At 54.8% G+C, this 115,343-nt stretch carries 105 protein-coding genes and 1 tRNA gene (2 of these 106 only partly in view); 55 read left to right on the forward strand and 51 right to left on the reverse strand.

The window, feature by feature from the left end; all coding sequences use genetic code 11:
* The 5 genes from AC0L7R_RS05265 to AC0L7R_RS05285 form a co-directional block, all read left to right on the forward strand.
* Window positions 1–379: the final stretch of an FAD-dependent oxidoreductase gene (locus tag AC0L7R_RS05265; protein WP_473659334.1), read on the forward strand. 863 nt of this gene lie to the left of the window's left edge; only the last 379 of its 1,242 coding nucleotides appear in the window; the start codon falls outside the window, past its left edge; it ends in the stop codon at window positions 377–379.
* 24 nt (window positions 380–403) lie between these two features.
* Window positions 404–1,390 (forward strand): TRAP transporter substrate-binding protein, encoded by a 987-nt coding sequence (locus tag AC0L7R_RS05270; protein ID WP_247129159.1) that lies wholly within the window; start codon window positions 404–406, stop codon window positions 1,388–1,390.
* A gap of 126 nt (window positions 1,391–1,516) precedes the next feature.
* Window positions 1,517–2,209, forward strand: coding sequence for a TRAP transporter small permease subunit (locus AC0L7R_RS05275; RefSeq protein WP_473659336.1), 693 nt, complete (start codon window positions 1,517–1,519; stop codon window positions 2,207–2,209).
* Window positions 2,206–3,507, forward strand: coding sequence for a TRAP transporter large permease subunit (locus AC0L7R_RS05280; protein ID WP_473659338.1), 1,302 nt, complete (start codon window positions 2,206–2,208; stop codon window positions 3,505–3,507). The genes AC0L7R_RS05275 and AC0L7R_RS05280 overlap by 4 nt, the downstream gene beginning before the upstream one ends.
* 2 nt (window positions 3,508–3,509) lie before the next feature.
* Window positions 3,510–4,181 carry an aspartate/glutamate racemase family protein gene (locus AC0L7R_RS05285; RefSeq protein WP_473659340.1) on the forward strand — a complete coding sequence of 224 codons (672 nt, stop codon included), beginning with the start codon at window positions 3,510–3,512 and terminating at the stop codon, window positions 4,179–4,181.
* Here AC0L7R_RS05285 and arsJ read toward each other — a convergent pair.
* From arsJ to AC0L7R_RS05310, 5 genes are all read right to left on the reverse strand, one after another.
* The gene (gene arsJ / locus AC0L7R_RS05290) at window positions 4,178–5,434 is read right to left on the reverse strand and encodes an organoarsenical effux MFS transporter ArsJ (RefSeq protein ID WP_473659342.1); all 1,257 of its coding nucleotides are present in this window, start codon (window positions 5,432–5,434) and stop codon (window positions 4,178–4,180) included. The two genes, AC0L7R_RS05285 and arsJ, sit on opposite strands and share 4 nt — an antisense overlap.
* Entirely contained in the window at window positions 5,431–6,429 is a 999-nt protein-coding gene (locus tag AC0L7R_RS05295; RefSeq protein ID WP_473659344.1) for an ArsJ-associated glyceraldehyde-3-phosphate dehydrogenase, read from the reverse strand. The genes arsJ and AC0L7R_RS05295 overlap by 4 nt, the downstream gene beginning before the upstream one ends.
* Complete coding sequence (locus AC0L7R_RS05300) at window positions 6,426–7,277, reverse strand: arsenate reductase/protein-tyrosine-phosphatase family protein (protein ID WP_473660360.1); 852 nt, start codon at window positions 7,275–7,277, stop codon at window positions 6,426–6,428. Before AC0L7R_RS05300 ends, AC0L7R_RS05295 begins: the two co-directional genes overlap by 4 nt.
* An 88-nt stretch (window positions 7,278–7,365) precedes the next feature.
* Window positions 7,366–8,139: an L-iditol 2-dehydrogenase gene (locus tag AC0L7R_RS05305; protein WP_473659346.1), complete on the reverse strand. Its 774-nt coding sequence runs from the start codon at window positions 8,137–8,139 to the stop codon at window positions 7,366–7,368.
* A gap of 87 nt (window positions 8,140–8,226) precedes the next feature.
* Window positions 8,227–9,138: a LysR substrate-binding domain-containing protein gene (locus AC0L7R_RS05310; protein ID WP_473659348.1), complete on the reverse strand. Its 912-nt coding sequence runs from the start codon at window positions 9,136–9,138 to the stop codon at window positions 8,227–8,229.
* 96 nt (window positions 9,139–9,234) lie between these two features.
* Between AC0L7R_RS05310 and AC0L7R_RS05315 the strand changes: the two genes are divergently transcribed.
* Genes AC0L7R_RS05315 through AC0L7R_RS05325 form a run of 3 tightly spaced genes read left to right on the forward strand, consistent with a single transcriptional unit; the run spans window position 9,235 to window position 11,805 of the window.
* The gene (locus AC0L7R_RS05315) at window positions 9,235–10,014 is read left to right on the forward strand and encodes a CmcJ/NvfI family oxidoreductase (protein ID WP_473659350.1); all 780 of its coding nucleotides are present in this window, start codon (window positions 9,235–9,237) and stop codon (window positions 10,012–10,014) included.
* A gap of 59 nt (window positions 10,015–10,073) precedes the next feature.
* Window positions 10,074–10,877, forward strand: coding sequence for an SDR family NAD(P)-dependent oxidoreductase (locus AC0L7R_RS05320; protein ID WP_473659352.1), 804 nt, complete (start codon window positions 10,074–10,076; stop codon window positions 10,875–10,877).
* Window positions 10,878–10,893: 16 nt separating this feature from the next.
* The gene (locus AC0L7R_RS05325) at window positions 10,894–11,805 is read left to right on the forward strand and encodes a 2OG-Fe(II) oxygenase family protein (protein ID WP_473659354.1); all 912 of its coding nucleotides are present in this window, start codon (window positions 10,894–10,896) and stop codon (window positions 11,803–11,805) included.
* Between the two features lie 75 nt (window positions 11,806–11,880).
* On the opposite strand, the gene AC0L7R_RS05330 is transcribed toward AC0L7R_RS05325, so the two are convergent.
* Together AC0L7R_RS05330 and AC0L7R_RS05335 are read right to left on the reverse strand one after the other, a co-directional pair.
* Window positions 11,881–12,585 (reverse strand): hypothetical protein, encoded by a 705-nt coding sequence (locus AC0L7R_RS05330; protein WP_473659356.1) that lies wholly within the window; start codon window positions 12,583–12,585, stop codon window positions 11,881–11,883.
* A gap of 153 nt (window positions 12,586–12,738) precedes the next feature.
* Window positions 12,739–14,028 carry an ammonium transporter family protein gene (locus AC0L7R_RS05335; protein WP_473659358.1) on the reverse strand — a complete coding sequence of 430 codons (1,290 nt, stop codon included), beginning with the start codon at window positions 14,026–14,028 and terminating at the stop codon, window positions 12,739–12,741.
* 92 nt (window positions 14,029–14,120) lie between these two features.
* Here AC0L7R_RS05335 and AC0L7R_RS05340 point away from each other — a divergent pair, with 92 nt between their 5' ends.
* The gene (locus AC0L7R_RS05340) at window positions 14,121–14,300 is read left to right on the forward strand and encodes a hypothetical protein (RefSeq protein WP_473659360.1); all 180 of its coding nucleotides are present in this window, start codon (window positions 14,121–14,123) and stop codon (window positions 14,298–14,300) included.
* Window positions 14,301–14,348: 48 nt separating this feature from the next.
* On the opposite strand, the gene AC0L7R_RS05345 is transcribed toward AC0L7R_RS05340, so the two are convergent.
* The 6 genes from AC0L7R_RS05345 to AC0L7R_RS05370 all read right to left on the reverse strand — a co-directional run bounded on the left by AC0L7R_RS05345 (window position 14,349) and on the right by AC0L7R_RS05370 (window position 25,383).
* Window positions 14,349–17,513 carry a Hint domain-containing protein gene (locus tag AC0L7R_RS05345; protein WP_473659362.1) on the reverse strand — a complete coding sequence of 1,055 codons (3,165 nt, stop codon included), beginning with the start codon at window positions 17,511–17,513 and terminating at the stop codon, window positions 14,349–14,351.
* A 405-nt stretch (window positions 17,514–17,918) separates the two neighbouring features.
* Window positions 17,919–18,512, reverse strand: a complete 594-nt coding sequence (locus tag AC0L7R_RS05350) for a GDSL-type esterase/lipase family protein (RefSeq protein ID WP_473659364.1) — start codon at window positions 18,510–18,512, stop codon at window positions 17,919–17,921.
* Window positions 18,513–18,842: 330 nt separating this feature from the next.
* On the reverse strand, window positions 18,843–21,026 hold the full coding sequence (locus AC0L7R_RS05355; protein ID WP_473659366.1) for a response regulator: 2,184 nt from the start codon (window positions 21,024–21,026) through the stop codon (window positions 18,843–18,845).
* 47 nt (window positions 21,027–21,073) lie between these two features.
* Window positions 21,074–21,922, reverse strand: a complete 849-nt coding sequence (locus AC0L7R_RS05360) for a PhnD/SsuA/transferrin family substrate-binding protein (RefSeq protein WP_473659368.1) — start codon at window positions 21,920–21,922, stop codon at window positions 21,074–21,076.
* 160 nt (window positions 21,923–22,082) lie between these two features.
* Window positions 22,083–23,645: a Hint domain-containing protein gene (locus AC0L7R_RS05365; protein ID WP_473659370.1), complete on the reverse strand. Its 1,563-nt coding sequence runs from the start codon at window positions 23,643–23,645 to the stop codon at window positions 22,083–22,085.
* Window positions 23,646–24,360: 715 nt separating this feature from the next.
* On the reverse strand, window positions 24,361–25,383 hold the full coding sequence (locus AC0L7R_RS05370; RefSeq protein ID WP_473659372.1) for a hypothetical protein: 1,023 nt from the start codon (window positions 25,381–25,383) through the stop codon (window positions 24,361–24,363).
* Window positions 25,384–25,701: 318 nt separating this feature from the next.
* Between AC0L7R_RS05370 and AC0L7R_RS05375 the strand changes: the two genes are divergently transcribed.
* From AC0L7R_RS05375 to AC0L7R_RS05390, 4 genes are read left to right on the forward strand one after another with little or no spacing between them, the layout of a single operon-like run.
* On the forward strand, window positions 25,702–25,836 hold the full coding sequence (locus tag AC0L7R_RS05375; RefSeq protein WP_473659374.1) for a hypothetical protein: 135 nt from the start codon (window positions 25,702–25,704) through the stop codon (window positions 25,834–25,836).
* Window positions 25,829–26,014, forward strand: coding sequence for a hypothetical protein (locus AC0L7R_RS05380; RefSeq protein ID WP_473659376.1), 186 nt, complete (start codon window positions 25,829–25,831; stop codon window positions 26,012–26,014). The genes AC0L7R_RS05375 and AC0L7R_RS05380 overlap by 8 nt, the downstream gene beginning before the upstream one ends.
* A gap of 53 nt (window positions 26,015–26,067) precedes the next feature.
* Entirely contained in the window at window positions 26,068–27,342 is a 1,275-nt protein-coding gene (locus tag AC0L7R_RS05385; protein WP_473659378.1) for a DUF6538 domain-containing protein, read from the forward strand.
* A 2-nt stretch (window positions 27,343–27,344) separates the two neighbouring features.
* Entirely contained in the window at window positions 27,345–27,518 is a 174-nt protein-coding gene (locus tag AC0L7R_RS05390) for a hypothetical protein (RefSeq protein WP_473659380.1), read from the forward strand.
* A gap of 283 nt (window positions 27,519–27,801) precedes the next feature.
* Here the strand turns inward: AC0L7R_RS05390 and AC0L7R_RS05395 are convergent, their stop codons facing one another.
* The 4 genes from AC0L7R_RS05395 to AC0L7R_RS05410 all read right to left on the reverse strand — a co-directional run bounded on the left by AC0L7R_RS05395 (window position 27,802) and on the right by AC0L7R_RS05410 (window position 31,789).
* Complete coding sequence (locus tag AC0L7R_RS05395) at window positions 27,802–28,116, reverse strand: hypothetical protein (protein ID WP_348420565.1); 315 nt, start codon at window positions 28,114–28,116, stop codon at window positions 27,802–27,804.
* Window positions 28,113–29,996 (reverse strand): hypothetical protein, encoded by a 1,884-nt coding sequence (locus AC0L7R_RS05400; RefSeq protein ID WP_473659382.1) that lies wholly within the window; start codon window positions 29,994–29,996, stop codon window positions 28,113–28,115. Before AC0L7R_RS05400 ends, AC0L7R_RS05395 begins: the two co-directional genes overlap by 4 nt.
* Window positions 29,986–31,071 (reverse strand): DUF4123 domain-containing protein, encoded by a 1,086-nt coding sequence (locus AC0L7R_RS05405; protein WP_473659384.1) that lies wholly within the window; start codon window positions 31,069–31,071, stop codon window positions 29,986–29,988. Before AC0L7R_RS05405 ends, AC0L7R_RS05400 begins: the two co-directional genes overlap by 11 nt.
* Before the next feature lie 547 nt (window positions 31,072–31,618).
* Window positions 31,619–31,789: an HNH endonuclease gene (locus AC0L7R_RS05410; protein ID WP_473660362.1), complete on the reverse strand. Its 171-nt coding sequence runs from the start codon at window positions 31,787–31,789 to the stop codon at window positions 31,619–31,621.
* Window positions 31,790–31,995: 206 nt separating this feature from the next.
* Between AC0L7R_RS05410 and AC0L7R_RS05415 the strand changes: the two genes are divergently transcribed.
* From AC0L7R_RS05415 to AC0L7R_RS05425, 3 genes are all read left to right on the forward strand, one after another.
* Window positions 31,996–32,730, forward strand: a complete 735-nt coding sequence (locus AC0L7R_RS05415; RefSeq protein ID WP_473659386.1) for a DUF5906 domain-containing protein — start codon at window positions 31,996–31,998, stop codon at window positions 32,728–32,730.
* Window positions 32,731–33,210 carry a hypothetical protein gene (locus AC0L7R_RS05420; protein ID WP_473659388.1) on the forward strand — a complete coding sequence of 160 codons (480 nt, stop codon included), beginning with the start codon at window positions 32,731–32,733 and terminating at the stop codon, window positions 33,208–33,210.
* 167 nt (window positions 33,211–33,377) lie between these two features.
* Window positions 33,378–33,743, forward strand: coding sequence for an HNH endonuclease (locus AC0L7R_RS05425; protein WP_473659390.1), 366 nt, complete (start codon window positions 33,378–33,380; stop codon window positions 33,741–33,743).
* Between the two features lie 122 nt (window positions 33,744–33,865).
* Here the strand turns inward: AC0L7R_RS05425 and AC0L7R_RS05430 are convergent.
* The 5 genes from AC0L7R_RS05430 to AC0L7R_RS05450 all read right to left on the reverse strand — a co-directional run bounded on the left by AC0L7R_RS05430 (window position 33,866) and on the right by AC0L7R_RS05450 (window position 38,395).
* A tRNA-Gln gene (locus AC0L7R_RS05430) sits at window positions 33,866–33,940 on the reverse strand.
* Between the two features lie 62 nt (window positions 33,941–34,002).
* Window positions 34,003–35,295, reverse strand: a complete 1,293-nt coding sequence (locus AC0L7R_RS05435) for a mechanosensitive ion channel domain-containing protein (RefSeq protein ID WP_473659392.1) — start codon at window positions 35,293–35,295, stop codon at window positions 34,003–34,005.
* A gap of 74 nt (window positions 35,296–35,369) precedes the next feature.
* Entirely contained in the window at window positions 35,370–36,998 is a 1,629-nt protein-coding gene (locus tag AC0L7R_RS05440) for a KpsE/RkpR family capsule polysaccharide export protein (RefSeq protein ID WP_473659394.1), read from the reverse strand.
* Window positions 36,976–37,635 carry an ABC transporter ATP-binding protein gene (locus AC0L7R_RS05445; protein ID WP_473659396.1) on the reverse strand — a complete coding sequence of 220 codons (660 nt, stop codon included), beginning with the start codon at window positions 37,633–37,635 and terminating at the stop codon, window positions 36,976–36,978. The genes AC0L7R_RS05440 and AC0L7R_RS05445 overlap by 23 nt, the downstream gene beginning before the upstream one ends.
* Before the next feature lie 160 nt (window positions 37,636–37,795).
* Window positions 37,796–38,395, reverse strand: a complete 600-nt coding sequence (locus tag AC0L7R_RS05450; RefSeq protein ID WP_473659398.1) for a uracil-DNA glycosylase family protein — start codon at window positions 38,393–38,395, stop codon at window positions 37,796–37,798.
* A 98-nt stretch (window positions 38,396–38,493) separates the two neighbouring features.
* Here AC0L7R_RS05450 and AC0L7R_RS05455 point away from each other — a divergent pair, with 98 nt between their 5' ends.
* Entirely contained in the window at window positions 38,494–39,270 is a 777-nt protein-coding gene (locus tag AC0L7R_RS05455; protein ID WP_348108702.1) for an SseB family protein, read from the forward strand.
* Here the strand turns inward: AC0L7R_RS05455 and AC0L7R_RS05460 are convergent.
* The 7 genes from AC0L7R_RS05460 to AC0L7R_RS05490 all read right to left on the reverse strand — a co-directional run bounded on the left by AC0L7R_RS05460 (window position 39,267) and on the right by AC0L7R_RS05490 (window position 47,682).
* The gene (locus AC0L7R_RS05460; RefSeq protein ID WP_473659400.1) at window positions 39,267–40,199 is read right to left on the reverse strand and encodes an NAD(P)-dependent oxidoreductase; all 933 of its coding nucleotides are present in this window, start codon (window positions 40,197–40,199) and stop codon (window positions 39,267–39,269) included. The two genes, AC0L7R_RS05455 and AC0L7R_RS05460, sit on opposite strands and share 4 nt — an antisense overlap.
* Complete coding sequence (gene rodA / locus AC0L7R_RS05465; protein ID WP_348108700.1) at window positions 40,199–41,338, reverse strand: rod shape-determining protein RodA; 1,140 nt, start codon at window positions 41,336–41,338, stop codon at window positions 40,199–40,201. Before rodA ends, AC0L7R_RS05460 begins: the two co-directional genes overlap by 1 nt.
* Window positions 41,335–43,281 (reverse strand): penicillin-binding protein 2, encoded by a 1,947-nt coding sequence (gene mrdA, locus AC0L7R_RS05470; RefSeq protein WP_348108699.1) that lies wholly within the window; start codon window positions 43,279–43,281, stop codon window positions 41,335–41,337. The genes rodA and mrdA overlap by 4 nt, the downstream gene beginning before the upstream one ends.
* A gap of 13 nt (window positions 43,282–43,294) precedes the next feature.
* Window positions 43,295–43,834, reverse strand: coding sequence for a rod shape-determining protein MreD (locus AC0L7R_RS05475; protein WP_473659402.1), 540 nt, complete (start codon window positions 43,832–43,834; stop codon window positions 43,295–43,297).
* Window positions 43,827–44,726: a rod shape-determining protein MreC gene (gene mreC, locus AC0L7R_RS05480; RefSeq protein WP_473659403.1), complete on the reverse strand. Its 900-nt coding sequence runs from the start codon at window positions 44,724–44,726 to the stop codon at window positions 43,827–43,829. The genes AC0L7R_RS05475 and mreC overlap by 8 nt, the downstream gene beginning before the upstream one ends.
* A 51-nt stretch (window positions 44,727–44,777) precedes the next feature.
* Window positions 44,778–45,815 carry a rod shape-determining protein MreB gene (locus tag AC0L7R_RS05485; protein ID WP_473659405.1) on the reverse strand — a complete coding sequence of 346 codons (1,038 nt, stop codon included), beginning with the start codon at window positions 45,813–45,815 and terminating at the stop codon, window positions 44,778–44,780.
* Window positions 45,816–46,125: 310 nt separating this feature from the next.
* The gene (locus AC0L7R_RS05490) at window positions 46,126–47,682 is read right to left on the reverse strand and encodes a 2-isopropylmalate synthase (protein ID WP_473659407.1); all 1,557 of its coding nucleotides are present in this window, start codon (window positions 47,680–47,682) and stop codon (window positions 46,126–46,128) included.
* Window positions 47,683–48,052: 370 nt separating this feature from the next.
* On the opposite strand from AC0L7R_RS05490, the gene AC0L7R_RS05495 reads away from it, so the two are divergent.
* Genes AC0L7R_RS05495 through AC0L7R_RS05505 form a run of 3 tightly spaced genes read left to right on the forward strand, consistent with a single transcriptional unit; the run spans window position 48,053 to window position 50,775 of the window.
* Window positions 48,053–48,715, forward strand: a complete 663-nt coding sequence (locus AC0L7R_RS05495; RefSeq protein ID WP_473659409.1) for an SDR family NAD(P)-dependent oxidoreductase — start codon at window positions 48,053–48,055, stop codon at window positions 48,713–48,715.
* Window positions 48,709–50,235 carry a cryptochrome/photolyase family protein gene (locus AC0L7R_RS05500; RefSeq protein WP_473659411.1) on the forward strand — a complete coding sequence of 509 codons (1,527 nt, stop codon included), beginning with the start codon at window positions 48,709–48,711 and terminating at the stop codon, window positions 50,233–50,235. The genes AC0L7R_RS05495 and AC0L7R_RS05500 overlap by 7 nt, the downstream gene beginning before the upstream one ends.
* A gap of 24 nt (window positions 50,236–50,259) precedes the next feature.
* Complete coding sequence (locus AC0L7R_RS05505) at window positions 50,260–50,775, forward strand: redoxin domain-containing protein (protein ID WP_473659413.1); 516 nt, start codon at window positions 50,260–50,262, stop codon at window positions 50,773–50,775.
* 55 nt (window positions 50,776–50,830) lie between these two features.
* Here the strand turns inward: AC0L7R_RS05505 and AC0L7R_RS05510 are convergent, their stop codons facing one another.
* On the reverse strand, window positions 50,831–52,213 hold the full coding sequence (locus AC0L7R_RS05510; RefSeq protein WP_473660363.1) for an MORN repeat-containing protein: 1,383 nt from the start codon (window positions 52,211–52,213) through the stop codon (window positions 50,831–50,833).
* A 234-nt stretch (window positions 52,214–52,447) separates the two neighbouring features.
* On the opposite strand from AC0L7R_RS05510, the gene AC0L7R_RS05515 reads away from it, so the two are divergent.
* The 4 genes from AC0L7R_RS05515 to gltX all read left to right on the forward strand — a co-directional run bounded on the left by AC0L7R_RS05515 (window position 52,448) and on the right by gltX (window position 56,202).
* Window positions 52,448–54,109 (forward strand): NAD+ synthase, encoded by a 1,662-nt coding sequence (locus tag AC0L7R_RS05515; RefSeq protein WP_473659415.1) that lies wholly within the window; start codon window positions 52,448–52,450, stop codon window positions 54,107–54,109.
* Window positions 54,106–54,297 (forward strand): hypothetical protein, encoded by a 192-nt coding sequence (locus tag AC0L7R_RS05520; RefSeq protein WP_473659417.1) that lies wholly within the window; start codon window positions 54,106–54,108, stop codon window positions 54,295–54,297. The genes AC0L7R_RS05515 and AC0L7R_RS05520 overlap by 4 nt, the downstream gene beginning before the upstream one ends.
* A gap of 105 nt (window positions 54,298–54,402) precedes the next feature.
* A complete protein-coding gene (locus AC0L7R_RS05525; protein ID WP_473659419.1) occupies window positions 54,403–54,831 on the forward strand; it encodes a DUF1801 domain-containing protein in 429 nt (142 codons plus the stop codon).
* Between the two features lie 51 nt (window positions 54,832–54,882).
* On the forward strand, window positions 54,883–56,202 hold the full coding sequence (gene gltX, locus AC0L7R_RS05530; protein WP_473659421.1) for a glutamate--tRNA ligase: 1,320 nt from the start codon (window positions 54,883–54,885) through the stop codon (window positions 56,200–56,202).
* Here the strand turns inward: gltX and AC0L7R_RS05535 are convergent.
* Genes AC0L7R_RS05535 through AC0L7R_RS05545 form a run of 3 tightly spaced genes read right to left on the reverse strand, consistent with a single transcriptional unit; the run spans window position 56,199 to window position 59,907 of the window.
* Complete coding sequence (locus AC0L7R_RS05535; protein WP_473659423.1) at window positions 56,199–56,720, reverse strand: gamma-glutamylcyclotransferase family protein; 522 nt, start codon at window positions 56,718–56,720, stop codon at window positions 56,199–56,201. The two genes, gltX and AC0L7R_RS05535, sit on opposite strands and share 4 nt — an antisense overlap.
* The gene (locus AC0L7R_RS05540; protein WP_473659425.1) at window positions 56,717–59,224 is read right to left on the reverse strand and encodes an FtsX-like permease family protein; all 2,508 of its coding nucleotides are present in this window, start codon (window positions 59,222–59,224) and stop codon (window positions 56,717–56,719) included. The genes AC0L7R_RS05535 and AC0L7R_RS05540 overlap by 4 nt, the downstream gene beginning before the upstream one ends.
* Window positions 59,221–59,907 carry an ABC transporter ATP-binding protein gene (locus AC0L7R_RS05545; RefSeq protein WP_348108687.1) on the reverse strand — a complete coding sequence of 229 codons (687 nt, stop codon included), beginning with the start codon at window positions 59,905–59,907 and terminating at the stop codon, window positions 59,221–59,223. Before AC0L7R_RS05545 ends, AC0L7R_RS05540 begins: the two co-directional genes overlap by 4 nt.
* Here AC0L7R_RS05545 and AC0L7R_RS05550 point away from each other — a divergent pair.
* Window positions 59,906–60,592 carry a GDSL-type esterase/lipase family protein gene (locus tag AC0L7R_RS05550; protein ID WP_473659427.1) on the forward strand — a complete coding sequence of 229 codons (687 nt, stop codon included), beginning with the start codon at window positions 59,906–59,908 and terminating at the stop codon, window positions 60,590–60,592. The genes AC0L7R_RS05545 and AC0L7R_RS05550 overlap by 2 nt on opposite strands.
* A 51-nt stretch (window positions 60,593–60,643) precedes the next feature.
* On the opposite strand, the gene AC0L7R_RS05555 is transcribed toward AC0L7R_RS05550, so the two are convergent.
* On the reverse strand, window positions 60,644–60,853 hold the full coding sequence (locus AC0L7R_RS05555; RefSeq protein ID WP_247129117.1) for a cold-shock protein: 210 nt from the start codon (window positions 60,851–60,853) through the stop codon (window positions 60,644–60,646).
* A gap of 249 nt (window positions 60,854–61,102) precedes the next feature.
* Window positions 61,103–61,309: a cold-shock protein gene (locus AC0L7R_RS05560; protein WP_090195363.1), complete on the reverse strand. Its 207-nt coding sequence runs from the start codon at window positions 61,307–61,309 to the stop codon at window positions 61,103–61,105.
* A gap of 224 nt (window positions 61,310–61,533) precedes the next feature.
* On the opposite strand from AC0L7R_RS05560, the gene AC0L7R_RS05565 reads away from it, so the two are divergent.
* Window positions 61,534–62,052 (forward strand): PhnA domain-containing protein, encoded by a 519-nt coding sequence (locus tag AC0L7R_RS05565; protein WP_473659429.1) that lies wholly within the window; start codon window positions 61,534–61,536, stop codon window positions 62,050–62,052.
* A 34-nt stretch (window positions 62,053–62,086) separates the two neighbouring features.
* On the opposite strand, the gene ettA is transcribed toward AC0L7R_RS05565, so the two are convergent.
* Both ettA and AC0L7R_RS05575 read right to left on the reverse strand, forming a co-directional pair.
* A complete protein-coding gene (gene ettA / locus AC0L7R_RS05570) occupies window positions 62,087–63,742 on the reverse strand; it encodes an energy-dependent translational throttle protein EttA (protein ID WP_247129115.1) in 1,656 nt (551 codons plus the stop codon).
* A 30-nt stretch (window positions 63,743–63,772) separates the two neighbouring features.
* Window positions 63,773–65,611 carry an EAL domain-containing protein gene (locus tag AC0L7R_RS05575; protein ID WP_473659431.1) on the reverse strand — a complete coding sequence of 613 codons (1,839 nt, stop codon included), beginning with the start codon at window positions 65,609–65,611 and terminating at the stop codon, window positions 63,773–63,775.
* A gap of 156 nt (window positions 65,612–65,767) precedes the next feature.
* Between AC0L7R_RS05575 and mgrA the strand changes: the two genes are divergently transcribed.
* The 4 genes from mgrA to dacB are packed head-to-tail and all read left to right on the forward strand — an operon-like array spanning window position 65,768 to window position 69,776.
* Window positions 65,768–66,802 carry an L-glyceraldehyde 3-phosphate reductase gene (gene mgrA / locus AC0L7R_RS05580; RefSeq protein WP_473659433.1) on the forward strand — a complete coding sequence of 345 codons (1,035 nt, stop codon included), beginning with the start codon at window positions 65,768–65,770 and terminating at the stop codon, window positions 66,800–66,802.
* Window positions 66,803–66,806: 4 nt separating this feature from the next.
* Window positions 66,807–67,628: a TolB family protein gene (locus AC0L7R_RS05585; protein ID WP_473659435.1), complete on the forward strand. Its 822-nt coding sequence runs from the start codon at window positions 66,807–66,809 to the stop codon at window positions 67,626–67,628.
* Window positions 67,629–68,222: a nicotinate-nucleotide adenylyltransferase gene (locus tag AC0L7R_RS05590; protein ID WP_473659437.1), complete on the forward strand. Its 594-nt coding sequence runs from the start codon at window positions 67,629–67,631 to the stop codon at window positions 68,220–68,222. It begins immediately after the preceding gene.
* A gap of 51 nt (window positions 68,223–68,273) precedes the next feature.
* Complete coding sequence (dacB, locus tag AC0L7R_RS05595) at window positions 68,274–69,776, forward strand: D-alanyl-D-alanine carboxypeptidase/D-alanyl-D-alanine endopeptidase (protein WP_473659439.1); 1,503 nt, start codon at window positions 68,274–68,276, stop codon at window positions 69,774–69,776.
* A 49-nt stretch (window positions 69,777–69,825) separates the two neighbouring features.
* Here dacB and AC0L7R_RS05600 read toward each other — a convergent pair whose 3' ends face one another.
* Window positions 69,826–70,122: a PLDc N-terminal domain-containing protein gene (locus tag AC0L7R_RS05600; RefSeq protein WP_473659440.1), complete on the reverse strand. Its 297-nt coding sequence runs from the start codon at window positions 70,120–70,122 to the stop codon at window positions 69,826–69,828.
* A 44-nt stretch (window positions 70,123–70,166) separates the two neighbouring features.
* Between AC0L7R_RS05600 and AC0L7R_RS05605 the strand changes: the two genes are divergently transcribed.
* The gene (locus tag AC0L7R_RS05605; RefSeq protein ID WP_473659442.1) at window positions 70,167–70,457 is read left to right on the forward strand and encodes a hypothetical protein; all 291 of its coding nucleotides are present in this window, start codon (window positions 70,167–70,169) and stop codon (window positions 70,455–70,457) included.
* Between the two features lie 61 nt (window positions 70,458–70,518).
* On the opposite strand, the gene AC0L7R_RS05610 is transcribed toward AC0L7R_RS05605, so the two are convergent.
* Window positions 70,519–70,938, reverse strand: coding sequence for a tellurite resistance TerB family protein (locus AC0L7R_RS05610; protein WP_247129108.1), 420 nt, complete (start codon window positions 70,936–70,938; stop codon window positions 70,519–70,521).
* A 112-nt stretch (window positions 70,939–71,050) separates the two neighbouring features.
* On the opposite strand from AC0L7R_RS05610, the gene AC0L7R_RS05615 reads away from it, so the two are divergent.
* The 4 genes from AC0L7R_RS05615 to AC0L7R_RS05630 all read left to right on the forward strand — a co-directional run bounded on the left by AC0L7R_RS05615 (window position 71,051) and on the right by AC0L7R_RS05630 (window position 75,912).
* Entirely contained in the window at window positions 71,051–72,616 is a 1,566-nt protein-coding gene (locus AC0L7R_RS05615; RefSeq protein ID WP_473659445.1) for a lysine--tRNA ligase, read from the forward strand.
* Window positions 72,617–72,752: 136 nt separating this feature from the next.
* Window positions 72,753–73,154: a DUF4864 domain-containing protein gene (locus tag AC0L7R_RS05620; protein WP_473659447.1), complete on the forward strand. Its 402-nt coding sequence runs from the start codon at window positions 72,753–72,755 to the stop codon at window positions 73,152–73,154.
* 127 nt (window positions 73,155–73,281) lie between these two features.
* A complete protein-coding gene (locus AC0L7R_RS05625) occupies window positions 73,282–75,570 on the forward strand; it encodes a glycosyl hydrolase family 28-related protein (RefSeq protein WP_473659449.1) in 2,289 nt (762 codons plus the stop codon).
* Between the two features lie 123 nt (window positions 75,571–75,693).
* The gene (locus AC0L7R_RS05630) at window positions 75,694–75,912 is read left to right on the forward strand and encodes a DUF1127 domain-containing protein (RefSeq protein ID WP_473659451.1); all 219 of its coding nucleotides are present in this window, start codon (window positions 75,694–75,696) and stop codon (window positions 75,910–75,912) included.
* Here AC0L7R_RS05630 and AC0L7R_RS05635 read toward each other — a convergent pair.
* Entirely contained in the window at window positions 75,909–76,391 is a 483-nt protein-coding gene (locus tag AC0L7R_RS05635; protein ID WP_473660365.1) for an ElyC/SanA/YdcF family protein, read from the reverse strand. The genes AC0L7R_RS05630 and AC0L7R_RS05635 overlap by 4 nt on opposite strands.
* Window positions 76,392–76,558: 167 nt before the next feature.
* Here AC0L7R_RS05635 and acs point away from each other — a divergent pair, with 167 nt between their 5' ends.
* Window positions 76,559–78,505, forward strand: coding sequence for an acetate--CoA ligase (gene acs / locus AC0L7R_RS05640; protein ID WP_473659453.1), 1,947 nt, complete (start codon window positions 76,559–76,561; stop codon window positions 78,503–78,505).
* A 75-nt stretch (window positions 78,506–78,580) separates the two neighbouring features.
* Here the strand turns inward: acs and AC0L7R_RS05645 are convergent, their stop codons facing one another.
* On the reverse strand, window positions 78,581–79,147 hold the full coding sequence (locus AC0L7R_RS05645) for a hemerythrin domain-containing protein (protein ID WP_473659455.1): 567 nt from the start codon (window positions 79,145–79,147) through the stop codon (window positions 78,581–78,583).
* Window positions 79,148–79,431: 284 nt separating this feature from the next.
* On the opposite strand from AC0L7R_RS05645, the gene AC0L7R_RS05650 reads away from it, so the two are divergent.
* The 5 genes from AC0L7R_RS05650 to AC0L7R_RS05670 all read left to right on the forward strand — a co-directional run bounded on the left by AC0L7R_RS05650 (window position 79,432) and on the right by AC0L7R_RS05670 (window position 84,989).
* Window positions 79,432–81,066: a peptide ABC transporter substrate-binding protein gene (locus AC0L7R_RS05650; RefSeq protein WP_473659457.1), complete on the forward strand. Its 1,635-nt coding sequence runs from the start codon at window positions 79,432–79,434 to the stop codon at window positions 81,064–81,066.
* Between the two features lie 86 nt (window positions 81,067–81,152).
* Window positions 81,153–82,076: an oligopeptide ABC transporter permease OppB gene (gene oppB / locus AC0L7R_RS05655; RefSeq protein ID WP_247129099.1), complete on the forward strand. Its 924-nt coding sequence runs from the start codon at window positions 81,153–81,155 to the stop codon at window positions 82,074–82,076.
* A gap of 12 nt (window positions 82,077–82,088) precedes the next feature.
* Window positions 82,089–83,015 (forward strand): ABC transporter permease subunit, encoded by a 927-nt coding sequence (locus tag AC0L7R_RS05660; protein ID WP_473659460.1) that lies wholly within the window; start codon window positions 82,089–82,091, stop codon window positions 83,013–83,015.
* Between the two features lies 1 nt (window position 83,016).
* Complete coding sequence (locus AC0L7R_RS05665) at window positions 83,017–83,985, forward strand: oligopeptide/dipeptide ABC transporter ATP-binding protein (protein WP_473659461.1); 969 nt, start codon at window positions 83,017–83,019, stop codon at window positions 83,983–83,985.
* Entirely contained in the window at window positions 83,982–84,989 is a 1,008-nt protein-coding gene (locus tag AC0L7R_RS05670; protein ID WP_473659463.1) for an oligopeptide/dipeptide ABC transporter ATP-binding protein, read from the forward strand. The genes AC0L7R_RS05665 and AC0L7R_RS05670 overlap by 4 nt, the downstream gene beginning before the upstream one ends.
* A gap of 73 nt (window positions 84,990–85,062) precedes the next feature.
* Here AC0L7R_RS05670 and AC0L7R_RS05675 read toward each other — a convergent pair whose 3' ends face one another.
* The 3 genes from AC0L7R_RS05675 to truA all read right to left on the reverse strand — a co-directional run bounded on the left by AC0L7R_RS05675 (window position 85,063) and on the right by truA (window position 92,523).
* On the reverse strand, window positions 85,063–89,823 hold the full coding sequence (locus tag AC0L7R_RS05675) for a translocation/assembly module TamB domain-containing protein (RefSeq protein ID WP_473659465.1): 4,761 nt from the start codon (window positions 89,821–89,823) through the stop codon (window positions 85,063–85,065).
* The gene (locus tag AC0L7R_RS05680) at window positions 89,820–91,616 is read right to left on the reverse strand and encodes a BamA/TamA family outer membrane protein (RefSeq protein ID WP_473659467.1); all 1,797 of its coding nucleotides are present in this window, start codon (window positions 91,614–91,616) and stop codon (window positions 89,820–89,822) included. The genes AC0L7R_RS05675 and AC0L7R_RS05680 overlap by 4 nt, the downstream gene beginning before the upstream one ends.
* A 136-nt stretch (window positions 91,617–91,752) precedes the next feature.
* The gene (truA, locus tag AC0L7R_RS05685; RefSeq protein ID WP_473659469.1) at window positions 91,753–92,523 is read right to left on the reverse strand and encodes a tRNA pseudouridine(38-40) synthase TruA; all 771 of its coding nucleotides are present in this window, start codon (window positions 92,521–92,523) and stop codon (window positions 91,753–91,755) included.
* A 98-nt stretch (window positions 92,524–92,621) separates the two neighbouring features.
* Between truA and AC0L7R_RS05690 the strand changes: the two genes are divergently transcribed.
* The 3 genes from AC0L7R_RS05690 to AC0L7R_RS05700 are packed head-to-tail and all read left to right on the forward strand — an operon-like array spanning window position 92,622 to window position 95,463.
* A complete protein-coding gene (locus AC0L7R_RS05690) occupies window positions 92,622–94,034 on the forward strand; it encodes a YcjX family protein (RefSeq protein WP_473659471.1) in 1,413 nt (470 codons plus the stop codon).
* Window positions 94,031–94,459 (forward strand): GNAT family N-acetyltransferase, encoded by a 429-nt coding sequence (locus AC0L7R_RS05695; RefSeq protein WP_473659473.1) that lies wholly within the window; start codon window positions 94,031–94,033, stop codon window positions 94,457–94,459. Before AC0L7R_RS05690 ends, AC0L7R_RS05695 begins: the two co-directional genes overlap by 4 nt.
* A 2-nt stretch (window positions 94,460–94,461) precedes the next feature.
* On the forward strand, window positions 94,462–95,463 hold the full coding sequence (locus AC0L7R_RS05700; RefSeq protein WP_473659475.1) for a TIGR01620 family protein: 1,002 nt from the start codon (window positions 94,462–94,464) through the stop codon (window positions 95,461–95,463).
* On the opposite strand, the gene AC0L7R_RS05705 is transcribed toward AC0L7R_RS05700, so the two are convergent.
* Complete coding sequence (locus tag AC0L7R_RS05705; RefSeq protein ID WP_473659477.1) at window positions 95,460–96,452, reverse strand: DUF2125 domain-containing protein; 993 nt, start codon at window positions 96,450–96,452, stop codon at window positions 95,460–95,462. The genes AC0L7R_RS05700 and AC0L7R_RS05705 overlap by 4 nt on opposite strands.
* Before the next feature lie 64 nt (window positions 96,453–96,516).
* Here AC0L7R_RS05705 and AC0L7R_RS05710 point away from each other — a divergent pair, with 64 nt between their 5' ends.
* The 3 genes from AC0L7R_RS05710 to AC0L7R_RS05720 all read left to right on the forward strand — a co-directional run bounded on the left by AC0L7R_RS05710 (window position 96,517) and on the right by AC0L7R_RS05720 (window position 100,252).
* On the forward strand, window positions 96,517–97,047 hold the full coding sequence (locus AC0L7R_RS05710; RefSeq protein WP_473659479.1) for a gamma-glutamylcyclotransferase: 531 nt from the start codon (window positions 96,517–96,519) through the stop codon (window positions 97,045–97,047).
* Between the two features lie 80 nt (window positions 97,048–97,127).
* Window positions 97,128–98,291 carry a biopolymer transporter ExbB gene (locus AC0L7R_RS05715; RefSeq protein ID WP_348109571.1) on the forward strand — a complete coding sequence of 388 codons (1,164 nt, stop codon included), beginning with the start codon at window positions 97,128–97,130 and terminating at the stop codon, window positions 98,289–98,291.
* 2 nt (window positions 98,292–98,293) lie between these two features.
* A complete protein-coding gene (locus tag AC0L7R_RS05720; RefSeq protein WP_473659481.1) occupies window positions 98,294–100,252 on the forward strand; it encodes a peptidoglycan -binding protein in 1,959 nt (652 codons plus the stop codon).
* Here AC0L7R_RS05720 and AC0L7R_RS05725 read toward each other — a convergent pair.
* The 3 genes from AC0L7R_RS05725 to gloB form a co-directional block, all read right to left on the reverse strand.
* Window positions 100,249–101,199 (reverse strand): peptidoglycan DD-metalloendopeptidase family protein, encoded by a 951-nt coding sequence (locus tag AC0L7R_RS05725; RefSeq protein WP_473659483.1) that lies wholly within the window; start codon window positions 101,197–101,199, stop codon window positions 100,249–100,251. The genes AC0L7R_RS05720 and AC0L7R_RS05725 overlap by 4 nt on opposite strands.
* A gap of 13 nt (window positions 101,200–101,212) precedes the next feature.
* On the reverse strand, window positions 101,213–103,534 hold the full coding sequence (gene clpA, locus AC0L7R_RS05730; protein ID WP_348109513.1) for an ATP-dependent Clp protease ATP-binding subunit ClpA: 2,322 nt from the start codon (window positions 103,532–103,534) through the stop codon (window positions 101,213–101,215).
* A gap of 176 nt (window positions 103,535–103,710) precedes the next feature.
* The gene (gene gloB / locus AC0L7R_RS05735; protein WP_473659485.1) at window positions 103,711–104,478 is read right to left on the reverse strand and encodes a hydroxyacylglutathione hydrolase; all 768 of its coding nucleotides are present in this window, start codon (window positions 104,476–104,478) and stop codon (window positions 103,711–103,713) included.
* A gap of 61 nt (window positions 104,479–104,539) precedes the next feature.
* Between gloB and AC0L7R_RS05740 the strand changes: the two genes are divergently transcribed.
* Complete coding sequence (locus AC0L7R_RS05740) at window positions 104,540–105,301, forward strand: methyltransferase domain-containing protein (protein WP_473659487.1); 762 nt, start codon at window positions 104,540–104,542, stop codon at window positions 105,299–105,301.
* On the opposite strand, the gene AC0L7R_RS05745 is transcribed toward AC0L7R_RS05740, so the two are convergent.
* A complete protein-coding gene (locus AC0L7R_RS05745; RefSeq protein ID WP_473659489.1) occupies window positions 105,293–106,207 on the reverse strand; it encodes a hypothetical protein in 915 nt (304 codons plus the stop codon). The two genes, AC0L7R_RS05740 and AC0L7R_RS05745, sit on opposite strands and share 9 nt — an antisense overlap.
* Window positions 106,208–106,870: 663 nt before the next feature.
* On the opposite strand from AC0L7R_RS05745, the gene AC0L7R_RS05750 reads away from it, so the two are divergent.
* The 6 genes from AC0L7R_RS05750 (at window position 106,871) to AC0L7R_RS05775 (ending at window position 112,377) form a co-directional block, all read left to right on the forward strand.
* Window positions 106,871–107,431 (forward strand): F0F1 ATP synthase subunit delta, encoded by a 561-nt coding sequence (locus AC0L7R_RS05750; RefSeq protein WP_247129081.1) that lies wholly within the window; start codon window positions 106,871–106,873, stop codon window positions 107,429–107,431.
* 1 nt (window position 107,432) lies between these two features.
* The gene (gene atpA, locus AC0L7R_RS05755) at window positions 107,433–108,968 is read left to right on the forward strand and encodes a F0F1 ATP synthase subunit alpha (RefSeq protein WP_348109506.1); all 1,536 of its coding nucleotides are present in this window, start codon (window positions 107,433–107,435) and stop codon (window positions 108,966–108,968) included.
* A 26-nt stretch (window positions 108,969–108,994) separates the two neighbouring features.
* Complete coding sequence (locus AC0L7R_RS05760) at window positions 108,995–109,867, forward strand: F0F1 ATP synthase subunit gamma (RefSeq protein ID WP_348109505.1); 873 nt, start codon at window positions 108,995–108,997, stop codon at window positions 109,865–109,867.
* An 18-nt stretch (window positions 109,868–109,885) separates the two neighbouring features.
* Window positions 109,886–111,310, forward strand: a complete 1,425-nt coding sequence (gene atpD / locus AC0L7R_RS05765) for a F0F1 ATP synthase subunit beta (protein WP_348109504.1) — start codon at window positions 109,886–109,888, stop codon at window positions 111,308–111,310.
* Window positions 111,311–111,335: 25 nt separating this feature from the next.
* Complete coding sequence (locus AC0L7R_RS05770; protein WP_348109503.1) at window positions 111,336–111,761, forward strand: F0F1 ATP synthase subunit epsilon; 426 nt, start codon at window positions 111,336–111,338, stop codon at window positions 111,759–111,761.
* A 199-nt stretch (window positions 111,762–111,960) separates the two neighbouring features.
* Window positions 111,961–112,377 carry a DUF4279 domain-containing protein gene (locus AC0L7R_RS05775; RefSeq protein WP_473659492.1) on the forward strand — a complete coding sequence of 139 codons (417 nt, stop codon included), beginning with the start codon at window positions 111,961–111,963 and terminating at the stop codon, window positions 112,375–112,377.
* 108 nt (window positions 112,378–112,485) lie between these two features.
* Here the strand turns inward: AC0L7R_RS05775 and trpB are convergent, their stop codons facing one another.
* Window positions 112,486–113,715 carry a tryptophan synthase subunit beta gene (trpB, locus tag AC0L7R_RS05780; RefSeq protein WP_473659494.1) on the reverse strand — a complete coding sequence of 410 codons (1,230 nt, stop codon included), beginning with the start codon at window positions 113,713–113,715 and terminating at the stop codon, window positions 112,486–112,488.
* A gap of 12 nt (window positions 113,716–113,727) precedes the next feature.
* The gene (gene trpA / locus AC0L7R_RS05785; RefSeq protein WP_473659496.1) at window positions 113,728–114,516 is read right to left on the reverse strand and encodes a tryptophan synthase subunit alpha; all 789 of its coding nucleotides are present in this window, start codon (window positions 114,514–114,516) and stop codon (window positions 113,728–113,730) included.
* A gap of 188 nt (window positions 114,517–114,704) precedes the next feature.
* On the opposite strand from trpA, the gene AC0L7R_RS05790 reads away from it, so the two are divergent.
* Window positions 114,705–115,343, forward strand: partial view of an ester cyclase gene (locus tag AC0L7R_RS05790; protein WP_473659498.1) — the 5' portion only. Its footprint extends 399 nt past the window's final position; the window shows 639 of its 1,038 coding nt (coding positions 1–639); its start codon is at window positions 114,705–114,707; the stop codon falls past the right edge of the window.

Genomic DNA, 115,343 nt, shown 5'->3' on the forward strand with positions numbered 1-115,343 from the left:
GGTGGCCAGTGGCAAATTTGTGATCACCCCGATGGAAGGCCGCCTGCGTGCGGCAGGCGTAGTCGAATTTGGCGGGCTGGAATATGGACCAAGCGACGCGCCTTTCGCGCTGCTCAAACGTCAGGTCAAAGCCATCTTTCCCGATCTCTCCTATGACGACCTGATCGAATGGATGGGGCACCGGCCCGCACCCGCCGACAGTTTACCTGTGATTGGGGCAAACAACGCAGGCGGGAAAAGCTATTCAGCCTTCGGGCACCAACACGTTGGCTTGACAGGTGGTCCCAAAACGGGTCGGATTATCGCGGATCTCATTGATGGAAAGAAACCGAACATAGATTTGGCACCGTTTGATCCGCGAAAACACGCGGCGCAGTAGCGTCCGCCGACCGGGAGAATACGAATGAAGTCTATCTTGACCACAACCTGCGTGGCTGCCGTTTGCACAATCGCTGGTACCATTTCATATGCTGATGGCCATGCCCAATCATGGGACATGCCGATGGCCTACGCGGCCACCAATTTCCATTCCGAACATGGCGTTATCTTCGCGGATAAGGTCCGCGAATACACCAATGGCGCGATTGATATCACTGTCCATGCCGGTGGATCATTGTTCGGTGGCGGCGACATCAAACGTGCTGTGCAAACAGGTCAGGTGCCAATTGGCGAACGGTTTATGTCCGCACACGCGAACGAAGCACCGCTTCTGGGCTGGGACAACCTGCCATTCATCGCGACCAGCTACGACGACAATGCCAAACTTTGGGAAGCCGCGCGCGACACCGTGAACGCACAACTGGCCGACCTGAACCTCGTGGCGCTGTACACATGCCCATGGCCGGGGCAGGGGTTCTACTTCAACAAAGAGGTGGCATCATCCGCCGACACCCAAGGCATAAAATTCCGATCCTACAACTCCGCGACAGCAACCTTCGCAGAAGAATTGGGCATGATTCCCGTACAAATCGAAGCGGCAGAACTTAGCCAAGCTTTGGCCACAGGCGTCGCGTCCGCGTTTATTTCGTCCGGCTCTACAGGCTACGACCGCAAAGTCTGGGAACACCTGTCGCACTACTACAAAGTCAACGCATGGTTGCCACGTAACTACGTCATGGTGAACACCCAAGCATGGGATGGGCTTGATGCAGACGTGCAGGCAGGCATCCAAAAGGCGGCCGATGAAACCGCGGCGAGCTGTGCTGCGAAATCCGCCGAACTGTCCGATTTCTACTTCGAAGAACTGGCCAAGAACGGCATGACTGTCGAAGACGCAGGCCCGGATTTTCTGGCCGAACTCGAAGCAATCGGCGCAAAAATGACCGCCGAATGGCTGGAGACAGCAGGCGCTGACGGTCAGGCGATCCTCGACGCGTATAACGCCAATTAAGACCAAAATGCTCTTGGCGATACGTCGCCAAGAGCCGTCCATTTTGCTGACATCGCGGTGCACGGGTTGTGCACGCGTTGTGCACGCATTGTGACTTTGTGATTTCCGGCAAAAAGGGCCCCCACCATGCGCGACTGGTCACCTGTAATGGGGCTGCCTCTTTGGGCTTGGCTGTTTGTTGTTCCCAGTCTGATCGGCGTCTTCTGCCTGATCGCGGGACCAAGATTGGAACGGCCCTTGCGCCCGATCTGGCGTTTCCTAGACGGTGTTTATTTTGCCAGCGGCGCCGTCGCTGCGGTCTTCATGGTCACGATCCTTTTGTTGATCGTCGCGCAAATGATCGCGCGATGGACCAGCGTCGCTTTGCCCGGCACAACCGAATTTGCGGGCTACGCAATGGCGGCGACATCGTTCTTTGCGTTGAGCCACGCGATGACGCGTGGGGCGCATATTCGGGTGTCTATCGTTCTGAATTTGAACGACTTTCTGAAGCGGTGGCTTGATGTCTTTGCTGTCTTCGGGGCCGCGGTTATTGCCACGTATTTCGCCCGCTTTGCCATCAAAACCAACCAATTCTCTGAAATGCTGAATGACCGGACACAGGGGCAAGACCAAATCCCGCAATGGCTCGTCTCGTTGTTCCAACTGGATTTTGCAGGTGCCGCGGCGGGCGATAGCACGTTGGTCTACACGCCCGTCTGGATCCCACAATTGGCCATGTCCATCGGCACCGTCCTGTTGGCAGTCGCCCTTTGGGACACGCTTTACCGGATGCTAATCACCGGCGTGAACCCCATCGTGTCGGAGGCAGTCGAATGACCGAAGCCTACGCCACCATCGTTTTTCTCTTTGTTCTCTTTACCTTACTCGGATCATCCATTTGGATTGGCCTCGCATTGATGGGCGTCGCGTGGGTCGGGATGGAACTGTTCACAACCCGTCCTGCAGGCGACGCAATGATCACAACGATCTGGACAGGGGCCAGCAGTTGGACCCTGACCGCACTCCCGTTGTTCATCTGGATGGGCGAAATCCTGTACCGCACACGATTATCCCAAGACATGTTCCGCGGCCTTGCCCCATGGATGCGGTTCCTGCCGGGTGGCCTGTTGCATACCAACATTGCGGGCTGCACAATTTTCGCAGCGGTTTCAGGGTCTTCGGCGGCGACGCTGACCACCGTCGGTAAAATGTCGATCCCCGAACTGCGCAAACGCGGTTATCCTGAATACATGATTGTGGGCACATTGGCGGGGGCGGCAACGCTTGGCCTGATGATCCCGCCGTCGCTGACGCTGATCGTCTACGGCGTCTCAATCAACGAAAGTATCATCAAGTTGTTCATGGCGGGCATCCTGCCGGGCCTCGTGCTGGCGGGCCTATTCATGTCCTACATCATGGTCTGGCATTTCGTGAAACCGGACCAACGCCCAGCGCCAGAACCCGCGATGCGCTTTGGTGAAATGCTCGCCGAAAGCCGGTTCCTGATCCCCGTGCTCTGCCTCGTCTTCGCGGTCATCGGGTCGATGTATTTCGGTTGGGCAACAGCAACAGAGGCGGCGGCGGTTGGCGTTCTCGGCTCGCTGATCCTCGCGATGTTTCAACGATCCCTGACACTTAGCGCATTCTTCGAAAGCCTGATGGGGGCCACTCGCACCTCCGCCATGATCGCGCTCATTCTAATGGGGGCGGCGTTCTTGTCGCTGTCGATGGGCTTTACCGGCCTGCCACGTGCCTTGGCTGCTTGGATTGACGAAATGCAGCTATCGCCCATCACCCTGATAGCGGCACTGACCTTATTCTACGTCGTCCTCGGCATGTTCCTTGATGGTATTTCATCGGTTGTTCTGACGATGGCGATCGTAGAGCCGATGATCCGCCAAGCAGGTATCGATGTCATCTGGTTCGGCATTTTCATTGTTGTGGTCGTGGAAATGGCGCAGGTCACGCCGCCCATCGGGTTCAACCTGTTTGTGTTGCAAGGCATGACGCGGCACGAAATCGGCTATATCTCGAAAACTGCTATCCCGATGGTTGGACTGATGTTGTTGATGGTTGTGATCCTCGTCGCGTTCCCACAACTGGCGACATGGTTGCCCAACAATATCCGGCAATAGATATGCGGCCCGCTGTCACGATCCTACAGCTCGATACGCATTTTCCGCGCATACCGGGCGATGTAGGATGTCCGCAGACCTATACGGCGATGGTCGAAATCATCCGCATCCCCCTAGCGACGGTCGCGGGTGTCGTCACGGACAAACCCGACCAGATCAACATCGCGCCATTTGCGGAGGCCATTCAGCACGCAAAAGGCGACGTCATCGTCACGTCCTGCGGTTTTCTATCATTCTGGCAAGATCATCTTGCGGGCCTGACATCTAAGCCTTTTATCAGTTCGGCCCTGATCGGCCTAAACAATTTGGCACAGCGTTATGCACCCGCCGAAATCCTGATACTGACATTTGACGCGGACAGTTTGACGCCCGCCCATCTAGGCGCGTTCGCGGATCATGAGACCAACATCGTTGGCTTGCCAAAGGATTCGCATCTACGGCAGGTGATCGCGGGCGATCAGCCTAATCTTGATCCTGATGTGGCAAATGTTGAAGTCGTGGAAACCGTGCGCAGGGCCTTAACTCCGCGCTACAAGCATATCCTGCTCGAATGCACCAATCTGCCGCCCTACAAGGCGGCGCTGGTGGCCGCCTTTGGGCTTCCAGTCACGGACATACTGAGCTTGATCGAAAATATTCGCCCAAACACCGTGCATCCGGATTTCTTAGGTTAAGCCATTTGCGGGGCTGGGCGCGCCTGCAATTGTCCTGCACAAAGCATGCTCAGCAAGATCATGACCGCCGCCGTTCCCAGACACAGGGACAAGCCGCCGATCTGATAGGTCAGCCCTGACAGAACCGTACCAATCAATCGGCCCGCCGCGTTCGCCATATAGTAGAACCCGACGTCCATTGTGACCCGTCCCGTGTTGGTGAAACTGAGGATCAGGTAAGAATGCAGCGCGGAATTCACGGCAAAGATGGCGCCAAAAACAAGCAACCCCAGCACAACGCATATCGTCAACACGGGGCTTGGCGGCATCCATACGAAAGCGGCCAATACAACTGGTACAACGGCCAGAAATCCGACCCAGCGCCGCGCCAAACCCAGCATATCCGTCTCGGACCGTGATGCGGCTTTCAGGATGCGCGGGGCCGCGCCTTGCACGATCCCATACAGGATCGTCCAGACCGCCATAAACGACCCGATCATAAAGAACGCGGCGCGGTTTCCGGCTTCGCTGCCATCGGACAGCACGGCATAGAAATAGATCGGTATGCCGACCACGAACCAAACGTCGCGTGCACCAAACAGAAAGACGCGGGCGGCGCTGAGCCAGTTGATATTGCTGTTCTTCGATAAAACCTCGGAAAACTTCGCGTCTTTGCGGCCCACGGGCAGCCCCTTGGGCATTGTCAGGACCACCACAACCAAGATCAGGAACAGGATCGCGGCCATGGTCAAAACGGACGGGATGAACCCGTACACGCCAAGCACAACAGCACCAAGCAGAAAGCCGCATCCTTTCACAGCGTTCTTTGATCCGGTTAGCACCGCGACCCAGCGGAAAAGCCCAGCGCCTTCGGTCGGGGCAAGGATTTTGACGGCACTTTTCGAACTCATCTTCGCAAGGTCTTTGGCGACGCCAGACAGTCCTTGCACCAACATCACGAAGACCACGGATGCGGTGATGGTCCAAGCGGGGTCAAGCTGCGTTAGCGCGAGCAAGGCAATCACCTGCAACGACAGACCCGCATATAGCGTCGACGTCAAACCGAACCGCGCTGCAATCCAGCCTGCGGACAGGTTCGTCACCACACCCGCAATTTCGTACAAGACGAACAGGTAGGCCAATTGCACGGGCGAAAATCCGATGGTGTGAAAGTGCAAAAGCACCAGCATCCGCAACGCGCCATCGGTCAACATAAAGGCCCAATAGGCCGCCGTGACCGTGACGTAGGCCGCAAAACCCGCGGGACGTGTCATAGCTTGCCGCCCACCATCAACGCCACGTCCACCAAACGGTACGCATAGCCATATTCGTTGTCGTACCACGCATAAACCTTCAACTGCGTGCCGTTCACAACCATCGTGGATGGCGCATCAACGATGCTGCTGCGTTTGTCATTAGTGTAGTCGGACGACACGAGCGGGCGAGTCTCATACCCCAAAATGCCTTTCAGCGGACCTTCTGAGGCGGCTTTGAAAAGGCCGTTCACTTCTTCGACGGTTGTCTCGCGAGCCATTTCAAATACGCAATCCGTGATCGATGCGTTCAGCAGTGGGACGCGCACAGCATGGCCGTTCAATTTACCCTTCAATTCCGGATAGATCAGCGTAATCGCCGTGGCCGATCCGGTTGTCGTGGGGATCAGGTTCGTCAGGGCAGATCGCGCGCGACGCAAATCTTTTGCGGGGCGGTCCACAATGGTCTGCGTGTTGGTCACGTCGTGGATCGTCGTGATTGATCCGTGTTTGATGCCGATCCCATCAAGAAGAACTTTCACAACAGGGGCCAAACAGTTTGTCGTGCAGCTTGCTGCGGTGACGATATTGTGGTGCGCGGGATCGTAGATATCGTCGTTTACGCCGTAGACAACATTTGCGGTTGGGCCGTCTTTCACGGGGGCCGACACAACCACCTTTTTGATGCCAGCGGCGAAATAGGGGGCCAGCGCGGCTTCGGTCTTGAATGCGCCGGTGCAGTCGATCATGACGTCAACGCCGTCTAGCGGTAGGTCGTCCAGATTGCGGGTCTTGGTCACGGGGATCGTCTGGCCGTCAATCGTGATCGATTGGTCATTTGCTGCGAATTCCGCAGGCCACCGTCCGTGAACCGAATCGAATTCCAACAGATGGGCGTGCATTTCGGGATCACCCACAGCGTCGTTGATAAACGCAATCTTTGCGCCGCTTTCCAACAAGGGGCGCAGCGCCAGTTTCCCGATCCGGCCGAGGCCGTTCAATGCATATGTGGTCATTGGTTTTCGTCCTGTTTGATAATGTCTGCGCCGATCTGATCGACAGTTTTTTGCAATGATCCGCGATCCAAGGATGCGAACGTTAAAGATGTGAACGCGCGCAGCCGGTGATGCAGCGCGCCATAGGTTTCATGAAAAGCCAGCCGTTTTTCCGCGTCCGTTCCCACTGCTTTCACGGGATCGCGCATGCCCCAGTGACCGGACACAGGCTGGCCTGGCCAGGTGGGGCAATCCTCATTCGCGGCGTGGTCACAAACGGTGAACACAAAATCCATCTGCGGCGCGTCTGCGCCCTGATAAACCGACACGTTCTTGGACCGTAACTGGGTGGTGTCGTGGCCTTTACCGTTCAGCATCTCTACCGCAATCGGGTTCAGGTCCGACCGATGGGCCGTGCCTGCGGAATAGGCGTTAAACCGATCACCTGCGATATCGCGCAGAATGGTTTCGGCAATGATCGAACGTGCAGAATTACCCGTGCAGACAAAAAGAACGTTGAATTTCTGGTCATCGGGGCGCGGGTGGTCTGCATCTGTTTGCGGAAACCCGGGCGGGCATAGATCCGCGCGACCGCGACAACAATCCATAAACAGGCCAGACACAACGTCACGGGCGGCATCAAGGTTCACCGCATACAGCAAACTCGTGCCGCGCCGTTGTTGCGTGATCAAACCCGATTGCGTCAGGGCAGACAGATAAACGGATGCAGTGCTGGCTTTCAGCTGCAAAACGTCGGCAATCTCTCCTGCGGGCAGGGCGTCCGGACAACGCCGCATCAGTAGACGAAAGACGGCCATCCGTTGCGGATGGCTTAAGGTCGAGAGGCGCGTGATCGGTATATCTTCCATAATTTCATGAATATTGGAAATAAAGATTCGGTCAAGCAATTTCGACGCCTTCAGTGGAGGTTGGTTTACACTGACAGACGGGCGTCTGTCAGCTCATCCATTGTCCACCATCAACGTTATAGGTTTGTGACACGACATAATCTGAATCCGATGAGGCCAGAAAAACAGCCATTGGCGCCAGATCGTCGGGCACGGCAAAGCGGCCAGCAGGCACGCCCGCCGCGACTTCGGCCTTTTTCTGGCCAAGCGGTTTGCCTTCCAGCTTAGCGAACATCGAATCCACGTGTTCCCAATGCGCGCCGTCAACAACGCCAGGGGCGATTGCATTCACGTTGATCCCGTGGCGGATCAGATCAAGCCCAGCGGACTGCGTCATCGAAATCACGGCGGCCTTTGTCGAACAATAGACCAGCACCAATGGTTCACCCCGTCGTCCTGCCTGCGACGCCATGTTGATGATCTTGCCGCCATGTCCCTGTTTGATCATTTGCACAGCAGCGGCCTGCATCGTGAATAACGTCCCCGCCACGTTCACGGCATAAAGCTTGTCATAGGTCGCCCGCGTGATGTCGACGGTTTCGCTGGCATCAAACAGGGCAGCGTTATTCACAAGAATATCCAGCTTCCCCGCATGATCCACGACACGCGCAATCGCGGCATCAATGCTGTCTTGCTGGCTGACATCAATCTGAACAGGGTAGGCGGCATCGCCCAGCTCTTTTGCAGTCTGGCTTGCCAGATCATAGTCGATATCAGCAATCCCGACGGTCGCACCTTCCGCGATATAGCTTTCCGCAAAGCCGCGCCCAATACCGCGTCCGGCCCCCGTAATCAGAGCAGATTTTCCAGTAAGTCGTGTCATGGATTTATATACCTTGTTGGCCGCCAGCGCGTTTACTGTGATCGATGTAACCACGCGAAACGGGATCGGGCAAACACTATCGCAGCGCTATTGATCAATGCGCCAGACGGGCGCGTTGCCGATATGCTTGATCAGGAAATCCATAAACACGCGGACCTTGGTCGAGACGATATTGCTTTTCGGATAGATCAGCCAAAGCGCGGGTTTTCGGGCGACTTCGTAATCAGGTAGCACGCGCACCAATGTACCATCCGCAATCGCGTCGTGCACAAGCCACATCGAATTGATCGATATCCCCGCACCATCGAGCGTGGCCCGCTTTTGGGTCAGACCGTCGTTCAGAACCAAACGGTGTGCGGCTCGTTTCGGTTCAAATTCAGCCTGCGTGCCATCGGTTGCGATCAACCCCTTGGGATCGAGGTTCTGAAACGCAATCAACCGATGGGCTGCAAGATCATCGGCATTTTGTGGCACGCCGTATCGGTCCAGATATGCCGGAGAGGCGCACAAAACGCGCGCATCTTCAGCCAGCTTGCGCGCGGTTAAGCTGCTGTCGGCCAGTACGGCGTTGCGCAGGGCCAAATCGTAGCTGCCTTCGATCAAATCGAATTGCGCGTCTGATAGGTGCAAATCCAGCGTCAGGTCGGGGTGTTGATCCATGAATTCGGGCAACAGGGGGGCGATATAGATCTGCGCAAATGTACTGGGTGCGGTAAAACGCAATGTGCCGCTGATCTGCGCCTGTCCTTTGCCAAGGGCCGCGACGGCGGCCTCTTCTTGTGCGATCATTTCGCGGGCGTAGGGCAGGAAATCATGCCCTTCGACGGACAAAGACACCTTGCGGGTTGATCGGTGCAGCAACTCAACACCCAAGAAACGTTCCAGCTTGGCAATGCGTGTGCTCGCCACAGCGGGCGCCATTCCCAAGGTGCGACCCGCAGCGCTTATGTTCAGGGTTTCACTGGCAAGCACAAACAGACGCAGGCTTTGTGTGTCCATTATATTCATTTCCTGAATAGTGAATTCATTTACAGCTAGTTTTTATATTTTTTGGAAAGGGTATGTCAAAGGTCAAGACGAACTAAGGAATATCCGATGACCCAGACAGCGACAGTAAACTATCATGTCCACAAACCGGAACGGCAGGCGTTTGAACTGGACGCAGGTGGGATCGTGGGTAACCTGATTTCGCCAGAACTCGCGCCAACGCAGGTGACTGTTTTTGACGAACGCGCAGTTGGCGTTGATGCAACTTTCGACGATGCATCAGTTGGCTTCACCAATTACCCAACGGTTGTGCGGTCATTTGATGACAGCGTCGATTGGCGGCCCGCATACGATGCTGAATTGACGGATCTGCTGAAGACCGAAGTCGCCGCGAAAGAGGTCATCATTTTCGATCACACGGTGCGTGTGGACGACCCCGACGCCGACCGTAAACCGGCACGCAATGTGCACAGCGACTATAGCCAGCACGGCGCCAAGCAACGGTTGGTTGATATCTTGGGCGAAGACCGCGCCGCCGACTGGAGCGCTGGGCACTATGCCTTCATCAACGTTTGGCGGCCGGTTGGCGCAGCCATCAACTCTGCGCCGTTGGGCTTCATCCTGCCTGAAAGCGTGGCAGACGAAGACTGGATACTGCTCGACCTGATCTACCCTGACCGAAAAGGGCAGATCATGGGCTTGGCTGCAAACGACGATCACGAATGGGTTTACATGTCCAAAATGACGCCGGACGACGTCGCCTATTTCAACATCTTTGACAATCGCGGGCGACCGTCCGTCGCGCATAGCGCCTTGGATATGGTCGAAGACCCGACAATTAACACGATCCGCAAAAGCATCGAGAGCCGCACATTGGTGCGCTACTAAAATTCGAAACTGAACAAAAACATGCAGTTGCGTGATGCGCTGCGTTGAGAGGAACGATCATGACCAAGACTATTCTTATCACAGGGGCCACTGACGGCATCGGCCTGTTGACCGCGCAAATACTGGCTGCCGAAGGCCACACCATCTTGTTGCACGGTCGCAGCACTGCCAAACTCGAAGCGGCAGCACAGAATGTTGGCGGCAAAAACGAAACATATGCGGCGGACCTGTCGCGCATCAGAGATGTGCAAGCGTTGGCTAATGATATTCGCAAGAACCACGACCAGATCGATGTGATCATCAACAACGCTGGTGTGTTGAAAACCAAGGACGCGGTGACCGCTGACGGCTACGACGTGCGTTTCATGGTGAACACGTTTGCACCTTACGTTCTGACAACTGACCTGTTGGATTTGCTGCCAAAAGACGGGCGCGTCGTGAACCTGTCGTCAGCCGCCCAAGCACCGGTTGATAACGATGCCATGTATGGCCGCACGAAGCTGGACGACATGGGCGCCTATGCACAAAGCAAACTGGCGATCACGATCTGGACACGCGAATTGGCGAAAACCCGTCCCGATGGACCTGTGATTGTTGCAGTGAACCCCGGATCGCTGCTGGCCTCTAAAATGGTCAAAGAAGGATTTGGCGTTGCGGGCAACGACCTGCAAATCGGCGCGGACATTCTGAAAGAAGCCGCACTTGGCGCGTCCTTTGCCGATGCTTCTGGCAAATATTTCGACAACGACGCCCAGCGCTTTGCGCAACCCCATGCGGCGGCACTTGATGCGCAGCACAGCGCCGCTGTGATGGCAGGCATTACAGATATCACGACACAGCTTACCGCCAGCGACGGCGTTTGAAGAGAAAGAAAAGACAATGACAAACCTCGCACTTGATCAGGCACGCACGGTGGAAAGACCATCCCGCGCACAGATGCTGCAACGCGATTTCACGGTCCAACGGTTTTGGGGCGAAAATCAGAACGTGTTCTCAAACGCTTGGGCAGAATGGGAACAAACCGAAGCCGGCGAAGCCAACCAGTTGGATGCATCCCTGTACGATCCGAAACTACGCAAGGCAGTGGAACAGGCTTGGGCGGACCCAAGTCAGGAAACCGCAGTGCAGGACCTTTGGACCGAAGTCTTCCCGGGCGTTTATAAAACCCAGTTTTTTGATCCGGAAAAACTGTCGACATTGCGCAACTACATGGCTGCGACCGCCGATGCGGGCATTCCGCTGCGCCCGCCATATGGCATTTCGTTGAACCGTGGTGGTGCGATGCTTGACCCGCGATCAGAAGGGTACCTAGCGGCACCGAATTTCCAGAACTTCTACAAGGGGTTGATGGATAGCTACATGCGGCCGATTTCGCGTCTTTTGTTCCCTGATGTGATGGGATACGATACGCAAACCTTCGGCTTTTCAATTCAATGGCAAGCGGACGCTGATACGTCGTTGCGGGCCCATACAGATGCGTCATCCGTCACGTTGAACATCAACCTGAATTTACCGGGTGAAGAATTCTCGGGCTCAGGTGTGCGGTTCTTCGACCGTGAAACGCGCCAAGTCAGCGAACTGACGTTCGAACCGGGGACCGCGCTGATCCACCATGGCAGTGTCGCGCATGAATCGATGCCAATCACGCAAGGCGAACGGTCAAACTTCGTGCTTTGGCTCTATGGCGATCAGGGGCAGATCCCGCCGCTTGGTGGATCAACAACGCCAATTGATCCGCATATCCGTTGGGTGAAAACGCCAAGCCAATCTGACGGGTTCGCACCGTTCTAAAATGCGAAAAGCGCGCCGGACTTGCATCGGCGCGCTTTTTCATTCCAGTTCCGTCACCGGACGCAATGGCGCATATCACCCGCGACAGGCGCTGGCATATGCTTCGAACGCGGCCATGATATCGGACCCGTCTTGGGCGCGTTCAGGATGCACAAGAACAAAGTCAAAGCTTTGGCTTTCTTGTGGTGTCAGTTCTGCGACGACCTCCATCGCATAGGCGTCAATGCTTGTCCGCGCTGATTTCGCTGAGAAGTTGTTTTCGTTTGAATCCAGTCCCATCCCGCCGATCAAAGCGGCCTGCGCCCCGTCGTCCATCTGCGCGTTCAGCAATGGGGCAGAGGCGCCACGCACTTCGCTGATCTGGTCAAACTGCAGTTTCGACGCGTCGAATTTTGCACTGAATAGGTCGATGGTCGACACGTTGCGGCGGCTGATATGAAAGTAATTCGCGTAGTAAACAAACTGGATATCGCAGCCCGCGCCATCGATAAGCAGACCGGTTTCGCCATCTTGATACGCCGCGATTGCCCGCAGACCGTCTAATGCTTCATTGATCGCTGTTTCATCTGTTTGGGTGTCGGAGGACTGGCTTTTCAGCAACTCAGAAAGCGCATTAAAACAAGACACTTTCGCTTCTGGTTCGCCGACCATGCTTTGGCAGTTTTCCAATAGGGTGGACATCGGAATGTCGGTTCCATCGACATTCACCGTCACCTCGGCCTGCAATCCGCTGGCCAAGACCGCAAGAGACATCGCAAGACTAATTAGCTGCAATTTCATCTGCTTTACTCCGAACAAGTCGCTGGACAACAATCAGCGACGAAAATGGTTAAATATATTGTAGGCAACTCGTAGGTGACGGGTGACCGCCGTGACCAAGGCAAGGGTGTTTGGCCTGCCTTGGTCGTACTCGTAAGGGGTTAATGCGGGATATCAGTTGCTAAGAACGTAATCGCTTTGGTCGATACCAGCATCTTCGGTGTCCGTTGTGACCCGCAGACCAAAGGTCTCTTTCAGCGCGAACCACACAACGCTTGTTGCAACGGCAACGTAGACGATGATGATCAGAACCGAAGACAACTGCCCCAGAACGGTCGCATCAGGGTTGGAAATCGCAACTGCAAGGGTGCCCCAGATACCGCAGAACAGGTGAACCGGAATGGCACCAACGACGTCATCGACTTGGAAATAATCAAGCAGTTGTGTGGCCCAGAACAGGATCAAACCGCCAGCCATACCGATCAGGAAAGCCGTGAACGGGGATGGGAACAGTGGTTCTGCAGTGATCGATACCAAACCGGCAAGCGCGCCGTTCAGCATAAAGCCAAGATCAAAACGGCTCTCGCGGAAGTAGGAAACGAAAGCGGCGACAATGACACCACCAGCCGCGGCCAGGTTTGTGTTCAGGAAGATACGTGACACGTTTGCGGCGTCCGCATCTGTTGAAAAGCTCAGGTAAGAACCGGCGTTGAAACCATACCAGCCCATCCACAAAATCAGCGCACCGATTGTGGCCAGCGGCATGGAATAGTTGCCCAGTGGCATCTTCTTACCGTCGACAAAGCGGCCGGACCGCGCACCGACAAACAGCGCACCCGTCAAAGCAGCTACACCGCCAACGACGTGAACAACTGAACTGCCTGCAAGGTCAATAAAACCAAGATCGGACGCCAAGAAACCACCACCCCAAGTCCAAGACGCTTGGATCGGATAGATGGCGGCGGTCAGCATGGCTGTGAAGATGAAGAACGGAGCAAGTTTCATGCGTTCGGCAATTGTGCCGGACACAATAGACGCAACCGCGACGCAGAACATGGACTGGAAGAAGATATCGCCAGCGCCTGCGTGGCCACGTCCGATGAAGTCAGCATTGCTTTCGACCACGTCTGTAATCTCAATAGCACCCTCAAATCCCAAGATGCCGGATACGATCCAGCCACCATTGGGGAACATGAAGCCGTAGCCGCTTAGAACGAAGGCTGTCGAAGCAATCGCAAAAAGACCGATGTTCTTTGCGCACTGATTAACGACGTTCTTTTCACGTACAAAACCTGCTTCGACCATCGCGAAACCTGCTGTCATCCACATGCAAAGCACGCCGCAGAAAACGACAAACAAAGTATTCATGACAAAGGGTGAAACGCCAGAAGAGGCCTGCTGTGCCGCGGCGGGTCCTGCGAACAGGACGGCCAATAGGGCGGCTCCGATAACTGATTTTCTCATCTTCAACTCTCTAAAAATTGGATCAGGAACGCTGATGGTCTAAATTTCAGGCAAATTTATGTCAAAATGCAAAAAAGACGGTCAATTTGAGAATGGCAGTCTTGATTTTGACGTCGGAAATGTCCGAGTCTGCAACCGCAACGATCCCCCGTGGCGAACCACGAGGGATTGGTTATGATCTTGTTTTGGATGGCGAACCGCGGCTTCCGACCGCAGAACCAGCGCCGCGTTCTTTTGCGTCACCGGATCACGGTCAGGCACGCTACGGTTGATCCCGAAGTTTTTGTTTCTCGGTCCCCAACCGCCTGCGTTTGCTGACTCTACGCCGCGACCACGGTGCGCGTGTTGCCATTTTCACGGTCAACCAACGCAATCTGGTTCTTGTGATGCCGGAACGCCAGCTGCCGCCCTTTGCGACCTGATGCCAGTTCGCGGCAGGACTGTGCCAGATAGTCGGGCGCGACAAGTTCGGGGAACAATGCCATGATTTCCGCGCGCGCATCTGGTCCGACGGATTTGAGCGCCTGCGGCCCTGTGAACAGGCTTTCTGTCCATGCGCCGTTCGACCGGACCACTTCATGACGGTCAAACAAGAGATGGAAGTATTCGACACCATCACAATCCGTCACCTCGGACACGCCATCGACGGCCAAAAGGAATTTGGCCGCGACAAGCACCTCAGGTTGATCGTACATTCTCATCGCGATTTTGGAACGCACAAGAACACGGTGCTGCGGCGATACCACTAGGTCGCATGACGGTGTGTTGTCACCCAGCGCACCTTTGCGGATCCGGATAGGACGCAAGTTAGGCTCGTCTACCAAACGATCGGATGACACCTTCTGGCTGCCGATCCAGCGTAACTGCTGGTGACCGTTGTCTGCTGTTAAGATCATGTCACCCTCGGACAGTTCTTCGACAGCCATTTCGCCCTGTTCGGTCATGATCAATGTGCCACGGGAAAAACAGATGATGTCGCGATAATCGAGATCGCTGGTCAGTGGGACCGCATCTGAACCATTGGCGGCTGTATCGTTATCGGTGTCTGCCAGTGTGAAGTTACCGGAGGCATCAACGTCGGCGTCGTTGGCGTCAAATCCCGCGACATCGTCCACGACATCCGCAATGCCGTCGCCATCTATGTCAGCAGACCCATCAATGGCTGCTTGGCTGACACCATGGCCAGCCTCAACGACGTCATTGATCCCGTCATTATCGCTGTCCGTGTCGACAACATCAGCAGTGCCGTCACTGTCAGTGTCGACCGGCGTCAGGCCATCCGCGCCATATGCGTCGTCTACGCCATCATTATCATTATCCACGCCAGTCGGCGCAACGTAGCCAGCCGTGGTCTGTGCTTCGACGTTGTCGGTGATGCCGTCGTTGTCGCTGTCCAGATCCAGTTGATCGGCAATGCCGTCGTTATCGCTGTCCTGAACGCCTTCAAGCGTCAGGAACAGATCATCGAAGGCCAGCGTGTTGTCGGTGGCATAGTTGTTCTGTTCGTCGAAAAGATAGAAGCGCAACGTATAAGTCTCGCCAGCTTCCAAGGCGTAAGGTTCAATTGTGACGTTGCTGATACCGTAAGAGCCGTTTGGAGGGCTGTTCTGATACCCGTCATCGTAAAGCGTTGTCGAAGACGCAAAGCCGTCATTGGAAACGCTAAGCGCGACGTTGTAATTACCAGCCGCCGTACCACCCCAATCCTGCGGGATAATACCGTGCTGGATTTCGGTTAGGTATGCATCTTGGGCGAGGGTGAAAGAAACCTCGACATATTCGTTCTGATCAATCGCTTGGTCGAGCGTCGTAGCATCCGAACCCTGCAGGATATGTTCAAAGGTGCTGTTGGGCTGCACAAAACCAGAACCGAACGAAATCGCGCTTGTGGAGCTCAAGATCGAACCGGCGTCGCCGTTGGTATTCGCAGCGTAAGAGCTTCCATTAACGCCGTTTTCGGTGTCGTTATGGTCCCAGTAGACCTGCCCTGTGGTCACACCTTCGTTGACGTCCAGAATACCATCGTTGTCGTCGTCAGCGTCCAGGCTGTCTTCAATACCATCCGAGTCTGTATCAATGACGCTGCTATCGTCACGGTAATCGAAGTCTGTGCCGCTCGGTGACGCGTTGCTGCCGTCGGCAAGGGTATCGCCGTCTGTATCTGCAAGTGTGAAGTTACCGGACGCGTCAACGTCGGCGTCGTTGGCATCAAAACCAACCACGTCATCAACGACATCCGCAATGCCGTCACCATCTGTATCAGCAGACGCATCAATAGCGGCTTGGGATACACCATGACCGGCCTCGACAACATCGTCGATGCCGTCGTTGTCGCTGTCCGTGTCGATGAAATCGGCCGTACCGTCATTGTCTGTATCGACAGGTGTCAGGCCACCGGTTTCGTATGCGTTATCCAGACCGTCGCCATCACTATCCACACCCGTTGGCGCAACGTAGCCAGCCGTCGTCTGTGCTTCGACGTTGTCGGTGATGCCGTCATTATCGCTATCCGAGTCCAGATAATCTGCGATGCCGTCTCCGTCGGTGTCGCGCGCTGTAACAACCGCCTCGACCGGGAATGTGTAATCAAACTGTGTACCAAAGTTAAAGTTGGTCCCGGAATCGTAAATCTGGGTACCGTCGACCGCAATCTGAAAGCTGCCATCGGTGCCACCGCTCATACCGTCGCCGAAGCTGTCGTAGACAGTGAACGTGTAATTTCCCAAATCGGTGACATCGACATCAGTCACGGTGGCAACAAAGTTCGCGGGGTTACCGCTTGCGATGACCGTGCCGCTTGCGTCTCTCAGTTCCCACGTGTTTTCCGCACCTGACCAATCGTCACCGTCAAAGGTGATTGTCACCGTGCTTGGTGTGGCTTCGGTAAGGCCTTCGTCAACGTTCAGAATGCCGTCGCCATCAGCGTCCGCATCTTCGGAATCGATTTTTCCGTCGCCGTCGGTATCAACATAAGTGAATTCCAGCACGTAACGGTCGGCCGTCATCCCGTATGTGTCGGTCCCCGCTGAAGGCGTGGCAGTGCCAAGCGTCACGGATTCAATCGGTTTTGCTTCCAAGGCGTCAGAATATGCACTTGGCCCAGTCGTCGGTGGCAGCAAATACAGATTTCCGTCCGTGTCCTGCATCACGATCGCATTCACAGTCGCGGTTGTGCCGTCGGTATATTGGATAACGGTGCCGCCATAGAGCATCGTTGCGTCATGCGTTTGCAACGCGCCACCATCGATCGCAAACATTTCATTCTCTGTCGCGTTGTCCGCGCCATAGGACGTAGCATCCACGCCGCCGGTGTAAGAATTCGTCGGGTCGGGCGACAACGACTGAAGCTTGCCGGAAATCACATCAGCCGGTCCGCCAAAGACCAAACCATTTAATGCGTTATGATTTTCAGACGTCAGGTTGCCTTCAGTAAGGTCAATTTCTGGCGCTACGCCGAGATAGAACAATGAAAATGTCGTCGCCATTTTACCAACTAATTCCTAAAACTTTTGCTGATGATTTTCATCAAACACTATTGTCGAGACGGTCGCAGAGGGGGTGGCAGTGTGTCGCTGAGTTCCGGTTCTGCCTCACTGCTTAGGTAACATTTCGTTGACGGCCGAACGTACCCGCCGGAAGGTTAGGCGGCGGCGCAAAAGGATAAGCGTCCCATGCGTCGGTATCAAATCTGGAGCAAAATGGTGATTTTAGGGGAGTAGGCGCGCTGGTCGGGCGCTAGGCTAGACCATTCCCACCGCATCGTCGCGGGGTCAGATTCGCAAGCGGATCATGATCGGATTTGTGGGCTTTGGGCCAAAAGTCGGCTGGCAAAACAGCCATTTTAGTCAGGTTTCAGTGTGCAATTCGAGATGATGCAATGATTGCTGCCGTCATGCGCCGTCGCTTCTGATCAACGCAGCAATCCGCCGGCCAATTGCTGTACTGGCTTTCGCAGAGGGGTGGATCATATCTTGAGTGTGAAATGTACGATCCCCGTTTGGCACGAGATCTTCCAGCGATAAAAAGTAGAACCCCGGGTCAGAGGCCGCCATGTTCCGTATGCGCCGTTCAAGTTCAGCACCTTCATCACGGCAGTGATCAATCGGGGTTTCGACGCCCGGTGTCCGCAAATAACCGACATAAATCACGCGCATACCGCTCCGTCTGAGATTGTTCACAACACGCGGGATTTCACCATGCGGCCCGTAAGGCGCGATCAACCGCGCCATCGTTGCTTCACAGCGGTTGCATCCACATCCCAACCAAAGGTCATTGCCGCCGCCGTTTAGAACGACCCAATCCCAAGGGCCGGATTGATATTGCTTTGACACATTCAGCCCCAACCCACCGGTGATTGGTAAGTCATATAGAAATCGTGCACCGCGAACGGAACGATCAATGACTTCTTCACCAAGTGCGGCCTCGATCACCTGTGCGACTGATTGGCCCGACAATGAATTGGTCGCAAGCAGTGAATCTCCCATAGCCAAAATGCGCGATTTAGAATTGCGCGTGACGGTTTCTGTGCACGCCACCAATGTGATAAATAAAATGCCGAACAAAAATATAGGACGCTTCATTGGAAATCTCCGATATGGAAAAAGAGGCACTAAAACGACTAACTCAAACGAACGCCAAGTTTCCTGATGCTTAATGTGATCAGGAAACGTGTAATGTACATAATCCTAGCCCTTACGCTAATGCCCGCCAGTGCGTTCTTGCAAGTAATTGAAACGAAAAGCATGAGGTTAAAGGAATGCCTGTTTGGAATCTGAAATCTGTCGGTGTTGTCTGCACTGCGCGACGGCTTGAATTTACGGTATGGAATCGACCAAAGTCTTGATTTTTGCCCGCGTTAGCGGTTTCGAAATGAAGCTGTCCATACCGGCATCATAACACTGTTGCGCGTCATCTTCGGTCGCACTTGCGCTTAAGCCGACAATGTTAATTTCGTCTGGCTTTTCTACGCTCGCCCGTATGAGACTTGTGGCCTCTAGCCCGTCCATCGTTGGCATTTGAATATCCATCAAGACGAGGTCGAACTGTTCTTGCATCACAGTATCAACCGCCTCTTGGCCATTGTTCACAACGACACACTGATGGCCAAACGTTTTCAGAATCGCGGCTGCAACTTCCTGATTGATGGTGTTGTCGTCGGCGATCAGGATATGGAGCTGTCGATGATCAGAGGTACTGTCAGGCGATTGCGTCTGCCTTGTTCGCTGACGCTGATCAGGCTTTTTGTGATGCGTCTCAAAGCAATCAAGCAAATCGTGACTATGGATCGGTTTGATCAGCCATTTGTTGTGCTCGACCGACTTAGCAGCGCTTTTGTCTTGGTCTGACTGGGCGGACAACACGATCTTTTCGATAGCGGCAAACGGTCCCTTCGTCAGTTCATCCATCCACAACGCAAGAACGTCATGACCACCGACAGGGGTGTTTAGGACGATGTAGTTTAGCTGGCGCGCCTCAAGCGAACACTGCGCGTGCAGCTCTTGAACGCTACTGAAAGTGCAAAGATCATGGCCGAATTCGGATAACGTCCGCCCGATCAATTCCCCTTCGGTGCTGTTCGCTCCTGCGTCAATCAAAGCGATGGATTTTGGTGCAAGGGTCTTTATCGGACGCACTTCATCGACGTCGCTGACATGGACGATAGGGATTGTGAACCAAAACGTGCTGCCGACACCGACCTGACTGTTCACGCCGATCTCACCGCCCATTTGGTCGATCAACATGTGACTGATGGAAAGGCCAAGACCGCTGCCGCCAAATTTTTTGGTAGCGCCGGTTTCGACCTGTGTGAACCGATCGAAAATATTCACCAAATCTTCGGCGGAAATACCAATCCCGGAATCGGTAATTTCGACATGTAACTGCTCTGTGCCGTCTGCGCGGGTCAATTGCTCCGCCGTAATACCAATCCCGCCCATTTCGGTGAATTTCGATGCATTCCCAGCAAGGTTGAGAATAACTTGACGAAGGCGTTCACCATCTCCCAACAACTTACCGGTTAGGGCAGGGTCAATATAGCTTTGGATCGAAATGTTCCGCTTTAACGTGCTTGGGCCCAAGATATCGCAGACGTTCTCGATCAGATCGGTCAGAACGTAGGGTTCTGATCGCAAAGACATACGACCAGCATCCAAGCGGGAAAAGTCCAGGATATCATCAATGATTGACTTAAGTGCTGATCCGGAAATCTCGATTGTATCGGTCAATCGCTTTTGATTTTCATCTAGATCAGTTGCGGACAACAGCTCAACCACCGGAATAACACCGTTCAAAGGCGTCCGAATTTCGTGCGACATCGTGGCTAGGAACTGGGATTTTGCAATCGTCGCGTCCTGTGCCTTCTGCATTGCACATTTCAGTTCAATTTCGTTGGCATGAATATTTTCCCGCATTTTTCGAAAGTCAGATGAAAGAGCCCCAACTTCGTCTTTGCCTTCAGGTGGCAACACAGCGGCATAATTGCCATCGGAAAGCTCACGTGACGCATCTGCCAGAATTTTCAGCCGGCGGATCACAAGGCTTTCGATCAGCATCCAGATCGTCAACATCGTGAACAAGAAAAGTGTCAGGCCAATAAGCCCGATGTTCCGCACCTCTGTCGTCAAGATTTCCAGATCAGACGAAAAGTCCACGGTCAAATGAAGTTCGCCAATCTCCTTGTCCTGCAACATGATGGCCTTTGAAGAAGACCAAAACTGATCACTTTCGGGTGCGCTAGTAACGTCGATTGGAAAAATCTGACGACCATTGGATTCGTGTAACGTGATGTCGATCCAATTTTCGTTGTTTTTCAAAAGCGCGTTAAGGGTTTCATGGATTGCGGCAAATTGGTTGTTTAGTACAAATGGTTTTAAGCTGTCAGCGATAACGTCTAATTGGCGGTCAACTTCACGCGATAAGGCCGCGACGCTCAAAGCATTCAAACGCGGCACCCAAACCTTTGCAAATATCAGCCCTGACGCCACTCCAACTAAAAACATGGACCCTAAAATTGTGGCCCGTAGATTCAGCCGAAACTTTTTTGGCATTAATCTTCCCTCACGAGCACCACATAATCGTTCAAATTCAAATCGCGCAGCGGTTCAAAGTCAATCTCTGTTGCAACCGCAATTTGCCGGATCGGAATCTGAGCAAGTAGCGATTGACCTTCTTCACTTTCACCCAGCTTCAAAAAAGCGGCACGTACTGCCTCTTGCACGTCGAGCGGAACACGCGGATGAGCAACAACAGGATGCGGGGCAACTTCTTGTGTACGGTGCAGTATTCTCAGCTTATCCTTAATTTCGTCTTCCTGCCGGTTAAATGTGCCCATAACACCGGACGCCGCGTCTGTTTCATGTAAAATGGCGTTCAAATAGGCAGATGTATGCGTCGCGACGAAACTCGCCTCAAAGTCGATGTCGTACACAATGTCCAACTCCGACCGCATTAACAGCGATGCGCCAAGCGCATTCGGGGCAGGGAATGCGATTGCTTTCCCATTCAAATCTTCGACCGACTGGATCGGACTATCAACAGGGACAGTCAGAATACCAAAAAGCCGACGACCAGCGTCATTGACCAGCGGCGTGTAGCCTTGGGAATCCATTGCCATGATGGAATGGAACGGATTCATGTAGGCAAAATCATAGCCACCACTGGTGAAGCCCGCTTCAAATTCAGGGATACTCGGCGCTCCGACCATTTCAAAGTTATGGCCTGTCTCTGCTGACAATTCTTCTAGGATTGGTGCCCAGATCATGTTCAGCCGCAATGCCTCAAATTGAGGAACGACGCCGAATGTATACGTTTCTTGGGCGGTCGCGTTCGATACCGCGAACGTGCCAAGGAAAGCAGCCAAGCCGAGGCTTTGGAGTAATTTCGTAAATTTTAACATTTTGCGTCACCATTCAATTCGAACTACGTGCCGATCAGGGATAACGTAGAATTTGAGGTAATTCGTATTTATTTAGGGTATATCACACTCTCTTTCGTATAGGCATCACGCCAATCGAATATGGATCAGGAATGCAGGTACTCGGGGCTTCTTCTTTGAATCAAGCGCTTAGGAGTGTCAGCGCTTCATGGGCTCGCAAGTCCATACGCGCAGTGCTCCCGTATCCTTTAATTGCATCTAAGCATGGAAAGAAGCGGTGAAGTTCTTCTGCAGTTTCTGGATCAAAGCCCGCCATACCAACGGCGCCAGGATGGAAACTCTCGCTTTCTAACCCGTTCACAGTGACGATCTCATGCTGATCAAAGAGCAGATGCACATAGGTCACCGAAGCGTCATCAACCCGCCGACAGATGGTTGAGTCATTCACGAGATGTTTCGCTTTTACAAAGACTTCCAGACTGCCAAACAGCAGTTCTGCAAAGCCATCACGAACCAAAACCCGATGATTGGGGGAAACTTCGATCTCCTCGTGGTTTCCAAGTGCCCCTTTCCGGAACCGAATTGGGGCGTCTTTGCCTTTGGCCAACCGCGTCGTCGACCCGATCCATCGCAGAACTTGTGGACCATTGTCGGAGGTCAGTACTTCGTCACCAACTTCCAACTGCTCGATCTTGACAGGCCCAGAGGGCGTATCAATCAGCGATCCCGCCACAAAACATGCGACAGAGGTTGTGGCGGTGATGTATCCAACGTCAGTGTTGCCTGCTGAGTCAGCAATTGTGTACGAAAAGCTGTCGCTGCCGAGTGCGCCGTCGCTCTCCAAAGTGAGCGTACCGTTGGCATTCAAGGTAATAGTTTCGCCGGTGGCCAGCACGATGCTCCCGCCCGGTACGATTGGCTGGCCATTGATTTCGGTAATCGTAAGAGAAGGATCTCCGGATTCGTCATTTGCCAGCGCATCTATCGTACCTGAATTAGTCCCAAACAATTCAATAGTATCGTCATTCGCGATCAGGCTGGTCTGCAACGAATCCGCTACAATGAGCAAATTACTGTCATAGACGCCGTCGCCACCGTCTGCGATCCCAATACGGATGGTGTTTTCTTCGTCCGGATTGACTGGTGCTTTGAGGGAAAGCGTGATCGTCAAACCGTCCATTTCGGTATTCGCAACTGGCGTGACGCCAGTGTTGTCCAAGAACAGGTTCGACGTCATGGTATCGTTGATCTCATCGATCGAAATGTTGCCATCTGTAATCGACAATTCCGCCTTAACGCCGTTGACCCAGATCCCGACAGCGTCATTGACGCCAGAGTTGACGTACTCCAGATATTCCTCAGACGAGAAGACTATCTGCATCGTCAAAACATCCCCATCTGGGATAAACGTGCTTTCGAGAATTGCAGCGTCAAAAGTGGTGATACCAGAAATTGAGGTCAGCCCTGCATCTCCTGGCAAGGCGTGGTCGGTACTGGTCGATGGCGATACGTTCTCAGCGCCGGTGCTGTTTGTTATGTCGGTCGCCAAACCAGTCGACAGAATGACGCCGCTGTCTGATGGAGTAAGAACTGGCGCGGTCACGTCACCACCGGTGTAAATTCCCGACGCTGTGTTCGCCCCAGTGTATGTCGCCGAAACGACCGTGACACCTGATCCAAACATCGTGTCAGCCATCTCAAGCGCAGTTGCGGTGGTATCAATATTCAATTCTGAAGCTGCCAATGTCTTTTCCTCGTTAATACTCGAGTTACCATGTTGCCCTAGCCAACACGTCGTTTCGAGCAATGGGAGGAATAGTGCGAGCACGCATTCGAGAGAGCGGGGCCCAAATGAAGGGCCCGGCTATCCTTACGGATATCCAGTGTGAAAGTAGACTAGGCCCGTTCGGTCGTGCGCCATCGCCTGTGCATGAACCTCGACCACCTGAACGACGGAACGCGGGCGGACAACAAGCGAGACGACTGGGACCACTGGGCGAACGGGACCGACCATCAACTGCTCTAGGACGGTGGCAGAGGCCCGCCCGCACGGGTATGCGAGACACCCGCGACACCCGTGGGGCACTTTTCGGGGCATTCTGGACGGCAGAGTGCCTTGCCTTGTCTTATTTTAATGCAGGGAAGGTGTTGGCTGGGGTGGTAGGAGACCTTGTGGGTCAATGAATTGAATCGGAAAACGACACTGGGCCGACCGACTGGGGCAGTTATTGGGGCATTTTGATCAACAGTTACCCAGTTACCACTTGATCGTTCTGCACGCTGGGTTCGCTGCACTTGTCGCCACACTGATTACCGCCTCGCTCTGGGGCATCAGCTACTGCTATATTGCAAACGCAGCTAACGGCAGGAGTAAGCCCATTGTGTGAGCTCTGGTTTATGTGTTGTGTGCGATCGCAGCATAAATACTGCTGCGTCTTCTAGGGTTAGGCATCAATAGACTAACTCAACAATTTAATAATCGTATCGCTCGAGATTGCTTGCAGCGCACCCGGTGGTCTATCTGCAAATCGGTTCCAGAGGTCGAAGTCGAGATTCACGTTATCGCGCTTGAGATACTCAGTGATGTCCCCACGGTTGCGTGAGTGGTGCATCTGTGCGCCAATTTTCGCAGCAGCCTTTGCAGAATGACTGTGAAAAGCCCCGTATTGTGGCTGCTTGGCTTGGCTTTGCTCTATCGATTCCTTCTGTTTTGCCAACCCTGATTTTGATCCATCAAAAGCCCAATTGCTTAAAAAATGGCAGTGCGTTGGCACAGTCGGGACACCGTTCCACATGAACGTCAATTTGCCAGTTTTATTTCCTTCACCAAACGGAACTGTATGCCCTGATCCAATGGAGAAATACTTGAATAGATTCATAGCTTCGATATCAGTATCACCATGATAGGCTTTCTTATCAAAGACTTGCGAATAATAGACCTCACGCCCTTCAAACGTAAGATGGCCCCCAAATCGTTTAATCCCCCAACGGATGACGCGTGATATTTCAACTGTAATTGTCGTATCATTAATACGGGGGCCGCCTTTGGCCCAAGCGTCCCATCCTTCAATAATCGTATTGTATGACAGCATATAAGTGTCACGACCTGACTGCGTATGAAGATAATCGCCCTTAAACTTCAATGCCCTATGAACGAAATCACCAATATGGGGATCTCTGAGTTGGTAAAGGTTATTGTTGGCTTGACCGTAATACATGTCCATCATTTGGGTATTGCTACCCGCTAAATAGGTCGTGCCGCGCACCCCCGTATCGAACAGGTTTAGCTCGCGTGCAAGGATTTGCTCCTCGCCTTTGAACCTGCTCTTTCGTGAGAACATAGTCTTAGCAGCTTTCACTACAGCGCTGCCCTTGCCCATGGTCCCGTATACAAACTTGTATCTACGGAAAGCACTCCGAAGTGCGAATTCCCCCACCTCCTGTGCACAACTTTCAAGCCATTGATTGTCTTGTACGGTCATTGATCTCTGCTCCTAGTGGGAAAATAATATCTAGAAGCGAAATAAGCACAGACGCATCATTATGATTTTTCAGTGGGTTATCACGGCTCCGCAATTTTAGCAAATTTTGCGCAACACCGTGTCTCAAGGTGATCTTTGTTTGAAAATGACTGGGGGAACGCAAGAAGTGCTGCTATCAGAAAGTTCTTTGATTAATATTTCATTATAAAATCACACAATTAAACTGGAGCGACCTAGCGCTCGCCAGCTTAGGACCGTCCCCCCAACCAAACCGAGGAAATCCATGCATCTAAAATAGAAGCAATATGGAGATTACTCATGTTTTACTCACTACTGGTTTGGATGTTTTCCAAGCCCAAGGGCCGCGTGTCGAAGCCCGGCCCGCTACTCGAAGGCGTCTACCTTGCAATCATGATCCTCATGCTGGCGCTGCTGAATCGCTGCCATGCTTGAGGGGTTGAAGGACGGATCAATCGTTCTGCTACACCCGCTGGACGATATCCCTGAACACCGCTTTGAGGTCTGGGAGACCTTCGAGGACTGTGTCTCAGGTTACTCATTGGATGGCCCGCTAGAGGGCGTCTACGGCGAACCCGGCCACGAGCTGATCAAGGCCGTGCTGAGCTACTAGCCCCACCCACAATTCACACAAGTTAACCGAGGTTCGCCTCGGAAGGAGACCCTATGTCTATTCGCATTAAGTACGCCTACCAGACGGGCCAAGTCTGGATGTACCGTCGCAACTACCCGCAAGACGTCCGTCAACTGCTGGGCACGCAGGCGCTGAAGCAATCGCTGAAGACCGCTGACCCTAGGGTGGCCCGTCAGCGTGTGTCTGAGGTCGACGCACACTACGACCGCATCGTGACCACCACCCGCACCGGAGGGCCTCAGAGCGGGGCACTGGAGGCTTACTCGTGGGTGGCACAATCACAGAGCAGCCTGTCCCGCCTACAGTCCTCTCTGGACGCTATCGACCAACCTAACTTCAACATTCGGGCGGGGACTGCGGCTCCAGAGGTCGCCACCCTGGTTCAGACTTACCTTGGCCAAAGATCAAACGAACTGCGCCCCGGTGGGTTCAAGAGTGTTCGGTACTCGTTAGGACTGTTCAACAGCCGCTACGGGTCGATGAGGATCAACCAGCTAGGACGGGAGGAAGGGCGAGAGTTCCTGAGCCTGTTGCCCGGGTTGTCGATACTGGTTGGCAAGGACGAGGACTCGGCTGGGCGGTCCCTGGACTGGCTGTTGGAATTTTCGCGGCACCGTCCCAAGATAGCAGCTCGTACACAGAAGCGTATCTGGTCCCAGGTGAACCACTTCCTGAACTGGGTGGTCTACGAGGGAGACTTGCAACAGAACCCCTTCGCGACTGTCCGGTTTGACCGCAAGGTGGTGCAGGCCCCTTACGCTGTGCCCACTGATCCTGAGGTGGCTCGGTTGTTGCGCTCTCGTCCCAGGGACATCGACGCTGTGCTGCAGCTCTGTCTGCTGACAGGAATGCGGTCGGGGGAAGCTGTAGGGCTGTTGCGCCACGAGATCGTCACCAAGGGAAACCTAGGGGCGTTCGTCAGGGTCCAGCCCAACGCTGTGCGGCAGTTGAAGACCGCTGCGAGCCAGCGTGAGGTGCCATTGCATTCTCGGTTAGTGGAAGTGTTGGATCGGTTGCCCTCAGAGGGGCGGTTGTTTCCTGGCCTGAACGTGAACCTCGTGACCAAGCGGTTTGCGGAGGCACGGCGCAACACGGGGCTGGAGCGTCCTGGGCTGGTGTTCCACTCAACCCGTAAGTGGTTCATCACCCAGTGTGAGCGCACCGGTGTCCCTGAGCATTGGACAGCGAGTTTGGTTGGTCACCAATCGGCGCGATCCGAGAACCAGTTGACCTACTCGATCTACTCGGCTGGGATCTCGGACGAACAGAAGCGGTCCATCGTGGATCAAATTAGGCTACCGGTGTGAGAGTGGCCCCTGACATTGCTGAGTTTGAGGAAAGGGCTGCACTGTGCGAGTTCGAAAGCGAAGCAACACGGGCAGAGGCTGAGGACCTCGCAGCGCAACAGCAGGGTTGGACCGATGCTGAACACTACTGGGGCTGGCTTGCGGACTACGTGTCGCGTCGGTCATTCCCCGGTTAACCCCCTCCCGGTGGCTACGGCTGCCGGGGGGGAACCACATTGATATTTTTTGCGTGCAGCGAATGGCCGGAATGAGCCCATTTCGACCGATGCTGCGCTTTATGCAAATGTCCGTTGTTCCGGAATTGGCCAGAATCCTATCAAAATCAACCGGGGTTTTGCGAAGGGTTGATGGTGAGAAGATTTCCTTAGGTTTTAGATTTCTTGTCTGAATCACCAAAAAGGCCTTGAACGACACATGAACTCCGGCGATTGAATTTTTCAACAACGTAAAAATCGAGTATCACTGGTCAGTAACCAAGTCCTCTACAATTCGGTCAAACCGTTCCTCCCAATAATTTTTTCCGTAGAGGCCTCGCTGTTTGAGAGCCCGGTGCCATTTCAAGGTGTCGTCGCCGAAATCTTCCATCAGTAGGGATCGAAGCAATTGGCGCGCCTCCTTTTGTTTCGAAACAACTTCGTGCTCTGTAAGCTCGCTTACAAACCATCTCTGATTAATTTGATGTCCACATAGCTGCACTATCAGCTTCTGTGCCTCGGATAGCTTCATAGATTGAAGCGTTTCTTCCAATTTCTTTGGGTTGCCACGCATGCTCACTGCATTTCCCTGTACATGTCCACATATGGGTTCTCTCCCACAGGTGGCCATTCGTTATTACGCAAATAGTATTCGTAGGCGGATCTATGATACTGGTAGTAAGCCTCAGTCTCGCGCAGATCCGCTGGATCGATCTTCTGTCCGTTCGCTTGCATGGATCTGATCACACGTGATTGAGCCGCTCCTTCCACGATAAACTCTTCGCGAATATATGGCACGGAAAGCTGTATATGTTCAAAGTGTCGGGCCGTGAATTCTCCCGGTGGTAAATCCGACCCTCGCCGAAGGAGTGTGTAAATCTTTGCATGTAATAGCTCATGTCCAGCGGTGATGAGTTTACCGGCTTGGCCAAGTTCGTTCATTTGCTGCCCTGATAGAGCGAGTATGCGCACACCTCTTTCCACGATGAAATAGCTTGATCCAGAGCTCACGTAAATCACCCTATCTACGTATCTACTAAAGTCGGCTATCCCAAGGTGAGAAGCTGCTTCTTCTAGCAGCTTTTCTGCGTCTGTCGTTCCACCAACCCGCCGAGCACTGGCATAACCTGAATGAGCACGGCGCATATTAACAGCGACCTCTTGCGAGTTGCGGGCTGTATTCATCCGCAACCTTAGCCGAGGAAGGCTTTCCCAGTGTGGCGCTACAACGCGACCGACACCCTGAATGTTCATCGCAACCCTGCCCGAAGGCAGTGGAGCATAGCTAACGGTTAGTTGGCCAAAGCGGGCATTTCTGACACCTACGATAGCTTGGCGCGCGGTGGCGAGAGCTCGAGCCGGAGCTTCGGCGATAAAATCAAGATTGCGCCCGACCATCCCGGCTCGATTAGCCTGCGCGATGTCTCCTGCATAGCCTAGGACACCCGCGCCGCCCAAGCTGAGACCCAGCATGGCGAAGGACCAATAGCGGTTGAAGGACGCCTGATCGTTTTCGTCCAAAACGCCAAATTCGTTCATCATGGCAAACGCGCCGTCGCCCAGCCAACCAGTGCCATGCGAGGCTTCGTTTGGCGTGCGCCACATATCGATGCCTTGCGTAATGGCTTCGAACCCTGCGATGGACAACGCGCCGCCTGCAACTGTGCCCCAGCCAAGTGTGCCGACGGTCAGAACCACCCCGCCAATCACCTCGGCAGCCCCAAACACGATATTCAACGCGCCCCATGCAATACGGGAGCTGAAGCTATCGGAGAACTCTTCATCGCGACTGGCACCTGGAATACCTGAGCGTACCATCCAGTCGCCCATAACTGCATTCAACCAGTCCGCGCCTTCCTCATTTGTGGCAGCTCGATTGATCAGATCTTCGTCGTCACCAAGAAAGTAATTGTTAACGTCGATGTTTCGGTTGATCCGCGTACTCAGATAAATCCGCCCCGGCGCAAAATGCCAGTGGCGCATAGAATTAAGCCTACGCCGCGCCTGCGCGAGAGTATTGCGCATATCATTGAGGAGCGGACGATTGCTGTCTCCGTCGCGGATTGTCTGCCGCCGAACCATAGCGCTGTAGTCATCAATCCAACGCTCCAACTCGGTCTCAGCGGCGGTTGGATCCTCTTCAAATGTGACCCGGTAACCTTGTGTTTCGATGAGCGCATTCAACAATTGGGCACGTTCGGGGTATTTGCGCGCGAAGCAGTCCATTAATCCTTCGCGCGTCAGCAAGGCGCCGTCATAAATAACCGGGAAAACCTCGTCTGTCAGAGGATGGCTGTCGACGCTCGCCAACCCAAGATCAGCTTGGGTATCGGCGTCCGAACCGACAAACATCGCATCCATCGCGGTGTTGCCAATTTGCTGAGGGATGAACACGCCCTCACCGGGGCAGGATGCCCCGTTTGCGCAATCGTCGTTTGGCAGATAAAACTCAGGTTCCATGGCCACCGTAATTTCTGATCTTGGGGCCGAATAAGGTTCTCATCTCACGGGCAATAACTACGAATCTGTCATTTGGATCAGCATCTGTGCGTTGGATCTGATCTTTTATCACTTGCGTTCGTGTTTCAAAATCGGCGTTCAGCGCAAGAGCCCAATAGATAAAGCTGCCAAGGTGATATCTGCTTTTGAAGCCAAAACTGTGATACTTTTGGGCGATCTGTATGGCGATGTTCTTTGCCTTATGAAGCTGAGGCGCGCTGGCGTTCAGGCCCTGTCCCTCAAAGTAGCTTTCAACGAATCGATGCGCATGCCCCCTCAGAGCCAAAAACCGCAAGACTGGCATATCGATATCAGTGCGTGCCTCAGTGTTATGGCCAGTAATTTGCGACACTGTGCATATTTGCGCTCTGTCCCGCACCGCACTGACATAGGCGCGAACCAAAGAAAGCGATGGGTTCAGTGGGTCAAAACCAAAAAGAAAACGCAGATCACCTCCCTCACGGTCGTTTGCGTAGCGGATGTAATCGATCAGGCAGTCTGTCTCCCAGAACCGGAAATAGAACCATTTCCCGGCCTCATCCTGAACGCGGGTGAACTTTCGAAGATGTCGCCACAATTGATCAAGCGTCCCAAGCGAACGCAAATACAGGCCCGGCTCAGAGTCCCAAAGGTGCCAAGGCGCGTTAGAGCGCGTGAACAGGTTGCGTGAGAAGCTGTTTCCTTCCTCAAGACGCACCAACCATGGAGCCACATCCTTCAGTTCGTCATAGGCCGCGCCCGTAAATAGGCATCTGTGTTGTAGCCCCGAAGTCTCCAGAAATTCAGACAGGGCTGGCACCTTTGCCGCATCTAAAAGCGCAAACGTTTCAGTCCCCATCAAAGCATCATGCGCGTCCGATGGCCCAAGCAAATAATGACACAGGGGATCAGGCACGGTCTTGTAGCTACTTACCCCAAATTGATCATCAAGTGGCACAATGTTAGGCACAGTCTCTATCGTTACCTGAACATTCTGCTGCTGACTTGGCGCAGCGGCCCGCTGTGTCCAGTAACCGTCTATATCACTCGTAGCCAAGGCCAGTTATCCACCTAAGACTAGGACCGCATCATGCCTAAGATATTGAAAATTCCCTTATCCGGCAAGAGGGGTAATGGCTTGCCTCTCGGTGCCCTCAAAATCCCATCCAATCTTTCCTAAGAGCGGCAAACCTTCAGCGGCACAAAAAGTAAAAACTCATACGTTTGTGTCAATGGAATAAATCACCGCTCGCAGCCTCCACAAAAAACAGTTTTGTCGATGCTGGATTTGACGAGAACAGCCATTGGCGCAGCCGCAGCGAAAGCGTACTAAGTCCCGCACAGCAGACACTAGTTCAACTGGATAGCCTCGACAGTAGTTGGCTCGGACGAAAATGCCCCAAAAACTGCCCCAGTCGGTCGGCCCAGTGTCGTTTTCCGAGTCAATTCATTGACCCGCAAGGTCTCCTACCACCCCAGCCAACACCTTCCCTGCAGTAGAATAAGAGACAACGAGGCACTCTGTCGTCCAGAATGCCCCGAAAAGTGCCCCACGGGTTCAACGGGTGCCTGTCACACGACGCGGGCGGGCCTCTGCCACCGTCCTAGAGCAGTTGATGGTCAGTCCCGTTCGCCCAGTAGTCCCAGTCGTCTCGCTTGTTGTCCGCCCGCGTCCCCTCAGTCAGGTGGTCGGGGTTCATGCACAAGCGATTGTGGCAGCGATGGCGCACGACCACATCCTCGCTCACAACTGCCCGATTCAGCACGCAATACACCAGTCTGTAGGCGGCAACCCGGAACAGGCTCAAAACCCCTTATTTATATGGCAATTATCGCATTTCAGTCTTCCAGGGCACACTAAAGGAGAAGTGGCATACTGATTAACGCCTCAGACACGACGAATGCATCATGAATTCAAGCCCACATCTTCAGCATTTAGGTCTATAATTTGGCGAAATCAGTGATTGGATAATCACCGATAATGACTAAAGCAAAAGAGGAATACAGCACCACCGATCTTACGACTATCTGCGAGCTCGCTAGCTCGTGGTTCATCCGCCAGGACAACAAGTTCTACAGCGTAGAGCAGCCCACAGTGAAGCTCTCGAAGAATGATGTAGAGATGATCATCCTGCACCGCCTACGCGAGGAATGCCCCGATATTGAGCTCTCGAATGGCCTGCTGCGCGCCATGTTTCGGCGGATCATCGTCGAGCGCCACACGGACCGCCAACAGACGATTCCTGTGTGGAGCGGGGTCAGCGTCTGCGATGCGGGCACCGACGACCGGTTTATCTGGAAGCACGGGGCGGTCAGCCTAAACACGTGGCGGCGGCCTGACTACCGTTCCCTGCGCATTAACTCCGAAGACCTTGGACCACTGCCTGAGCTGCTGACAGCTATGTTCGCAACCCAGGCAGAGGCCGATCAATTCCTAGACTGGCTGTCCTGGTGTTTGCAGAACGAAGCAGACAAACCTTTTTGGGCTCCTTTCTTGTATTCTCGATCCAAGGGCACAGGCAAAAGCACACTTTGCAACCTTGCGGCACAGCTGTTCGGCTTGGAAAACACAGCAACCCAGAACAACGTCGACCAGCTCACGGGGCGGTTCAATTCAACTATTCTGCTGAGCAAGCTTGTGGTCTGCGAGGAGACACACCTGCGGCCTGGTTCGTCCCAGGGCAACACGCTGAAGGTCAACATCACCGAAGAGTAGATGTTGATCGAACGAAAGGGGCGAGAGTCAGAGCGCATTCAGCAACGGTGCTGCTTTCTCTTTACCTCGAACCACTTTCCGTCCTGGATGGAACCCGGCGAACGTCGCTACCAGGTCTTCGAAGTCGATCACTCCGGGTGCGCAGGAGGCCCTAAGGCTGAGGAATTCGGCAAACTGGTCGCCACTGTGCGCGATTACTTCTCGAAGCCCGAAAACCTCGGGTCGCTCTACAATGCGCTGCTGAAGCGGGAGCAAGCCCCTGAGTTCAATGCCAAGTCCCTGAACATGATCCACTATAGCACGGACATTATGCGCCGTATCTCAGATACTTCGGAACACACTATCGTTGATCAGCTACGCGAAACCCTTGATGCGAGGGGCCTCGTCGTTGTGCCTCAGTCCATGGTGGCTGAGATAATCCGCAAAGACCTCGGGGGCACCACTAATCAGACCAAGCACCTGATGGATGACCTTGGATAGCGTAAGTGCAATCTGAAGTGGGGCGGCGTCGACTATGCGCGGCCTATCTGGCATCGCGCGGAGGTTAACCTTGATGCTGGTCGAATTTACGGAGCTGACCACGATGGTCGATCGATCGCTGACTACCTTGCTGACGTGGCTGGTTTTGAAGCGATGGAGATCATCCAATGAGCTTTGCCTACGAGGATGAATGCGAGGTCTGGTTGCAGTCAATCATGGACGATCACTACGAGGAGGCCCTTGTGAGGGTCTCCAGCTTGCTGAAGCTGACCACAGTTGATCACAACGGCTGTCACGTCTCGGACACACAGGAACCAAGGAAGACGCGGTATCGGGGGCGACAGGTTGCCGCCTACAGACTGGTGTATTGCGTGCTGAATCGGGCGGTCGTGAGCGAGGATGTGGTCGTGCGCCATCGCTGCCACAATCGCTTGTGCATGAACCCCGACCACCTGACTGAGGGGACGCGGGCGGACAACAAGCGAGACGACTGGGACCACTGGGCGAACGGGACTGACCATCAACTGCTCTAGGACGGTGGCAGAGGCCCGCCCGCATCGTGTGAGAGGCACCCGCGACACCCGTGGGGCACTTTTCGGGGCATTCTGGACGACAGAGTGCCTCGTTGTATCTTATTCTACTATAGGGAAGGTGTTGGCTGGGGTGGTAGGATTCGAACCTACGGTGCACGCTACCAAAAAGCGTTGCCTTACCACTTGGCTACACCCCATCAACGAGGCGGTATTTACGACGAAGCTGCAGCGGCTTCAAGCCCCTCAAACAGAAAAAGTGCTATTCTTTTAGCGCGTCGTCCCGCAGCAGGTCTTCGCTGCTTTCGGCCTCTCTTTCGGCGTCGATGATGCGGTCCAGATCGCTGTCTGTTGCGGGGGTCACTGGGGCGACTTCGGGCGCTTCTTGCGGGGCAACGGCCATTGCTTCGGTCTGCGATTTCCGGTCCAGCACAACCACTTGCGAACTATCGGTCATGACGACACTTGCGTCAGATAAGGCCTGTTTTACTTGGCGGATAGCTTCGCCTTTGGCCAAAACGATCGAGGTCTCATTTTGATCAACCCACCCCGTGATGACAAGGCTGGCACCAGACGTCTCAAAGGTGTCGATCCATGTGGCCGCGGCTGGATGTTCCAAAACAAACGGTAATTTCTGCACTGTCGCTTCGACCAAAGCGCGCGCGGCCCCAAGGTCCGCGTCCCGATCAATCAGAAGCGAAAACATGAAACGGCGTTCCGCGTGTTGGCTGTAATTGATGATCCGGCTCTTAAACACCGTCGCGTTGGGAATGCGAATGTGATTGCCATCGAACGACAATAGAATCGTTGCGCGGCTGGTCAGGCGAATAACTTTGCCCTGATCGCCATTGATCTCAACCGTGTCGTTCGGGCGAAAAGGTTGACGAATCGACAGCATCACAGACGCAATGAAATTTTCAACGGTGTCACGGACCGCAAAACCGAGCGCGAGGCCGATGATACCGGCAGCACCAAGGATCGTCGACAAAAGCGCGGTGGCATTCAGAATGTCCAAAGCGATCACCAAAGCACCGATCACAAACACGATGCGGACGATTTGGCGGTAAAGCTCTGCGATGAACAGGTTAGGGGCCAAACGTTCCCAAGGCTGGCGGGCACGGGCAATGCGCAGGCCGATCCAAACGATCAAGGCACCGGCCACGGCAGCAATCAGCGCGAGCGGCAGGAACGTCATAAATTGTTCAATACGCGCCTTGAAACGCGCGATGGCGGGGTCAAGTCTGCGGGCAATATCCGCAGTTTCGGTCACCTCGTTTTTGACCGCGACAACACCTTCCACGCGATTGGCGAGATCGCCAAGTTCGGATGCTTCCAGAGACGACGTGGCGGTGCCGCGGAAGGTGACGATGCCTTCCGATACAGTGACGGTAATATCGTCGTAGTTGCCAAGTTCAGACAGGATATCGCGGATACGGATCGCTATATCCGCATCATTCTGATCGGTGTTGATCGCGGCAATTGTACCGCCGTCGTTTTGTGCCGCAACAGGACCTGCAAATAGCAGGATGAGGCAAAGGAACTTGAAAATACGCATATCACAATCTGCTTAATAAGAATGACTTATCCTAAGCAGATGGCGATGCGCGGGCCAAGCCCTTTGCCGGATTTTTAGGTCGAAACCTGTTCGCGCAGGATTGATGCTGTCAGTGAAATCATCAGATAGATGCCTGCGAAGATGAGGAACGCCAGCACAGTGTTTTCGAACGCGCGGGGGTAGGTCGCCTCATCAGGGGCAACGGGTTCAACGCCCAGCGACAGGTAACGCACCTGACGATTTGCTTCGATTTGCGCGGCTTCAAGCTGGGCCAACGCGGCCTGCACTTGAAGGGTCTGGAAGGCGTAATCTTCTTCAGCAAGCCGCAAACGCGTGTTGCTTTCAGCCAATGAACGACCACTATTCGTGGCGTTACTGATCTGACCACGTACGTCCGCAATCAGGCTTTCGATACTTGAAATCTGACCTTGCAGCGCTTCCACTTGCGCTTGGTTCGGACGCCGTACGCCGAGACGTTCAGCAAGTGTTAACTGCAATTGTTGGCGTTGCTGTTCGAGCGCCGAAATCTGTGCGGTCAGTGCGGCGGTTTCACCAGCGGGATCGGCAACCTGCAATTCTTGCTGGATGGACAACAGGTTATCCAGCGCATCGGTGCGGCTTTGAACCGTGTTGTCGTAGTTTTCACGCGCGCCTTTCATGGCTTCGGTGCGTGGGCGCTGCGTCAATTGGTCGATCTGTTCTTCGGCATACCCGATCAGGGCCTCAGAATAGGTCTGGCTGGTTTGTGGGTCGGACGCGATGACTTCCATCCGCAAAATACCTTCGGTTGGATCATAGCTTACCTTGACCTTGTCGGTATAAACGCCGAACGCAGCTTCATTTGTGGCTTCTGGATCAAGGCGTTGAATTTGATCAATATTATCGGCGCTAAAGTGTGCCTTGAACCCATGATCTTCGTTCAGACGTAACATCGCAGCCCGCGAGGCAAGGTATGATTGCACCGCAATACTGTCCTGCTGGGTCGCAAGCGACGTCCCTTGGAACAGGCCACCAAGCCCGCCGGGGGCAGATGTCGCTTCGGCCTGCTGGATCACGAATTCCGAATTGGTGGCATACATGGGCGTCGCCATCATGTAGAAATACCAACCCACCAAAATCGTTGGCAAAAACACGAACGTTGCCAGCCGTGTGAACAGCAATGCCAGCTTACGCCGCCGCCGTTTCGCCAGATCCCGTTGGATGCGCATGATCTCGCCCGCGCGACGGTCTGCGGGGCTCGCGGTTTCCGTCGATGGCAGGTTCTGACCCTGTTGCACTGTCTGCGGTAGTTGGATTTGACCAATCGGTTTTTGGCCGTTCTGCTTGGCCTGACCACCGCCGTCAGCACCGTTGCCACCTTCGGGCGTCACCAGTTCAAGGATCGTGTTGCGCTGGAACGGATCAATCCCCATCCCGCGCAACTGCCTGACGGCATCAAAATCAGACGTCACGGCCAAGCCGTTCTTCTGGGCCACACGACGCGCCATACGCAGCTGGCGACCAGTCAGACCTTCCTTGCGGATATCATCCAGTGACACCTCTGCCGATACCTGCGCAGGGGACGCGACATTGGCGTCTGCGGCTGGGGCAGGTTTCTGGGGTGCCGCTTTAGGCGTCGCCGCTGGTTCAGATGCGGGGTTAGGCTTGGCCCCGTTGTCATCCTGGCGGATGCGGAATTTTCTAGCCTTGGGTTTCGTAGTCATACAACTGTTTCGCTTCTTCCAAGGTGTCAAACATTTGAAAATGACCATCGCGCAGCACGGCGGCAGAACGGGCGAACCGTTCGAGCGTCGCTGCTTGGTGTGAAACGATGATCACTGTCGTACTTTCTAATCTTTCGCGCAGAATCTCACCGGCTTTGCGGTTGAATTCCACATCTGTCGTCTGCGGCATGCCTTCGTCAATCAGGTACATATCAAAATCAAGCGCCAGCATCAGCGAAAATGTAAATCGCGATCGCATCCCTTGGCTATATGTCCCAATCGGCAGGTCAAAGTATTCTTGAATGTCGCACAGCCAACGGCAAAAAGATTCGACGTAATCCGGATCCAAACCGTAAAGCCGCGCAATATAGCGACTGTTCTCTTTTGCGGTGTGTTTCCCAACAACCCCGCCCATAAAACCAAGCGGGAACGAAATCTTGCAACCGCGGTAAATCTGGCCTTCGTCGGGCTTTTCCAAACCCGCCATCATGTTGATCAACGTCGTCTTGCCGGTGCCGTTGGGTGCCAGAATGCCCAAAGAATTTCCCAATTCCACGCGAAAAGAAGCCCTATCAAGGATCACTTTGCGTTGCGTTCCGGTCCAGAACGACTTGGAAACATTCGTAAATTCTAACATCTGCCTGCGTCGGTATCCCGTGATGGGCTTCGCCATTGTTGACGAAATAGGTTAACATCCCCCTGTGGGGCGCATCCTTTGTCTAAATTATGAAGCGAAACGGCCATAAAAGACAGGGGAAATTGCGGGGCGATGTGACTTCCAATGGAAGTGTGACCCCTTAGGTAAGGTCCCGCATCGCCAACAACAACCCGACCTGTTCGCGCAAAACGGGCAGAATTTCGGTTTCAAAAATAGGATTTTTCTTCAGCCAACCGGAATTCCGCCAAGACGGATGCGGCAAAACAAATGTTCCATTGGGAAAGCTACGCCAATCCGCAATCACCGCCCCCAGCGATCCGGATCGCCCCAAATGACGCTTGATCGCATATTGCCCGATAATGATCCGCAACTGCGGCGGACCGATATGATCCAGCACATCTGCGTGCCACGTGTCCCAACACACGGGCGGCGGCGGCAGGTCCGCACCCTTTGCATCATAGCCCGGAAAACAAAACGCTGTCGGGACAAATGACACAAAATCAGTGTCATAGAACGCATCACGGTCCAGCCCCAGCCAGTCCCGCAACCGATCACCGGACCTGTCATCAAACGGCTTGCCTGATTGCTGAACACGCATGCCCGGCGCTTGCCCCGCGATCAGGATCGGTGTGCCTTTGGCAAACCACGCGACAGGGCGGGGCCTGTGCTGCGTTTTCGTTGCAGCAAAGCGCGCCGCGCAAATCCGGCAGGCGCTGATGTCCTTGGCGATGTGTGACACGGCCTATCCTTCACGTTCCGGCAACAACGCTACGCCCTGTCACTTGTCGCGGCAAGCACATCAGGCTACCTGATCGTGACGCAGACGAAGGACGCAAGATGACCGATCTCGATACAGCCCACGCCGCCATGGAAGCAGCCCCTGACGATGATGCGCAGCGTCTGCGGTTTTATGAACGTTTGGCCGACACCGAAGTTTTCCTTCTGCTGGCCGCGGAACCGGAAGGGGATCAAATCCAGCCAGAGATTTTCGACATCGCCGATGGCCGTTTTGCCCTGATTTTCGACCGCGAAGAACGTCTGTCTGACTTCGTCGGACGTCCGGTGCCCTATGCAGGCATTCCGGGGCGCGGTTTGGCGGGGATGCTCGCGGGGCAGGGGATTGGGCTTGCCTTGAACCTACAGGTGGCCCCTTCCGAAATGCTGATCCCTGCCGAAGCGGTGGATTGGTTGGTCGAAACGCTTGCCAATAACCCAGAAGAGGCCGAGGCCCGATTGACCGAAGTCAACGCACCGGGCGGATTGCCAGAGGCGGTTGTCACAGGTCTTGACCGGAAACTCGCCATCGCGGCAGGCCTCGCGCGGTTCGCCTATCTGGCGGCTGCCGTCTACGACGACGGATCACGCGGGCACGTTCTGGCTTTCGTTGATGCCGTTCCCGGTGCCGAAGGGTCACTGGCAAAAGCAGCAGGCGAAGCACTAACATTTTCGGGGATCGAAGCAGGCACCATGGACGTCCTGTTCGTTAAAGCGACCGATCAATTGGCCGGGCATCTGGCAAAAGTTGGATTGCGGTTCGACCTACCAGAATTGGAAACACCGCAAGAACCAAGCGCACCCGGCATGGACCCCGAAAAACCACCGCGCCTGCGCTAGTAACCCGCGCCGCGATCCACAAGGTTGTGCATCGGCTCGCCCGCTTCACAGCGCTTGATATTTGCCGCGATCACAGCGGCTGCGGTTTCTGGCCGCGTCTCTGCCGCGATATGCGGTGTGACGGTCACGCGCGGATGGGCCCAATAGGGATGATCCGCAGGTAACGGTTCAACGCGGAAAACGTCCAACGTGGCATGCGCCACCTGACCGCTATCCAATGCCGCCAATAGCGCGTCATCATCAATTAGTGGTCCGCGTCCGGGGTTCACGATGAACGCACCCTTGGCCAACAATGCCAAGGTATCAGCGTTCAACGCATTTTCCGTATCAGCTGTATTCGGCAGCAACAGCACGACAATCTCTGCGTCCATTAACGCATCAGTCATACCCGCATCGCCTGCAAAACAGGTCACGCCCGCTATGGATTTTTTTGATCTGCTCCACCCCGACACATCAAACCCGAGCGCAGCAATCGCTTCCGCACAGGCCGCCCCCAACGCGCCAAGACCCAAGACGCAGACTTTGCGTTCGGGCGCCAACGGCGGCACCGTCTGATCCCATGTGCCGTCTTGCGTGTGGATATGGCGATCCATGCCAAGATGATGGCGCAACACGTGTCCGGTCACCCATTCGACCATGCCTTGCGTCAGGCCTGGATTCACCATCCGCGCAAGCGGCTGCGTCAGCGTTTCATTCGTCACGATTGTCTCAACGCCAGCCCACAGGCTCAACACACCCTTAGTGCGGGTGAAGGGCGTGAAATCGGTCAACGCGGGATGCGGGGCAAAGACGATGTAATCGACGTTGGCAGGGGCATGATCGCGGGACAAATCCACATCAAGGCCCGCATCGGCAAACGCGATTGGCAGATGATCCTTATAGTCGGCCCAAAGCCCGTCACGGGCGGCAAACAGAACGTTCAAAGCCATCAGCGCGGCTTATGCACATGTGCGCTTTGGACCATGCCAAACGCGATTAACAACACGACCATCGCAGAGCCTCCATAACTGACCAGCGGAAGAGGGACCCCAACGACAGGGGCCAGTCCAGTCACCATCGCCATATTGACCGAGAAGAACAAGAAGAACGTCATCGCAACGCCCAACGTCAGCAACGCGGCGAAACGGTCGCGGTTGGTCACTGCAGAGGCCACGCAGAAGAAGACGATCAGCACGTAAAGCACCAGTAGCGACGTGGCGCCAACAAACCCGAATTCCTCGGCCAACGTGGTGAAGATAAAGTCGGTGTGCTTCTCGGGCAGGAAATTCAAGCGGCTCTGCGTTCCTTGCATAAACCCACGCCCCGTCCAGCCACCGGAACCCAACGCAATCTTGGCCTGCGTGATATGATACCCCGCACCCAGCGGATCATTCGCAGGGTCCAAAAAGGTATCAATCCGGCGATACTGATAGTCTTTCAAAATCTGCCACGACTGCCCCTGCGATTTCAAAACAGCAACAACAGTCGCAACGCCCGCCGAAATAACGGTCGCAAAATACGCCCAATGCACGCCCGCCACAAACATCACCGTAGCGCCGCCCATAATCAGCAGCAGTGATGTGCCCAGATCAGGTTGGCTCAGCACGAAATATGTCGGCAGCAGGATCATCAGGACAGGCACCAACACCCAAAACGGGCGCGACGTCTTATTGGTCGGCAGCCAGTCGTAATAGGCGGCCAGCAGCATCACCAGCGTGATCTTCATCAGCTCCGACGGCTGTAGATCCATCGGACCAAGATCAAGCCAGCGTTGCGACCCGTTCCGTTCGACACCCACAAATTCAACGGCGATCAGCAGCAAAAGCGAAACGCCGTAGGCCACGCCCGCCATGTTGCGCCAGAACCAAATCGGCACCATCGCGACAATCAACATCAATGCCATGCCAAGGCCGAACCGCTTGACCTGCGGTTCCATCCAAGGGGTCGCAGACCCGCCCGCGACGGAAAACAGCATGATGAAACCAGCACAGGACACAGCCGTCAGCAAGATGATGACAGGCCAGTTCAAATACATCAGCTTGCGGAAACCGGTTGGGACGTATTTGGCGTTATATTCAAGATAACTCATGCGCGATCACCCCCAGCACGTGTTTTCACCGCAGCGAGCTTTTCGGCGATACGCGCCTGCTGGTCTGCAATCCGACCCCGCACATTCGACGGATACGCGGACAGTGGCGGGGTGCCACCATAAAGCGCCTGCAACGTGATATCGCGTCCAATCGGGGCAGCAGCGGTCGATCCGCCGCCGCCGTGTTCAACAACAACAGCAACCGCAAAACGCGGGTTTTCAATCGGGGCAAAGTCCACGAACAGCGCGTGGTCCCGTCGTTCCCATGGCAAATCAGCGTTGCTCGTGACGCCGCGCGCGCGTTCCTCTGCAGTAATGCGGCGGACCTGCGACGTTCCGGTTTTACCCGCCATCTGGTATTCAGACGCGACGATCCGTGACCGGTATCCGGTGCCGCGCGAATGGTTCGACACAGCCCCCATCGCCGCGCGAATACGGCGCAGCAGGTTTTCATTCACACCCATCGGTGACCCAGCGCCCGTCGCAGTTTCCACACCGTCAATCGCGCGGATCAAACGGGGTTCAACCGAACGGCCCGTCGCCAAGCGCGCGGTCATAATCGCAAGCTGCAGCGGAGACGACAGCACATACCCCTGACCAATCGACGCGTTCACCGTATCCCCGATCCGCCAGTCTTCGCCGCGGACACGGGTCTTCCATTCCTTGTCAGGGGCAAGGCCCGACGCAACAGCGGACACAGGAATATCGTGCTTGATCCCGAGGCCGAACCGGCGGGCCATGTCAGCAATCTTGTCGATACCAACCCGTTGGGAAATTTCGTAATAATAGCAGTCGCACGACTGTTTTAGGCTTTCGTGCAGGTTCATGTTTCCGTGCCCGCCACGTTTCCAACAGTGGAAACGCGTTCCGAAAACCTCAACAAAGCCACGACAGTTCACAGTCTCATCGACTGTGACTTGGCCATCCTCAAGGGCAGCCAAAGCTGTAATCATCTTGAACGTCGATCCGGGCGGATAGGCACCTTGCACGGCCTTCGCAGCCAGCGGGCGGTATTTGTTCTCGTTCAGGTCCGTCCAGTCTTTGACGGAAATGCCTCGCACAAACAGGTTCGGATCAAACGTCGGGGCAGAGGCAATCGCACGCAGATCGCCGTCTTTCAGGTCCATGACCACAGCACCCGCACTTTCGCCGTCCAGCCGCGCCTGCACATAACTTTGCAAGTCGGCATCAATCGTCAGCTGCACATCCTTGCCGGAAAGGCCCTGTTGGCGATCCAATTCGCGCATCACGCGGCCAATCGCGTTCACTTCGATCCGTTTCGTGCCGGCTGATCCGCGCAGCATCCGTTCCATCTTATTCTCAACACCGGTCTTGCCGATTTGGAATTTCGGAATCTGTAGCAGGGGGTCTTGGTCATCGATCTTGCTCAGATCGTAGTCACTGACCGGACCGACATATCCTGTCACATGACCCAGCTCTGCCCCCCAAGGGTAGACGCGGCTTAGGCCAACTTCGGCAGTGATGCCGGGCAGGGCAGGCGCGTTGATATTGATCTTCGCCATGTCTTCCCAAGACAAGCGATCTGCGATGGTCACTTGCACAAAAGGCGACCGGCGAAAGATATCTTCTTTGGCCTTTGCAATCGTTTCTTCAGGGATATCAACAATCGTCAAAAGCTTGGCGAGCACTTCATCCACGTCACCCGCATCTTCGCGGACCATCACAACGCGATAGTTCTGTTCGTTGTCGGCTAACGCCTTGCCGTTACGATCAAAAATCAAACCCCGGGCAGGCGGGATCAAGCGGATGTTGATCCGGTTTTCTTCGGCCAACAGGCGAAACTGATCAGCCTGTTCGACCTGCATCGACTGCAAACGCACGCCAAGTGCCGCAACCACAGACAGCTGCACGCCGCCCAAAAGCATCGCGCGGCGGCTCATTTTGCGGGTGGAACGGCCACCGTCTTTTGCAGGTTTCTTCATCGGCCCAAATCTTTCACAAGCGGTGCCCAAGGCTATCGGTTTGGCCGGGTGCAGGGCGCGACACACCAAAGATAAAGTGCGCGATCACCACGACCAGCGGGTATATGGCAATTGTCATCACCATTTGGATCAAGGTCAAACCCAAAGGCGGCTGCGGGGTCATCACAATTGTGAGTGACACGCGATAAATCAGGGTAATCGCCACAATGCCAGCAGCCACCGTGCCCCATTCCAGCATCAGCGGAACGTTGCGCATCCGGCGGGCACGGGCACGCATCATTTCAGTGCCGATCACCATCAAGCCGGTCCACAAACCGGGCGGACGTTGAAACAATAGGTCGGCCAACAGAAATAGCGTCGCAATCAAAATGACGGGCGCAAAATCAGGACGACGCGCAGTCCACGCCAACGCAACGGTGAGCATCAGATCAGGGGCAGCCCAGCTATCGGGGCGCGTATCCAAAGGCAGCAATTGGATAAAGATGATCGCAACCATGATGAACGCAAAGACCGCGCGCCCGACCCAGACTTGTGTTGCCGGTGTTTCAGCCATCGGCTGCCTCTGCAGTTGGGCTCACAACAGGTCCGTTGATCGGTGCCAGCAATCCACCGGGATCGTTGATCACCTCGTGACCACGGGCTCGCAGTACGCGCAGGAACTTCAGCCGTTCATAATCGGCAGATAGGCGCACGCGCAGGCGGCCATCGGTGCCACGCGCCACCTGACCAACCTGCAAATCTGGGGGGAACACACCGCCGTCGCCTGACGTGACAACCAGATCACCTGGGCGAACGACATCAGCGTCATCCAGAAATTCAATCGGCGGGTTCAGCGTATTGTCGCCAGCCAAAATCGCCCGTTGACCAGACGGCTGAACGGTCACAGGAATACGGCTCGACGTATCGGTCAGCAAAATCACGCGGCTGATCTCTTGGCCAACACCGGAAATGCGGCCAACAAGCCCAATCCCGTCCATCGTCGCCCAGCCGTCCACGATCCCATCGCGCATCCCGACGTTCACCAGCACAGACTGGCGAAACGGCGACCCGCTATCGGTCATCACAACGCCCGTCACATAGGTCAGCTGCGGATCAAGACGGACGTTGTTCAAATCCAACAGCTTCGCGTTTTCCTGCTGGAGCTGGGCAGCGGCTTCTTTCCACGCCTTCATCTGCTGCAACTCGCGGCGCAGATCATTGTTCTGTTCGGCAAGCTGTTGATAGCTTTGGAAATCTTGAACAAGGTTCACAAGGCCGGTCACCGGCGCAAAAGCCCAATCAAAAGACGGGACCACACGGTCAATCACGGCGGCGCGGAACCGTTCGACGCGAGGGCTGTCGATCCGCCAGACCAAGAAAACGCCAAACAGAACCAACACCAAAAGTCCCACGAAAAGACGTCGCAGCGGCGTGATATAATCTTCTGATTGTCTATCGCGTGCCACGGGTTACGCAATCTCCGGTCGTGAAAACAATGACCGACCCAACGGGACGGATCAGCTATCGTAGTCTATGACATGCCGCAGCTGTTTTTCATACTCCAACGCCTTACCGGTGCCCATTGCGACACAATTCAGCGATTCATCGGCGACTGATATCGCAAGACCAGTCTGTTCGCGCAGCGCGAGGTCCAATTGACCCAACAATGCACCACCACCGGTCAGCATCACGCCGCGATCAACGATGTCAGCCGCGAGATCTGGTGGTGTCGCTTCAAGCGCGGTCATCACAGCTTCGCAAATCTGCTGGACTGGCTCAGCCAGTGCTTCCGCGACTTGCGCCTGCGAAATCTCGGTTTCTTTTGGAACGCCGTTTAGCAAATCGCGCCCACGGATCATCATAGACGACCCACGTCCATCGTCGGGCATACGGGCAGTCCCAATAGATGTCTTGATCCGCTCGGCAGTCAATTCACCGATCAGCAGGTTATGCTGACGACGTAGATAGTTAATGATCGCCTCGTCCATACGGTCGCCACCAACGCGAACGGACCGCGCATAAACGATGTCGCCCAGCGACAGCACAGCCACCTCGGTCGTACCGCCACCGATATCAACAACCATGTTCCCGGTCGGATCAGTGATCGGCATGCCAGCACCAATGGCCGCAGCAATGGGTTCGGCAATCAGACCAGCGCGACGGGCACCAGCAGACAAAACAGATTGACGGATCGCGCGTTTTTCAACGGGGGTCGCGCCGTGCGGGACACAAACGATAATCTTCGGCTTGGAAAACGTGGACCGTTTCGCGACCTTGCGAATGAAATGTTTGATCATTTCTTCGGCGGTATCAAAGTCGGCAATGACGCCGTCACGCATCGGGCGGATCGCCTCGATGGAACCGGGTGTACGGCCCAGCATTAGCTTCGCATCTTCGCCAACGGCCAGAACTTTTTTCACACCGTCTTTGACATGGTAGGCAACAACAGAAGGTTCGGACAGGATAACGCCCCGACCTTTGACGTAGACCAGCGTGTTCGCTGTCCCAAGGTCAATCGCCATGTCTGACGAAAACAAACTGCCCCAAATTGCCATGCCGCTGGCCTTCCCATTGCAAAACTACGTGCTGCGCCACGACTCCCCCACGGGTCGGGCCTGAGGCCTTATAGATGCAGGGCTTAAGGGAAGAAACCCCTTGATTAAAAGGTTTCGGCGCGTTCTTGCTGCTTGAAGATTTGCAATCTGGATTGTGGATTTTTTACCGGTTTTCCGGTCGAAATTTACATTTTCGAACATATCGGGGTTCGATGATGGAGAAATCAGCTGATTTTGAGGGTTTTCGCAACCGCAGCGCGTCAATCGGTCATGAAGCGCGGAACCCAAAGGGTTCCGCGCTCTCAAGGGGTTAACTATCTTTGTAGCTTACGCCTTTGATGTCTTCACCCGGCGCTGATTTTTCCCGCTTCACGATGAGGCGGTTCAGCGCGTTGATGTAGGCCTTTGCACTGGCGACGACAGTGTCGGTGTCCGCAGAAGTACCCGTCGCGATGCGGCCTTCTTCTTCCATACGGACCGACACGGTCGCTTGCGCATCGGTGCCTTCGGTCACAGCATTCACCTGATAAAGCTGCAGGCGAGCAGAGTGTTCAAACAAGCCTTTGACCGCATTAAACGTCGCATCAACAGGGCCATCGCCGGTCGCCGTGATCTCTTTCACGTCACCATCAATCTCAAGCGCCATTTTGGCTTCTTGCGGACCGTCGGTGCCGCATACAACGCGCAAGGATTTCAGTTTCAGACGATCCTCAACGGCATCATTCTGCTGGATCAACGCAATCAGGTCGTCATCGAAAACTTCCTTTTTCCGATCTGCGAGATCCTTAAACCGTACAAACAGGTCCTTCAGTTCATTATCTGCAACATCGTAGCCCAGTTCGGCCAGCTTGGCGCGCAGCGCAGCACGGCCCGAATGTTTGCCCAGCGGCAGGGACGTGCCAGACAGACCAACATCCTCAGGACGCATGATTTCGAACGTCTCTGCGTTCTTCAGCATCCCGTCTTGGTGGATACCGCTTTCATGCGCAAACGCGTTCTTACCAACGATCGCTTTGTTGTGCTGCACAGCAAAGCCTGAAACTGTCGCAACACGCCTTGAGATATGCATGATCTTGCGCGTATCAATGCCCGTTTCGAACGGCATGATATCGCCGCGAATTTTCAGCGCCATGACAACTTCTTCAAGTGCGGTGTTACCAGCACGTTCTCCCAAGCCGTTGATTGTACATTCAATCTGACGCGCGCCGCCTTCGACAGCAGCCAGCGAATTGGCGGTCGCCATGCCAAGATCGTTATGGCAGTGGGTCGCGAAAATCACCTCGTCGGCACCGGGAACTTTATTGATCAACATCCGGATCAAATCAGCGGACTCAACAGGCGCGGTGTAGCCCACAGTGTCAGGCACGTTGATCGTCGTGGCGCCCGCCTTGATCGCAATTTCAACCGTCCGGCACAGGTAATCTTCTTCCGTCCGTGTGGCATCCATCGGCGACCATTGCACATTGTCACACAGGTTCCGCGCATGCGTGACCGTGTCGTGAATCCGCTCGGCCATTTCGTCCTTATTCAGGTTCGGAATCGCGCGGTGCAGCGGCGATGTGCCGATAAACGTATGAATACGCGGCGATTTCGCGTGCTTCACCGCCTCCCAGCAGCGGTCGATGTCTTTGTAATTGGCACGGGCGAGCCCACAGATCGTGGACCGTTTCGCAAGCCGTGCAATTTCGGACACGGCGTTAAAATCGCCCTCAGACGCAATCGGGAAACCGGCTTCGATAATATCGACGCCCATCTCGTCCAGCAGTTCAGCGATTTCCAACTTCTCAGCATGGGTCATTGTCGCACCGGGTGATTGTTCGCCGTCGCGCAGTGTCGTGTCGAAGATCAGGACTCTATCTTTGGTCATCGTTTTGTGCCCTTGCTTGAAATTGGGAAAATGCGGGTTGGTGTCGCGTTAACCTGTTGGCAGCGCGACGTCAAAGTGCGGGCAGGGGCCCGGCGTGTCATTGGCAGTATCATGTGAATTCCTTAGCTTGCGTATCTTGGCGCTGGTCACCCCTGAGCGGTCGCGCCGGATGGCACGCTCAGAGGCAGCTAAGTAGGAGAACGGCGCACGCCAAACGCGGCATCGGCGCGCGAGAAATGATATGTGCTGTTCTATCCATAGGGCGACCATACAACAGCGGATATGAATGAAAAGTGTTTTTTGAAATGTTTCCGCGAAAATCCGGCAGCAGACCGCTGGACCTGCCTGCATCTGGTTCTAGCTGTAGGGTATGAAAAATGCATTGATCATCGGCGCTTCAGGCGGCATCGGACGCGCAGTTGCCGCGGAATTGACAGGGCAGGGTGTCGCCGTCACGGGACTGTCACGGGCGGACGGTTTGGACGTCACGCGCCCTGAAACGGTGGATGATGTGCTCGGGCAAATCACCGATCAGTTCGATTCAATCTTTACGGCCATCGGCATTCTTTCCGGCAAATCCCACAACCCCGAAAAATCGCTTTCCGCGATTTCGGCAGAGGCGATGCACGAAACCTATGCCGTCAACGCCGTGGGGCCCGCGTTGATCCTGAAACATGTACCGCGATTGATCCCAAAAGACCGGCGCAGCGTGGTTGCCACCTTGTCGGCACGGGTCGGATCAATCGGCGACAACCGCATCGGCGGGTGGCATTCATATCGGGCGTCCAAGGCGGCGTTGAACCAGATTGTACACGGGGCGGCCATCGAATTGGGACGGTCTCACAAGCAATCGATTTGCGTCGCGCTCCACCCCGGGACCGTCGAAACGCCGTTCACAGCGAAATACGCGGGCCGGCACAAAACCACCCCCGCACCAGATGCGGCGACATCTTTGGTCAATGTCATCAATGCATTAGAGGTTTCGCAGTCCGGCGGGTTCTTCGATTACGCAGGGCAGGATATTCCATGGTAAGATTGGTTCTAGTACTCGGCGACCAACTGTCGGATGACCTATCCGCGCTGCGCAAGACCGACAAATCCCGCGACATTGTGGTCATGGCAGAGGTCATGGATGAAGCGACCTATGTCTCGCACCACCCCAAGAAAATCGCATTTATCTTCGCGGCGATGCGCAAATTCGCGAACCGCCTGCGCGATGATGGCTGGACGGTGTGTTACACAAAGCTGGATGACCCCGACACTACCGGATCGATCACTGGTGAATTGATCCGGCGCGCATCCGAACACGATGCGACTGGGGTGGTTTACACCGAACCGGGTGAATGGCGATTGATCTCAGCTTTGGCTGATATGCCGTTGAAAACCCACAGCCTTCCAGATGATCGGTTCATCGCGTCACATCGCGATTTTGAAACGTGGGCCGATGGGCGCAAACAATTGCGGATGGAATATTTCTATCGCGACATGCGCCGGAAGACAGGTCTGTTGATGAATGGCGACGACCCTGAGGGCGGCAAATGGAACTATGATCACGACAACAGAAAGGCCGCACCAGACAGCATTGATTTCAACGGGCCAATGCATTTCCAACCCGATGAAATCGTTGAAGAAGTTCTGACTTTGGTCGCTGACCGTTTCGGCGACAATTTTGGTGATTTGCACCCCTTCTGGTTCGCGACGGATCAAGCGCAGGCGCGGCGTCACCTGACGCACTGGATCAAAAACGGCCTGCCGCAGTTCGGTGATTTCCAAGACGCGATGGTGACGGACCAGCGGTTTATGTACCACGCGATTGTCGGTCTTTACATCAATGCGGGCCTCCTGAACCCGCTTGAAGTTTGCCAAGCCGTTGAAGAGGCATACAAAAAAGGTGATGCGCCGCTGAATGCCGTCGAAGGTTTCATTCGCCAAATCATCGGCTGGCGGGAATACGTGCGGGGCATCTATTTTCTGGAAGGCCCTGACTATACGGCACGCAACATCCTGAAACACGACCGCGATCTGCCTGCGATGTATTGGGGTGCGGACACGAAAATGAAATGCATGTCGCAGGCAATCGACCAAACCAAAGAAGAGGCTTACGCCCACCATATCCAACGCCTTATGGTCACTGGAAACTTTGCACTGCTTGCAGGAATCGAACCTCAGCAGGTCCACGAATGGTATCTCGCGGTTTACGCTGACGCGTTCGAATGGGTCGAAGCCCCGAACACAATCGGGATGAGCCAGTTTGCCGATGGCGGTATCATTGCATCAAAACCCTATGTCTCAAGCGGCAATTACATCGCGAAAATGTCCGATTACTGCAAATCCTGCGCCTATAAGGTGAAGGACAAAACTGGCCCAGATGCCTGTCCATTCAATCTGCTGTACTGGCATTTCTTGGATCGACACAAAGATCACTTTTCGAACAATCCGCGGATGGGGCAAATGTACGCCACGTGGAACCGTATGGATCAGGGTAAACGGGATGTGATCATCGCAGAGGCGGATGCATGGTTGGGTCGTCTTGACGCAGGTGATAAGGTTTAGGTCTGATCTGTTTAAGGAAATTCAATGACCCATTCTAAACCCGACGTTGGCGTTGCCGTGCCGGAAATGACATTTGCGAAACTTGGCGGCGGACAGCTGACGTTCGGCGGCATGCGTGATCGCTGGTCCCTGCTGGTTGTCTATCGTGGCAAGCATTGCCCGCGCTGCAAAAGATACCTGAACAAATTCAACGACATGCTGTCCGATTGGACGGCGTTAATGGATGTGATGGTCGTGTCCGCTGATACAGCAGAAAAGGCGCAAGCAGACGTCGACGAATTTGGTTGGACCTTCGATGTTGGCTACGGGATGACAGTCGATCAGATGCGGGCGCTGGGCCTGTATGTGTCTGACCCTTTGTCAGAGGCCGAAACGACTGATCTGTTTGCCGAACCAGGTACATTCGCTGTTCGCCCGAATGGCGAACTGATGTTAGTGGATATTTCCAACGGTCCGGCGTCGCGCCCTGATCTGGATGAATTGTTGGATGGTATGCGGTTCAACATTGAAAATGACCGTCCGACACGCGGAAACGCTTGATCTGAAACGGAAAAGGGCAGCCAATTGGCTGCCCTTTCTCATTCATGTCGTCCGATTACTCGGCGGCTGGTGCGTCTTCCAGTTCAGGCTCTTGCGCCAGTGCACCGTCTTCCCAATCGCCAGAGATTTCCTGACCTGATGCGTAACGCATTGTGCCGACACCCTGACGACGACCGCTTTCGAACTGGCCTTCGTAAACGTCGCCATTCGCGTAAGTCGCGACGCCTTCGCCGTTGATTTCGCCTTCAGCCCAAGCACCAGTGTAGGTGAAACCGTCTGGCAAAGTGATCGTACCCGTACCGTCGCGCTGTCCGTCCACAAACGTACCTTCGTAGACTGTACCGTCTGCATAGGTGGCAGTGCCTTGACCGTTGCGCTGACCTTCGACCCATTCTCCTTCGTAAACATAGCCGTCAGGGTAGGTCATCTTGCCCATCCCGTGGTTCTTCGCGTTCAGGAATTCACCTTCATAAACAAGGCCGTTCTCAAAAATCGCAACGCCCGTGCCGTTGATCACGCCGTTCTGCCAGTCACCTTCATAGGATGACCCGTCCGGATAAACGATTTTGCCAGTCCCATCAGCCAGATCAGCCGAGAACGTGCCAGTATAAACAGACCCGTCAGGATAGGTGACCTCACCATTACCTTCGTTCTGGCCATCGACCCAATCGCCGACATATTTATAGCCGCGCGTATCTGTAAACGTGCCAGTACCGCTGCGTTTGTCATCAACAAACCCGCCTTCGTACACGTCGCCATTTGCGTAGGTCACTTTGCCTTCGCCCTGACGACGACCCGCAACAAGCGTGCCTTCGTAAATATCGCCATTCGGTTGCGTCAGCTTACCCGATCCTTCGATCTGGCCATCAACCCATGTGCCTGCATAGATCAGGCCATCAGCCGCAGTCAGCGTACCTTCACCGTCGCGTTCGCCTGCTTTCAGGTTGCCTTCGTACACCGCGCCATCAGGGTAGGTCACTTTGCCCACGCCTTCTTTCACGCCGTTGATCCAAGGACCTTCGTAGATATAACCGTTCGGGCTGCGCATTGTGCCGACACCGTGGTGCTGCGCGTTGCGGAATTCGCCTTCGTAGATCACGCCATTCGCGTAGTTCGCGACGCCTTGGCCCGTGATATTGCCGTCGGTCCAGTCACCTTCATAGGTGCCGCCATCGGCAAATGTAATCTTGCCAGTGCCTTCGGGCTTACCGCTTGCAAAGGTGCCTTCGTAGATAGACCCGTTCGGGAAGGTCGCGGTACCCGTGCCGCGAATTTCGCCATCTACCCATTCGCCAGAGTATTCGTAGCCGTTGGGCAACCGATAGGTGCCTTGGCCGTGCTGTTTGCCGTCACGAAACTCGCCTTCGTAAACGCCGCCATCGTCGTATTGCTTGGTTTGGGTTTGCGCATGTGCCACGCCGGAAAGGGCGACCCCCATCCCAAGTGTCAGTGCGATTGCTGTGCCTTTAGGCCATCCGAATGTCATATTCGTTTCCTGTCTCGTGCTCTTTATTTTACGCAAAGTTAAACCAACTTAACGCAATCGAACAATCATTAATCAATCACATGTCATTTGTGAGAAGCGGATGCGGCATCCTTGTGACCTGTTATCACCTTCCCTTAGGCCGACATTCTGCTACATCGGGGGCAAGACCCAAAGGGAAAATGCACGATGACGACGACATTCCGCCTGACCATGGCTCAGTTGAACCCAACCGTTGGCGACCTTGCCGGAAACGCGGCGAAAGCCCGTAAAGCATGGGACGCAGCCAAGGACGCAGGCGCAGATATGGTCGCTTTGCCCGAAATGTTCATCGCGGGATATTCGACGCAAGATCTGGTGATGAAACCGGTTTTCCATCAAGCGGCCGAAGCCGCGATTGAAGCGCTCGCCGCTGAATGCGCAGACGGGCCAACCATCGGGATCGGTGGGCCATATTTTACCGATGATCGGCTTTATAATGCCTATTATATCTGTCGGGGCGGTAAGATCGTCGCGCGTCAGCTCAAGCATTTCTTGCCTAATTACAATGTCTTCGACGAAGTGCGGCAGTTCCGGCGCGGCCCGATCCAAGGCCCATACGCGATCCCGAATGGTCCGCGCATCGGCAGCCCGATCTGCGAAGACGCATGGTATGAAGACGTCGCCGAAGCCATGGTTGAAAGCGGCGCTGAAATCCTTGTGGTGCCAAATGGCTCACCATTCCGCCGTGAAAAATTCGACGTGCGCATGTCCAAAATGGTGGCCCGCGTGATCGAAAACGAAGTGCCGCTTGTCTACGTCAACATGGTTGGCGGTCAGGACGATCAGGTCTTTGACGGTGGTTCATTTGTCCTGAACAAGGGCGGAAAGCTGGCCGTGCAATTGCCATTATTCGACGAAGTTTTGGCGCACGTCGATTTCGAACAAACCGATGACGGTTGGGAAGCCATCGCTGGCGAAAAAGCAATTTTTCCCGACGATTTGGAACAAGATTATCGCGCAATGGTCGAAAGCCTGCGTGATTATTGCGGTAAAACCGGCTTCAAAAAGGTCCTGTTGGGCCTGTCCGGCGGTATCGACAGTGCAATTGTTGCGGTCATCGCCGCCGATGCGCTGGGCCCTGAAAACGTGCGCGGTGTCATGTTGCCGTCCGAATACACCTCGCAATCGTCGCTTGATGACGCGCAAGGCGTCGTCGATGCGCTGGGCTGCAATTACGACACAGTGTCCATCGCAGGGCCTCGCGCGGCCGTGACAGAAGCGCTCGCGCCGCTGTTCGCAGGCCGCGACGAAGATCTGACAGAAGAGAACATTCAATCCCGTTTGCGCGGCGTTCTTCTCATGGCGCAGTCCAACAAATTCGGTGAAATGCTGCTGACGACAGGCAATAAGTCCGAGGTCGCCGTCGGCTACGCCACGATCTACGGCGACATGAACGGCGGCTACAATCCGATCAAAGACATGTACAAGACGCGGGTTTTCGATGCCTGCCGCTGGCGCAATGCCAACCATCGCCCTTGGATGAAAGCGCCGGCTGGCGAAATGATTCCCGTCTCGATCATCGACAAACCGCCGTCGGCCGAATTGCGCCCTGATCAACGCGACGACGACAGCTTGCCGCCCTATGACATCCTCGATGGTATCCTCAAAATGCTCGTGGACGAAGAACGGTCCGTCGCAGATTGCGTGGCTGCAGGTTACGAACGCGAGACCGTGAAACGCGTCGAACACCTGCTCTACATTTCCGAATACAAGCGATTCCAATCCGCGCCGGGCACACGTCTGTCGAACCGCGCCTTCTGGCTGGATCGTCGTTACCCAATCGTCAACGGTTTCCGAGACCAAAGTTGACGAACCAGACAAAGCGCGGCGTGGCGGCTTTGGTCGTCGCGTTTTGCGTAGTGTGTTCGGTTTGCCTATTGGCGATCGGGCGGCTGGCTCCACAAACCTTTACGCCTGCAGTTTGGATCACCGTCATTGGCCTGTTGCTGGTGGTCTTTGGTGTCGCTGTTGCTGTTTTGCGCAAGGTAAATGGTTAACGCGACGCCAGTGCACGCCTTGTGCATGGGTTGTGCACGCCTAGTGACAATCAATTTTGTCATTTTGGGCGGCTCTGTTAACCTTGTTTTCAAGCGGAGGACATCATGGCTGACAACAAGACACAGGCAACCGAAATCTCGCCCGCCGCCTTCATCGCGGGGATCGATCACCCGACACGCAGGGCCGATGCCGAAACGCTGGACGCTTTATTTCGCGACATCACAGGCTGGCAACCGCGCATGTGGGGGCCGACGATTATTGGCTACGGAGCATATCATTACACCTACGATAGCGGGCGCGAAGGCGACATGTGCGCGACCGGATTCAGCCCGCGCAAGGCAAACCTGTCGCTCTATATTATGCCGGGATATCAAGACTTTGGGCACATCCTTAACCGCCTTGGGAAGCACAAATTGGGTAAGGCTTGTCTTTATATAAACAAGCTCGCTGACGTGGATATCGATGTTGTCGCCGAGATTATTCAAGCAGGGCTTGATGATCTTGGCGCGCGTTGGCCCGTAAAGCCTAGCTAAACTGGACAATCGCGACCTGTCATGGTCAATGGCCCTAACAGGAGATTTCCAATGACTACGACTCGTTTCGCCCCTTCGCCCACTGGTTGGCTACATATCGGTAACCTGCGCGCTGCCTTGTTCAACTACGCCATCGCCCGCAAGGCCGGCGGCACCTTTATCCTGCGGATCGACGACACGGATCAGGAACGGTCAAAAGACGAATATATTCAAGGCATTAAGGAAGACCTGACATGGCTTGGAATCGAATGGGATCGGGTTGAACATCAATCCGCCCGCATGGATCGCTACCTTGATGCGAAGCAGCGATTGATCGATATGGGGCGGCTCTACGAATGCTTTGAAACGCCAGTTGAGCTTGATTTGAAACGGAAAAAGCAGCTCAACATGGGCAAGCCGCCGGTTTACGATCGTGGTGCGTTAGCGTTGTCCGAAGACGAAAAGAACAAACTGCGCGAGGAACGCGGATCGCATTGGCGTTTCAAGCTGGATCACGAACGCATCGAATGGACGGACGGCATCATCGGTGACATTTCGATTGATGCGGCGTCGGTGTCAGATCCGGTTTTGTTCAAGAACGACGGTCAGATTCTGTACACATTGGCGTCCGTTGTTGATGACACAGAAATGGGCCTGTCCCACGTTGTACGCGGGTCGGATCACGTGACCAACACGGCGACACAAATCCAGATTATTCAGGCACTTGGCGGCACAGTCCCAACGTTTTCACACCATTCATTGTTGACTGGTCCACAGGGCGAGGCTTTGTCAAAAAGGCTGGGCACATTGGCCTTGAAAGACTTGCGCGAAGCAGGAATTGCGCCGATGGCGATCCTGTCGCTGATGGCGCGTTTGGGGTCATCCGATCCGGTAGAGCTGCGCGCGAACATTGGCGAAATCGTTGAAGGTTTCGACATTTCCAAATTCGGATCAGCACCGACGAAATTCGACGCAGAGGACCTGAAACCGCTGACAGCGCGGTATCTGGCAACCATGGATCATACGGCAGTTGCAGCCGAAATCGAAGCTGCCGGTGTTCCCGCTAGTTTAGCCGCGCCTTTCTGGGACGTCGTGAAGGGCAATATCGCGACCTTGGACGATCTGCCGGGGTGGTGGGCGTTGTTCCGCGACGGGGCTACGCCGCTTGTCGCAGATGAGGATAAAGAATTTATCGCGCAAGCATTTGATATGTTAGGCGAACCTCCCTACGCAGCCGACACGTGGTCCACATGGACGACAGCGGTGAAAGAGGCAACTGGCCGTAAGGGCAAACAGTTGTTCATGCCGCTGCGCCAAGCCGTGACAGGTTTGCAGCGTGGGCCAGAAATGGCGGATGTGATGCCATTGCTGCAGACGAAACCTAAGGTCTAAGCGCGGACCAGTTTTGAAAGCTGGTCATCAACAAACCGCGTTTCATCGGGCGATAATACCTGATGGCGCGGATAAATGGGGGCGGTTCTATCGTCTTTGATCGGCCCCCAATTATCTGTTGTTGCAAAGAAATTCGCGGCGCCGTCCTGTCCGAATTCGCGCAGGTATCCTTGAATGACGACATCAAGATAGCTGCGTAAAATAGGGTGGGGGCCGCCTGCTGGATAAATGATGTTATCCTGAACTTCGTAAATCGCGGTCTGGTCCGGCAAAAGCTGGCGACGATAAGCAAATTCACGATCATCCAACGCGGCCCAATCGGCGTTCGGAACCTGCGCGCAAATGCCATCAAGCGTTGTGCCATGATCGGGCGTCACAGATAGAATCGCAAAGTCGCGCAACGTTGTGCTGCGCCAAACGCGCCGCCATCCGTCGATTTTTCGGCGCTGAGGTTGACGATAATCGTGGGTGTTCAAGTTCACGAGGCTTCCGTAGCCAAAGAAAGTCGGATCGGTCATTCACGGGCTCTTAATATTTGCGCGGGTGGTGCCGTCAGCGGTCTTATTGCAAAGGCCAGCCCCGCAACAAGCGACGCGGCGACGCCACCCCCGATGATCAGCAATGCGTTGGACCAGACAATGGCGTAATCCGTTTCCATGATGAAAGTCGAAACGGCCCATCCGCCCAAGATACCTGCGCCAAGTGCTACGGCACCCGCCGCAAATCCCAGCAACGCGGCGCGCAAAGCAAAACTGGTCAAGATGCGGCCGCGGGATGCGCCGAGCGTTTTAAGGACGGCAGCCTCGTAAGTGCGGTTGCGTTCTCCGGCGGCTGCCGCGCCAATGAGAACTAGAAATCCGGTCAATAACGTCGCCAAAGCGCCGTAGCGCGTTGCCGCAGATATGCCGCTGATCAAGGTGACAACTTGGTCGATGGCATCGCGAATGCGGATCGCTGTGATGTTGGGGTATGCCGTGGCAAGATCGCGTAGGATCTGCGCTTCGGCTGCTTCTTCGGCGTAAACCGTTGAAATCCAACTGTGGGGCGCGCCTGCGAGCGCCGACTGGTTGAGCGCTATGACAAAGCCCATGCCTGCGTCTTCGAAGCTGACATCGCGAAAACTGGCGATGGTACCAGTGATGTCGCGGCCCAAGATATTGATCACCATGTCGTCGCCAATCGACAGCCCCATTTCGCGCGCTTCTTCGTCCGCAAAGCTGATTAATGGCGGCCCGTCGTAGTCTTCCGGCCACCATGCGCCTTCGGTGATTGTCGTGCCGTCTGGCATCGCGTTGGCATAAGTCACCCCGCGATCACCGCGCACGACCCAATGTCCGTCTGCGAAAGTTGTCGCATCTTGTCCGTTAATGGTGGTGATGACGCCGCGCAACATCGGCGCGGTTTCTATATTGCTGACGGCAGGGTCGTTTGCCAGACGTTCGGTGTAGCCATCGATTTGATCCGGTTGGATATCGACAAAGAAATAGGACGGCGCGTTTTGCGGCAATTCTTCCGACAAAGAACTGCGCAAATTCGCGTCGATCTGACCCACGCTCGCCAGTACAGAAAGACCAAGCCCCAGCGACAAGACGACCGCCGTCGCTTCGCCGCCCCGTGATCCGATCGCGCCAAGGGCCAGTCGCAAGGCGGGTCTGCCACGCGTTGGCCGTTGCAGGCGTCGCGCGATGAATCGGATGATGATGGCTGCGACAATCAAGATCACGAGCGCTGCGATAATGCCGCCAGTTGTCCAGAGGGTTAGAAATGCGTTGCCCGTAAACGCCACAGCAAGCCCCACGAGTGCGGCAAGCAATGCGGCCGTCATGATGAGATATCCCAAACGGGGCAAGGCCTTACCAGCGCTGAAAGCATCACGAAACAGGGTGGCAGCGCGGATGTCTTCGGTTTTTGCAAGTGGCCAAAGCGTAAAGATCAACGCGGCCAAAACGCCGTAGATTGCCGCTTCGCCAAGCGGGCGAGGATCAAAGGTAAATTCGGCTGGAATCGGAAGGCGTGCTTCGATGAATGGCGCGAAGATAACTGGGATTGCGCCCCCGATGATAACGCCAAGTGCGACGCCAAGAATGGTGAGAACGCCAATCTGAAAGAAGTATGTCAGAAAAATCGTGCGACTGGTCGCCCCAAGCGTTTTCAACGTGGCAATCACGTTGGTTTTGCCAGCAAGGTAGGCCTGCACGGCTGCTGATACGCCGACCCCACCCACAGCGAGCCCCGCCAACCCCATCAGGATCAGGAATGATCCGATCTGTTCGACAAACCGTTCTGTCCCGCCTGCGCCACGCCTGCTGTCGCGCCACCTGAGGCCTGCGTCGGACAGGGTCGCTTTGGTCTGATCTTCTGCAGCTTGTAGGTCCGTACCGTCAGGCAGGTTTAGTCTGTATTGCGTTGAAAATAATGTACCTTCTGCGATCAAGCCCGACCCGGCAAGCGCGTCGGTCAGGACAATCGTGCGCGGCCCAAGCCCGAAACCGCCGGACGCGTTGTCGGGGTATTTTGTCAGCACTGCCCGTAGCGTGAAATCCTGCGTACCCAGGCGGAAGGTGTCACCGATGGTCAACCCGAGCCTATCCACCAGCACCCGTTCCATGACAGCACCATTGTCCGCCAGAGCGTCGGCAAGCGGCATATCGGGCGTCAGCTGCACTTGCCCAATCAACGGGTAAACACCGTCGACAGCGCGGATTTGCGTCAATGCGCGGTCTTCGGTGTCCGTGACGGCCATGGACCGGAAATCCACGGTTTCGGACACGACGTCAGCGATATCGTTGAGGTACGCCAATTCGTCGTCACGCGCGAAACGATAGGTCAGTTCGACCTCTGCGTCTCCACCAAGTAGTGCTGCACCTTCGCGGTCCAGTCCCGCTTGAATGCCTGCCCTGACTGTTCCGACGGCTGCAATCGCGGCGACCCCTAACGCGAGGCACGCGAGAAAGATGCGAAAGCCGCGCAAGCCGCCCCGGAGTTCCCGCCGCGCAAATTTCGCAGCAACCGCGATGCTCATGCTGCGGCCTTTGCAGGGTCAATCCTGCCATCACGCAAACGCACAACACGGTCGCATCGCGCAGCAAGATCAGCGGAATGTGTGACCATAATCAATGTGGCACCATGTCGATCACGCAGATCAAACAGCAGGTCCATAATTGCGCGGCCATTGGTTTCATCAAGGTTCCCAGTGGGTTCATCGGCCAACAGAATACGGGGGCGCGGTGCTGATGCGCGGGCAAGTGCGACACGCTGTTGTTCGCCACCGGACATTTGACTGGGGTAATGATCCGCGCGGTCGGCTAGACCAACGGCGGCGAGTTCGGCGGCCGCTTTGGTAAACGCATCCTTATCGCCCGCAAGTTCCAGCGGTGTCGCGACGTTTTCAAGCGCGGTCATTGTCGGGATAAGGTGGAAAGATTGAAAGACCACCCCCATATGATCCCTACGAAAGCGGGCCAACTGGTCTTCGTTCATTGCGGTAAGGTCCTGATTCAGCGACAGAACCGATCCGGATGATGCCATTTCCAAGCCGCCCATCACCATAAGGAGCGATGATTTGCCCGACCCACTAGGCCCGACGAGACCGACGGTTTCCCCTTGGCTGACATCCAACACAATGTCGTGCAGGATATCGACAGGACCGGCGTTGCCCATCAAGGTCAGTGAAACATTTGAAAGCGAGAGTACAGGATCAGTCATGGCCACAGCCTTTAGCAAAATCTTCTCCTTTGGATATGGGGCACTTGGGGTGTTGCGCAACCTCTCTATCGTCACAGTCCTGACAACTGGTTACGCGGCGGCCGACGAAATCGTCCTTGCGGCCTTAGGTGATAGCCTGACAGCAGGGTATGGCGTGGCGCAAGGCGATGGATTTGTTCCACAGCTTGATGCGTGGTTGGAAGCGCAGGGCCTGCAGGTCGATCTGCGGAATGCAGGCGTGTCAGGAGATACAACTGCGGGCGGGTTGTCGCGGGTCGATTGGACGCTAACCTCGGATGTGGACGGGATGATCGTGACGCTGGGCGGCAATGATTATTTGCGGGGGATCGATCCGGCGGTGAGCAGGGCCAATTTGCGCGGCGTCTTGGAAGCCGCTGAGGCAAAAGGCGTCGATGTGATGATGGTCGGGCTGCGGGCCGGCAGTAATTATGGGCTGGATTATAAAACCGAATTCGAAGCGATGTATTCGGACCTGTCTGCCGAATTCGATGCCCCCCTTTTCCCCAGTTTTTTCCAAGGGTTGCAAGCAGCGGCTGGCATGCAGGACGGGTTGGCTGAATTCATGCAGCGCGACGGCATCCATCCCAACGCCGAAGGCGTTCGGGTTATCGTGGCGGCCATGGGGCCAGATGTGCTGGCATTTGCGCAAGGCCTGCAGCAGTAAAATCTGTGGGCAAGGGCATCCGCGAATGCCCCCACCAGCGCTATGTGGGATTTAGTCTGCTACGGTCAGATTAACCGCATTTTCGCGACCATCACGGCCGGATTCGATGTCAAAATTGACCTTTTGATCGTCGCGCAGGCCGGTAAGACCGGACCGTTCGACTGCTGAAATATGTACAAAAACATCCTTATCGCCACCGTCTGGCGCGATGAAGCCGTAACCTTTGGTTGTGTTGAACCATTTGACAGTGCCTGAAGCCATGTCGTTCTTCCTTTATTGCTCCCGCTCGCGGCATTGCAGCGGAATGGCGTGCGACGCATTCATCGCAGCATTAGGCCCGAGTGGCGTAATGATTGATGAGGTCAACACGCGCGTGGATGTTACGCGGGGCAAATCAGAAATCAAGAAATTTTGGGGGTTTTTTGACCGGCTATGCAATCATAAGCTGATTTGCGCCAAGTCTGGATTGGGGCGCCCGCAGACGCGCGCCCCTGTGTCGTAAGCCGTAGCTTATGCGAGTGCGAGATTAACCGCAGATTCGCGACCATCACGGCCAGCTTCGATGTCGAAAGTAACTTTCTGATCGTCGCGCAGGCCAGTCAGGCCGGAACGCTCAACAGCGGAGATGTGAACGAATACGTCCTTGGAGCCGCCATCAGGAGCGATAAAGCCGAAGCCTTTAGTTGTGTTGAACCATTTCACGGTGCCAGTAGCCATCGTGTTTTCCTTCATGTTTTCAATGCCATCCGCGGATTTGCGATAGCGTGGCGTGGTCAGTGCTAGATCGAAAGACTGTAGCCGTTTGGAAAACAGTGGGTCGAGATAGAATAACGTCTGCCTTGTCTACATGCGCTTTTGTCGCCCTAGTTGCAAGGAAAATCGCGGGTTGCCTTTGTGCCAATGCAGTGCGACAGGCGGTTAAACACCTAAGGAGTAGTGGCATGCGTTGGGATGAATTGATGGATCGGGCAGGGTCGGTCTGCGAGTTTTGCGGCGCGACAGAACAACTTAGCGGTGTAGAGATCACGAGCGAAGATCACGTCCTTTTATGCGAAACGTGCCGATCTGACGACGCACCTGCGGTTCATTGGCGCTGCCTTGAAGGTGCGGTCTGGTCTGTTGTGCCTGCTGTCCAAATCGCAGTTTGGCGCAAACTTGGGGGAATCGATGAGGTTTGGGCCGTTGAGGCCCGCGAAAACCTGATGATGGAACCTGACGTGATGGCGCGCGCTGTCGGTGAGGTCCAAGTTGTCCACAAAGACAGCAACGGCATGGTGCTGGAACATGGCGACACGGTCGTGCTGATCAAAGATTTGCCCGTGAAAGGTGCAGGATTTACCGCAAAGCGTGGAACGGCCGTGCGCAATATTTCACTGGTGCCGGACAATGCAGGTCATATCGAAGGCAAAGTCGAAGGTCAGCGGATTGTCATTTTGACGGAATTCGTCAAACGAAAGTAAAGGTGCCCGACCGAAGCCGGACACCTCGAATGGTTTAGCGCACGAATTTTTTGTGTTTCATGCGCTTCGGTTCCATTGCATCGGCGCCGAGACGCTTCTTTTTATCTTCTTCGTAATCAGAAAACGCGCCTTGGAACCATTCAACATGCGCGTCGCCTTCAAAGGCCAAGATGTGCGTACAAATCCGGTCGAGGAAGAAACGGTCGTGGGAAATGACCACCGCGCAGCCTGCGAAATCGACGAGCGCGTCTTCCAATGCCCGCAGTGTTTCGACGTCCAGATCGTTTGTAGGTTCGTCGAGCAGCAGTACGTTACCGCCTGATTTCAACAGTTTAGCCATGTGAACACGGTTACGTTCACCGCCTGACAGCAGGCCGACCTTTTTCTGTTGATCGCCGCCTTTGAAGTTAAAGGCAGAACAGTAAGCGCGGGAATTCATCGATGCGTCGCCTAGTTCGATAATCTCCGCACCGCCCGAAATTTCTTCCCAAACAGTTGTGTCTTCCGACAGGGCATCGCGTGATTGGTCCACATAGGACAGCTTCACTGTGTCGCCAAATTCAACGGTGCCTTCGTCCGGCTGGTTCTGGCCCGTCAGCATAGAGAAAAGCGTGGATTTACCCGCGCCGTTTGGCCCGATCACACCGACGATGCCGCCGGGTGGTAGATCAAATGACAGGCCTTCGACCAACAGTTTGTCGCCCATCGCCTTTTTCAGATCAGTGACTTCGATCACTTTGGATCCGAGACGCGGACCGTTTGGAATAATGATCTGGGCACGACCGACTTTTTCACGCTCTGACTGGTTCGCCATTTCGTTATAGGACGCGATCCGGGCTTTGGATTTTGCCTGACGGGCCTTTGCGCCTTGGCGCATCCATTCGAGTTCGCGTTCCAGCGTTTTCTGCTTGGATTTGTCGTCTTTGGCTTCGCGTTCCATACGCTTGGCTTTGGCTTCGAGCCACGAGGAATAGTTGCCTTCGTGCGGGATGCCCGCGCCACGGTCGAGTTCCAAAATCCAGCCGGTGATTGCATCAAGGAAATAGCGGTCGTGGGTGACGATCAGTATTGTGCCTTTGTAATCAATGAGATGCTGTTGCAGCCATGCAATTGTTTCGGCGTCAAGGTGGTTGGTTGGTTCGTCGAGCAGTAACATGTCAGGTGCTTCAAGCAACAGCTTACACAGTGCCACGCGACGACGTTCACCACCCGACAGGGTCGTAACGTCGGCGTCATCTGGCGGGCAGCGCAGGGCTTCCATCGACACGTCGATTTGCGCGTCCAGATCCCAGAGGTTCAGCGCGTCGATCTCATCCTGAAGCTTCGCCATTTCGTCGGCGGTTTCTTCGGAGTAGTTCATGGCGACTTCATTGTAGCGATCAAGGATCGCTTTCTTGTCGGCCACACCCAGCATCACGTTTTCACGGACTGTCAGGTTTTCGTCCAGATGCGGTTCCTGCGGCAGGTAACCGACGCGCGCGCCTTCGGCAGCCCATGCTTCACCTGCGAAATCTTTGTCCTGACCGGCCATGATCCGCATCAGGGTCGATTTACCGGTGCCGTTTACACCGACAACACCGATTTTCACGCCAGGCAGAAAGTTGAGGCGAATGTTTTCAAACACCTTCTTGCCGCCCGGATATGTTTTGGACACGCCGTCCATGAAGTAGACGAATTGATTGCTGGCCATGATGGACGCTCCGTTAGAAAAGTTTGTCCCTCAATAGCGGGGTGGGGCGGCGGCGGCAATTGGTGAACGTGCGATCTGCGATACGATATTCGTCCGATTTGCGAGCCAATCGAGCACGTCAGCCGCGGGCATCGCTTTCGCAAGCCAATAACCTTGCATCACGCTACCACCCATATCGACGATGGCCTGTGCCTGTTCGGTCGTTTCAATGCCTTCCGTGACTGCGACCAGACCAAGATCACGGCAAAGTTCGTACATGACAGAGATGATTTTGGCACTGGTTGGGTCGGTCAGGACATTTTGGGTTAACGTCCGATCAATCTTAACACCGTCCACCGCTAAGGTCGCCAAATGCGTTAGGCCTGCATGGCCGGTCCCGAAGTCATCTAGCAGCGTCGCGATGCCTGCGTCATGAAGTTTCTGCACGGTTTGTACTAAGGGATTGGACTTGCTTATATCGTCGAAAACGACAGTTTCGAGGACTTCAATCAAGACGTCTTTGGGGTCGAGGTTTCGGTCCGCGAGTTCGGTCATCATGGTTTGGAAGAAAGCAGGATGACCCAGCAATTCGGCTGAACCGTTCAGGCCAATTTTGATATTTGGGTGGCCATTTTCGTTGAGTTTGACCTTCAGGTCCAAGGCTGCACGAAGGGCTGCAAAGTCAATGTCGGCCATTAGCCCTAAATTCTTGGCGAGCGGCAAGAAATCGGCGGGTGAGATGAGCCCCAATCGCGGGTTCTGCCAGCGCACGAGCGTTTCAAAGCCGCAGATCACACCTGACTTTAGGTCCATGGTCGGCTGAAACTGAAACGAAATCATGTCGTTGTCGACAGCCGCACATAGTTCATCACCCAATCGGGCTTGTTCAACTTGTCTGGCATGCAATGATTTGTCGTAAGTCGCGACGCGTCCGCGTCCGCCATTTTTGGCTTCATACAGGGCGAAATCCGCACGTCTGAGCAAATCCTCGGGGCTTAGATTTTTTTCACTGGCGAAGGCTGCGCCGATGCTGAGCCCACAATGCAGGGACCCACCATTTAGATGCCGCCCGTCATCATTCACTTTGATGATTTTCTGGCCGATCAATTCGATCGCATCAAGCGATTGGGCATTAGGGCAGAGTACAAGGAATTCATCGCCACCAATCCGCGCGGCGATATCATCGTCGGTAATCACCTGTCGTAAGGTATCGGCAATCCCGTTGAGTATCTTGTCTCCAGCCGAATGGCCAAAACTGTCGTTAATGGTTTTGAAATGATCAAGGTCAATTTCAAGAAGGCCGACGCCCGTTTTACCGTCATCCGCATCACTTAAAGCTTGCGACATGCGACGCATCACATTCAGTCGATTGGATAGCCCTGTCAGGCTATCGGTTGCTGCGATTTGAGAAAGTTTTTTGGATGTTGCCGTAAGTTCCATTTGGCGCGTGATGTGATCGCTGATGTCGCGCGCTACGACAATCGCGACTTCGCCGAATTCGCGGATTGTGTCGAAAGCGACGTGAAGTTCGACCCAAAAGCTTTCCCCGTTGCCGCGCCGGTTCTCAAAGATCGCGATCTGCGATTTTTCATTTTGTTCATTGCGGTAACGGAACGCGGCAATGTCAGCTGCACTTGGCGTGTCTTTGATCGGTAGCGCATAGGACAGCGGGTTTTGGCCAATGATCTGATCCAACGGGATCATCATCATTTCAGCGTAGATTTCATTCGCCCACAAAACGATGCCATCCATGGATTGCACGACAAGTCCGACATCGGCAGCCGTGCCTACCGCACGATAGAACGCGGCATCCGGAATTCCCGAAAATGCAGCACTGGTTATATCTGAGTTGAAACGTCGATCTGCGACGGCATTTGAATGTTTCGTCATACCCTTGGATTCCGGTGCTTCGGGACACTTACACGGTTCGAATGGAAATGGTGTTAATGCTGGCGAGAAATTTTGAGGTTCATTGATTTACGAGTCTATTGGTTTGACAATCCGCATTGCCTAACGTCCCTATGCGTATCTTAAAAGGAGACTCTGATGACTTATATGCCCGCCGAAAATCGCTACGAAAACATGACATATCGTCGGTGTGGCAATTCGGGATTGAAGCTGCCTGCGGTATCGTTGGGCCTTTGGCATAATTTTGGCCATGACACGCCACATGAAACGAAGACAGCAATTTGCCGGACAGCGTTTGATCACGGGATCACGCATTTTGACTTGGCAAACAACTATGGTCCGCCTGCTGGTTCTGCTGAACACGCGTTCGGGTCCATCCTGAACGAAGATTTCCAGAACCATCGTGATGAACTGATCATCAGTTCAAAAGCCGGATATCACATGTGGGACGGTCCTTACGGGGAATGGGGAAGCCGCAAGTATCTGATTTCGTCTTGTGATCAGTCGCTTAAGCGTATGGGTCTTGATTACGTCGATATTTTCTATTCGCACCGCTTTGACCCGGATACGCCGTTGGAAGAAACAATGGGTGCATTGGATCACATCGTTCGGTCCGGGCGTGCGTTGTATGTCGGTATTTCGTCGTACAATACCGAACGGACGAAAGAAGCAGCGGCTATTCTGAAAGACCTTGGGACGCCTTGTTTGATCCACCAGCCATCTTACAACATGTTGAACCGTTGGGTCGAAACGGACGGCTTGAAAGACACGTTGAAGGATCTTGGTATCGGTTCGATCGCCTTTACGCCTTTGGCGCAGGGGATGCTGACAAAGAAATATCTGGGCGGCATTCCTGAAGATTCCCGTGCCGCGCAGGATAAATCCTTGTCGACGTCGATGTTGACGGACAAAGCGTTGTCGAACATCCGCAAGCTCAATGAAATTGCGGAAGGTCGCGGTCAAACGCTGGCACAGATGGCGATTGCGTGGGTCTTGCGTGACGAGGGTATCACAACCGCCTTGATCGGTGCGTCGAAGCCGAGCCAAGTGATCGATTGTGCCGGTGCCGTTGGCAATCTGGACTTCACAGCTGATGAGCTGGCCGAGATCGACAAATACGCTGACGATGAGGCGATTAACCTGTGGGCCAAATCGTCTGAAACGGACAATTGATCCGGTGATTAGCGAAGTCTGTATCTGTGGCCTAGACGGTGAGACGACTGTTGTTTTGCGCCATGATGGCCATCTGGAAGCCCCGAACTGGCATCCCGATGGTTATCTGATCGTGAACGGCGGCGGTCGGTTGTACCGTCTGGGTTTCGACGATCCGACCTTGGATCCGATCGATACGGGCTTCGCTGTGACCTGCAACAATGACCACGGCATATCGCCAGACGGCAAACGGCTTGTGATCAGCGATGCGACGCAGACCAAGGGGTCGTGCATCTATCTGCTTCCGATTGAAGGCGGCACCCCTGAGAAGGTGACATCGCAAACACCGTCGTGGTGGCATGGCTGGTCGCCTGACGGTGATCGCTTGGCATATGCTGCGGCCCGTCCCGCGGGCACACCGATTGGGCTATACACCTGCGCTTTGGATGGCAGCGATGAGGTCTGTGTCACAGATGCGTTTGATCATGTGGATGGGCCGGATTACGCGCCTGATGGCGATTGGATCTGGTTTAATGGCGAACGAGGCGGGAAGGTTGATCTGTGGCGAGTGCGGCCTGATGGCGCCGACCTTCAGCAGATGACTGACGACGCTGCTGTGAACTGGTTCCCGCATCCGTCGCCTGATGGGGCGCATGTTGTCTATTTGGCTTACCCTGAAGGTACGTTGGGCCATCCCGGCGGCTTGAACGTGAGCCTGCGGGTAATGCCTGCTGATGGTGGGGATACCCGTCATCTGATTGATCTGTTTGGCGGACAGGGGACGATCAACGTGCCGTCGTGGGCACCCGATAGCCAGCAATTCGCGTTTGTGCGGTATGTCAGCTAGATGACGCATCCTGTCGCAAAACGTGGTCAAGTCATCGGCCTATTGGGTGGGTCGTTTGATCCGGCGCATGCAGGACATGTGCATATCACGACGACCGCGCTGAAGCGGTTTCAGCTGGACCGTATTTGGTGGATGGTCAGCCCAGGTAACCCGCTGAAAGAAAACGGTCCGGCACCGATGGCGGAAAGACTGCAAACCGCGCGTGCGGTGATGCAGCATCCGAAGGTTGATATCACGGACATCGAAGCGACGCTTGGCACCCGCTATACCGCTGATACCTTGGCCGCATTGCAGCGTCGCTACCACGGCGTTCAGTTTGTCTGGCTCATGGGGGCTGATAACTTGACGCAATTCCATCTCTGGCAAGACTGGCAGTGGATCATGGACAACGTCCCTGTCGGGGTTGTGGCCCGCCCCGGTGATCGGATCGCGGCGCGGCTTTCCAAGACGGCACGGGTTTATGCAAACGCCCGTATTCCCGGTCGGGCCGCGCATACCTTACGCGATTATGCGGCACCGGCGTGGAGCTTTATTAATCTGCCGATGTCGTCCCAATCTTCTAGCGCTATCCGTGCAAGAGGGGAATGGCGCTAACGTGTTCTATGCGGGCTGGTGCGTCTGCAAGAATCTTTTTAAAGGTTACGCATGACATATCATTTTACGCGCCGCGCCCTTTTGACTTCTGCCTTGTCGAGTGTTGCTACTGTTGCTTTTGCCGAGGCGCCGCTGACGTCATTGCGGCCAACCGCACGGCCTGATCTTGATCCGAAAACGTCCCCTTTGGCGCAAGTTACCACTGCTGAAATTATCGCGGATGCGGACCTGAACGGTGTTGTCGGTTTTATGGTGGCTGATGCGAAGACGGGGCAACTGCTTGAAGCAACAGACGCCGATATTGGCCTGCCGCCTGCGAGTGTCACCAAGGCCATGACGGCGTTGTTTGCGATCAAGACACTTGGCCCTGATTATACGTTCCGTACGCGTCTTTTGGCGACGGGTCCTGTTGTTGATGGTGTTCTGCAGGGTGATCTTATTCTTGCGGGCGGCGGAAATCCGAACTTTGTGACGGACGAGTTGAGCGCGCTTGTGAAGCAGTTTGTCGACCTTGGGATTACAAAGATCACTGGCGCCTTTCAGGTATGGGGCGACGCGTTGCCGTATCGCGAAGAGATTGATCCACCGCAGTTGGATCACCTTGGCTACAACCCGTCGGTCAGTGGTCTGAACCTGAATTTCAACCGTGTCCATTTTGAATGGCGTCGCGCGAACGGGCGTTACACGATCGCGATGGATGCGCGTAGCGAAACGCAACGCCCGCTGGTCTATACGTCACGCATGCGGATCGTGGATCGTGCGGTGCCGATTTATACGTATGCGCGGGCTGGCAAGATTGATGAATGGACAGTCGCCCGCGGTGCGCTGGGCGATTCAGGGTCGCGGTGGCTGCCTGTGCGCAACCCCGCGCTTTATGCAGGCGATGTGTTTCAGACGATGGCGCGGGCGCTGGGTGTTCCGTTGCCGAACCCCGAAAAGATCGCCGAATTGCCAGAGGCGGACGAAATCGCGGCACATGAAAGCGAAGATCTGACCAAAATGATGCGGTCCATGCTGCGGTTTAGCACAAACCTGACGGCTGAGGGGGCGGGTCTGACGGCCACGAAGAAGATTGTCGGCAAACCGTTTGAATTGCCTGAGTCAGCGGCGTGTATGACGCGCTGGGCTGAACAACAGTCGAATGTGCGGGCAAGCTTTGCGGATCATTCCGGGTTGAGTGATGCTTCGCGTGTGTCAGCGCAGGACATGGTTGCGATTTTGCGCGATCCGGATGCGATTGGGACGTTGCGCCCGATCTTGAAAGATATCCCGATGACGGACGAAGACCGCGATGTCATTGTAGATTTCCCGGCGCGTGTCGTTGCAAAAACCGGAACGCTGAATTTCGTGTCGACATTGGCGGGATATGTGCGCACAGAAGCGGGCGACGATCTGGTGTTTACGATCTTCGCTGCCGATCTCGAAGCCCGCGCACGCGGTAAAGCTGCTGGCGACGAACAGCCCGCCGGATCAATCGGATGGAACCGACGGGCGAAGCGCTTGCAGCAACGTTTGCTGCAACGGTGGTCGTTGGTATTTCAAAGCGAAGCGTAAAGAGGCGGCCAAGTTTTCGGCCGCCTCGTTTTGGGGGTGTCGTGATGTATTACGCGGCTGTGGCACGCCAACGCGGTCCGAACCCAACCCACACCAGAAAACCAATGACCGGTAGGACGAGGATAGCCACGGTCCATGCAACTTTTGCGACCGGTCCTTCACTGGATGTCATGACTTGGTAGATTGCATAAAGATCTGCAATCAAAACTAAAAATCCGAAAATGCCGTAACCCATTTGTCTTTCTCCAAACTGTGTTTGCGTTGGTGGACCAACTGTTCGCGACAAAAAACGTTCCGATAATAATATTGGGAACCAAAGATCAGGAATGCCGTTCTCATCTTCCATAAGCGCGTCAACTTTTGTGACTGCGCAGGAATGAGGAGAATAAAATGAAACCTGTACTTGCAATCGTTGGTGGTGTTGCTGCAATCGCTGTGATCGCTTTCGCGGTCTTTATGGTAGACGTAGATCAAACCCAAGAAGCGGCGCTACCCGACGTCGATATCGACGTTGAAGGCGGCCAGTTGCCAGAATTTGACGCAGAGGTTGGCAGCATCAGTGTCGGCGAAACTGATGTTGAGGTCGAAGTTCCAGACGTTGAAATCACGACCAACACAGAAACTGTGACCGTTCCCACGTTGAATATCGAAGCGCCTGAGGACGACACCGCGACAAACTAATGGGGCGTGTCGAATATTGAGAGGGCCCAAGTTTGGGCTCTCTCTGTTTTTTCGGATTTGTTTAGGCCGTCATGTGCCGCGCACGCGATCCGCGTTCGATGGCGGCGGCGTGAAGCCGGTCTAATTCCAGCTCATCGCGAATTTCTTCGAGCATGCGTGCTTCGGCCCCGTCGATCAGGCCATCCGCTGCAGCCACATCGCAGGACAGCGCGTATGCGGTTTCAAACAGACGTTCCGGCAGGGCATCGCGGATCAGGCCGAATAGTGCCTCAAGCCCGTCTTCTTGTTCGAGCAGATCGAACACCATTTTTGATGTGCGCGGCGTACGTTCGGTGTCGTAGCCCGCGAAAACCGGCAAATGATTGATTGAAGTCGTCATTTTCACCAGTTCTGACGTCCGAATATCTTCGTCAGATGCTGAGACCGCTATCATTAAGGCGACAAGTGCGTCTTGGGCCGTCAGTGGGGCGTCTTCGATCATAGGTTAATCCTTTTGCTTCACCCTTACGATTTATTGACGCCACCCGTCCCGCGCAATAGGGAGTGCGCCATTGCTGTCAATTCTGGCAGGGATTCTGAGATGAGAGACCGATATGACCAATTTGCGTGATGCTGCGATGACTTCCAAGGCTTGGCCCTTTGAAGAGGCCCGTAAGCTGCTCAAACGGTATGAAAAGAACGATCCCGAGAAGGGCTATGTTCTTTTCGAAACCGGCTATGGCCCATCTGGTTTGCCGCATATCGGCACCTTCGGCGAAGTGTCGCGCACAACAACTGTGCGCCGCGCCTTCGAGGTGCTGTCGGATATCCCAACCAAACTGCTGTGTTTCTCGGACGATATGGACGGGATGCGTAAGGTGCCTGGCAATGTGCCGGACCCTGACGCGCTGGTGCCATACATGCAGATGCCGCTGACGAAAGTGCCTGATCCGTTTGGTACGCATGCCAGTTTTGGCGATCATATGAATGCGAAGCTGAATTCGTTCCTGGACACGTTCGGGTTTGAATATGAATTCGCGTCATCGACCGAATACTACGGGTCGGGCAAGATGGACGAGATTTTGCTGCGCTCTGCTGATCGCTACGACGATATTATGAAGATCATGCTCAAGTCGTTGCGCGAAGAACGCCGCGAAACCTATTCGATTTTCTTGCCGATTTCCCCGACGTCTGGCCGTGTTTTGTACGTGCCGATGAAGGAAGTGACCAAAGACGGCATGATCACGTTTGAGGATGAAGACGGCACTGACGTGACGATCCCTGTGACGGGCGGAAACTGCAAATTGCAGTGGAAGCCTGATTTTGGCGCGCGCTGGGCTGCGTTGGACGTTGATTTTGAGATGTATGGCAAGGACCACGCCACGAACACGCCGATCTATGACGGCATCTGCCGCACATTGGGCGGTCGCGCACCTGAGCATTTCACATACGAGCTGTTCTTGGATGCCGAAGGTCACAAGATTTCCAAGACATCTGGCAACGGCCTGACCATCGACGAATGGCTGACATATGCGGCGACCGAAAGCCTGTCGTATTTCATGTACCAAAAGCCAAAGACAGCAAAGCGGATGCATTTTGATGTGATCCCGAAGGCTGTGGATGAATACCACCAGCAATTGCGCGCCTATCCGGATCAGGACGAGAAGGGGAAGATGAACAACCCTGTGTTCCACATCCACGGCCACAACGTACCATCGTCCGATATGGTTGTGCCTTTTGCAATGCTGCTGAATCTGGCTTCGGTGTCCGGTGCGGAAGACAAGGAAACGCTTTGGGGCTTTATCCAGCGCTATGCGCCAGACGCGTCGCCGGAAAATAATCCGCAACTGGATCAGGCCGCCGGTTTTGCGGTGCGTTACTACAATGACTTCGTCAAACCGACGAAAGTGTATCGCGCACCAACGGATCAGGAACGTGCGGCTTTGACGGGCCTCGTCGCACGTCTGAAGGCATGGGACGGTGGTCTGGATGCCGAGGAACTGCAGTCGATGGTGTTTGCGGTTGGTAAAGAACACGCTTTTGACCCGCTGCGCGGCTGGTTCACAGCTCTTTATGAAGTGCTGCTAGGCGCGTCTCAGGGTCCACGTTTTGGTGGGTTCATCGCGCTTTACGGCGTGGACGAAACGGTTGCTCTGATCGAAGACGCGCTGTCGAAATAAGCGGCATCGCGACAGCGTTTCAGGATAAGAAAGGCGTCACGTTTGTGGCGCCTTCTTTCGTTTTGCGCCACCAAAATGAAACCTAACGGCTGTTTCAACCGTATCTGCTATGAAGCAGCAGAGGGATGGAATGATCATGAAACAAATTTTTATGGGCGTCGCGGCGCTGGTTTTGTGGGCGGGCACCGCGCTTGGGCAGGCCAATGAGGCAATCGAAGATGTGATTGGAAGCCAGTTACAAGCCTTTAACGATCGCGATGTGACAGAGGCGTTTTCCTACGCCAGCCCGATGATCCAAGGCATTTTCCGCGAACCGCAGAATTTCGGAATGATGGTCGAACGCGGCTATCCGATGGTCTGGGACAATTCAGATGTGCGGTTTTTGGACTTACGCGAAGAGCAGGGCATGATCTTGCAACGGGTGATGATCAAAGACGCTGAAGGGGTTATTCATACGCTGGAATACGCGATGATTGAAACGCCGAACGGTTGGCAGATTAATGGTGTCGCTTTGGTCGCACCCGACTTGGCCGCCTAAGCGTTGCGCATGGCGCCGTTACGGTGCTGTCAGGTGGCCTTTACCTGATCAGATTATCCCTATTCCCGACTGAAATGGCGGATGGTTGTTCCTTTGCGGATCACACCGCACTCATGAGGGATATTCCATGAACAAGGCGATTACTGACGGTGTGGTGTTGATGCCGCTTCCCTTTGTGGCGGGGCTAGGTGTCTGGTCATCTGAAGATGGTACTCCTGGGTCAGATACTTACGCCACGGATGGGTCAGGTGTTTTTTTATCCGCTGATCAAGACTTTGGCGGTTGTCTTGAGATAGTGAAAAACGCTGGCACCCAACGTTTGCGGTATATGGGCGAAACGCCCATCTTGCCGGGGTGTTATTTACGCGTGACGGCGCGTGTCAAAGCCGTCGCTGGTCCATTTCCGACGGTGCGTATTTCAGGCTATCCCGGCGCGTCTGGCGGTGGCAAAGTTGGCGGCCTGCCCGAGACGGGGCCTGCCACGACGCTGACCACCATTGGCGAAATCGTCGAGATATCCGCGATCATCGGGCTGGGCGAACGTACGGGCGTTGATATGGTCTGGCCGGGGGCGGCCTACGGTCATTTCGGGATTGATCTGACTGGGGATAACGGGGGGCTGATCCGTGTTGACGACCTGATCATCGAAGATATCACCAGTGCGTTTTTGCGCGATATCATGTCCGTCGTGGATGTGCGTGATTTCGGGGCAAAAGGCGATGGGGTGACGGATGATAGTGCCGCGTTTGAGGCCGCCGACGGTTTTGCGAATGGCCGCACGGTGCTTGTGTCATCTGGTCAATATTATTTGGGCGATAGCGTGACGATCCAGAGCCGCATCAAGTTCGAAGGGACAGTCCGGCAAGACCCTGCAGATCGGTTCATTCTGCAACACGACTTTAATTACCAACTGTATTTGGATGCGTTTGGTGACGAGGAATTGGCGTTCAAAAAGGCATTTCAGGCGCTTTTGAACTTTTCAGATCATGAATCGCTTGATCTGGGCGGGCGGCGCATTGCGTTGCGTGAACCGGTCGACATGCAGGCGGCTGATCCAACGCGGACGGTTTTTGCCACGCGGCGTGTGATCCGAAATGGCCAGTTTCAGCCCGTGGCCGGGGCGAATTGGGATACAACGGTTGTCACGTCGCAAGGGGCATATGCGACGAGCAATGCCAGACGCCTGTCGAATGTGACCAATGTTGCCAATATCCCTGTCGGGTCTTTGGTCGAAGGGGCCGGTGTCGGGCGCGAAGTTTATGTGACCTCAGTCAATGTTGGCGCAAAGACCTTGAACCTGAGCCAACCGTTGTTTGATGCCGCCGGTACCCAGAACTTCACGTTCAAGCGTTTCAAATACATGTTGGATTTTTCGGGTTTCGCCGATCTGGATCAAATGATTTTGGATAACATTGATTTCCAATGTGATGGTATCGCCAGCGGTATTATGTTGGCACCGCAGGGGCTTATTTTTCAGGTACGCGACAGTTTCATGACCAAGCCGAAAGATCGCGGGATCACGTCGATTGGCACCGGCTGTCAGGGGATGATGATTGATCGGTGTAATTTTACGTCAAACGAACAACCTTTATCGGTGTCTTCCCGCAAAACCATCGCGTTCAATGCCAATGCTAATGATGTGAAGATCAGGGACAATCGCGTCGCTTTGTTCAAGCATTTTTGCGTCTTGGCGGGTTCCGGTAACCTTGTATCTGGCAACCATTGGTTCCACGGGGATCAAACGACAGACGGCGTGCGGTTGGGCGGTATGATTTTCACCCTGCCAAACAGCAAATCGATCATCACGGGCAATTACATCGATAACAACTTTATCGAACTGACCAACGAACATGAGGCAGAGCCTGAGTTTGCGTCCCAGTTTTCCTTTGGCGGTTTGACGATCACTGGCAATATCTTCACGGCGAATGACGTGGCGCGTTGGTTCAATTTCATTGTGATCAAGCCATATGGCCCCAACCATTTCATTCACGGGTTATCCGTGGTGTCCAACGTGTTTCGCACGCTCAACGGTGCGATTGATCGTGTGGAATCTGTTGATACGTCGTTTGACGATCTCGATTTCGGGCGCGCGCGCGGGATTAGTTTCACCGACAACACGTTTCACGGTGTGGACGAACCTTGCTACAATCCTGCCCCGATGGATGCCACCCAAGCCACGCCGTCGACGACTTGGCAATTCGATGCGGCGCCTTTGTTGCCCTTTGGTGGCCAAGCCCGCTTTGTTGATTCGATTGTAGCGGATGGTCCTTTGCAAAACGCGAGCAATGCTGCGGTGTTTGAGACGCCCTATGTGACCGATAATCTTGGATCGAACAAAAGCGAGACACGATTCACCTTTGGGACGGCTGTCAAAGGGCGGATCAGGTATCAAGTGCGTATGGATAACCCACTTTGACAACGAAGTGCATGCTGCGATGCAGAAAGTGCATAACAGCCTTGCAGGAATGAGAGTTGTGGGTCCATGAAAATGGGCCCATTTTTGTAGTGGGAGGAAGGTAACGAATTAAGGATGCTTTCCATGTCTACATACAACATGAACACAATGATGACGACCCGCGAGATGATCGGTTCGTTCTTGGCTTTGCCATTTCAAGCTGTCGTAAGGTTCTTCACGACGATCCAATCCTCACGGATGGAGCAGCTGGACGCGTTGAACGCGATGAGCGACGAAGATCTGGCTGCACGCGGTTTGACACGCGCACAGGCGGCTCAAGCGATTTTGCGCTGCGGCTTCTAAAGGTTTCGATCGCGAAACCGCCACCACAGCAGGCGCGCTGCGTAGGCCGGAATGGCCGGAAGTTCGCGGGCGACCATGCGGTAGTGGCTTGGCATATGTGCGCCGGTGATGTCCGGCGCGCTGACCTGCGGTTTCAGGCCCACCGCGCGGGCCACTAGTTTTGACCGCGGCCTATGGTAACCGTTCGTCACGATTGTGACGTTTCGGATTCCGAAGGGTTTCAGGATTTGCGCGGCATTGCGCAGATTTTCGTAGGTCGATGTGGACTCGTAATCGCAGTGGATCACGTCGGTTGGGACTTTGGCGTCGATCAAAAGGTCGCGCATCACGGCGGCCTCTGTCGGGGCGTGTTTCCCCAAGCCGCCGCACGCCACAATGATTTGCGCGGGATCCTGATGCCACATCGAGGCTGCATGCAGCGTTCTGCGGCGCAACGTAGGTGAAGGGCCGTCGGGCCAAACTGCGGCCCCCAATATCACGATTGCGGACAAAACAGCCTCTCAGATTGTAAAATAATTGACAGCATCAGTTCGCGCTCCGCTGAAAATTTACACAAACTAACCATATACGACCTAGGCGAACTTGGCTTTTTGCGATTTCTGCTCATGATGCCTCCCAACTATCAAATTTGGGGGGAGGAACCAATATGTCAGATCGTTATCCACCATCCGCCGAAGCCGCTGCGCGAGCGCATGCGGATCAGGCCACTTACGAGGCGATGTATGAACAATCCATCTCCGATCCTGCGGCGTTCTGGGGGGAGCACGGCAAGCGGATCGATTGGATGAAGCCATATACGAAGGTCAAAAATGCGCGTTTTGACTTTGGTGATGTTGATATCAAGTGGTTCGAGGACGGCACACTTAACGTGGCTGCGAATTGTATTGACCGGCATCTTGCGGAACGCGGTGATCAGACTGCGATCATCTGGGAGCCTGATGATCCCAAAGATGGCGCATTGCATATCACCTACAAAGACCTGCACGGTCATGTCTGCAAATTCGCGAATGTTCTCAAAGAGATGGGCGTGGGCAAAGGCGACCGCGTGGTCATCTATATGCCGATGATCCCCGAAGCCGCCTATGCGATGCTGGCTTGTGCGCGTATTGGTGCGATCCATTCGATTGTGTTTGCCGGATTCTCTGCCGATGCGCTGGGCGCACGGGTTAATGCCTGTGATGCAAAGGTTGTGATTACATCTGACGGTGCGCCGCGTGGGGGCCGTGTCACGAACCTGAAAGACAATGTGAACCAAGCGTTGTTGAATGATTTTGATCCCGTCAAATGCCTCGTTGTGAAACGCACTGGTCAACAAATCGCGTGGCGTGAAGAAGGCGACTACTGGCTGCACGAGATGCAGGAAAAGGTCAGCGCCGACTGCCCGCCTGAAGAAATGAACGCCGAAGACCCGCTGTTCATTCTTTACACGTCAGGGTCCACTGGGATGCCGAAGGGTGTTGTTCATTCGTCCGGCGGCTACATTGTGTATGCGTCGATGACCCATCAATACACGTTCGATTACCATGACGGTGACGTGTTCTGGTGTACGGCGGATGTGGGTTGGGTTACCGGCCACAGCTACATCGTGTATGGCCCGCTGGCGAACGGCGCGACGACGCTGATGTTCGAAGGTGTGCCAACCTATCCTGACGCAGGCCGTTTCTGGGCTGTATGCGAAGAGCACAAGGTCAACCAGTTCTACACTGCACCAACCGCGATCCGTGCTTTGATGGCGCAGGGCAACGAATGGGTTGAAAAGTACGACCTGTCAGACCTCAAAGTGCTGGGCACGGTGGGCGAACCGATTAACCCCGAAGCGTGGAATTGGTACCATAACATCGTCGGCAAGGGGAACGTTCCAATTGTCGATACGTGGTGGCAGACTGAAACGGGTGGTCATTTGTTGACGCCATTGCCAGGGGCGACAGCCACAAAACCCGGATCGGCCACATTGCCATTCTTTGGGGTGCAGCCGGTCATTCTTGAACCGACCAGCGGCGAAGAAATCACCGATACTGCCGCCGAAGGTGTGCTTTGCATCAAGGACAGTTGGCCGGGGCAGATGCGGTCTGTCTGGGGTGATCATGAACGGTTCATGAAAACCTATTTCGCGGATTACAAAGGCTATTACTTCACCGGTGACGGTTGTCGTCGGGACGAAGACGGCTACTACTGGATCACAGGCCGCGTCGACGACGTGATCAACGTATCTGGTCACCGCATGGGGACAGCCGAAGTCGAAAGTGCCTTGGTTGCTCACGCAAAAGTGGCCGAAGCCGCAGTTGTCGGTTTCCCGCACGATATCAAAGGGCAGGGCATCTACGCCTACGTCAGCTTGATGGGCGGCGAAGAACCATCCGAAGAGTTGCGCAAAGAGCTTGAGGTTTGGGTCCGGTCGGAAATCGGTCCAATCGCCAAGCCTGATCTGATCCAATGGGCGCCGGGTTTGCCGAAAACACGGTCGGGCAAGATCATGCGCCGCATCCTGCGTAAGATTGCCGAAGATGATTTTGGCGCGCTTGGCGATACATCGACGCTCGCTGATCCAAGCGTTGTTGATGATCTGATCGAGAACCGGATGAACAAGAGCTGATCGAAACCGGCTTGATTTACCAATGGTTGACCCGCGGTGCAGACTTTGCAGCGCGGGTCTTTCTTATTGGGCGTGTTAAATGTCTGGCGCGCCGTACTTCAGAACAACGGGCACAACCAGTTCTTCCTCATCTATCAAGTGACGATCCAAGAGTTTTTCGAGACTGATCAGTTGTTTGCGAAAGCGATCAGTCGCGGGGATCATCTTCAAGCTTTGGTCGCGTTGGTTCAGAACATCATTCGCGGCTTCCACAAAATCATTGAGATGCCCATCAATCGCGTGGTGGTCCTTGTCCAAAATGTCAAAGCCGCCTGAAATCCGGCTGTCCAAGCCGATCAGTTTGGGGAAATATTGCGTGTCTTCAATGGTGTGGTGCCCATGAAGCTGTTGCACAAACATGCCGCCATAACGTGCCAAGTGGGCCGCATAGGCACGTGGGTCCATGGTGTCGCCGAGCATCTGTTCAGCTTCATCGGTCATCTGTTTTAGAATTCTGCGGAACATCAGGTGCCGATCCAGCCAAAACCGCATTAGTCCGTCAAAGCCAGGATCGTGTTCCCAGCTGGACCTTGGATATGCTTCAAGAAGGACGCGCAGGGCGTCGGGTAGCTTGGTGCGAATTGAAAGGTCAGTTTGATCCATATGCTGCACTTAGGTCAATTTCGGACAATGTAAAACATGGTCCCGATTCGCGCATAAGATGATCGGCTTCGGATCATAAAGTATCGTTAAAGCGGCGTTGGTTGAAATATTGATGCGTTTTTTTGCCTATTTTTGTAGCTGACCCAACGTCCTTCGCTGATCAAAAAATGTCGCTTGCACTTTTACACGGCGTCCCAAAAGATACCCCATCAACGCCGCATTTTTATCAGCGGCGACCAAAACGCACGACCAGCAAATGGTCGGACACCTAGGGAGACTTCCAAATGACACTGACAACGTTCCTTAAAGCCACCACAGCGGCATCGCTTGTGCTGGCAGCAAACACCGCATTCGCAGACGGCCACGCGACGCACCCTGAAACGGGCGAAGCACTGGCGACTGAACAGACATTCACATACCGCGTTGGCGACGAAAGCCCGTCCTATGACCCGGGTCTCACAGAAGACGTTGATGGTTCTGCCGTTGTCCGTGACCTGTTTGAAGGCCTGATGAACCAAGACGCCGAAGGCAACCTGATTCCGGGTGTCGCGACTGGTTATGAAGTGTCCAACGAAGGCAAAACATACACATTTACACTGCGTGACAACGCAAAGTGGTCCAACGGCGACACAGTGGTTGCGGGCGACTTTGTTTACGCATGGCAGCGCGCGGCGTCCCCAGAACTGGCGTCACCATACGCGTGGTACATGGAACTGATGTCCATCGAAAACGGTGCTGAAGTCATCGCAGGCGACAAGCCAGTCACCGATCTAGGTGTGTCTGCACCTGACGACACAACGCTTGTTGTGAACCTGTCCCAGCCGCTGCCGTATTTCGCGCAAATGGTTGTTCACGCGACAACATTCCCAGTGCACCAAGCGACAGTTGAAGAGTTCGGTTCTGACTGGACGTCTCCAGAAAACATCGTGTCCAACGGCGCATACAAGCTGTCTGAATTCGTTCCACAGGAAAAACTCGTGCGCGTGCGCAACGAAAACTACTGGGACAACGAAAACACGATCATCGACACCGTGACCAAGCTGGTTATCACCGATGAAAACATCGCGTTGACACGTTACCTTGCGGGTGAACTTGATCAGACAGACGTCCCAGCAGGCCAGTTCCCACGCTTGTCTGCAGAACGTCCTGACGAAGCCGTTTCCGTCCCGTCTGCGTGTTCTTACTACTACACGATCAACATGACAGACACGACGAACCCTGCGTTGAAAGACGTCAACGTGCGTCAAGCGCTGTCCATGGCAATCGACCGCGACGTGATTGTTGAAGCTGTTCTGGCTGGCGGCCAGAAGCCTGCCTACACGTTCACACACTGGGCGACTGCTGGCTTTGAAACACCAGACACCCCAATCGCAGGCATGACGCAGGAAGAGCGGAATGCCAAAGCGGTTGAGCTGATGACAGCTGCTGGTTACGGCGCGGACAACCCGCTTGATCTGAACCTGATCTACAACACCAACGAAAGCCACAAATCTGTAGCGATTGCTGTGTCCCAGATGTGGAAGCAGACATTGGGTGTGGAAACAGAACTGGCAAACCAAGAATGGCAGACATTCTTGGAAACACGCGGCAACCAAGACTATGAGATTGCACGTGCAGGTTGGTGTGCGGACTACAACGAAGCGTCCACATTCCTTGACCTGATGCAGTCCGATTCAGGCTACAACGATGCGAAATACGCAAACCCACGCGTAGACGAATTGATGGCAGAGGCGAAGACGTCTGATAACCCACAGGCGGCTTACACCGAAGTAGAGCAGATCATCGCAGAAGACCTGCCGATCATCCCGATCTACCACTACGCTGAAGTGAACATGCAAAATGCCGCTGTTGGTGGCTGGCCGTTCACAAACTTCCAGCAGAACTGGTACTCAAAAGATCTGTATAAGATCGCTGAATAAGCAACTTTGATTGCTGGCACGCCTCCGGTTTCAGACCGGGGGCGTGTTCCCTATTTTACGCACTTTGCAATGCGGACACTCATGACATGTTAAGCTTTATCGCCCGACGCCTTGCCGTCGCCATACCGACGTTGTTGATCCTCGTGGTCCTGTCGTTTGTGCTGATGTACGCAGCCCCCGGCGGCCCTTTCAATTCCGAACGCCCGTTGCCACCAGCTGTTCTGGCGAACATCGAGGCCAAATACGGACTTGATCAGCCGTTCTGGAAGCAGATCGTGAATTACGTGGTCGGTGTCGTGACCCAATTCGATTTCGGCCCGTCGTTCCAGTACAAAGACCGCAGTGTGAACGACATCATTTCACAAGGCTTTCCTGTGACGTTGACCTACGGTGCTTGGTCGTTCCTTGTGGCGGCTATTGTTGGTGTCTCGGTCGGCGCTGCTGCTGCGATCAAACAGAATTCGTGGCTGGATTATCTGGCCGTTGGGTTTACCATCGGTGCGCAGGTGCTGCCTAACTTCGTTATGGCCCCGATCCTTGTGTTGGTCTTCACGCTTTGGCTTGGCTGGTTGCCCGGTGGTGGCTGGAATGGTGGTCAGTGGGAAAACCTGATCATGCCCGTGATCGCGCTATCCACGTCGTACATGGCGTCCATTGCGCGGATCACGCGGTCGTCGATGTTAGAGGTTTTGAACACGAACTTCATCCGCACGGCACAGGCCAAGGGTCTATCGCCCGCACGCGTCATTTTCCGTCATGCGTTGAAGCCTGCGATCTTGCCTGTGTTGTCCTACCTCGGGCCAACGTTCGTGGGAATGATCACGGGGTCGGTTGTGATTGATATCTTCTTCTCGACCGGCGGTATTGGTCGCTTCTTTGTCGATTCCGCGTTTAACCGCGATTATTCCGTGATCATGGGGATCACCATTCTGGTGGGGTCTTTGACTATCCTGTTCAACCTTCTGGTCGATGTGCTTTACGCATGGATCGACCCGAAAATCCGGTACTAAGGGGGCAGGGCGATGTTACCACAAGCAAAAGATGTCGAAGCTGTTGGCGACGCCATGCAGCTGGCCGAAATCCAAGGTCGGTCGCTTTGGGCCGATGCCCGCACACGGTTCTTCCGCAATAAAGCGGCCGTGTTTGGCCTGATCCTTTTAGTCTTCGTGATGGCCTTTGCCCTATTCGGCGGGCTGTTGACCGAATATGAGCGCGACGTCGTCGACTTTTCCCTGATGGGGGCCAACGCCTACAAAGGTGTGCCGTCGCTGGAGACCGGCCATTTCTTCGGTACAGATGCGTCTGGCCGTGATCTGTACGCACGTGTTGTGCAGGGGACTGCGATTTCGATTATGGTTGGCATCGTAGGTGCGGCTGTGGCGGTGATTGTAGGTACTTTGTACGGCGCGACCGCTGGCTATTTTGGTGGTCGTGTTGACGGGATCATGATGCGGACGGTGGACGTGCTGATGTCGATCCCGTTCATGTTTGTTCTGATCTTGATGCTGGTGATTTTCGGTCGGTCGATGTTCATGTTGTTCCTTGGGATCGGCCTGATTTCATGGCTCGACATGGCGCGGATCGCACGGGGCCAAACGTTGACGATCAAGAACAAAGAATTCGTAGAGGTCGCACATGCAATCGGTGTGCATCCGGCGAAGATCATCTTGCGTCATATCGTGCCCAACCTTTTGGGGATTGTCGCGGTCTATGCCACGCTGTTGGTGCCGCAGCTGATCATTTTTGAAAGCTTCATCAGCTTCCTTGGCCTCGGCGTTCAAGAACCGAATACATCGCTAGGTGCGCTGCTGTCAGAAGGCGCGTCCAACATGTTTAACGGCACAATCTGGCAATTGCAGTTTCCGCTGATCGCCTTTGTACTGACCATCTTTGCGTTCTTTTTTGTAGGCGATGGCCTGCGTGACGCACTCGACCCTAAGGACCGCTGATATGGCACTTCTGGATATCGAAGACCTGAAGGTCACGTTCAAAACCGCAGATGGCGAAGTCAACGCTGTGAACGGTGTCAGCTTTGGCATCGACGCTGGTGAAACCCTTGCGATCGTGGGGGAAAGCGGATCGGGTAAATCGCAGACCGCCTTTGCCACGATGGGTATTCTGGCGCAAAACGGGCGGGCGACTGGCCGCGCGATGTTTGACGGAAAAGACCTGCTCACGATGAAACGGCGGGAACTGAACAAGATCCGCAGCCAAGACATCTCGATGATTTTCCAAGACCCGATGACATCGCTGAACCCGTATTTGCGGATTTCGGACCAGATGGCCGAAGTCCTGCAAATCCACAAAGGCATGTCGAAACGCGCGGCGGTGGCCGAAGCGGCCAAGATGCTTGATGCCGTGAAAATTCCCGACGCAAAGAACCGGATTACCATGTATCCGCACGAATTTTCCGGAGGCATGCGGCAGCGGATCATGATTGCGATGTCGCTGCTCTGTCAGCCGAAGCTGCTGATCGCGGATGAACCGACTACCGCACTTGATGTGACGGTACAGGCGCAAATCATGCAATTGTTCGATGATATTCGCGATGATTTTGGCACGGCAATTATTCTGATTACGCATGACCTAGGCGTCGTTGCTGGGTTCTGCGACAGGACGCTTGTGATGTACGGCGGTCAGGTGATGGAAGAGGCAGAAACTGGCGTTTTATTCAAATCTCCGACCCATCCTTATACCAAAGGATTGTTGCAGGCCGTGCCACGGCTTGATCGTGCTGATGCGGCCTTGCAAACAATTGCTGGTGAACCGCCTGACATGTCGCGCCTGCCTGTGGGCTGCCCGTTTTCGCCGCGCTGTTCGGTCGTGATGGACCATTGCCCATCGAAACGCCCGCCGTTGGAGGTCTTCGGCGACCGTCGCCGTGCTTGCCACCTTCCTGCTGAAGAGGTGATGTCATGACTGGACCAATCTTATCGGTCAAAGACTTATCTGTGACATTTGACGTGCGCAGACCCGGATCGTGGCCTTGGACGCTGCCACTGAAATTGCATGCAGTGTCAGAGATGTCGTTCGATCTACAACCGGGCCAATGCCTTGGCGTTGTGGGCGAAAGTGGGTCGGGTAAGTCGACGCTTGCGCGCGCGATCGTCGGAACTGTGCCCAGCACTGGTGGCCAAATCAATTTCGAAGGCGCTGATCTGGCAAATATGGACACACGGCAACGTCGCGTTCACCGCCGCGACGTGCAGATGATTTTCCAAGACCCGTTGGCCGCGTTGAACCCGCGCATGACCGTCGGTGAAATCATCGCGGAGCCGCTGATCACCCACGAACCGTCTACGCCGCGTGCTGAGGTCAAAGCCCGCGTGCGCGAATTGATGGAACGGGTCGGGCTACTGCCGAACTTGATCAACCGCTACCCGCATGAATTTTCTGGCGGGCAATGCCAGCGGATCGGGATTGCGCGTGCATTGATCCTGAAACCCAAGTTGGTGATTTGCGACGAACCTGTGTCCGCCTTGGATGTGTCCGTGCAGGCGCAGGTGGTCAACCTGTTGATGGAACTGCAGAAAGACCTGAACCTGTCGATGATTTTCATCGCACACGATCTGTCTGTGGTGAAACATATCTCGGACGATATCATCGTGATGTATCTAGGGCGGCAGATGGAAAAGGCGGATGCAGTCACGCTGACGACAGCGCCGGAACACCCTTACAGTCAGGCGCTGATTTCGTCCGTGCCGATCCCCGATCCTGTGCTGGAAAAGGCGCGTGTGCGTCCCATCCTGGATGGTGAATTGCCTTCGCCGCTTTCCCCGCCATCGGGCTGTGTGTTCCGCACGCGCTGCCCAAAGGTACAGGCGTCCTGCGCAGGTGATCGTCCTGTGATGCAGCAATTGGGACAGGGCCACGAAGTCGCGTGCCCGTTCCATGAACCGCTACAGGTGTTGTCGGCAGGCTGACGCCTCCATTCTTTTGGCCCTCAATATCCCCGCCGGAGGCACCTATTGCCTACGGCGGGCGATACGTTTGTATTTAGTAGTCACGCTCAAAGAAAATCCCGATACTTGTCTCACCGTCCGCATCGACCGTACCTTTGGCGGTGATTTCGTCTGTGATATCGAGGTTCAGGTTAATTTCGGTCTCGCCTTCGGAATTGATTGTCACGTCTGTATAGACGTTCTCGGACAGATATGCGCCCGCGCGCACCGCGGCGTTGCCGTCTTCATCCGTGGTCACATCAAAATCATCCAGACCCAGTTCCTGCCGGAAGCCGTCGATCAAACCGCCGCCGCCGCGTCCTGCCAATGTACCGACCGCAGCCGCCAACTGGACGGCCTGTAAGGGACTGATTTCGGACAGATTGCGACCGAAAATAAGCTGCGCAAGGACTTCGTCCTGTGGCAATTGTGGGGTCGATTCAAAACTGACTTCGGGGGCGTCAGCCGGACCTTCCACGATGATCCTGATCTGCGTGCCAGTGCGCGCCTCTGTTTCTGCCACAAGCCTGATATAGGGGGAAAAATCACCCTGAAGTGACGCGACGCCTTCTGCCAGTTCGAACCGCTGCTGCAGGATGTCCAACCGACCGCGTATCAATGAAAACTGCCCAACAGGCACGATGTTTGCGGTTGTTCCACCAAGCGACAGGCTGCCGCCCAATTCCGCATCAAGACCACGACCACGGATAAAGATACGCGATGGCGCGTTCACCGTGATATCGAGCGGGAAGGCGGTGCCGGATGTCCCGGACTGCGTGGTTTCTTCTGGCAGTGTCACGCCCGCTTTGTCCAAAGTGCGTTGCACGCGACCGTTTTGCCCGATGTGAACCACATCCGGCAAATCGCCAAGTGATCCAACGCCGGAAGATGGTACCTGCACATCTGTCTGACCAAGCGTCAGTGTGCCTGCGATGTTTGCACCACCGCTTAGCGGGCCGCGGATCGCAACTTGGCCATCGATGCTGGTTTCATAAAGTTCGGGATCGCGAACGACGACGTTGTTTAATCGTGCGGTGACATCTGCTTGCATGCTGCCCGTCAGTCCGATTGGTCCGGACACGGCGATGTTGCCGCCCGATGGCACGTTGCCAGTGACAGAAAGCTGTGCCGTCCCATTGGACAGGCCGATGTTGCCGGACATATCTTCAAGGGCTTGCGCGAACGTCGGCGCGGATAGTCTTGCGTCGTTGATCGAGACGCGACCTGACACAGCTTCAAGCGACGCGGGCCCGTTGATGGACAGGTCAAGCGTCGCAGTTCCATTGACGCTACGCGGGGCGATAGCCGCGTTGGCCAAAGCCAACGGCACCACCCCGTTAACCTCGATGTTCAGATCACCACCGGAGGCCACAGTGCCATCTGCGCGCGCGGTGATCCCGCCCGGACCTGTGCCATCAATGTTCAAACCGATGGTTCCGTTAGATGCCACCGATGCTGTGCCGCTGGCCGTCACAGGACCGCTGAGTTGATCCGTAAAGATGCCAATGTCCCGCAACTGCGCGTTAAACTGCCCACTGCTGTTCCCATTGTCGTTCGCGTCCAGATTTCCGTTCACGGTGACGTTGTTGGTACTGGCGGCTAGATTGCTGATCCGGATGCCGTTGCTGGTCCGCGCGGCCGTAAGATCAAGCGATCCCGCGCCGCGCAGCAATAGGTCAACGGTCGGATTGCCGATGGCAAGATCGCGGGTTGCGACGTCGATGTCGGCGGAAAATGCGCTGAGATCCGGCAGAACCGAACCGACAACATTCGCATTTACGCCACCCGACACAGGCTGACCAATCAGCGGACGATAGGCCGACAAATCATTGATGGCGGCCTGTAGCGCACCGCTGATTTCATTAGTCTCTGCGGCGATTGTGACATCAGCGTCGATATCGGCACCGGGGGCTGTGACATCTGCGTTGACGGCCCAGTCGCCGTTCGCGGACTGGTCGGCTTGCCCCTTGGCTGTGGCTGGCCCGTTGATGCCGTCTGCGACAAGACCGATGTCCTGCAGGTTAAGATCAAATGTGCCCGTTCCGCCTTGTTCGAGCTGTGACAATGTCGCGCTCAGATCGAAATGCGGGGTGCTGGCTTGCAGGGCAGGGATGGTGATCCCCGCCGTATCGCGCCGCGCGATGCCTTGAACACGACCTTCGCCCGCTAGCAATGGGTCAACTTGGGTGACGCCGGTCTGAAGGTCGCGCGTTGCCACGTCGAGCGTTACATCAAGTTCGGAAAGATCGGGCAATAGTCGCCCTGAAATGTCCGCCGTTACCCCGCCGCTTACCGGCTGACCGATCAACGAACGGTAATCGCTGAGGTCATTTACCCGCGCTTGGATATTGCCGGAGATTGCGTTCGTTTCGGGCGCAATCGCAACATCGGCCGTCAAATTTACGCCGGGTGCAGTGGCGGACGCATCGATAATCGCCACCCCGTCGGTGTCGCGCGATGCTGTTCCGATTGCCGTCAGTGGTCCTGATATTTCAGGCACAACAAGCCCCACTTCGGCAATCCGCAAGTTGAAGTCCGCGTCGAGCGGGCCTTGGGTATCCACCGTCGCATCCGCATCCAGCGTGATCTGCGGCATGCGCAAAACAAGATTGCGGGCGCGGTATTGGGTTTCAGTGTTGCGTTCCAATCCGACCGAAACGGTGCCGCGACCGGCAAGCAGGGGATCAAACTGGTCGATACCAATGACCAGATCGTTTGTCGTTGCCGACAATTCGCCGTTAAACCGCAGCCCTTCGGTCAACAGAACACCAGACAGTTCGGCGTCCATAGCCCCGTCCAACGGCCGGCCCGCCAGTGCAGCATAGGTGTCCAAGTCAGCGACATCTGCCGCGACATTTGCGAGTACGTTGTATCCCGTTTCGAGAGGTTGTGCGTTGCCTTTCGCCTGCAAGGTGACATCTGGTCCGTCGCCGACGATATCAAAGGTCACAATCTTTTCAGCGTCTTGGGAAATTGTACCGCCAAGCGTGACCGGCCCCGAAAGGCTTTGTTCGACCAAGCTGATGTCTGCTATTTGGGCTTGGAAACGCGCATCGCTCCCTTCGGAAGTCAGATCAGCATCCGCCGTAATTTGCGCCGCGTCAGTTGTGATTTCAAAGGTTTCCAATCGCGTACCGTCAGGGTCCCGTACAAAGGCGACGGAAATATCGCCGTCGCCAGCCAGCAGCGGATCGGCCTGTGGCACGTCAACTGCGAGGTCGGTCGTCGTGCCTGCAACAGTGATGTCGTAAAGGTCGTTCAGTAAATCGACGTCCGCGTTAATGTCGACGTTGGCAGCACCAGCGAGATCTCGTCCCGCAAGTGTCGAAAACCGCCCCAAAGCGGACACGCGCAACGCTGATGTGGCGGTGATACGAATGGCTTCGCTTGATGTGCTGATCTGCGCGTTTGCGTCGGCTTCCAACCCAGGACCGCGAAGGGTGAGTTCTTCGATAATGAACGGTTCGTCCTCAACCCTCTTGGCCAAGATCGTGCCCGTGACCGCGTCGCCAAAGGCCTGCGCCGTGCCGGGATCATCCAATTCCAAGCCGCTGGCCGCATATGTGAAATCGGCCGTGACGCGACCGGTTTGCTCGGCCCCTTCACCAGCCTGCAAGATGCCGCCGCCGGATAGGTCAATCTCTGCGATATACAATCCAGGGCGATCGTAGCCATTCACGACGAAGGACGCTGTCCAATCGTCGGAAACCGCTTGATTGTATTGAACATTCAGCGAAACATCATCGACAAAGGTCTTCGGACCAGCAAGCGGCAACAGAACAACATCGCCTGTTGGGTCGTTGATCTGCCCCGTTAGGTTTAAACGTTCAGGCCAGCCTTCGGCACCGATCAATGCACCACCAGTCAACTGCAATCGTTGGGCTGTGAGATCAAGATCGCTGAGATCAAACCGCCCGTCGGGTAGCTGGCGACCAGCTGCGACAAGATCGACATCGTCGCCGAAGAAGTCGTGGTAATCGCCTTCCAGCAACGGTGTCAGATCACCGCCGATGTTCAGTTGAAACCCTTGATTGTCGTCAATCGTCTCGAGCGCGAATTGGCCCGCAATCCGGTCCACGCCGTCGGTTGCCAGTGCGATATCTGCAGCAAAACTATCAAGGGGACCTTCGCCCGCAACGGTCAGCGCAAGTGCCGGTTGATCCGGAATATCAAGTTGTTTGGCCGCAATGCCGCCTTCGGCTTCGCTTACGTCGAGGGTAAGATCGAGAATCGTTGTTTCGTTGCTGTAGCTTCCGTCGATAACAAAGCGCCCATCGGTTTCATCAAGGCGGATGGCGGTGACGTTGGCCGTGCCTTCACCGCCTTCAAGCGCAGCACTGCCTGTAAGGCTGATGTTGACCGGTTCGCCTAGAAAACTTTCGCCGAGTTCGATCCGGTCGATCTGTAGGGTGCCCAGTTCGATACTGACGGGAAGTTCGGGCAAGGCGAAGGGTTGCGATTCCGCTGACGGCGTTGTTGTTTCGGATATCGGCGCGCGCGCCACGATAATTTTGACCGCGCTTAGTTGCTCGACCTCGATACGACCACGTAGCAAAGCGGACCGGTTCCAATCCAGAACAACCTCCTCAAGCGTGAGCCAGACGCCGTCTTCGTCCGAAATTGTTAATCGATCAATCGTAGCTTCTGAACTGAGCGCACCGCGAAAACCTGAGATATTTACGCTACGGCTGACCCCGGACAAGTTGTCTTCAATCAACGTGGTCAGGTAACTTTTGTCTTCGTCTTCCTGCGTGGTCTGGGCGATGATCGGGGCAGGGGTTGTGACAAGCGCACATGTGATCAGAAGGTATCTCAAAATGATTGTCCAATGCCGATATAAACTTCTACGCGTTCGCCTGCGTTACCGCCGGTTGTGGGGGTGGCAATATCCAACCGGATCGGGCCGATGCCGGTGTTGTATCTGATGCCAAGACCCGCACCCGCGTGCCAATCCCCGTCACCGAATGGATCAGAGGTTTCGCCAACAAATCCCACGTCATAAAAACCAACAACGCCAATGGTATCCGTGACACCGTAGCGGGCCTCCAATTGTGCGCCGGCAAAGGACAATCCGCCGCGACCGACAGTTTCACCATCAATCACCGTGTCGATCCCGAGTGCGTTGTACGGTTGTCCGCGCACGGTGCCGCCGCCGCCAGAAAAGAACAGGAAGTCTGCAGGCGCATCTTCCGCATCTGCGCCTAAGACTGAGCCAATTTGGCTGCGAGCGGCCAATGTGAACCGATCTTCTTCGCCAAAGCTGCGATATCCACGTGTGTCAGCAAAAAGCCGTGCGCCATTGTCCGCACCATCGATGCTAAGAAATGGGGTCGCATCAATGTCGATGTAGTAACCGTTGTTGGCGTTTGTTGCGTCGTCACGGCGATCAAGCGTCGCGCCCAGGGGCGCTGTCAGCAACGTAAATTCGCGCACACCCGCTTCGGTTTCTTCGCGCGCTGTGATCAGCCCGAAACCGCCCGATATCTCAAGATCTTCGCGGATCAATCGGGTCAGCGTGGCTTCCACAGCGGCTTGATCCAAAATGTAATCAGGTTCGTCTTCGCGGCTGATTTCAGCAGAAATCAGAAAGTCGGTATCAGGGCCGTAAACCGCCGGACGTTTCAAACTTGCGGTCAGACTGTAATCGACGCCACCCGTTTCGCCGCCAATACCGGATACTTCCGCGCCAACCCGAAACTGTTCCGCGCCGCCGAAAAAGTTCCGGTGAAGCCAATAGGCGGATGTCCCCAGCCCTTCGATTGATGAAAGTTCAACGCCAAAGCCAAATCGCCGTGGCTTGGCCTCTGCGATTTGGGCGGTGATCGGCAATACATCACCAGCGGCGATGTCTTCGGCTTCGACCAAAGCGACACTATCAAACGCACCAGTGTCGCGCAGTCGCCGCTCCGCCGTTGTCAGATCGTCGGGTGAATATACTGATCCCGTTGGCAGGCCTGCAATTGCGACGATACGATCCGTTCGCACGGCGGTGTTCCCGCTGACAATCAGATCGCCGAAGGTCAATTGCGGTCCGGTCGCGATTGTCACATTTACATCTAACGTTTCGTCACGGTGGCGTGCTGTGATCCGCTGACCATCTGCGGCCGCTTTGGCATAACCTGCGTCTTGCCAAGCTGTTACAACAGCGCTGACGGCGCTTCGGATCACGTCGGTGCTGGCACCTGATCCTGTGACGAAACCTTCGGGTAGCACAGCGGTGGACGGTGCTGGGCCTACAACGGCTTCCCCGAATTGAAACTTCGTACCCGGGGTGACGGAAATTGCGATGGAATTGATTGTCTGCGGTGCATCAAGTGCGGGAATGCCTGCCGCTTCACGTCCGTTGACCAAAATGCCGATTTCCCCGCCATAATACCCAGCCGCATAAAGCGCGGTCAGGATGCGTCGGTAGTCGGCGCGGGCGGCGGCAACGAGGTCTTGCGCTTCCGTGGTTTCTTCGCCTTTTAGGGCCAGCACCGATGACGCAGAACGCAGTTCCCCCCTAAGAGTGTCGCTAGCATCACCTGCGTCGAATGTAATGTCTTGCGCTACCGCAGGAAGCGCGAAAAGGCCCAAAAGACCTGTTGCCGTTGCGAAGGAAAATCTCATAGCCGCCCCAATAGTTCGTCGAACAACCTTTCAGGCGTCGATTAGTTCCTTGAACATTAGACTGTCACGTCGCGCGGGAAAATGCGTGTTTTGATATTCTGGCGATAACTTGCGCTGTTTTCGATCACTTTTGCGATTAATCCGCGAACGGGTCATCCGGATAAACTACATGGGCCAAATAAAGGCCCTGTGGTGGGCAGACGGGGCCGCAAGCCGATCGGTCTTTTGCAGCGAGCGCTTTGGTGACATCTTCGGGTGCCCAAGCGCCCGTTCCAACACGTTCAAGGGTCCCGACAAAACTGCGCACTTGGTTATGCAGAAATGATCGGGCGCGGACGTCAAAGCGGTATTCGATGCCTTCGGGTTGCACGATGCGCGCGACATCAAGACGGTCTAGTGTCTTAACCGGACTTGCCGCCTGACACATCGTTGACCGGAAGGTCGTGAAGTCATGTTCACCAAGCAAAGCTGCGGCACCTGCCTGCATCGCATCGAGGTCAAGGTCATGATTGACCCGCCAAAATTGCCCATGACCAAATGTCAGCGGTGCCCGGCGGGCCATGATGCGAAAGATGTAATGGCGGGCCACGGCAGAAAAACGAGCGTGGAACGCATCGTCAACGCGGGCACAGGCAACGATCGCAACGGGATCCGGCTTGAGATGATAATTGAGCGCTTCTGACAGGCGGAACGGATCCCAGTCTTTTTGCAGGTCGCAATGGGCAACTTGCCCCCAACCGTGCACGCCAGCGTCTGTGCGACCCGCGGCGGCGATCGTATGCGCACCCGGTTCCAGCTTTGCCAATGCAGCTTCAATCGCGCCTTGCACGGATGGTTGATCCGCTTGCCGCTGCCACCCTGCGAATGGCGCACCATCATATTCGATTTTCAAAGCAAAACGACCCATAGCGACCGATTAGGGGGAGCAACGGATGAAATCAATCCCTACCCAAGACAACGCGCTGCCCTTATCTATGGGGTAAGACACGTCAAAAGGGGACGAAATTGGTACTTGCCGCAATTGCAGACCAGATCACGCGCAGCGTTGATTTGGTAACGGACACCTTAAGCGCCCCTTTTTCTGATCCGGTCATCCGCCTTGGCGTGACCGGACTAAGCCGCGCTGGCAAAACCGTGTTTATTACGTCGCTGGTGGCAAACCTGATGGATCGGGGGCGGATGCCGCAAATGCGTGCGGCGGCGGACGGGGCGATCCGCACGGCTTATTTGCAGCCGCAACCGGACGATACATTGCCGCGCTTCGAATTCGAAGATCACCTGCGGCGGTTGACGTCCCCGACCCCAAGTTGGCCTGATGGAACACGGCATATTTCCGAGCTACGCCTATCTTTGCGCGTACAGCCAACGGGGTTGTTGTCAGGTCTGTCGGGGCCGCGAACCGTTCATCTTGATATCGTTGATTATCCGGGTGAATGGCTGCTTGATCTGGGGTTGCTGGATATCAGTTTTGCGGGATGGTCGAAGGGGGCAATCGCTCGTGCGGCTGGACGACCCGGCGGCGATGAATTTCTGGAAACACTCGGCGCGATTGATGCCACGGCAAAGCTGGACGAAACGCAAGCACAGGCGTTGGCCAAATCTTATACGGCGCATCTGAATGCATCGCGAGAGGCCGGCTTTTCTGACTGTACACCCGGTCGGTTTCTGCTGCCCGGTGACCTTGCTGGGTCGCCTGTGCTGACTTTTGCGCCACTGCCAGCGGACAGTTGGGGGCGCGGATCGCTAGGGCGTGAATTGGAACGCAGGTTCGAAAGTTACAAACGCAATATCGTCAAACCGTTCTTTCGGGATCATTTTTCAAAAATTGACCGACAGGTCGTCTTGATTGATGTTTTAGGTGCAATCCATGCCGGTCCACCTGCCGTTGCTGACTTGAAACAGGCGATGGCAGATATTTTAGGGGCATTCCGTCCTGGGAGAAATGCCTTTCTCACGCGTATCTTTCAGGGACGTCAGGTTGAAAAAATACTATTCGCGGCGACCAAAGCAGATCATTTGCATCACACCCAGCATCCTCAATTGACCGCGATCACAGAGGCATTGCTGCGCGAAGCGCGAGACAAAGCAAGATTTGCGGGTGCGCAAACCGCTGCCATGTCAATTGCGTCCTTGCGTACGACGGTTGAACAAACGGTAGAACATCGCGATGGCCCTTTGAACGTGGTTCAAGGTCAGTTGCTGGGATCTGGAAAGCAGGCCGCGTTTTACCCCGGTGATTTGCCGTCAGACCCGTCACATTTGTTGGCGCCAGCTGAAGAGGGGGCGCAGGCTTGGCTTGATGCGGATTATCAAGTGATGAATTTTGCTCCGGCCCCGCTGACATTGCGTCCAGGGGATGGGCCACCGCATATTCGTCTTGATCGGGCCGCAGAATTCTTGTTCGGGGATCGTCTATGATCAGGCCCGCCGATATTTCGGATGCGGCGGCGATGGCTGAGGTGTTGAGTGGCTGGATAGATGCGACACCTTGGATGCCGCGGATCCATACGCGTGCTGAAGATTTTGCTTTCTGCCAAAAACTAATCAACACGCGCGAAGTTTGGGTTGCAGACAGTCAAGATGGTTTCGGATTTCTGGCGCGACAGGCAGATAGCATCGACGCGTTGTATTTGGCACCCGAATTGCGGCGAAAAGGGTGGGGGACAGCGTTGTTGGATGCCGTGAAACAGGATCGCGAACAACTTACGCTTTGGACTTTTCAAGCCAGCAACAACGCGATTGCGTTTTACGAGGCGAACAAATTTCACATTTCCGACCTGACGGACGGACAGGGCAATGAAGAAAAATTGCCAGACGCCTTCATGACGTGGACAAAGGATTGACCATGAGCAGCATAAAGAATCGCGGTCCAGTCTTGATTGATCTCGATAGTAAGAACGCGACTAACCCAGCGGATGCTGTGCCAGTCATTGATCTGCCTAATGCCGCCGATGGGGCCGCAATGCAGCAAGTCGCGGCACTTGCTACGCGCCGCCCGTCGCCCTTTGCAAAATGGTTTTGGTCATTTCTTTTGGCATTGCTGGGGTTTGTCGTTTCACTTGCAGCATGGGACTACGTCACTGGTTTGATTGCGCGTTCGCCGATCTTAGGTGGCATTGCAACGGCGCTGATCGCGGGATTTGTGCTGGTCCTATTAGGAATGGCGATCAGAGAACTCGCCGCGTTCAGCCGTTTGCAACGTCTTGATGGTATTCACAAATCTGCGGCTCGCGCGATGACCACCAACGATCTGGCCGAGGCGCGCAATGCCGTGACCCAATTGAATCGCCTTTATACGAGACGCGACGATACGGCGTGGGGGCGCGGACAATTGGCCGAGCAACAGCACGATATGTTGGATGCGGACGGGCTGCTTGGATTGGCTGAGAAGACAGTTCTTGATCCGCTGGATACCCGCGCAACCCGCGAAATCGAAGCTGCAGCCCGTCAGGTCGCCACGGTGACTGCCCTTGTTCCACTGGCTTTGGCGGATGTTTTCACCGCATTGACGGCAAATTTGCGTATGATCCGTCGGATCGCAGAGATTTATGGCGGCAGGTCAGGTACGATCGGTAGCTGGCGATTAACCCGCACTGTTTTCACGCATCTGGTCGCAACAGGTGCCGTCGCAATTGGCGACGACATGATTGGATCAATCGCGGGCGGCGGGGTTCTGTCCAAGGTTTCGCGACGGTTCGGTGAAGGTGTGATCAACGGTGCACTGACCGCACGCGTCGGCGTCGCTGCGATGGAGGTTTGCCGCCCACTGCCGTTTCATGCAACGTCGAAACCGTCTGTCACAGCGTTGGGACGGCGGGCGTTAACCGGGCTGTTCGGAAGCGATTAGAATTTTGGCGATGGTCCCAATGGCAGCGGTCCTACGGACAGGTTTCCGTTTTGCACGGTGATTGGCAGAATCATCGTTTTCTCGCCTTGCGACAGGGTCTGCCCCATGGATTGCGCCATAAATTGATATTGCGCGGGTAACATGCCAGTCGATTGCACCACGTCCAGCAAACCCTGCCAATCGTTCAAAGTTAGTGTAATCGTTCCGTCGGGCGTCCCGGTTTCGTCGACCGTGAAGCTGCCGGCGCCCAAAATTTCGAACTGCCCCCAGTTCATCGAAAACGCGCGCAAGTTCATACCGCGCAATTGGCCAGGATCGCTTTGCCAGACCGGTAACGTGTGGCGGTCCAAGGCACGATCAAGCGTGATGCCTGCATCAAATGTGACGTTCGAAATGGTCTGAGGCAATCCACCGTCAATTGGCAACTGTCCCAGGATCAAGGACGGCCAGACGACGTCTGATGCTGTTAAGTACGCGTCATAAGTATATGGTGCGGCGCTGCTTTCTCGGGCTGCGACAAGAAGGCCTGAAAGGGCTGAAAGCTGAGCTTGGCCTAGTGCAAATGATAGCGATTGGGCCTCGGCTGAGACTTGATCAAGCGACAATGACGTGTTCGCATTAGCGCTTACGCTTGCCCGCAATCCGGCGCTTTCGATGAGGATTGGGAGGCCGTCCAATGTGAGCGATTGTTCCAGTGGAAATGCGATGATCGCGTTATTCGGGCGATATGACAAGGCGAGGACTTGCAACATTGATGTGGCATAACTGGTCGACTGGTCCGGCGTCGTCACGTTGAGGTCGGTCACAGTTGTATCAAAACGGGAAGGAAACCCTCTTGTGTTCAGCGTGTCATATTCGACAGTCCAACCTTCATCGGTCATCTGCGTCAGTTGTGATTGCATCCCATTTTTCAAAGCGAAGGCCCCGGCGGCCCAGTATCCGCTGTAGATAAGTGCAATGATTGCCACAAAGTAAGTCAAACGCTTCATCAACGGCCCTTTCAATACTCGCCCAAGCAGTGTTTACAGGCGCACAAGTAGAAGGACCAGCAACATGGCGTTTTGGGTATTTGGGTACGGGTCACTGTTGTGGAACCCGGGATTTGAACCGGCGGAAAAAGTACGCGCCACGTTGAAGGGCTACCATCGTTCTTTTTGTATGTTGTCGATACATCACCGCGGGACTGACGACGATCCAGGGTTGGTTTTGGCGTTGGACGAAGCTGATGCCACATGTACTGGATTGGCGCTGCGCGTTGATGATGAACATGCGGACGATGTGCTGGCATATCTGCGCGAGAGGGAACTCGTATCCTCTGCCTATTTGGAAAAACATGTGACATTACAAGCAGATGACGGGCGGGATATTGAAGCATTGGCCTACGTCATTAACCCCGGGCATGTCCAATATTGTCAGTTTGATCTTGAAAAGCAGGCGCAGATAATCGCGACAGCTGTTGGTGGTCGTGGTCCGAACACTGAATACCTTTACAACACTGCCGACCTGCTCGCCGAACTGAAAATTCCAGATAGCGATATGGATTGGCTTGTCACACGGGTCAGGCAGATCGCGGAAACTGCATAAAATCGTTTGGTTTCCGTATGTATCCGACTATGCTGCCCCACAAAATATAGAGCAGTAGAGGCCACACGCCCGTGTCAGATATGACTGAACGCAAACCCACACCGCAGTTTTCGCAACCGGTTGGGCAGATCACAATTATGCTTATCGTGCTTGGCCTCGTCGGGGCCGGGTTTTACGTCGGCCGCGGGCCGCTGCTTGCTATCTATTGGTCGAACCCCATCCTGAATGGCGCAATCTTTGCGGTCTTTGTGATTGGTGTGGTGCTGTGTTTCCGGCAAGTCATCCAGTTGATGTATTCGGTGCAATGGATTGAAGGCTTTGCTGCGGAACGTGCGGGCCATCATTTGACCACGGCCCCTTCGTTACTTGCACCACTGGCGACACTTTTGCGGTCACGCGGTGCGCGCACGCAATTGTCGTCATCTTCTGGGCGATCCATTTTGGAATCGGTCGGGCAACGGATTGATGAAGTTCGCGAAATCACCCGATATATTGGTAATACGCTGATTTTCCTCGGCCTTTTAGGGACATTTTACGGACTTGCGACAACCGTTCCCGCATTGGTCGAAACGATCCGGTCCCTGTCGCCAGAAGAAGGCCAAAGTGGCGCGGATATTTTTGGGCGATTGCAGGCCGGACTGGAAAGCCAGCTCGGCGGTATGGGCACCGCGTTTTCGTCGTCCTTGTTGGGACTGGCTGGATCGTTGATCGTGGGCTTGTTGGAACTTTTCGCGACACAAGGTCAGAACCGTTTTTATCAGGAACTGGAAGAATGGCTGTCGACGATTACCCGTCTGAGCGTGTCAGCAAACGATGATGGCGACACGTCTGGCAGCGGCGCACTTGCGGGATTTATGGAACATCTTGCGGAGCAGGTCGAGACAATGGCGGTCGTGTTTTCGCAGTCCGATGCCAATCGGGCGATCATGGACGAAAGGCTGGATAAACTTTCGACGGCCGTCGAAACACTGGCCTACGGGCGCGAGGGCGGTAATGACCAGTCGGCACTGTTGCAGCGTATTGCAGAAGGGCAAGAGCGTCTGATCGAACGGCTTGAAGACGGTGGTGTCGATGGATTGGACGCGGAAAGCCGGATGCGTCTGCGGTCCATTGATGTGCAATTGCTGCGGGTTCTTGAAGAAATGTCCGCAGGTCGCCAAGAAACGATGGCTGACATTCGGGCGGATATCGCGGGACTCTCTCGCACAATTAAGGGCGCGCGTGGGCGTCCACCGGCGGAATAACCATGGCGTTGTCGCGGCGATCTACTGGACGTTTCCAGAACGCGATCTGGCCCGGTTTCGTGGATGCGATGACCGGCCTGTTGCTGGTTCTGATGTTCGTCTTGACGATCTTTATGGTGATCCAATTCGTATTGCGCGAAACGATCACCGGACAAGAAAACCAATTGAACGACCTGACCAATGAAGTGGAAGCGCTTTCTTCCGCCCTCGGGTTAGAAGAAACAAGAAGTGCTGGTTTGTCGTCCGATTTGGACGTGGCGAATGCCGCGATTGAAGACCAAGCCAGTCAGATCATTTCACTGTTGTCAGAACGTGATGCGCAGGCAGAAGCGTTGACGGTTGCCGAAGGACAAATCACGTCGTTCGAGGCGCAGGTTGCGGGCCTACTGGCCGATCGGGACACGGCAAATGCAACAATTGCAGACCTGACCGATGAACGCGATGGCGCCATCGCAGAAATCGAAGGACTGCAGGCAGAACAAGACAGATTAGCGACGCAGGCTGATGCGTTAAACCTTGCGTTGGCACAGGCCCGATCTGAGATTGATGTGCAGGTGGAACAGGCGCGGCTTGCTGCGGCACAGGCCGACGCATTGCAGTCGCTCGTGGATGATCTGGAAACAACTGCAGAAATTGAAGCAGGTCGGATCGCGTCATTGGAGGCCGACAATGCTGAACAAACACAGCAACTGACCGCGTTGGAAGCGCAACAATTGGCGGAAGCCGCCGCCGCCGAAGCGTTGCGTGAAAGATTGGCGAATGCCGATACAGAACTTACCGCCATGACGCTGGCATTGGAAGAAAAGCGGCGTGAGGCGGAAGATACGCTGACGTTGCTCGCTGCCGCAGACGCAGCTCGTGCTGACCTCGATACGGAATTAGCGGCGCTATTATTGGCCAAACAAGCGGTGGAAGCGCAGCTTGCGGATACCGCAGAAGCACAAGTGACCGGAAACTTGGCAGTGGAAACGCTGCAGGACCAGTTGGCCCGCGCTATAACGGAAAACCAAACATTGCAGGCGCAGATTGACGTGCTGGCGCAATCGCAGACCCAATCTGAAGCAACCGAATCCGACCTTGCCGCGCAATTGGCAACGGCCTTGGCCGCTGCACAGGCTGCTCGTGAAGAGGCAGAAAGCCAGACGACTGCCGCGCTGTCGCAATCGGAAGAAAGCGCACGGCAAGCGGCGTTGTTGGCCGCTGCAAACGATGCTTTGTCGAATGAACAGGCCTTGTCAGCAGAAAGCCAACGCCAAGTTGCGTTGCTGAATGCGCAGATTACGCAGTTGCGCCAGCAGGTTGGCACGCTGCAAAGCTTACTGAACCTCGCTGAAGAAGAAGACGTAGCTGCAAATGTTCAGATCGAAGCGCTTGGCACACAGTTAAACACCGCGCTTGCGCGTGTGGCGGCAGAAGAACGACGCGCACGGGCCTTGGAAGAAGCTGAAGCAGACCGTCTTGCCTTGGAAGCCGCACGTTTGTCCGCCGAGGCGCAAGACCTGGAACGGTTTAGATCCGATTTCTTTGGCCAACTGCGCGAAGTGCTTGAGGGCCAAGACCGCGTTCGCATTGAAGGCGACCGTTTCGTCTTTTCGTCCGAGGTGCTTTTCCAGCCTGGACGCGCCGAATTGTCGGATCTGGGGCGTGCTGAAATCGCAAATATCGCCAGCATTTTGCGCGATATCGCTGACGATATTCCAGATGGCATCGACTGGGTGATCCGCGTCGACGGGCACACGGATAATATTCCGCTTGGCGGAAATGGGCGGTATCGTGACAATTGGGAACTCAGTCAGGGCAGGGCGCTTTCGGTTGTCCGCTATATGACTGATTTTCTTGGTATTCCGCCGAACCGTCTGGCCGCGAACGGTTTTGGTCAATTCCAACCCATTAACACTGACAATACGCCAGAGGCGCGGGCGCAAAATCGTCGAATTGAGTTAAAGCTGACCGAACGCTAACGGATCTCTACGGTCGTCGTCGCGGAGTCGATGACCATTCCATCGCGCACCATTTTGATGTCGCCAAGATAGTCGCCGACGGGCCACCCAGACTGAGGTGCACGGCGCCCTGTCGCGCGGAAAAGCTGCGCTTGATTTCGTTCGAGAACAACAGTTTGGTCGATGATTTGATCGGTGGGGCCGTCGATCTTTAGGATGATTTCGTCCCCGACCCGACCGCCAAAAACGTAGCCCCACACGACCAAATCGTCAGAAGACGACAATGTCGTCTCATGTGCTGTGCCGGCCTTAACGGCGCTATATTCGGGGACCCCGGCTGCAAAACCTGTAGTGATCAATCCGCCTGCTGGCGCATCAATTGCGTCTGACCACAATTTTGTTTCAGACGGTTCGCCGCAGGTGATCGCGCCATCGGGGTCGAATGGATCAATGACGTTGCCATTGTGACGAACGGACAAGTGGAGATGTGGGAACTGCGTTTGGCCGGAAAGACCGACCTGACCCAAGATGGTTCCGATCGCGACCCTGTCGCCAGTCCCCACCGCGACCGACCCATTGGCGAGGTGGCAGTATTGTGTTTCCCAGCCATCACCGTGGCTGACCACGACACCGTTTCCGCATTCTTTACCGGTTACGTCGGGCGCGTTTTCGGCCGTCTGCAATATATCCGCCATGCCATCACGCACACCGCGCACGGTCCCGGGAGCCGTTGCTACGACATTCACGCCCTCAGTTTGGGCCGCGAGTGAAGGCAAGGCGAAATCCGTCCCCTTGTGCCCGTCATAAGTCAGTAGTCCGCAGGCGAAATCGGATGCACCAGCCGTTGGATCATGGTCGACCGTTTGTTGGATATGACAGGTTTCGCCAAGCGTGCAATCAATCGGAAGCGCCAAAGGAATATCCCCCGCCGCAGATGTTGCGACGAGGGATACAAACGGTATTGCCATAATTGGCCGCACTTTAGTCGGCGGTCAGCAATGGTGGTTTGTCACCTGATCCCGCAATCTTGCCCTGTTCGGGTTCGATATACTTGAGATCAAGTTTGCCGGCTTTGACGCCAACTTTGACCAGACCACCTTTTGTCAGCTTGCCAAAGAGCAGTTCTTCGGCCAGCGGTTTCTTGATGTGCTCTTGGATGACACGTGAAAGCGGGCGAGCCCCCATTTTTGCATCATACCCTTTGTCAGCAAGCCAATCGGCCGCTGCATTGGTCAGCTCAATGTGCACGTTCCGGTCGATCAACTGTGCTTCGAGTTGCAGCACGAACTTTTCAACAACGCGTAGGATCACAGGTTTCGGCAGTGCGCCGAAGCTGATGATCGCATCCAGACGGTTGCGGAATTCAGGCGTGAAGTGCTTTTCGATTGCGATGGTGTCTTCACCTTCGCGACTTTCACGACCAAAGCCCATCGCATTCTTGCTCAGCTCAGCGGCACCTGCGTTTGACGTCATAATCAGGATCACGTTGCGGAAATCGGTTGTCCGGCCGTTGTGGTCGGTCAATTTCCCGTGGTCCATGACCTGCAACAGAATGTTGTAGACGTCAGGGTGTGCTTTTTCCATTTCATCAAGCAGGAGCACGCAATGCGGGTTCTGATCGACACCGTCTGTCAGCATCCCACCTTGGTCAAAACCAACATAGCCCGGAGGCGCACCAATCAGACGCGAAACAGCGTGTTTTTCCATGTATTCGGACATGTCAAAACGCAGCAGTTCAACGCCAAGTGTATCAGCGAGCTGTTTTGCGACCTCGGTTTTACCCACACCCGTTGGCCCTGCGAACAGATAGTTACCAATTGGTTTTTCAGGTTCGCGCAGACCGGCACGCGCCAGTTTGATCGCAGAAGACAGCGCAGTGATCGCTTCGTCCTGACCAAACACGACACGTTTAAGCGACTTTTCGAGATCTTTCAGAACCTCTGCGTCGTCCTTTGTGACGTTCTTCGGCGGGATGCGGGCGATCTTGGCCACAACGGCTTCGATTTCCTTCACGCCAATTGTCTTACGACGTTTGGACTCAGCGACGAGATGCTGTGCTGCACCCGCTTCATCAATCACGTCAATTGCCTTGTCCGGCAATTTACGGTCGTTGATATAACGCGCAGCCAATTCAACAGCAGTACGGATCGCATCAGCGGTGTATTTTATCGAATGGTGTTCTTCGAAATGTGGCTTCAACCCGCGCAGGATTTTCACAGCATCTTCGACCGATGGCTCATTCACGTCGATCTTTTGGAAACGACGCGCCAAAGCACGATCCTTTTCAAAATGCTGGCGGAATTCTTTGTAAGTCGTAGAACCCATGCACCGCAGTTTACCGCCCTGCAACGCAGGTTTCAGCAGGTTGGACGCGTCCATAGCACCGCCAGATGTTGCACCAGCGCCGATGACTGTGTGGATTTCATCAATGAAAAGCACCGCATCAGGGTGGTCTTCCATTTCCGTCATCACGGCTTTCAGGCGTTCTTCGAAATCACCGCGATACCGTGTACCTGCGAGAAGCGCGCCCATATCAAGCGAATAGATTGTCGCGTTTGACAGGACTTCGGGTGTGTCCTTGTTCACGATCTTGAACGCAAGACCTTCAGCGATTGCTGTTTTACCAACGCCCGGATCACCCACCAAAAGCGGGTTGTTCTTGCGGCGCCGGCAAAGAACCTGAATGCAGCGTTCGACTTCATGAGACCGACCAATCAGAGGGTCGACATCACCCTTGGCAGCCTTCGCATTCAAATCGACGCAGTATTTGGCCAGTGCGGATTTTTCTTCTTCGGCTTCACCGCCATCAACGGTTTCGGCGTCTGGCGATCCTGTGACAGGACGGCTTTCGCCAAATGCAGGGTCCTTCGCCACGCCATGCGCGATAAAGTTCACTGCGTCGTAACGTGTCATGTCCTGTTCTTGCAGGAAGTATGCCGCATTGCTTTCGCGTTCCGCAAAAATGGCGACGAGAACATTGGCGCCGGTGACCTCGGTACGACCAGACGACTGTACATGGATCGCGGCGCGTTGGATTACGCGCTGGAAAGCCGCCGTTGGCACAGCTTCGGAACCGTCAACATCTGTGATCAGATTGGACAGATCGTCGTCTATGAAATCTTCTAGGTCTTTCTTCAGCTCGTCCAGATTGACCGCACAGGCCTGCATCACACGGGCCGCGTCAGGTTCATCAATCAAGGCCAGCAAAAGATGTTCAAGCGTCGCCAGTTCATGTTTGCGCGCGTTGGCAAGCGCCAAGGCACCGTGAATGGACTGCTCTAGTGTGTTCGAAAAAGATGGCACGTTGGGTGCTCCTTTTGATCGGGGGCTGATCCGACAGATGGGTCAACCGTGGCCTCTTATCCTTAAGGTCTGGTGTCGAAGCCGAACCTTCAAGGCATTTTTTTCAAAACACGCTCACTTTTTGGTTTAAAGTTGCGTGATCGTTAAGAATTCGGGGGCAATTGCCCAGTTTCCAGTCAGAACGAGTCTTTGCGCGAGCGAATCTCGGCGAAGACGGCGCTGTCGGATGCGGATTGCATCCCTAAGGTTGCTTTGAGCGCTGGGTCATCAGCGCGCAGGAAGGGGTTTGTTCGTTTTTCAAGCCCCAGTTCGGACGGAACCGTAGGCTGGTTTGCGGCGCGGGCAGCTTCGATCGCCCGTATACGAGAGATAAGGTGCGCGTTGTCAGGATCAATAGTTGCCGCGAATTTTGCATTGGCCGCCGTATACTCGTGACCCGAACAGATAATTGTTTCGTCGGGCAGATCGCGTAGCTTCAGCATGCTTTGCCACATCTGGTCTGCTGATCCTTCGAAAAGGCGACCGCATCCAAGCGCCATGAGGCTGTCGGCAGTAAAGGCATGGCCGATCGACGGCGTATAGGCTGCGATATGGCCGACGGTATGGCCTGAAACATCAATGATCAGTGTCTCTAGCCCACACAACAAAACGACGTCACCTTCGCTAACCGCTTTGGTGAGCGGGGGAAGGCGGTGTTGATCTGCCGCGGCCCCGATGACCTGTGCGTCAGCTGCAATTTCGAGGTCCGGTAACCCCATGACGTGGTCATCGTGGTGGTGGGTAAGAAACACTGTTCTGACCGTCCATCCTTTCTGGGAAATTACCGCGTTGATCGGTCCAGCCTCTGGCACATCGACGACCGCGGCCTCACCAGTGTCGGGGTTGCCAATGATAAAGGCGTAATTATCAGAGAGGCAGGGGACGGTGATGACTTCAACGGGCATGGTCAATTGTGCTTTCGTGGCTATTGTATAGTCAGACTGACCCAAACCACTGGCCCCTGCAATGCATCTCGACGTTCTTGATCTGCGAAATTTCTACTACCGCAGCGCGCTTGGTCGGGGGGCCCAGAAGGTGATCCGAGATGAATTGGTCAATTGGTGGCCGAATGTAAAAGGCCAAACCGTTGCCGGATTTGGTTTTGCGGTCCCGTTACTGCGGCCATTTCTGGCAGATGCACGACGGGTGATTGGCTTGATGCCTGGTCCGCAAGGTGTGATGCCATGGCCTGCAGGGCAACCAAATGTGTCTGTCCTATGTCACGACACCCTTTGGCCGATTGAAACAGGTGTCGTCGACAAGCTGGTATTGATGCACGGGCTAGAGACATCAGAAAATCCCACTGCATTGCTAGACGAATGCTGGCGCGTGCTTGGCCCCGGCGGAAAAGCCGTCTTTGTGGTGCCGAACAGGGCAGGAATTTGGTCGCGATCCGACAACACGCCGTTTGGCTACGGGCGTCCCTATTCGATGGGGCAGCTCGAGTCGCAATTGCGTAAGCATCGTTTCGTCACGGAACGATCACAGTCCGCTTTGTACCAACCGCCGTCCGGAAAACGGGTCTGGCGCAAATTTGCAGGTCCGTTGGAAAAGATAGGTCACCACATGCCCATCGCAACAGGCGGCGTTCTGATCGTAGAGGTGTCAAAGCAAATGGCAGCCCCGACACGTCCGGGACTGACAGAGGCGGTGCGCAGGCCGCTCAAGGCGCTGGAAGGGATCGCAAAGCCAGCACCCGGAGCGGTAAGCGGTCGGGATTTACCGTAGTTTACGCGCGAGCTGAAGAATTTCAGCGGCCGTCATGGATTGTTTGCCAACAGCGTAATTCTTGCCCGCTGGCCCAATACCGACAGTGACGGTACAAAGCGTTTTGTTCAGCTTTTCTTCTTTCACCATGGCATGCTGTTCCATTCCCGATTGGACCGCTGGAATAACGTGATCTTCCATGACGCCTTTGATTTCATTGATGATGTCCAATGTTTTGTCACCAAGGCTTTCCGGTGCCACGGCGCCGGCGATGGCCGTCACTTTGCTACCCACCAGATCGACAATTTCGCCAGGTGCGTTGAGGACAACGTGTCCTTCGGATTCTGTCTTTGTGTATTGCGCGCCTTCAGCCATCGTGACGTAAAGCGGCATCGCACTTATTTTTTCGAACCAGTCAGGAGATTCACCTTTGGGCGGGCCATACTTGCGGTCAAATTCGACATTCACATCGCCGTCGTACATGTCGTCAAATTTGGCGCGGAAAGTCCCGCTACTGGTGGACAGCATTTTGGCGATGTCAGCCCACGGCCCCATAATCACAAGATCGCCGGCTTCTGATGTGTCCCACACTGATGTGACACGCAGCGGTTTGGATAGCGATTTGCCTTTGGGGTGCATTTTGCCAATTTGGCCCATGCCGAAATCCCGTAGGCCTGCACGACTATTATTAAGGCGCATCTGCATCCGGTAGATTTGCGGCCATGATTCTGGATCGAGGTGCGGCACACGTAGACCGGCCAAGGATTGTCGCGCCTTCTTTTTCAGCTTTGTCAAAAGCGGCGAACTAAAACTTGTGCCGCGTCCTGATGGTAAAATCTGGATAAGCTCTGTTAGCCTTTCAGCGCCAAGAGATTGGAGATCACGGTTCGATTTCCGAGGGTCGATGCCTGAAATGGCATAGCGCATGGCCGGACCGACCTCTTCGTTAGACTTCTTCCTGACAAAGCTCGCAAGTGAATCAAATTCTCTTTTCGAAATACGCATACAAATAAGCCCTCTGGGAGTAACGCCGCTACTATCACCTACTTTACGTTGTAAAATCAACGAATGTTGGCAAGAAATGCGCCGTTATCGGAACGATGATATGGCGTAAATTGGTCTAATGGTTTGATTTGCCTGAGCAGAGTACATCTGCGGATATTTTGCGGGTGGTTTAGGCCATGTGCCGGATCATTGGGCGGTTAAGGGCGTGTGGGACGAATCGGCCAGCTTTGCGTTCGTTTGATGCACCGAGGCGATTCCATAGACTTGCATGCGGGGCGTGACTGGACGGGCCGAGTCGCTTAAAAGCATGAATGTGCCGTTTGCGAAGGGTTTTCGGGGGCGAGCAGCCTTTCGCTGCGTCAATTTGCCCAAGTTGCGTAGAATATGGGTAAACTGTGCCCAAAGAATATAGGAGCGACGCGAGATTACGATTTTGTCGCGACGCGTGCTTGCGACAACATATGACCTCTGCTACATCGCACGAGATTTTGAAGCCGCCGGTTATTGGGGGCCCAACAAGATGCCTATCTGGCGGCCGTGAAGAAGCGGTTGATAGTGTAGGCGACAGACATCGGAAGGGTGGACGTGTCCGAAACAGCTGGTATCTCCACAGGCATCGCCGCGCGTTATGCGACGGCAGTGTTTGACCTCGCAAAAGAGGGTAAGGCGCTCAAGGCGCTGGAAACCGACGTGGCAGCACTGGACGGCGCATTAGCCGACAGCGCAGATTTCCGTACATTGCTGACATCCCCGCTTTACAGCCGGGAAGAGCAAGAGACGGCAATCGCAGCGATTGCTACGAAAATGAAATTGTCCAAGACAACAAGCAACGTGCTTTCACTTCTGGCGTCCAAGCGGCGTCTATTTGTGTTGCCACAGTTGACGACTGTCTTGCGCGACCGTTTGGCCGAAGAGCGTGGCGAAGTGACTGCTGAAGTCACAACAGCCAAAGCTTTGACAAAGGCCCAGATGGACAAGCTTTCGAAGACTTTGAAAGCACAAGTCGGCAAAGCCGTCACCATTCAAGAGACCGTGGATGAATCAATCATCGGCGGTCTTATTGTTAAAGTGGGCTCGAAAATGATCGACACATCGATCAAATCGAAGCTCAGCGCACTCCAGAACACTATGAAAGAGGTCGGATAATATGGCGATCCAAGCGTCTGAAATTTCTGCGATCCTTAAGGACCAGATCAAAAACTTCGGTCAGGAAGCCGAAGTGGCCGAAGTGGGCCGCGTACTGTCAGTTGGTGACGGTATTGCGCGTATCTACGGCCTCGACAATGTGCAGGCTGGTGAAATGGTCGAATTCCCCGGTGGTATCCGCGGAATGGCCTTGAACCTTGAAGCTGACAACGTTGGTGTTGTTATCTTCGGTTCTGACCGCGACATTAAGGAAGGCGACACAGTTAAGCGTACAAACGCGATTGTGGATGTTCCTGTTGGTGACGAACTGCTTGGTCGCGTTGTTGACGGCCTTGGCAACCCGCTGGACGGCAAAGGTCCAATCGCGACAACAAAGCGTGCGATTGCTGACTCTAAGGCGCCGGGCATTATCCCACGTAAATCTGTTCACGAACCAATGGCGACTGGCCTGAAGTCCGTTGACTCCATGATCCCAGTTGGCCGTGGCCAGCGCGAATTGATCATTGGTGACCGTCAGACAGGTAAAACAGCGATCGCGCTCGACACGATCCTGAACCAAAAATCATACAACGACGCAGCAGCCGACGACTCTGGCAAGCTGTACTGTATCTACGTAGCGATCGGCCAAAAACGGTCCACCGTTGCGCAGTTGGTGAAGAAGCTCGAAGAGTCCGGCGCGATTGAGTATTCAATCGTTGTTGCGGCGACAGCGTCTGACCCTGCACCGATGCAGTTCCTTGCACCATACGCTGCGACAGCCATGGCAGAGCATTTCCGCGATGCAGGCCGTCACGCGCTGATCATCTATGATGACCTTTCCAAGCAAGCTGTGTCTTACCGTCAAATGTCCTTGCTTCTGCGTCGCCCACCAGGTCGTGAAGCTTACCCAGGTGACGTTTTCTACCTGCACTCCCGTCTGCTTGAGCGTTCATGTAAACTGAACGAAGACAACGGATCCGGTTCTTTGACGGCGCTGCCGATCATTGAAACACAAGGTGGCGACGTTTCTGCGTTTATTCCGACTAACGTGATTTCCATCACCGACGGTCAGATCTTCTTGGAAACAGAATTGTTCTACCAAGGTATCCGTCCAGCTGTGAACACAGGTCTGTCCGTTTCCCGTGTTGGGTCTTCTGCCCAAACAAAGGCGATGGCGTCTGTTGCTGGTCCGGTTAAGCTTTCTTTGGCTCAGTATCGTGAAATGGCTGCGTTTGCGCAGTTCGGTTCCGATCTGGATGCAGCCACTCAGCAGTTGCTGGCACGTGGTGCGCGTTTGACTGAGATCATGAAGCAGCCACAGTATTCCCCACTGACAAACGCAGAAATCGTCTGTGTCATCTATGCGGGTACAAACGGCTACCTCGATAACGTCGACGTCAAAGAAGTGGGTCGTTTTGAGGCAGAAATGCTCAAGCACCTGCGCGCAAACAATGCTGATCTTTTGGCTGACATCACCGAGAATGACCGTAAGGTTAAGGGTGAACTGGCTGACAAAGTGAAAGCTGCTTTGGATGCATTCGCAAAAGACTTCGCTTAATCGTCTTAGGATAAGGAGAACTAGGTTTGCCTAATCTCAAGGACCTTAAAAACAGGATCGCGTCGGTCAAATCGACCCGCAAGATCACCAAAGCGATGCAATTGGTCGCGGCAGCAAAATTGCGCCGCGCCCAAGACGCAGCTGAGGCGTCGCGCCCCTACACAGAGCGTTTCAACGCTGTGATGGCAGGGCTGGCGTCTGGCGCAGCGGGTTCCCCGTCCGCGCCAAAGCTGTTGTCTGGCACCGGTTCAGATCAAGTTCATTTGCTTGTTGTTATGACAGCGGAACGTGGTCTGTGTGGCGGCTTTAACGGCAACATCGCTAAATTGGCCCGTACGCATGCATCCAAATTGCTTGCTGAAGGCAAAACAGTCAAAATCTTGACCGTTGGTAAAAAAGGCCGCGATGCGATCAAACGCGATCTGGGCGATCACTTTGTGGGTCACGTTGACCTGACAGAAGTGAAACGTGTGGGTTACGGCGACGCGCAAAGCATTGCCAAAGACGTGCTGTCCCGTTTCGACGGCGGCGAATTCGATGTAGCGACGATTTTCTTCGCACGCTTCGAAAACGTTGTGACGCAGCACCCAACGGCTTTGCAGGTTATTCCCGCACAGTTCGAAGCAGACGAGAGCGGTGACGCGACCTTGTACGACTACGAACCGTCCGAGGATGCCATCTTGGCTGACTTGCTTCCACGTGGTGTGGCTACACAAATCTTCGCGGCGCTGTTGGAAAATGGTGCGTCCGAGCAGGGTGCTCGGATGTCAGCAATGGATAACGCGACCCGCAACGCTGGTGAAATGATCGACGCACTGACAATCGAGTTCAACCGCTCGCGTCAGGCTGTGATCACCAACGAGCTGATTGAAATCATTTCGGGCGCGGAAGCGCTTTAAGAGAACCGGAGAAACATAATGGCAAACGCAAAAGGCAAAATCACACAGGTGATTGGCGCCGTTGTAGACGTTAAATTCGACGATCACCTGCCGGAGATCTTGAACGCGGTTACGACAGACAACAACGGCAAGTCACTGACGCTCGAAGTAGCGCAGCACCTTGGCGAAAACACAGTCCGTACAATTGCGATGGACTCCACCGAAGGCCTCGTTCGTGGTCAAGAAGTGACAGATACTGACGGCCCAATCACTGTGCCAGTTGGTGAAGCCACTTTGGGCCGCATCATGAACGTGATCGGTGAACCAATCGACGAACGTGGCGACATCGGTGAAAAAGAGCGTCGCTCTATTCACGCTGACGCACCGGAATTCGAACAGCAGTCCACTGCGTCCGAAGTTCTGGTAACAGGCATCAAAGTGATCGACCTTCTCGCGCCTTACGCGAAGGGTGGTAAAATTGGTCTGTTCGGTGGTGCGGGTGTTGGTAAAACAGTTCTTATTCAGGAATTGATCAACAACATCGCGAAAGTGCACTCTGGCTACTCCGTGTTCGCTGGTGTGGGTGAGCGTACACGTGAAGGCAACGACCTTTACTACGAATTCATCGAATCCGAAGTTATCAACATGGAAGACCTCACCAAGTCCAAAGTGGCACTGGTGTACGGTCAGATGAACGAGCCTCCAGGTGCGCGTATGCGTGTTGCTTTGTCAGGTCTGACAATGGCTGAAGCGTTCCGCGACCAATCTGGTACAGACGTTCTGTTCTTCGTGGACAACATCTTCCGGTTTACACAGGCTGGTTCCGAGGTGTCCGCGCTTTTGGGTCGTATTCCTTCTGCGGTGGGCTACCAGCCTACACTCGCAACCGACATGGGTGCGATGCAGGAACGGATTACATCCACTAAGAACGGTTCTATTACGTCTGTTCAGGCCATCTACGTACCTGCGGATGACTTGACCGACCCTGCGCCTGCGACATCATTTGCTCACTTGGATGCGACAACGGTTCTGAACCGTGCGATTTCCGAAAAAGGCATCTACCCTGCGGTTGACCCGCTCGATTCAACATCCCGTCTGCTTGATCCGCAGATCGTTGGTGAAGAGCACTACGCAGTGGCAGCTGACGTTCAGCAAATGCTGCAGCGTTACAAGTCTTTGCAGGATATCATCGCCATTCTCGGCATGGACGAATTGTCAGAAGACGACAAATTGACTGTGTCCCGTGCGCGTAAGATCGAACGCTTCTTGTCCCAGCCATTCGACGTTGCGAAAGTGTTTACAGGTTCTGACGGTGTTCAGGTGCCTTTGGAAGACACAATCGCGTCGTTCAAAGCGGTTGTGGCCGGTGAATACGATCACCTGCCAGAAGGCGCGTTCTACATGGTTGGTGGCATCGACGAAGTGAAAGCCAAAGCCGAGAAAATGGCCGCAGACGCGGCTTAAGTCGAAGCAAAAGGAGGCCTAGATAATGGCAAACCTACAATTCGATCTTGTCTCGCCTGAGCGTCGTTTGGCGTCCATCGAAGCATCCGCGGTGCAAATCCCGGGTGCTGATGGCGACATGACGGCGATGGCTGACCACGCACCGACCATCACGACACTGCGCCCCGGCGTGCTGTCCGTGACGCACAGCGGTGGCGTTGACGACTACATTGTGGTTGGTGGCTTCGCAGAGATCACGCCAACAGGCGTGTCGGTTTTGGCAGAGCGTGCTTTGCCAAAAGCGGAAGTCACACAAGAGATGTTCGACGGCATGGTGGCAGAGGCGAAAGAAGCCTACGCAACTGCGCAAGAGACCTTCAAAAACGAGCCGGGCCCAGTCGATGACGCGGCCAAGCTGATCTCAGACATGGTTGCCATCGGGGGCCACATCGGCCTGACGGCGAGCAACTAAGATCTGCGGTTATTTGAATTGAGAAAGGCCTCGCAGTGACGCGGGGCCTTTTTTGTTGGAGGACCGAAGGTCAATGACACTGACAAAGCACCAGTTAGTCTTATTTGATTGCGCTCATCAACTAGAATACTAAAGAGCTAGCCTTCGGCGACTTAGTTGTTTCACACGACCAAAATAGCCACCAAATTGAGGATAAATTGTGCCACGACCTGCTTCCACTAAGGCTGCACTTAGAATTGGGGGCGATGACCTTGTACCCGATGAGATTTCCAAACTCCTTGGAGCAACACCTACGAGTAGCGAACGTAAAGGCGAAGATCTTCGAGGCAAAAAATCAAGATATCAAGGGTTCGCGCGAACAGGCGGATGGCGATTCGTCGTTGCCGAGAGCGGTGGAGACAACCTCGACGCTCAAATTACTTATCTGTTCGCCCAACTGACTTCCGACTTGGACGTTTGGAGTGACTTGGCGGCCAAATATAAGATCGATGTCTTTTGTGGGGTATTTATGCAAACAGGTAACGACGGACTGGATTTCAACGCAACCACGTTACGCTTATTGGGTGATCGCGGGGCACGTCTTGACCTTGATATATATGGGTCGCTTGACCGTTAGCTTCCGTCCGATGGCGTAGGTTCCGGATCGAAGCGTACATTGATGATAAAATGTAATGGGCCTCGCTACCTGCAAGACCCATATATTCATCACATTGAATAGCGTGTCTTAAGCAAACTCACCCATCTCAAACCCAAGCGCCTTGGCCACCGTAAAGATGTCCTTATCGCCACGCCCACACATGTTCATGATGATCAAGTGGTCCTTCGGCAACGTCGGCGCGATCTTGATCACGTGCGCCAACGCGTGGGACGGCTCGAGCGCGGGAATGATGCCTTCCATGTCACAGCATAGTTGGAACGCCTCAAGCGCCTCAACATCCGTGATCGACACGTATTGCGCGCGACCAATTTCGTGCAGCCAAGCGTGTTCTGGCCCGATGCCCGGATAATCCAGACCGGCAGAGATCGAGAATCCTTCAAGGATTTGCCCGTCGTCGTCTTGCAGCAAATACGTCCGGTTTCCGTGCAAGACGCCAGGGCGGCCACCCGTGAGGGACGCGCAGTGTTCCATCTTGGCGTTTACACCTTTACCGCCAGCCTCTACGCCGATGATGTTCACGTCCTTGTCGTCCAAGAACGGAAAGAACAGCCCCATCGCGTTTGATCCGCCACCAATCGCGGCGATAATTGTGTCGGGCAGGCGGCCTTCCGCAGCCTGCATTTGTTCCTTGGCTTCCTTGCCGATGATCGCCTGAAAATCGCGGACCATGGCGGGGTAGGGGTGCGGCCCCGCGACCGTGCCGATGCAGTAGAACGTGTCGTCCACGTTGGTCACCCAATCGCGCAACGCGTCGTTCATCGCGTCCTTCAAGGTGCCACGACCAGAGGTCACAGGCACGATTTCAGCGCCCAGCAGCTTCATGCGGAATACGTTTGGGGCCTGACGTTCAACGTCGTGCGCACCCATGTAAACCACGCACTTCAAACCGAATTTCGCACAGACAGTTGCCGTCGCAACGCCGTGTTGGCCAGCGCCAGTTTCGGCGATGATCCGTGTCTTGCCCATACGGCGGGCCAGAATGATTTGCCCCAGTACGTTGTTGATTTTGTGCGCGCCTGTGTGGTTCAACTCGTCGCGCTTAAGATAGATTTTAGCACCGCCAAGATGCTCGGAAAGACGTTCCGCATGATACAGCGGCGACGGACGGCCAACGTAATGGGTCCACAGATCATTCATCTCGGCCCAGAAGGTTTCATCGGTCTTTGCGTGCTCGTACTGTTCCTCAAGTTCAAGGATCAGCGGCATCAGGGTTTCAGACACAAAGCGGCCACCAAAATCGCCGAAACGGCCATTTTCATCAGGGCCAGTCATGAAGCTGTTGAAAAGATCATTCATCGGTCAGTTCCTTTAGCTATGGGCCGCATCGGCAAGCGTTTTAACGAAGGCGAGAACATCAGCAGGGGCATCGCCGCGCCCGATCCGTTCCACAATGGCAGAGCCAACAACGACGCCGTCGCCTAAGCCCGCGAAGGTTTTGGAAGCCTCTGGTGTCTTAACGCCAAAGCCGATGACGACGGGCAAATCGGTTGCTTCTTTGATGCGTGCGACTTCTGGCTGCACGCTGTCGGCCTGCGCCGCGGCAGAGCCGGTGATGCCGTTCATCGAGACGTAGTAGATAAAGCCGGATGTGTTTTCGATCACCTTTGGCAGGCGTTTCGCATCTGTTGTCGGTGTCGCAAGGCGGATGAAGTTGATACCTGCGTCTTTCGCGGGCAAACACAATTCGCTGTCTTCTTCGGGCGGCAGATCAACGACGATGAGACCGTCAACGCCTGCGTCTTTGGCTGCAACCAAAAACTTGTCCACGCCCATGGAATAGATTGGGTTATAATAGCCCATGATCACGATTGGCGTCGTGTTGTCTTCTTCGCGAAACGCCTTTGCCATCGCGAGCGTTTTTTTCAGCGTTTGGCCCGCATCGAGGGCGCGTTGCCCAGCCAACTGGATCGTCGCGCCGTCAGCCACAGGATCGGTAAACGGTAGACCCAGTTCGATCACATCGACACCGACGCCGGGCAGGCCGCGCATGACTTCAAGCGAAGTGTCATAGTCGGTGTCGCCCGCCATAATATAGGTCACGAAGGCCTTCTTACCGGCAGCCTTCAAGTCGGCGAATTTGTCATCAATACGGGTCATCTTGCCCTCCCCAGTCAGTGCGATTGTTGGGCAGTGGTTACAAGCGGCGGGGCCCTTGGTGTGACTGCTGTCGCGGATATCAATAACCACTTGAAGCGGGGGCCACGCATTGTCAAGAATGCGGGAAGAATGAACCCGATATCGCGTGAAATTGCCGCGCTTCTTGTCTGATCAAAAGGTCCAACAAAATGACATCTACTGAATTGAAAGCGCTCATCAAAGACTACCGCGTGGTAACAGCCACGTTCACGGAAAAGTCTGTCCGCGCGGAAATGGAGGTTTTGTTTGCGCCGGACGCCGAGGTGAAGATGTGTTTCCCGTTCGGGACCGTCACTGGGCCGGATGCCTTTTTCGATACATGTTATGCGCCCTTGCTGGCGGCTGTGCCGGATCTAGAACGGCGCGATATGATCGTGATGGCCGGAACGACGCCAGAAGGGCAGGACTGGATCGGGTGTATGGGTAATTACATGGGAACCTTCACGGCACCATTTCTTGATATTCCGCCGACCGGCCACCTTGTTCACATGCGGTATCACGAATTTTTTCACGTCTCTGACGGCAAAATCGTCGAGATGCAGGCGATTTGGGATATCCCCGAAATTATGATGCTGGCGCGGGCTTGGCCGATGGCGCCGCAATTGGGCGGATTCTTGTGTACTCCAGCACCAATGTCTGGCGACGGTTTAGCGGTTGAGGGTGATGGGCAGAAAGCGGTCGACCATGTGGTCGCGATGTTGACCGACCTTTGTAAATATCCTGCTGATCCCGATCCGTCCGTGATGAACCTAGATCAATATTGGCACCCGCGTTTCAACTGGTACGGG

It is taken from the genome of Yoonia sp. D2-7 (assembly GCF_055809435.1).

Coding starts and splice junctions, on each gene's coding strand:
- AC0L7R_RS05660 (WP_473659460.1), top strand. CDS start 82,089: ATGTTACCACAAGCAAAAGATGTCGAAGCTGTTGGCGACGCCATGCAG.
- AC0L7R_RS05275 (WP_473659336.1), top strand. CDS start 1,517: ATGCGCGACTGGTCACCTGTAATGGGGCTGCCTCTTTGGGCTTGGCTG.
- AC0L7R_RS05460 (WP_473659400.1), bottom strand. CDS start 40,199: ATGGCTTTGAACGTTCTGTTTGCCGCCCGTGACGGGCTTTGGGCCGAC.
- AC0L7R_RS05505 (WP_473659413.1), top strand. CDS start 50,260: ATGACCCATTCTAAACCCGACGTTGGCGTTGCCGTGCCGGAAATGACA.
- AC0L7R_RS05515 (WP_473659415.1), top strand. CDS start 52,448: ATGACGACGACATTCCGCCTGACCATGGCTCAGTTGAACCCAACCGTT.
- AC0L7R_RS05550 (WP_473659427.1), top strand. CDS start 59,906: ATGGCCACAGCCTTTAGCAAAATCTTCTCCTTTGGATATGGGGCACTT.
- AC0L7R_RS05680 (WP_473659467.1), bottom strand. CDS start 91,616: ATGAGATTTTCCTTCGCAACGGCAACAGGTCTTTTGGGCCTTTTCGCG.
- AC0L7R_RS05645 (WP_473659455.1), bottom strand. CDS start 79,147: ATGGATCAAACTGACCTTTCAATTCGCACCAAGCTACCCGACGCCCTG.
- trpB (WP_473659494.1), bottom strand. CDS start 113,715: ATGAATGATCTTTTCAACAGCTTCATGACTGGCCCTGATGAAAATGGC.
- trpA (WP_473659496.1), bottom strand. CDS start 114,516: ATGACCCGTATTGATGACAAATTCGCCGACTTGAAGGCTGCCGGTAAG.
- AC0L7R_RS05400 (WP_473659382.1), bottom strand. CDS start 29,996: ATGGAACCTGAGTTTTATCTGCCAAACGACGATTGCGCAAACGGGGCA.
- AC0L7R_RS05590 (WP_473659437.1), top strand. CDS start 67,629: ATGACGCATCCTGTCGCAAAACGTGGTCAAGTCATCGGCCTATTGGGT.
- AC0L7R_RS05650 (WP_473659457.1), top strand. CDS start 79,432: ATGACACTGACAACGTTCCTTAAAGCCACCACAGCGGCATCGCTTGTG.
- AC0L7R_RS05745 (WP_473659489.1), bottom strand. CDS start 106,207: ATGCGCTATGCCATTTCAGGCATCGACCCTCGGAAATCGAACCGTGAT.
- AC0L7R_RS05340 (WP_473659360.1), top strand. CDS start 14,121: ATGGCAGTCTTGATTTTGACGTCGGAAATGTCCGAGTCTGCAACCGCA.
- AC0L7R_RS05740 (WP_473659487.1), top strand. CDS start 104,540: ATGCATCTCGACGTTCTTGATCTGCGAAATTTCTACTACCGCAGCGCG.
- AC0L7R_RS05385 (WP_473659378.1), top strand. CDS start 26,068: ATGTCTATTCGCATTAAGTACGCCTACCAGACGGGCCAAGTCTGGATG.
- AC0L7R_RS05620 (WP_473659447.1), top strand. CDS start 72,753: ATGAAACAAATTTTTATGGGCGTCGCGGCGCTGGTTTTGTGGGCGGGC.
- AC0L7R_RS05325 (WP_473659354.1), top strand. CDS start 10,894: ATGACAAACCTCGCACTTGATCAGGCACGCACGGTGGAAAGACCATCC.
- AC0L7R_RS05445 (WP_473659396.1), bottom strand. CDS start 37,635: ATGTTAGAATTTACGAATGTTTCCAAGTCGTTCTGGACCGGAACGCAA.
- AC0L7R_RS05280 (WP_473659338.1), top strand. CDS start 2,206: ATGACCGAAGCCTACGCCACCATCGTTTTTCTCTTTGTTCTCTTTACC.
- atpA (WP_348109506.1), top strand. CDS start 107,433: ATGGCGATCCAAGCGTCTGAAATTTCTGCGATCCTTAAGGACCAGATC.
- AC0L7R_RS05565 (WP_473659429.1), top strand. CDS start 61,534: ATGCGTTGGGATGAATTGATGGATCGGGCAGGGTCGGTCTGCGAGTTT.
- oppB (WP_247129099.1), top strand. CDS start 81,153: ATGTTAAGCTTTATCGCCCGACGCCTTGCCGTCGCCATACCGACGTTG.
- arsJ (WP_473659342.1), bottom strand. CDS start 5,434: ATGACACGTCCCGCGGGTTTTGCGGCCTACGTCACGGTCACGGCGGCC.
- AC0L7R_RS05435 (WP_473659392.1), bottom strand. CDS start 35,295: ATGCGTATTTTCAAGTTCCTTTGCCTCATCCTGCTATTTGCAGGTCCT.
- AC0L7R_RS05720 (WP_473659481.1), top strand. CDS start 98,294: ATGGCGTTGTCGCGGCGATCTACTGGACGTTTCCAGAACGCGATCTGG.
- AC0L7R_RS05630 (WP_473659451.1), top strand. CDS start 75,694: ATGTCTACATACAACATGAACACAATGATGACGACCCGCGAGATGATC.
- AC0L7R_RS05485 (WP_473659405.1), bottom strand. CDS start 45,815: ATGGCAATTTGGGGCAGTTTGTTTTCGTCAGACATGGCGATTGACCTT.
- acs (WP_473659453.1), top strand. CDS start 76,559: ATGTCAGATCGTTATCCACCATCCGCCGAAGCCGCTGCGCGAGCGCAT.
- AC0L7R_RS05330 (WP_473659356.1), bottom strand. CDS start 12,585: ATGAAATTGCAGCTAATTAGTCTTGCGATGTCTCTTGCGGTCTTGGCC.
- dacB (WP_473659439.1), top strand. CDS start 68,274: ATGACATATCATTTTACGCGCCGCGCCCTTTTGACTTCTGCCTTGTCG.
- AC0L7R_RS05695 (WP_473659473.1), top strand. CDS start 94,031: ATGATCAGGCCCGCCGATATTTCGGATGCGGCGGCGATGGCTGAGGTG.
- AC0L7R_RS05605 (WP_473659442.1), top strand. CDS start 70,167: ATGAAACCTGTACTTGCAATCGTTGGTGGTGTTGCTGCAATCGCTGTG.
- AC0L7R_RS05535 (WP_473659423.1), bottom strand. CDS start 56,720: ATGACCGATCCGACTTTCTTTGGCTACGGAAGCCTCGTGAACTTGAAC.
- mrdA (WP_348108699.1), bottom strand. CDS start 43,281: ATGAAGAAACCTGCAAAAGACGGTGGCCGTTCCACCCGCAAAATGAGC.
- AC0L7R_RS05710 (WP_473659479.1), top strand. CDS start 96,517: ATGGCGTTTTGGGTATTTGGGTACGGGTCACTGTTGTGGAACCCGGGA.
- AC0L7R_RS05455 (WP_348108702.1), top strand. CDS start 38,494: ATGACCGATCTCGATACAGCCCACGCCGCCATGGAAGCAGCCCCTGAC.
- AC0L7R_RS05490 (WP_473659407.1), bottom strand. CDS start 47,682: ATGACCAAAGATAGAGTCCTGATCTTCGACACGACACTGCGCGACGGC.
- ettA (WP_247129115.1), bottom strand. CDS start 63,742: ATGGCCAGCAATCAATTCGTCTACTTCATGGACGGCGTGTCCAAAACA.
- AC0L7R_RS05510 (WP_473660363.1), bottom strand. CDS start 52,213: ATGGGGGTCGCCCTTTCCGGCGTGGCACATGCGCAAACCCAAACCAAG.
- AC0L7R_RS05525 (WP_473659419.1), top strand. CDS start 54,403: ATGGCTGACAACAAGACACAGGCAACCGAAATCTCGCCCGCCGCCTTC.
- AC0L7R_RS05350 (WP_473659364.1), bottom strand. CDS start 18,512: ATGGGAGATTCACTGCTTGCGACCAATTCATTGTCGGGCCAATCAGTC.
- AC0L7R_RS05420 (WP_473659388.1), top strand. CDS start 32,731: ATGTTGATCGAACGAAAGGGGCGAGAGTCAGAGCGCATTCAGCAACGG.
- AC0L7R_RS05345 (WP_473659362.1), bottom strand. CDS start 17,513: ATGGCGACGACATTTTCATTGTTCTATCTCGGCGTAGCGCCAGAAATT.
- AC0L7R_RS05560 (WP_090195363.1), bottom strand. CDS start 61,309: ATGGCTACTGGCACCGTGAAATGGTTCAACACAACTAAAGGCTTCGGC.
- AC0L7R_RS05440 (WP_473659394.1), bottom strand. CDS start 36,998: ATGACTACGAAACCCAAGGCTAGAAAATTCCGCATCCGCCAGGATGAC.
- AC0L7R_RS05700 (WP_473659475.1), top strand. CDS start 94,462: ATGAGCAGCATAAAGAATCGCGGTCCAGTCTTGATTGATCTCGATAGT.
- AC0L7R_RS05665 (WP_473659461.1), top strand. CDS start 83,017: ATGGCACTTCTGGATATCGAAGACCTGAAGGTCACGTTCAAAACCGCA.
- AC0L7R_RS05475 (WP_473659402.1), bottom strand. CDS start 43,834: ATGGCTGAAACACCGGCAACACAAGTCTGGGTCGGGCGCGCGGTCTTT.
- gloB (WP_473659485.1), bottom strand. CDS start 104,478: ATGCCCGTTGAAGTCATCACCGTCCCCTGCCTCTCTGATAATTACGCC.
- AC0L7R_RS05770 (WP_348109503.1), top strand. CDS start 111,336: ATGGCAAACCTACAATTCGATCTTGTCTCGCCTGAGCGTCGTTTGGCG.
- AC0L7R_RS05540 (WP_473659425.1), bottom strand. CDS start 59,224: ATGAGCATCGCGGTTGCTGCGAAATTTGCGCGGCGGGAACTCCGGGGC.
- rodA (WP_348108700.1), bottom strand. CDS start 41,338: ATGAGTTATCTTGAATATAACGCCAAATACGTCCCAACCGGTTTCCGC.
- AC0L7R_RS05500 (WP_473659411.1), top strand. CDS start 48,709: ATGGTAAGATTGGTTCTAGTACTCGGCGACCAACTGTCGGATGACCTA.
- AC0L7R_RS05415 (WP_473659386.1), top strand. CDS start 31,996: ATGACTAAAGCAAAAGAGGAATACAGCACCACCGATCTTACGACTATC.
- AC0L7R_RS05295 (WP_473659344.1), bottom strand. CDS start 6,429: ATGACCACATATGCATTGAACGGCCTCGGCCGGATCGGGAAACTGGCG.
- mgrA (WP_473659433.1), top strand. CDS start 65,768: ATGACTTATATGCCCGCCGAAAATCGCTACGAAAACATGACATATCGT.
- AC0L7R_RS05725 (WP_473659483.1), bottom strand. CDS start 101,199: ATGGCAATACCGTTTGTATCCCTCGTCGCAACATCTGCGGCGGGGGAT.
- AC0L7R_RS05380 (WP_473659376.1), top strand. CDS start 25,829: ATGCTTGAGGGGTTGAAGGACGGATCAATCGTTCTGCTACACCCGCTG.
- AC0L7R_RS05670 (WP_473659463.1), top strand. CDS start 83,982: ATGACTGGACCAATCTTATCGGTCAAAGACTTATCTGTGACATTTGAC.
- AC0L7R_RS05320 (WP_473659352.1), top strand. CDS start 10,074: ATGACCAAGACTATTCTTATCACAGGGGCCACTGACGGCATCGGCCTG.
- AC0L7R_RS05305 (WP_473659346.1), bottom strand. CDS start 8,139: ATGACACGACTTACTGGAAAATCTGCTCTGATTACGGGGGCCGGACGC.
- AC0L7R_RS05600 (WP_473659440.1), bottom strand. CDS start 70,122: ATGGAAGATGAGAACGGCATTCCTGATCTTTGGTTCCCAATATTATTA.
- AC0L7R_RS05555 (WP_247129117.1), bottom strand. CDS start 60,853: ATGGCTTCAGGCACTGTCAAATGGTTCAACACAACCAAAGGTTACGGC.
- AC0L7R_RS05310 (WP_473659348.1), bottom strand. CDS start 9,138: ATGGACACACAAAGCCTGCGTCTGTTTGTGCTTGCCAGTGAAACCCTG.
- AC0L7R_RS05425 (WP_473659390.1), top strand. CDS start 33,378: ATGAGCTTTGCCTACGAGGATGAATGCGAGGTCTGGTTGCAGTCAATC.
- AC0L7R_RS05495 (WP_473659409.1), top strand. CDS start 48,053: ATGAAAAATGCATTGATCATCGGCGCTTCAGGCGGCATCGGACGCGCA.
- AC0L7R_RS05370 (WP_473659372.1), bottom strand. CDS start 25,383: ATGACCGTACAAGACAATCAATGGCTTGAAAGTTGTGCACAGGAGGTG.
- AC0L7R_RS05360 (WP_473659368.1), bottom strand. CDS start 21,922: ATGTTAAAATTTACGAAATTACTCCAAAGCCTCGGCTTGGCTGCTTTC.
- AC0L7R_RS05705 (WP_473659477.1), bottom strand. CDS start 96,452: ATGAAGCGTTTGACTTACTTTGTGGCAATCATTGCACTTATCTACAGC.
- AC0L7R_RS05610 (WP_247129108.1), bottom strand. CDS start 70,938: ATGATCGAAGACGCCCCACTGACGGCCCAAGACGCACTTGTCGCCTTA.
- gltX (WP_473659421.1), top strand. CDS start 54,883: ATGACTACGACTCGTTTCGCCCCTTCGCCCACTGGTTGGCTACATATC.
- AC0L7R_RS05285 (WP_473659340.1), top strand. CDS start 3,510: ATGCGGCCCGCTGTCACGATCCTACAGCTCGATACGCATTTTCCGCGC.
- AC0L7R_RS05715 (WP_348109571.1), top strand. CDS start 97,128: ATGACTGAACGCAAACCCACACCGCAGTTTTCGCAACCGGTTGGGCAG.
- AC0L7R_RS05355 (WP_473659366.1), bottom strand. CDS start 21,026: ATGTTTTTAGTTGGAGTGGCGTCAGGGCTGATATTTGCAAAGGTTTGG.
- AC0L7R_RS05615 (WP_473659445.1), top strand. CDS start 71,051: ATGACCAATTTGCGTGATGCTGCGATGACTTCCAAGGCTTGGCCCTTT.
- truA (WP_473659469.1), bottom strand. CDS start 92,523: ATGGGTCGTTTTGCTTTGAAAATCGAATATGATGGTGCGCCATTCGCA.
- AC0L7R_RS05315 (WP_473659350.1), top strand. CDS start 9,235: ATGACCCAGACAGCGACAGTAAACTATCATGTCCACAAACCGGAACGG.
- AC0L7R_RS05575 (WP_473659431.1), bottom strand. CDS start 65,611: ATGACGAAACATTCAAATGCCGTCGCAGATCGACGTTTCAACTCAGAT.
- AC0L7R_RS05300 (WP_473660360.1), bottom strand. CDS start 7,277: ATGGAAGATATACCGATCACGCGCCTCTCGACCTTAAGCCATCCGCAA.
- atpD (WP_348109504.1), top strand. CDS start 109,886: ATGGCAAACGCAAAAGGCAAAATCACACAGGTGATTGGCGCCGTTGTA.
- AC0L7R_RS05545 (WP_348108687.1), bottom strand. CDS start 59,907: ATGACTGATCCTGTACTCTCGCTTTCAAATGTTTCACTGACCTTGATG.
- AC0L7R_RS05335 (WP_473659358.1), bottom strand. CDS start 14,028: ATGAGAAAATCAGTTATCGGAGCCGCCCTATTGGCCGTCCTGTTCGCA.
- AC0L7R_RS05625 (WP_473659449.1), top strand. CDS start 73,282: ATGAACAAGGCGATTACTGACGGTGTGGTGTTGATGCCGCTTCCCTTT.
- AC0L7R_RS05375 (WP_473659374.1), top strand. CDS start 25,702: ATGTTTTACTCACTACTGGTTTGGATGTTTTCCAAGCCCAAGGGCCGC.
- AC0L7R_RS05270 (WP_247129159.1), top strand. CDS start 404: ATGAAGTCTATCTTGACCACAACCTGCGTGGCTGCCGTTTGCACAATC.